The organism is Sphingomonas rustica (assembly GCF_039652585.1).
GTDB classification, from domain to species: Bacteria; Pseudomonadota; Alphaproteobacteria; order Sphingomonadales; family Sphingomonadaceae; genus Sphingomonas; species Sphingomonas rustica.
On the sequence record NZ_JBDIZK010000004.1, the window covers coordinates 223,932 to 339,274 of the forward strand.

The 115,343-nt window shown below is 67.2% G+C and carries 100 protein-coding genes, 1 tRNA gene and 1 other RNA gene (1 of these 102 only partly in view); 49 read left to right on the top strand and 53 right to left on the bottom strand.

The annotated features are described in order from the left end of the window. Positions 1-2,893 carry the 5' portion of a M16 family metallopeptidase gene (locus TPR58_RS08800; RefSeq protein WP_346246264.1) on the bottom strand. Its footprint begins 20 nt before the window's first position, so 2,893 of the gene's 2,913 nt are visible here — the first part of the coding sequence; its start codon is at positions 2,891-2,893; the stop codon falls past the left edge of the window. A 156-nt stretch (positions 2,894-3,049) separates the two neighbouring features. Here TPR58_RS08800 and TPR58_RS08805 point away from each other — a divergent pair, with 156 nt between their 5' ends. Further along, complete coding sequence (locus TPR58_RS08805; RefSeq protein WP_346246265.1) at positions 3,050-4,687, top strand: M20/M25/M40 family metallo-hydrolase; 1,638 nt, start codon at positions 3,050-3,052, stop codon at positions 4,685-4,687. A gap of 17 nt (positions 4,688-4,704) precedes the next feature. Here TPR58_RS08805 and TPR58_RS08810 read toward each other — a convergent pair whose 3' ends face one another. Together TPR58_RS08810 and TPR58_RS08815 are read right to left on the bottom strand one after the other, a co-directional pair. Then, positions 4,705-6,834, bottom strand: a complete 2,130-nt coding sequence (locus TPR58_RS08810) for a penicillin acylase family protein (protein ID WP_346246266.1) — start codon at positions 6,832-6,834, stop codon at positions 4,705-4,707. A gap of 104 nt (positions 6,835-6,938) precedes the next feature. Next, positions 6,939-7,424 (bottom strand): winged helix-turn-helix transcriptional regulator, encoded by a 486-nt coding sequence (locus TPR58_RS08815; RefSeq protein WP_346246267.1) that lies wholly within the window; start codon positions 7,422-7,424, stop codon positions 6,939-6,941. A 145-nt stretch (positions 7,425-7,569) separates the two neighbouring features. Here TPR58_RS08815 and TPR58_RS08820 point away from each other — a divergent pair, with 145 nt between their 5' ends. The 6 genes from TPR58_RS08820 to TPR58_RS08845 all read left to right on the top strand — a co-directional run bounded on the left by TPR58_RS08820 (position 7,570) and on the right by TPR58_RS08845 (position 15,378). Then, positions 7,570-7,887, top strand: coding sequence for a CC_3452 family protein (locus TPR58_RS08820; protein ID WP_346246268.1), 318 nt, complete (start codon positions 7,570-7,572; stop codon positions 7,885-7,887). A 140-nt stretch (positions 7,888-8,027) separates the two neighbouring features. Further along, complete coding sequence (locus tag TPR58_RS08825; protein WP_346246269.1) at positions 8,028-10,118, top strand: RelA/SpoT family protein; 2,091 nt, start codon at positions 8,028-8,030, stop codon at positions 10,116-10,118. Between the two features lie 119 nt (positions 10,119-10,237). After that, the gene (locus TPR58_RS08830; RefSeq protein ID WP_346246270.1) at positions 10,238-10,834 is read left to right on the top strand and encodes a YqiJ family protein; all 597 of its coding nucleotides are present in this window, start codon (positions 10,238-10,240) and stop codon (positions 10,832-10,834) included. A gap of 29 nt (positions 10,835-10,863) precedes the next feature. Next, positions 10,864-12,573, top strand: a complete 1,710-nt coding sequence (locus TPR58_RS08835) for a flotillin family protein (protein ID WP_346246271.1) — start codon at positions 10,864-10,866, stop codon at positions 12,571-12,573. A gap of 60 nt (positions 12,574-12,633) precedes the next feature. Beyond that, positions 12,634-15,081 (top strand): ATP-dependent helicase HrpB, encoded by a 2,448-nt coding sequence (hrpB, locus tag TPR58_RS08840; protein ID WP_346246272.1) that lies wholly within the window; start codon positions 12,634-12,636, stop codon positions 15,079-15,081. Between the two features lie 15 nt (positions 15,082-15,096). Next, positions 15,097-15,378 (top strand): ETC complex I subunit, encoded by a 282-nt coding sequence (locus tag TPR58_RS08845; RefSeq protein ID WP_346246384.1) that lies wholly within the window; start codon positions 15,097-15,099, stop codon positions 15,376-15,378. Positions 15,379-15,399: 21 nt separating this feature from the next. Here TPR58_RS08845 and TPR58_RS08850 read toward each other — a convergent pair whose 3' ends face one another. The 6 genes from TPR58_RS08850 to TPR58_RS08875 form a co-directional block, all read right to left on the bottom strand. After that, positions 15,400-15,927 carry an NUDIX hydrolase gene (locus tag TPR58_RS08850; protein ID WP_428835707.1) on the bottom strand — a complete coding sequence of 176 codons (528 nt, stop codon included), beginning with the start codon at positions 15,925-15,927 and terminating at the stop codon, positions 15,400-15,402. Continuing rightward, complete coding sequence (locus tag TPR58_RS08855) at positions 15,921-16,586, bottom strand: TPM domain-containing protein (RefSeq protein WP_346246274.1); 666 nt, start codon at positions 16,584-16,586, stop codon at positions 15,921-15,923. The genes TPR58_RS08850 and TPR58_RS08855 overlap by 7 nt, the downstream gene beginning before the upstream one ends. Continuing rightward, positions 16,586-17,467 carry a TPM domain-containing protein gene (locus tag TPR58_RS08860; RefSeq protein ID WP_346246275.1) on the bottom strand — a complete coding sequence of 294 codons (882 nt, stop codon included), beginning with the start codon at positions 17,465-17,467 and terminating at the stop codon, positions 16,586-16,588. The genes TPR58_RS08855 and TPR58_RS08860 overlap by 1 nt, the downstream gene beginning before the upstream one ends. Then, the gene (locus TPR58_RS08865; RefSeq protein WP_346246276.1) at positions 17,464-17,997 is read right to left on the bottom strand and encodes a TPM domain-containing protein; all 534 of its coding nucleotides are present in this window, start codon (positions 17,995-17,997) and stop codon (positions 17,464-17,466) included. The genes TPR58_RS08860 and TPR58_RS08865 overlap by 4 nt, the downstream gene beginning before the upstream one ends. Before the next feature lie 2 nt (positions 17,998-17,999). Then, positions 18,000-18,590 (bottom strand): LemA family protein, encoded by a 591-nt coding sequence (locus TPR58_RS08870; protein ID WP_346246277.1) that lies wholly within the window; start codon positions 18,588-18,590, stop codon positions 18,000-18,002. 80 nt (positions 18,591-18,670) lie between these two features. Beyond that, positions 18,671-19,102, bottom strand: a complete 432-nt coding sequence (locus tag TPR58_RS08875; protein WP_346246278.1) for an RrF2 family transcriptional regulator — start codon at positions 19,100-19,102, stop codon at positions 18,671-18,673. 76 nt (positions 19,103-19,178) lie between these two features. On the opposite strand from TPR58_RS08875, the gene ssrA reads away from it, so the two are divergent. After that, positions 19,179-19,519: a transfer-messenger RNA gene (gene ssrA / locus TPR58_RS08880) on the top strand. A 66-nt stretch (positions 19,520-19,585) separates the two neighbouring features. Here the strand turns inward: ssrA and TPR58_RS08885 are convergent. The 7 genes from TPR58_RS08885 to TPR58_RS08915 all read right to left on the bottom strand — a co-directional run bounded on the left by TPR58_RS08885 (position 19,586) and on the right by TPR58_RS08915 (position 26,328). Next, on the bottom strand, positions 19,586-20,584 hold the full coding sequence (locus TPR58_RS08885) for a sensor histidine kinase (protein WP_346246279.1): 999 nt from the start codon (positions 20,582-20,584) through the stop codon (positions 19,586-19,588). Between the two features lie 143 nt (positions 20,585-20,727). Beyond that, complete coding sequence (pnp, locus tag TPR58_RS08890) at positions 20,728-23,070, bottom strand: polyribonucleotide nucleotidyltransferase (protein WP_346246280.1); 2,343 nt, start codon at positions 23,068-23,070, stop codon at positions 20,728-20,730. Between the two features lie 225 nt (positions 23,071-23,295). Beyond that, positions 23,296-23,565 (bottom strand): 30S ribosomal protein S15, encoded by a 270-nt coding sequence (gene rpsO / locus TPR58_RS08895; RefSeq protein ID WP_346246281.1) that lies wholly within the window; start codon positions 23,563-23,565, stop codon positions 23,296-23,298. A gap of 16 nt (positions 23,566-23,581) precedes the next feature. Further along, entirely contained in the window at positions 23,582-24,478 is an 897-nt protein-coding gene (truB, locus tag TPR58_RS08900; protein WP_346246282.1) for a tRNA pseudouridine(55) synthase TruB, read from the bottom strand. 46 nt (positions 24,479-24,524) lie between these two features. Then, complete coding sequence (locus TPR58_RS08905) at positions 24,525-25,214, bottom strand: site-2 protease family protein (RefSeq protein ID WP_346246283.1); 690 nt, start codon at positions 25,212-25,214, stop codon at positions 24,525-24,527. Positions 25,215-25,309: 95 nt separating this feature from the next. Continuing rightward, positions 25,310-25,702, bottom strand: a complete 393-nt coding sequence (locus TPR58_RS08910; RefSeq protein WP_346246284.1) for a DUF6491 family protein — start codon at positions 25,700-25,702, stop codon at positions 25,310-25,312. Between the two features lie 41 nt (positions 25,703-25,743). Beyond that, positions 25,744-26,328: a thymidine kinase gene (locus TPR58_RS08915; RefSeq protein ID WP_346246285.1), complete on the bottom strand. Its 585-nt coding sequence runs from the start codon at positions 26,326-26,328 to the stop codon at positions 25,744-25,746. A gap of 164 nt (positions 26,329-26,492) precedes the next feature. Between TPR58_RS08915 and TPR58_RS08920 the strand changes: the two genes are divergently transcribed. From TPR58_RS08920 to TPR58_RS08950, 7 genes are all read left to right on the top strand, one after another. Next, positions 26,493-28,373: an alpha/beta hydrolase family protein gene (locus tag TPR58_RS08920; RefSeq protein ID WP_346246286.1), complete on the top strand. Its 1,881-nt coding sequence runs from the start codon at positions 26,493-26,495 to the stop codon at positions 28,371-28,373. A gap of 151 nt (positions 28,374-28,524) precedes the next feature. Beyond that, entirely contained in the window at positions 28,525-29,079 is a 555-nt protein-coding gene (gene rimP / locus TPR58_RS08925) for a ribosome maturation protein RimP (RefSeq protein ID WP_346246287.1), read from the top strand. A gap of 4 nt (positions 29,080-29,083) precedes the next feature. Further along, a complete protein-coding gene (gene nusA / locus TPR58_RS08930; protein WP_346246288.1) occupies positions 29,084-30,706 on the top strand; it encodes a transcription termination factor NusA in 1,623 nt (540 codons plus the stop codon). After that, entirely contained in the window at positions 30,687-31,436 is a 750-nt protein-coding gene (locus tag TPR58_RS08935; protein WP_346246289.1) for a DUF448 domain-containing protein, read from the top strand. Before nusA ends, TPR58_RS08935 begins: the two co-directional genes overlap by 20 nt. Positions 31,437-31,444: 8 nt before the next feature. Further along, positions 31,445-34,225 carry a translation initiation factor IF-2 gene (gene infB, locus TPR58_RS08940; protein WP_346246290.1) on the top strand — a complete coding sequence of 927 codons (2,781 nt, stop codon included), beginning with the start codon at positions 31,445-31,447 and terminating at the stop codon, positions 34,223-34,225. A gap of 136 nt (positions 34,226-34,361) precedes the next feature. Beyond that, positions 34,362-34,775: a 30S ribosome-binding factor RbfA gene (gene rbfA, locus TPR58_RS08945; protein ID WP_346246291.1), complete on the top strand. Its 414-nt coding sequence runs from the start codon at positions 34,362-34,364 to the stop codon at positions 34,773-34,775. A 98-nt stretch (positions 34,776-34,873) separates the two neighbouring features. Beyond that, positions 34,874-36,013, top strand: a complete 1,140-nt coding sequence (locus TPR58_RS08950; protein WP_346246292.1) for a PQQ-dependent sugar dehydrogenase — start codon at positions 34,874-34,876, stop codon at positions 36,011-36,013. 35 nt (positions 36,014-36,048) lie between these two features. On the opposite strand, the gene TPR58_RS08955 is transcribed toward TPR58_RS08950, so the two are convergent. Beyond that, on the bottom strand, positions 36,049-36,429 hold the full coding sequence (locus TPR58_RS08955; protein WP_346246293.1) for a PaaI family thioesterase: 381 nt from the start codon (positions 36,427-36,429) through the stop codon (positions 36,049-36,051). Further along, positions 36,426-36,854 (bottom strand): PaaI family thioesterase, encoded by a 429-nt coding sequence (locus tag TPR58_RS08960; protein WP_346246294.1) that lies wholly within the window; start codon positions 36,852-36,854, stop codon positions 36,426-36,428. The genes TPR58_RS08955 and TPR58_RS08960 overlap by 4 nt, the downstream gene beginning before the upstream one ends. Before the next feature lie 124 nt (positions 36,855-36,978). On the opposite strand from TPR58_RS08960, the gene TPR58_RS08965 reads away from it, so the two are divergent. Then, on the top strand, positions 36,979-37,758 hold the full coding sequence (locus tag TPR58_RS08965) for a crotonase/enoyl-CoA hydratase family protein (protein WP_346246295.1): 780 nt from the start codon (positions 36,979-36,981) through the stop codon (positions 37,756-37,758). A gap of 7 nt (positions 37,759-37,765) precedes the next feature. On the opposite strand, the gene TPR58_RS08970 is transcribed toward TPR58_RS08965, so the two are convergent. The 9 genes from TPR58_RS08970 to TPR58_RS09010 form a co-directional block, all read right to left on the bottom strand. Next, positions 37,766-38,290: an SRPBCC family protein gene (locus tag TPR58_RS08970; protein ID WP_346246296.1), complete on the bottom strand. Its 525-nt coding sequence runs from the start codon at positions 38,288-38,290 to the stop codon at positions 37,766-37,768. Continuing rightward, positions 38,290-38,754: an SRPBCC family protein gene (locus TPR58_RS08975; RefSeq protein WP_346246297.1), complete on the bottom strand. Its 465-nt coding sequence runs from the start codon at positions 38,752-38,754 to the stop codon at positions 38,290-38,292. Before TPR58_RS08975 ends, TPR58_RS08970 begins: the two co-directional genes overlap by 1 nt. Next, a complete protein-coding gene (locus TPR58_RS08980) occupies positions 38,751-39,077 on the bottom strand; it encodes an ArsR/SmtB family transcription factor (protein ID WP_346246298.1) in 327 nt (108 codons plus the stop codon). The genes TPR58_RS08975 and TPR58_RS08980 overlap by 4 nt, the downstream gene beginning before the upstream one ends. A gap of 44 nt (positions 39,078-39,121) precedes the next feature. Then, entirely contained in the window at positions 39,122-39,433 is a 312-nt protein-coding gene (locus tag TPR58_RS08985; RefSeq protein ID WP_346246299.1) for a YciI-like protein, read from the bottom strand. 8 nt (positions 39,434-39,441) lie between these two features. Further along, positions 39,442-40,392 carry an EamA family transporter RarD gene (rarD, locus tag TPR58_RS08990; protein ID WP_346246300.1) on the bottom strand — a complete coding sequence of 317 codons (951 nt, stop codon included), beginning with the start codon at positions 40,390-40,392 and terminating at the stop codon, positions 39,442-39,444. A 24-nt stretch (positions 40,393-40,416) separates the two neighbouring features. Beyond that, positions 40,417-41,238, bottom strand: coding sequence for a protein phosphatase 2C domain-containing protein (locus tag TPR58_RS08995; protein WP_346246301.1), 822 nt, complete (start codon positions 41,236-41,238; stop codon positions 40,417-40,419). Between the two features lie 69 nt (positions 41,239-41,307). Beyond that, the gene (locus TPR58_RS09000) at positions 41,308-42,609 is read right to left on the bottom strand and encodes a dihydrolipoamide acetyltransferase family protein (RefSeq protein ID WP_346246302.1); all 1,302 of its coding nucleotides are present in this window, start codon (positions 42,607-42,609) and stop codon (positions 41,308-41,310) included. Continuing rightward, positions 42,609-43,613, bottom strand: a complete 1,005-nt coding sequence (locus tag TPR58_RS09005) for an alpha-ketoacid dehydrogenase subunit beta (protein ID WP_346246385.1) — start codon at positions 43,611-43,613, stop codon at positions 42,609-42,611. Before TPR58_RS09005 ends, TPR58_RS09000 begins: the two co-directional genes overlap by 1 nt. A 41-nt stretch (positions 43,614-43,654) precedes the next feature. Continuing rightward, positions 43,655-44,926 (bottom strand): 3-methyl-2-oxobutanoate dehydrogenase (2-methylpropanoyl-transferring) subunit alpha, encoded by a 1,272-nt coding sequence (locus tag TPR58_RS09010; protein WP_346246303.1) that lies wholly within the window; start codon positions 44,924-44,926, stop codon positions 43,655-43,657. 201 nt (positions 44,927-45,127) lie between these two features. Here TPR58_RS09010 and TPR58_RS09015 point away from each other — a divergent pair, with 201 nt between their 5' ends. After that, positions 45,128-46,648 (top strand): M20/M25/M40 family metallo-hydrolase, encoded by a 1,521-nt coding sequence (locus TPR58_RS09015; RefSeq protein ID WP_346246304.1) that lies wholly within the window; start codon positions 45,128-45,130, stop codon positions 46,646-46,648. 43 nt (positions 46,649-46,691) lie between these two features. Here TPR58_RS09015 and TPR58_RS09020 read toward each other — a convergent pair whose 3' ends face one another. Further along, positions 46,692-48,836, bottom strand: coding sequence for a M3 family metallopeptidase (locus tag TPR58_RS09020; RefSeq protein WP_346246305.1), 2,145 nt, complete (start codon positions 48,834-48,836; stop codon positions 46,692-46,694). A gap of 147 nt (positions 48,837-48,983) precedes the next feature. Here TPR58_RS09020 and TPR58_RS09025 point away from each other — a divergent pair, with 147 nt between their 5' ends. The 4 genes from TPR58_RS09025 to TPR58_RS09040 are packed head-to-tail and all read left to right on the top strand — an operon-like array spanning position 48,984 to position 55,437. Continuing rightward, on the top strand, positions 48,984-49,736 hold the full coding sequence (locus TPR58_RS09025) for an ImuA family protein (RefSeq protein WP_346246306.1): 753 nt from the start codon (positions 48,984-48,986) through the stop codon (positions 49,734-49,736). After that, positions 49,654-51,522 (top strand): Y-family DNA polymerase, encoded by a 1,869-nt coding sequence (locus tag TPR58_RS09030; RefSeq protein ID WP_346246307.1) that lies wholly within the window; start codon positions 49,654-49,656, stop codon positions 51,520-51,522. Before TPR58_RS09025 ends, TPR58_RS09030 begins: the two co-directional genes overlap by 83 nt. Continuing rightward, complete coding sequence (locus tag TPR58_RS09035; protein WP_346246308.1) at positions 51,519-54,908, top strand: error-prone DNA polymerase; 3,390 nt, start codon at positions 51,519-51,521, stop codon at positions 54,906-54,908. The genes TPR58_RS09030 and TPR58_RS09035 overlap by 4 nt, the downstream gene beginning before the upstream one ends. Before the next feature lie 10 nt (positions 54,909-54,918). After that, positions 54,919-55,437, top strand: coding sequence for a 2'-5' RNA ligase family protein (locus TPR58_RS09040; RefSeq protein ID WP_346246309.1), 519 nt, complete (start codon positions 54,919-54,921; stop codon positions 55,435-55,437). A gap of 4 nt (positions 55,438-55,441) precedes the next feature. Here TPR58_RS09040 and TPR58_RS09045 read toward each other — a convergent pair whose 3' ends face one another. Next, on the bottom strand, positions 55,442-56,449 hold the full coding sequence (locus TPR58_RS09045; RefSeq protein WP_346246310.1) for a fumarylacetoacetate hydrolase family protein: 1,008 nt from the start codon (positions 56,447-56,449) through the stop codon (positions 55,442-55,444). A gap of 89 nt (positions 56,450-56,538) precedes the next feature. On the opposite strand from TPR58_RS09045, the gene TPR58_RS09050 reads away from it, so the two are divergent. Next, the gene (locus TPR58_RS09050) at positions 56,539-59,901 is read left to right on the top strand and encodes a PAS domain-containing protein (protein WP_346246311.1); all 3,363 of its coding nucleotides are present in this window, start codon (positions 56,539-56,541) and stop codon (positions 59,899-59,901) included. A gap of 38 nt (positions 59,902-59,939) precedes the next feature. After that, on the top strand, positions 59,940-61,229 hold the full coding sequence (locus tag TPR58_RS09055) for an adenylosuccinate synthase (protein WP_346246312.1): 1,290 nt from the start codon (positions 59,940-59,942) through the stop codon (positions 61,227-61,229). Between the two features lie 494 nt (positions 61,230-61,723). Here TPR58_RS09055 and aroC read toward each other — a convergent pair whose 3' ends face one another. The 14 genes from aroC to argH form a co-directional block, all read right to left on the bottom strand. Continuing rightward, positions 61,724-62,794, bottom strand: a complete 1,071-nt coding sequence (gene aroC, locus TPR58_RS09060; protein ID WP_346246313.1) for a chorismate synthase — start codon at positions 62,792-62,794, stop codon at positions 61,724-61,726. Beyond that, a complete protein-coding gene (locus tag TPR58_RS09065) occupies positions 62,791-63,318 on the bottom strand; it encodes a GNAT family N-acetyltransferase (RefSeq protein WP_346246314.1) in 528 nt (175 codons plus the stop codon). The genes aroC and TPR58_RS09065 overlap by 4 nt, the downstream gene beginning before the upstream one ends. After that, positions 63,315-64,118 carry an enoyl-ACP reductase FabI gene (gene fabI / locus TPR58_RS09070; RefSeq protein WP_346246315.1) on the bottom strand — a complete coding sequence of 268 codons (804 nt, stop codon included), beginning with the start codon at positions 64,116-64,118 and terminating at the stop codon, positions 63,315-63,317. Before fabI ends, TPR58_RS09065 begins: the two co-directional genes overlap by 4 nt. After that, positions 64,115-65,077, bottom strand: coding sequence for a YihY/virulence factor BrkB family protein (locus TPR58_RS09075; protein ID WP_428835706.1), 963 nt, complete (start codon positions 65,075-65,077; stop codon positions 64,115-64,117). The genes fabI and TPR58_RS09075 overlap by 4 nt, the downstream gene beginning before the upstream one ends. Positions 65,078-65,083: 6 nt before the next feature. Further along, positions 65,084-66,028: a DnaJ C-terminal domain-containing protein gene (locus TPR58_RS09080; protein ID WP_346246317.1), complete on the bottom strand. Its 945-nt coding sequence runs from the start codon at positions 66,026-66,028 to the stop codon at positions 65,084-65,086. Between the two features lie 54 nt (positions 66,029-66,082). After that, positions 66,083-66,973 carry a transglutaminase family protein gene (locus tag TPR58_RS09085; RefSeq protein ID WP_346246318.1) on the bottom strand — a complete coding sequence of 297 codons (891 nt, stop codon included), beginning with the start codon at positions 66,971-66,973 and terminating at the stop codon, positions 66,083-66,085. Next, positions 66,973-69,456: a circularly permuted type 2 ATP-grasp protein gene (locus TPR58_RS09090; RefSeq protein WP_346246319.1), complete on the bottom strand. Its 2,484-nt coding sequence runs from the start codon at positions 69,454-69,456 to the stop codon at positions 66,973-66,975. Before TPR58_RS09090 ends, TPR58_RS09085 begins: the two co-directional genes overlap by 1 nt. Positions 69,457-69,545: 89 nt before the next feature. Then, positions 69,546-70,163 (bottom strand): YbhB/YbcL family Raf kinase inhibitor-like protein, encoded by a 618-nt coding sequence (locus tag TPR58_RS09095; RefSeq protein WP_346246320.1) that lies wholly within the window; start codon positions 70,161-70,163, stop codon positions 69,546-69,548. 4 nt (positions 70,164-70,167) lie between these two features. Continuing rightward, on the bottom strand, positions 70,168-70,839 hold the full coding sequence (locus TPR58_RS09100; RefSeq protein WP_346246321.1) for a glutathione S-transferase family protein: 672 nt from the start codon (positions 70,837-70,839) through the stop codon (positions 70,168-70,170). A gap of 40 nt (positions 70,840-70,879) precedes the next feature. Next, positions 70,880-71,833 (bottom strand): zinc transporter ZntB, encoded by a 954-nt coding sequence (locus TPR58_RS09105; RefSeq protein WP_346246322.1) that lies wholly within the window; start codon positions 71,831-71,833, stop codon positions 70,880-70,882. Next, positions 71,830-72,597 (bottom strand): precorrin-2 dehydrogenase/sirohydrochlorin ferrochelatase family protein, encoded by a 768-nt coding sequence (locus tag TPR58_RS09110; protein WP_346246323.1) that lies wholly within the window; start codon positions 72,595-72,597, stop codon positions 71,830-71,832. Before TPR58_RS09110 ends, TPR58_RS09105 begins: the two co-directional genes overlap by 4 nt. After that, the gene (lysA, locus tag TPR58_RS09115) at positions 72,597-73,853 is read right to left on the bottom strand and encodes a diaminopimelate decarboxylase (RefSeq protein ID WP_346246324.1); all 1,257 of its coding nucleotides are present in this window, start codon (positions 73,851-73,853) and stop codon (positions 72,597-72,599) included. Before lysA ends, TPR58_RS09110 begins: the two co-directional genes overlap by 1 nt. 10 nt (positions 73,854-73,863) lie before the next feature. Continuing rightward, entirely contained in the window at positions 73,864-74,100 is a 237-nt protein-coding gene (locus TPR58_RS09120; RefSeq protein WP_346246325.1) for a hypothetical protein, read from the bottom strand. Then, entirely contained in the window at positions 74,097-75,476 is a 1,380-nt protein-coding gene (gene argH / locus TPR58_RS09125; protein ID WP_346246326.1) for an argininosuccinate lyase, read from the bottom strand. Before argH ends, TPR58_RS09120 begins: the two co-directional genes overlap by 4 nt. Before the next feature lie 109 nt (positions 75,477-75,585). Between argH and TPR58_RS09130 the strand changes: the two genes are divergently transcribed. From TPR58_RS09130 to TPR58_RS09170, 9 genes are all read left to right on the top strand, one after another. Further along, entirely contained in the window at positions 75,586-76,104 is a 519-nt protein-coding gene (locus tag TPR58_RS09130) for a TlpA family protein disulfide reductase (RefSeq protein ID WP_346246327.1), read from the top strand. A 165-nt stretch (positions 76,105-76,269) separates the two neighbouring features. Then, positions 76,270-78,462, top strand: a complete 2,193-nt coding sequence (locus tag TPR58_RS09135; protein ID WP_346246328.1) for a TonB-dependent receptor — start codon at positions 76,270-76,272, stop codon at positions 78,460-78,462. A 45-nt stretch (positions 78,463-78,507) separates the two neighbouring features. After that, positions 78,508-79,473: an SGNH/GDSL hydrolase family protein gene (locus TPR58_RS09140; protein WP_346246329.1), complete on the top strand. Its 966-nt coding sequence runs from the start codon at positions 78,508-78,510 to the stop codon at positions 79,471-79,473. Continuing rightward, a complete protein-coding gene (locus tag TPR58_RS09145) occupies positions 79,470-79,802 on the top strand; it encodes a GDSL-type esterase/lipase family protein (RefSeq protein ID WP_346246386.1) in 333 nt (110 codons plus the stop codon). Before TPR58_RS09140 ends, TPR58_RS09145 begins: the two co-directional genes overlap by 4 nt. An 84-nt stretch (positions 79,803-79,886) precedes the next feature. Beyond that, positions 79,887-80,891, top strand: a complete 1,005-nt coding sequence (locus TPR58_RS09150; RefSeq protein WP_346246330.1) for a LacI family DNA-binding transcriptional regulator — start codon at positions 79,887-79,889, stop codon at positions 80,889-80,891. Positions 80,892-81,001: 110 nt separating this feature from the next. Further along, a complete protein-coding gene (locus TPR58_RS09155; protein WP_346246331.1) occupies positions 81,002-81,325 on the top strand; it encodes a DUF485 domain-containing protein in 324 nt (107 codons plus the stop codon). Continuing rightward, on the top strand, positions 81,322-83,022 hold the full coding sequence (locus tag TPR58_RS09160) for a cation acetate symporter (RefSeq protein ID WP_346246332.1): 1,701 nt from the start codon (positions 81,322-81,324) through the stop codon (positions 83,020-83,022). Before TPR58_RS09155 ends, TPR58_RS09160 begins: the two co-directional genes overlap by 4 nt. Before the next feature lie 23 nt (positions 83,023-83,045). Then, complete coding sequence (locus TPR58_RS09165; RefSeq protein ID WP_346246333.1) at positions 83,046-84,128, top strand: alpha/beta hydrolase; 1,083 nt, start codon at positions 83,046-83,048, stop codon at positions 84,126-84,128. Positions 84,129-84,330: 202 nt separating this feature from the next. Continuing rightward, the gene (locus TPR58_RS09170; protein ID WP_346246334.1) at positions 84,331-86,442 is read left to right on the top strand and encodes a TonB-dependent receptor; all 2,112 of its coding nucleotides are present in this window, start codon (positions 84,331-84,333) and stop codon (positions 86,440-86,442) included. A gap of 78 nt (positions 86,443-86,520) precedes the next feature. Here the strand turns inward: TPR58_RS09170 and TPR58_RS09175 are convergent, their stop codons facing one another. Further along, positions 86,521-88,116 carry a DUF6351 family protein gene (locus TPR58_RS09175; protein ID WP_346246335.1) on the bottom strand — a complete coding sequence of 532 codons (1,596 nt, stop codon included), beginning with the start codon at positions 88,114-88,116 and terminating at the stop codon, positions 86,521-86,523. Between the two features lie 131 nt (positions 88,117-88,247). Here TPR58_RS09175 and TPR58_RS09180 point away from each other — a divergent pair, with 131 nt between their 5' ends. Beyond that, positions 88,248-89,519: an MFS transporter gene (locus TPR58_RS09180; protein ID WP_346246336.1), complete on the top strand. Its 1,272-nt coding sequence runs from the start codon at positions 88,248-88,250 to the stop codon at positions 89,517-89,519. A 9-nt stretch (positions 89,520-89,528) separates the two neighbouring features. Here the strand turns inward: TPR58_RS09180 and TPR58_RS09185 are convergent, their stop codons facing one another. After that, positions 89,529-90,521 (bottom strand): alpha/beta hydrolase, encoded by a 993-nt coding sequence (locus TPR58_RS09185; RefSeq protein WP_346246337.1) that lies wholly within the window; start codon positions 90,519-90,521, stop codon positions 89,529-89,531. Positions 90,522-90,780: 259 nt separating this feature from the next. On the opposite strand from TPR58_RS09185, the gene TPR58_RS09190 reads away from it, so the two are divergent. Together TPR58_RS09190 and TPR58_RS09195 are read left to right on the top strand one after the other, a co-directional pair. Continuing rightward, the gene (locus TPR58_RS09190) at positions 90,781-92,010 is read left to right on the top strand and encodes a glycoside hydrolase family 68 protein (RefSeq protein WP_346246338.1); all 1,230 of its coding nucleotides are present in this window, start codon (positions 90,781-90,783) and stop codon (positions 92,008-92,010) included. A gap of 2 nt (positions 92,011-92,012) precedes the next feature. Next, positions 92,013-92,918 (top strand): ROK family protein, encoded by a 906-nt coding sequence (locus TPR58_RS09195; protein ID WP_346246339.1) that lies wholly within the window; start codon positions 92,013-92,015, stop codon positions 92,916-92,918. A 54-nt stretch (positions 92,919-92,972) separates the two neighbouring features. On the opposite strand, the gene TPR58_RS09200 is transcribed toward TPR58_RS09195, so the two are convergent. From TPR58_RS09200 to TPR58_RS09210, 3 genes are all read right to left on the bottom strand, one after another. Continuing rightward, positions 92,973-94,319 carry a neutral/alkaline non-lysosomal ceramidase N-terminal domain-containing protein gene (locus TPR58_RS09200; protein ID WP_346246340.1) on the bottom strand — a complete coding sequence of 449 codons (1,347 nt, stop codon included), beginning with the start codon at positions 94,317-94,319 and terminating at the stop codon, positions 92,973-92,975. Positions 94,320-94,566: 247 nt separating this feature from the next. Further along, positions 94,567-95,754 carry an acyltransferase family protein gene (locus TPR58_RS09205; RefSeq protein WP_346246387.1) on the bottom strand — a complete coding sequence of 396 codons (1,188 nt, stop codon included), beginning with the start codon at positions 95,752-95,754 and terminating at the stop codon, positions 94,567-94,569. Between the two features lie 177 nt (positions 95,755-95,931). Beyond that, positions 95,932-96,005, bottom strand: a tRNA-Gln gene (locus TPR58_RS09210). Positions 96,006-96,213: 208 nt separating this feature from the next. Between TPR58_RS09210 and TPR58_RS09215 the strand changes: the two genes are divergently transcribed. Together TPR58_RS09215 and TPR58_RS09220 are read left to right on the top strand one after the other, a co-directional pair. Then, positions 96,214-97,215 carry a Ppx/GppA phosphatase family protein gene (locus TPR58_RS09215; RefSeq protein ID WP_346246341.1) on the top strand — a complete coding sequence of 334 codons (1,002 nt, stop codon included), beginning with the start codon at positions 96,214-96,216 and terminating at the stop codon, positions 97,213-97,215. After that, positions 97,212-97,922, top strand: a complete 711-nt coding sequence (locus TPR58_RS09220) for an RlmE family RNA methyltransferase (protein ID WP_346246342.1) — start codon at positions 97,212-97,214, stop codon at positions 97,920-97,922. The genes TPR58_RS09215 and TPR58_RS09220 overlap by 4 nt, the downstream gene beginning before the upstream one ends. A gap of 66 nt (positions 97,923-97,988) precedes the next feature. Here TPR58_RS09220 and rpoZ read toward each other — a convergent pair whose 3' ends face one another. Beyond that, positions 97,989-98,333 carry a DNA-directed RNA polymerase subunit omega gene (gene rpoZ / locus TPR58_RS09225; protein ID WP_346246343.1) on the bottom strand — a complete coding sequence of 115 codons (345 nt, stop codon included), beginning with the start codon at positions 98,331-98,333 and terminating at the stop codon, positions 97,989-97,991. A 143-nt stretch (positions 98,334-98,476) separates the two neighbouring features. On the opposite strand from rpoZ, the gene TPR58_RS09230 reads away from it, so the two are divergent. The 7 genes from TPR58_RS09230 to TPR58_RS09260 all read left to right on the top strand — a co-directional run bounded on the left by TPR58_RS09230 (position 98,477) and on the right by TPR58_RS09260 (position 105,436). After that, positions 98,477-99,646 carry a phospholipase D-like domain-containing protein gene (locus TPR58_RS09230; protein ID WP_346246344.1) on the top strand — a complete coding sequence of 390 codons (1,170 nt, stop codon included), beginning with the start codon at positions 98,477-98,479 and terminating at the stop codon, positions 99,644-99,646. Beyond that, positions 99,643-100,119, top strand: a complete 477-nt coding sequence (locus tag TPR58_RS09235; protein WP_346246345.1) for a lasso peptide biosynthesis B2 protein — start codon at positions 99,643-99,645, stop codon at positions 100,117-100,119. Before TPR58_RS09230 ends, TPR58_RS09235 begins: the two co-directional genes overlap by 4 nt. A 47-nt stretch (positions 100,120-100,166) precedes the next feature. Beyond that, the gene (locus TPR58_RS09240) at positions 100,167-101,069 is read left to right on the top strand and encodes a DMT family transporter (RefSeq protein WP_346246346.1); all 903 of its coding nucleotides are present in this window, start codon (positions 100,167-100,169) and stop codon (positions 101,067-101,069) included. 28 nt (positions 101,070-101,097) lie between these two features. Continuing rightward, positions 101,098-101,808, top strand: a complete 711-nt coding sequence (locus TPR58_RS09245; protein ID WP_346246347.1) for a response regulator transcription factor — start codon at positions 101,098-101,100, stop codon at positions 101,806-101,808. After that, positions 101,805-103,118 (top strand): ATP-binding protein, encoded by a 1,314-nt coding sequence (locus tag TPR58_RS09250; protein ID WP_346246348.1) that lies wholly within the window; start codon positions 101,805-101,807, stop codon positions 103,116-103,118. Before TPR58_RS09245 ends, TPR58_RS09250 begins: the two co-directional genes overlap by 4 nt. A 114-nt stretch (positions 103,119-103,232) precedes the next feature. Beyond that, positions 103,233-103,928, top strand: a complete 696-nt coding sequence (locus TPR58_RS09255; protein WP_346246349.1) for a carbonic anhydrase — start codon at positions 103,233-103,235, stop codon at positions 103,926-103,928. Then, positions 103,925-105,436 carry a SulP family inorganic anion transporter gene (locus tag TPR58_RS09260; protein WP_346246350.1) on the top strand — a complete coding sequence of 504 codons (1,512 nt, stop codon included), beginning with the start codon at positions 103,925-103,927 and terminating at the stop codon, positions 105,434-105,436. Before TPR58_RS09255 ends, TPR58_RS09260 begins: the two co-directional genes overlap by 4 nt. Before the next feature lie 194 nt (positions 105,437-105,630). Here the strand turns inward: TPR58_RS09260 and TPR58_RS09265 are convergent, their stop codons facing one another. The 4 genes from TPR58_RS09265 to TPR58_RS09280 all read right to left on the bottom strand — a co-directional run bounded on the left by TPR58_RS09265 (position 105,631) and on the right by TPR58_RS09280 (position 111,986). After that, positions 105,631-106,389, bottom strand: coding sequence for a winged helix-turn-helix domain-containing protein (locus TPR58_RS09265; RefSeq protein WP_346246351.1), 759 nt, complete (start codon positions 106,387-106,389; stop codon positions 105,631-105,633). 91 nt (positions 106,390-106,480) lie between these two features. Further along, positions 106,481-108,097 carry a GMC family oxidoreductase gene (locus tag TPR58_RS09270; RefSeq protein WP_346246352.1) on the bottom strand — a complete coding sequence of 539 codons (1,617 nt, stop codon included), beginning with the start codon at positions 108,095-108,097 and terminating at the stop codon, positions 106,481-106,483. Between the two features lie 197 nt (positions 108,098-108,294). Then, the gene (locus TPR58_RS09275; RefSeq protein WP_346246353.1) at positions 108,295-108,921 is read right to left on the bottom strand and encodes a response regulator; all 627 of its coding nucleotides are present in this window, start codon (positions 108,919-108,921) and stop codon (positions 108,295-108,297) included. Further along, complete coding sequence (locus TPR58_RS09280; protein ID WP_346246354.1) at positions 108,918-111,986, bottom strand: sensor histidine kinase; 3,069 nt, start codon at positions 111,984-111,986, stop codon at positions 108,918-108,920. Before TPR58_RS09280 ends, TPR58_RS09275 begins: the two co-directional genes overlap by 4 nt. 137 nt (positions 111,987-112,123) lie before the next feature. On the opposite strand from TPR58_RS09280, the gene TPR58_RS09285 reads away from it, so the two are divergent. The 5 genes from TPR58_RS09285 to TPR58_RS09305 all read left to right on the top strand — a co-directional run bounded on the left by TPR58_RS09285 (position 112,124) and on the right by TPR58_RS09305 (position 115,300). Next, positions 112,124-112,477, top strand: coding sequence for a hypothetical protein (locus TPR58_RS09285; protein WP_346246355.1), 354 nt, complete (start codon positions 112,124-112,126; stop codon positions 112,475-112,477). Positions 112,478-112,599: 122 nt separating this feature from the next. Further along, entirely contained in the window at positions 112,600-113,376 is a 777-nt protein-coding gene (locus tag TPR58_RS09290; protein WP_346246356.1) for a response regulator transcription factor, read from the top strand. Positions 113,377-113,525: 149 nt separating this feature from the next. Beyond that, a complete protein-coding gene (locus tag TPR58_RS09295) occupies positions 113,526-114,092 on the top strand; it encodes a VOC family protein (RefSeq protein ID WP_346246357.1) in 567 nt (188 codons plus the stop codon). A gap of 385 nt (positions 114,093-114,477) precedes the next feature. Further along, complete coding sequence (locus TPR58_RS09300; protein ID WP_346246358.1) at positions 114,478-114,894, top strand: DoxX family protein; 417 nt, start codon at positions 114,478-114,480, stop codon at positions 114,892-114,894. Between the two features lie 151 nt (positions 114,895-115,045). Continuing rightward, complete coding sequence (locus tag TPR58_RS09305; protein WP_346246359.1) at positions 115,046-115,300, top strand: hypothetical protein; 255 nt, start codon at positions 115,046-115,048, stop codon at positions 115,298-115,300. Positions 115,301-115,343 lie beyond the last annotated feature (43 nt).

The window sequence follows — 115,343 nt, forward strand, 5'->3', positions numbered from 1 at the left end:
CGGCGGCTGCGGGGGCCGGCGTTGCGGCCGGCACGACTTCGATCGGAAGGCCGAGCGATTCGAGCTGTGGCTTGACCACCGCCGCATCGCCGACCACTACCCAAACGAACTTGTCGGGATCGAGTGCCCCGCGCGCGGCGCTATCGAGATCGGCGATCTTCATCGCGCGGTAGCGCGCGGCGATCGTGTCGTAATAATCGTCCGGCCGCTTGTACAAGTCGTTGCTCTGCATCGCGCCGAGCACTGCAGTCGAGGTCTCGAACGTGCCGGGAAGCTCGCGCGTCTCGCCGTTGATGGTGCGGTCGAACTCGACCTGGGTGATCCCCTTGCTGGTCAGGAACTCGCGCACGTCCTTGCGCAGCTCCTGGATCGAGGCGCCGGTCTTGTCCGCCTGGACGGGGGCCGAGATCACATAGGGCACGGCATGTTCGAGGCGGTTGAAGCCGCCGCGCACGCCATAGGACCAGTGCTTGTCCTCGCGCAGGTTCATGTTGATCCGCGACAGGAAGCCCGAGCCCAGCACCTCGTTCGCGGTCAGCGCATTGAGCAGGTCGCCGGTCGGCGGCAACGAGGTGATCTGGCCGCCGACGATGATCGACTGGGGCGACTGCGGCCGGTCGAGCAGGACGATCTTCGGCGCAGACTGGACGGGCGCCGCATCGAACGCCTTCACGCCCGGGGTGCCGGTGCCTGCCCATTTGCCGAACCGCGCCTCCAATGCCGAGCGAACCTCGGCCAGCGGGCGGTCCGACACGATGAAGACCTTCGCCTTGTCGGGGCGGATCCATGCCTGGTGGAATCCGGCCAGATCGGCGCGGGTCAGCGTCTTGACCGCCGCCGGATCGCCGCTGCCCGCCGCCAGCTTGGCATAGGGCGAATTGCCGTAGAGCACCGCCGGAACCTTGCGCTGCGCCATGCCCTGCGGGCTGGCCAGTTCCTGCTGGATGCCGGCCAGCAACTGGCCGCGCACCCGCTCGATCTCCGCCGGCGCGAACGCCGGGCGCTGGACGACATCGGCCAGCAGGTCGAGCGAGCCGCCCAGATTCGGGCTGGGCGCGAACAGCGAGACATAGGTGCGGTCGGCCGAATTGCCGGTGCTGATCCGCGCGCCCAGCCGCTCCTTCGCCTCGGCGATCTGGATCGAGTCGAGGCTGGTGGTCCCTTCGTCCATCACCGACAAAGCGAGCGACTGAAGCCCAAGCTTGTCGGCGGGATCGGCGACCTGGCCGGCGTCGAAGCTCATGACGACCTGGGTGATCGGCACGGCGGTGCGCTGGGCATAGACCAGCTCGATGCCGTTGGAGAGCCTGGCCCGCTCGATCTTCGGGAAGTCGAGATCGCCGATCGTGCCGACCTCGGGCATCTTCTCGGCGCGGGTGTTCATCGGCTCTTCGCTGCGTGCGACAGGTGTGGTCTGCGCTGCGCCAGCCGCGGCAGGGGTCGCGGCGGCGGCCGTGGCGACCGGCGCCTTGGCTTCCTCATAGCCTTCGCGTGCGCCCGGCTCGATCGTCAGCGAATAGGCGGGCTTGGCCAGCCAGCGGGTGCCGGCGTCGCGGACCTGCGCCGGGGTGACGGTGGCAAGCCGCTGAAGCTGCTTCTTGTAGAAGGCCGGATCGTCCGAATAGAGCGCGCCCGAGGCGAGCGTCACCGCCTTGCCGCCGAACCCGCCGACGGATTCGAGGCCCGAGAGGCGGCCCGAAATGCTGTTGGTCGCGACGCGCGTGACTTCGTCCGCGGTCGGACCGTTCTTGAGCAGGTCCGCCATGATCTCGTCCGCCCGCCTGCCGGCGACTGCCGGATCCACGCCGGGCGCGACATCGACCACCATCAGGAAGACGCCGCCCTGGGAAAAGGCCATCGAACTGGCGCTCACGCTGACCGCCAGCTTCTCCTTGCGGACCAGCGCATTGTCGAGCCGCGACGAGGACAGCCCGCCCAGGACGCCGCCGAAGACGTCGAGCGGCACCGAATCGGGATCGTTCAGGCCGGGCATCGGCCAGGCGCGATAGATGCGCGTCGTGGCCACCCGGTCCTTCATCACCTCCGCCTTCGCCGCGGCGAGCGGCTGGACGGTGATCCTGGGCAGGTGGCCTTCGGGACCTGCGGCGATCCGGCCGAAATATTTCTCGACCAGCGGACGGGCGGTCTTCGCGTCGATGTCCCCTGCCAGCACCAGCACCGAATTGTTCGGGCCGTAATGCGAGCGGAACCAGTTCTTGACGTCCTCGAGGCTGGCGGCATCGAGATCGGCCATCGAGCCGATCGGCGAATGGCTATAGGGCTGATCGGCCGGGAATACGCCCTTCAGCAGGCTGTAGAAGGCCAGGCCATAGGGCTGGTTGTCGCCCTGGCGCTTCTCGTTCTGGACGACGCCACGCTGCTCGTCGAGCACGCCCTGGTCGATCGCACCGAGCAGATAGCCCATGCGGTCGCTTTCCAGATACAGCGCACGCTCGAGCGCGGGCGCCGGGACCGTCTCGAAATAATTGGTGCGGTCGAAATGGGTGGTGCCGTTGAAATCGGTCGCACCGACGTCGCGCAGCGGCTTGAAGAAGTCGCCCGGGGCGTTTTCCGATCCGTTGAACATCAGATGCTCGAACAGATGGGCGAACCCGGTCTTGCCCTTGGGCTCATGCTTGGAGCCGACATCATACCAGACCGAGACGGCGACCACGGGGGCCTTGCGATCGGTATGGACGATCACCCGCAGGCCGTTCTGGAGCTTGAATTCCTCATAGGGAATGTCGATCGCCTTGGCGATTTCGGAGACCGGAGCCGGCTTGGCAGCGGGAGCGGCGGCACGCGCCGCAGATGCCTGCTGCGCGAGCGCCGGCGAAGCACCGACCGCGAGCGCGCAGGAGGCAGCGCCGCAGTAGGTCAGGAACGATTTCATAATGGAACCTCGTGTCACCGGATGGTGGATGAGCCGAGCATAACGCGGGACCGGTCGGCTGCAACTGAAACAGTAACCGGATGCGAGCGGCTCTTTATGTGGTGCAGCCGATCCATTAGCGTCCGCTCGCCACGCCTGACCGGGAATCCTCATCCGATGCGCATCCGCCTGCTTCTTGCCGCCGCCTCGTTCGCACTCGCGTCGCCCGCCATGGCACAGGTCGCGCCGCAGACCGGCGAACCGACCTTCTCGGCCGAAGCGGTCAAGGCGCATGTCACCTTCCTCGCCGACGACCTGCTGGAGGGGCGCGATGCCGGCACGCGCGGCTATGACATTGCGGCGCGCTATGTCGCGACCCGCTTCGAAGCGCTGGGACTGAAGCCCGCAGGACCGAATGGCGACTGGTATCAGCCGGTGCCGCTGTCGGAATATTCGCTCGACCCCGCCGCGCCGGCATCGCTGACTGTCGGCACGAAACGCTTCGCCAATGGCGAGGATGCGATCATGGGCGCGTCGCCGCGCTACGGTACCACGGCGCAGCGGCTGGAGGGGGGCGTGGTCTTCGCGGGCTACGGGCTTGAAGCCGACTATGCCGGGCTGGACGTGAAGGGCAAGTTCGTCGCAGTGCTGCTCGGCCGTCCCTCTGGCCTGAAGGGCGCGGAGGCGGAGGCAGCGGAAGGCGAGGACAAGGACAGGAATGCCGGCGCGCGCGGCGCGCTGGGCGTCCTCTATCTGCTGTCGCCGTCCGACATGAACCGGATCTCGTGGAGCGAGGTAGCGGAGCATATGATGGCGTCGCAAATCCGCTGGCTGGGCCCCAATGGCGCGCCCGGCGGCGTCGATACGGGAATCGCGATCAACAGCTATGTGAAGCCTGCCGTGGCGACCGAATTGTTCGCCGGCGCGCCGCAAAGCGCCGAGCAGGTCTTCGCATCCGCCGCCGCCGGCCAGCGGCCCAAGGGGTTCGCGCTGCAGGCAAAAGTGGTGACCGAGCGCACCAGCAAGGTACGGATGATCCGCAGCCCGAACGTCATGGCGATCCTGCCGGGGTCGGATCCGGCCCTGGCCGCCGAATATGTCGTGCTGTCGGCGCATCTCGACCATGAGGGCGTCGATCCGTCGCTGCCCGGCCCCGACAAGATCTACAATGGCGCGATGGACAATGCCGCGGGCGTGGCGACCATGCTGGAGGTTGCGCGCGCCTTTTCCGAGAGCGGCCAGCGGCCGAAGCGGTCGCTGCTGTTCGTTGCGCTGACCGCGGAGGAGAAGGGGCTGCTGGGATCCGAATATCTCGCCCGCTATCCGGTCGTCGGGTCGGGCAAGGTCGTGGCCGACGTCAATCTGGACATGCCGGTGCTGCTGTACGACTTCACCGATGTGGTCGCGTTCGGCGCCGAGCATTCGACACTGGGGCCGATCGTCGAGCGCGCCGGCGCGAAGATGGGGGTCAAGCTGTCGCCCGATCCGATGCCCGAGGAGAATCTGTTCGTCCGGTCGGACCATTACAGCTTCGTCCAGGCGGGCGTGCCCTCGGTGTTCCTGGTCACCGGCTGGGCCAATGGCGGGCAGGAAGCGTTCAAGTCGTTCCTGTCGACCCATTATCACAAGGTCAGCGACCAGGTGACGCTGTCGTTCAACTGGCAGGCGGGCGCCAAGTTCGCGAAGATCAACTATCTGATCGCCCGCGAGATCGCCGACGGCAAGGATGCGCCGCGCTGGTACGAGGGCAATGAATATGGCGAGCGCTTCGCGCCTGGCCAGCCCCGCGCGAAGAAGCCGGCGGGCACCAAATAGCGCCCGCCTGCGCGGAATCAGGGGCGGTAGCGCCGTTCGGTGTGCCCGCGCAGCTGCGGCGGATCGAACCGGACCGGCTTCAGCCGATGTTCGACGAACATCCGCGCCTGATCGGTATAATGTTTCGAATCCGGCCGGGTGGTCGCCGAACCGAAGGGCTGGATCGATCGTGAGCTGACCCGCCCGTTCCGGTCCCAGGTGACGAACATGATGAAGCTGTCGCCATGGCGGATCGCCAGCCGGCCGTCGGGCAGCTCGTCATAGCTGGTGGCGGCGCGAAGCGCGTCGGGCCCGCCGTCCAGCGGCAGATCGACAGTGCCTTGGCGCAGGCGGATGAACTCGCCCAGCGGCAGGTCAAGCCGGCCGAAATGACGCTGGAGATAGCCTGCGGCTTCGGCCAGCACGGTACGGGGGTCGGGCCTTGGCTGTCGTTCGTAGTGCCAGCGATTGGGCACCCGCAGGATCGAATAGGCCAGGCTGTCGGCCGGTCCCTTGCCGTCATAATTCCAGTCCCAGCGCGCCAGCAGGTCGTGCGCGCGGCGCAACAGCGGATCGCCCCCGGGATCGACCGCCATCAGATCGCGGTACCAGCGGCCGAGATAGCTGTCGCGCGCGACGCCGCTGTCATATTTGATGCGCTCCAGTTCCGCCTCGCCGATCGACGGGGTGGCGGCGAGCAGTTCGAGCGCGCGGGTGCCGCGATTGGTGGTGTCGGTCTCGACGCCGAGCAGGGGCGGCTGCGCCGGGATCTCGAACCCCTGCCCCGCCGCCTGATAGGGCGAGTTGTTGGCGTTCTGGAGGAAGCCCGAGCCGGGATTGATGTTGCGCGGCACCATCGCCCAGGGGACGGTCCCCGGCGCATAGGCGCGCGAGGTGTCGCCCGGCAGCACCCCGGCATAGTCGAAGCCGGGTTTCCGGTTGGGAAAGGCGGCATTGTAGAAATAGGCGATGGTGCCGGCACGGTCGGCATAGAGGAAATTGGTGCCGGGCACGCCCTGGATCGCCATTGCCCGCTGCCATTCGGCGAAGTCGCGCGCCTTGGTCAGCCGATAATATTGCTCGACCATGCGCAGCTGGTCGGCGCCGCCATAGCGGATCGCATAGGCGCCCGAGGCATTGCGCATCACCGGCCCCTGCACCGCCCGTTCGACGCTGCGCCGGATCGGAAGGGTGAACGGCCCCCACAGCTTGACCGGCAGCCACACGGTGCGCGTCTCGATCGGTCGCCACTGGCCGTCATAGCGATAAGCGTCGCCGGAATCGTTCAGCACCAGCCGGTAGACGTCGATCAGGTCGGGGCGGTTGACGGTGTTGGTCCAGCCGAGCGTGCGGTTGTGGCCCAGTAGCGGATAGGGCGCGCCAGGAAAGGTGGCGCCCGCGAAATCCCATCCGGTCTTCGAATGGACGACCAGTTCGTACCACGCCGCGCCGCCGCGCCAGGGCTGGTGCGAGTTGGAGACCATCCGGGTCGCGCCGTCGGGCGAGCGCCGGGGCGCGACGAGGAACGCGTTCGATCCCGCCTGCCCCGGCTCGGCGCCCAGCGGGGTGACGTTGGGCGCATCGAGCGGCCCGGCGCGCTCGACCGGCAGCGGCTTGTCGCCCGAGATCGAGCCCAGCACGGCGTCGAGCCCGAAGAAGAAGGGCGAGCGCACGACGAATCCCGTGGCGATGTCCTGGCCGTTGACCGGGAACAGCCTGGCAAGGCGAACTTCGTCCGGATGCGTGTCGGCGTAACGGTTGAGCCCGGAGGCATAGCCATCGAGCAGCGCACGGACATCGGCCGGCTGGGCGGCATAGTCGCGAGCCACGGTGGCGCGCGCGTTCAGCAGGTGGACGACATAATCGGTCTTCGCACCCTCCGCGCCGCTGATCGCGCCCAGCCGCCCGCGGGTCATCGCCAGCACCTCCTGCAGGGTCGCGAAATCGTCCTCGGCATGGGCATAGGCAATGCCGTAGGCGACGTCGGGATCGGTCGCGCCGAAGATGTGCGGAACGCCGAAATCGTCGCGGACGATCTCGACATCATAGCGGTGCGCCGGCGGCGGCGTCATGCGCTCGGCCAGCAGCGGTTCCCAGGTCGCGAGCGCGATACCGATGAGGAGCAGGAGAAGGGCAAGGACGACAAAGACCCGGCGGACCCAGGTCATCGCGCGGGACCGCCGGGGACGAGCGTCATGCCGCGATGGCGCAGCCGTGCCAGATGACGTCATCGCTCCCCCCCGTTGCGCGCTTCGTGAAGCGAAGCGTCGCCTTATTCCGCGGCCCTGGCCTCCGCGTCCCACACCACATCTTCGGCCAGCGCCCAGCACAGATCGGTCTTTTCCAGTTCCCGCCCGTCATGGGCGAGCACCTTGACCGCGCGAATCGGCTTCATGTCGCGCTGATCGACCAGGATCGGGCTGGCGGGGACGCCGGTTTCCCAGCGCTCGCCCCATTGGCGCAGCGCGACCATCGTCGGCAGCAGCGCATAGCCCTTGTCGGTCAGGCGATATTCGATCTTGCGCCGGTCGTCGGGACAGGGAACGCGTTGCAGGATGCCGTGCCCGACCAGCCGCGCCAGCCGGTTGGCCAGGATGTTGCGGGCGATGCCCAGCGTCGACTGATATTCCTCGAAATGGCGCAACCCGTTGAACGACGCGCGCAGGATCAGGAACGACCAGCGTTCCCCCATCGCCTCGAGCGCGGCGGGAAGGCTGCATTCCGCAGCCAGGTCTTCTCGCAGTCCGATCAACGCCATGACGGACCCTAACCCATTTCCATCAGCGACGGAAATGGCATAACTCGTTGCATTGCAGCAAAAGTTTCTGCTTGCAACTTACATTGAGGTCAGTTAGCAATCGGGCCGCAACGCGGTTGCACCGGAAATTCCCCAGGAGGCACTCATGACCCGTTTCCTCGCCGTTGCGGCAGCAGCCGCGGCTACGCTGGCGCTCACCCCCGCAGCCGGCATCGCCCAGACGCCGGGCGGCGCCTATTACACCGCCACCGCCGAGGCGGCACCCGCCAAATCGAGCGTCGTGACGCGCAGCACGATCTGGCGCTGCACCGAAACGACCTGCATCGCGCCCAAGGCGACGGCGCGTGACGCGATCATGTGCGAACTGGTCGCCCGCGAAGTCGGCAAGCTGGCGTCCTTCGCCGTCAAGGGCGAGGCGTTCGACGCCGCGTCGCTGGACAAGTGCAACGCCCGCGCCAAGTAAGCGCGGCCGCGTCTCGCTGTCCGAAACGGGCCCGCCCTCCTCACCGGAGCGCGGGCCCGTGTTGCGTAAAGCGCACAGCATCGTCGTAAATTTACACGAATTTATTGCAAAGCAGCGCACATGCACGCCATCTAGCGGTCGTGCTGCGTCAATATGAACTTGTCGATCGGGTCCTGAGCTACGATCCCGAGGCCGATGAGGCCCTGCTCAACCGCGCCTATGTGTTCTCGGTCAACGCCCATGGTACGCAGAAGCGCGCCTCGGGCGATCCCTATTTCAGCCACCCGATCGAGGTGGCCGGCATCCTGACCGACCTGCATCTCGACGACGAGACGATCGCCACCGCGATCCTGCACGATACGATCGAGGATACGGTCGCCACGCCCGAGGAGATCAAGCGGCTGTTCGGCGAGAATGTCGCGCGGATGGTCGACGGCGTGACCAAGCTGTCGAAGATCGAGGCGCAGAGTGAGAGCGAGCGCGCCGCCGAGAATCTGCGCAAGTTCCTGCTGGCGATGTCGGACGATATCCGCGTCCTGCTGGTGAAGCTGGCGGACCGGCTGCACAACATGCGGACGCTCCACTTCATCAAGAACGAGGAGAAGCGCCGCCGCATCGCGCGCGAGACGATGGACATCTATGCCCCGCTCGCCGAGCGGATCGGCATGTACGAGTTCATGAAGGAGATGCAGACGCTCGCCTTTCGCGAACTCGAGCCCGAAGCCTATGAATCGATCACCAAGCGGCTCGCGAGCTTCAAGGTGGAAGGCGAGGACCGGATCGCGAAGATCTCGTCGGGGCTGAAGCTGCTGCTGTCGCGCGGCGGCGTCGAGTCCGAAGTGACGGGGCGGGAGAAGCATCCCTATTCGATCTGGAAGAAGATGTCCGAGCGCCATGTCAGCCTCGAACAGCTGAGCGACATCATGGCATTCCGCGCGATCGTCGGGTCCGAGGAGGAATGCTATCGCACGCTGGGCATCATCCATCGCCGCTGGCCGATGGTGCCGGGCCGGTTCAAGGATTACATCTCGACGCCGAAGCGCAACGGCTATCGATCGCTGCACACGACGATCATGCATGCCGGCGATACCCGCGTCGAGATCCAGATCCGCACCCAGCCGATGCACGCCCAGGCCGAGTTCGGCCTGGCGGCGCACTGGGCCTACAAGCAGGACAATGTCCGCCCCGACACGCAGGTCAGCTGGATCCGCGACCTGGTCGAGATCCTGGAACATGCCGAAAGCGCCGAGGAGCTGCTCGAGCATACGCGCATGGCAATGTACCAGGACCGGATCTTCGCCTTCACGCCCCAGGGCGAGCTGATCCAGCTGCCCAAGGGATCGACGCCGATCGACTTCGCCTATGCGGTGCATTCGAATATCGGCGACCAGGCGGTCGGCGCGAAGGTGAACGGCCGCGTCGTGCCGCTGCGCACCGAGATCGAGCAGGGCGACCAGGTCCAGATCCTGCGGTCCAAGGCGCAGCAGCCCCAGGCCAATTGGCTGAACTTCGCGATCACCGGCAAGGCGCGCGCGGCGATCCGCCGCCATATCCGCCACAAGGAGCGCGAGGAGACGATCGCGCTGGGCCACAAGCTGTATGACGAGATCGTCGGCCGCCTGCCGGCGCGCGCCGGCGAAGCGGCGATGCGCGACGCGCTGAAGCGGCTGAAGCTGAGCGACGAGGCGGCGCTGATGGAAGCGATCGCGCGGCGCAAGCTGACCGACGCGCAGGTGATGGAAGCGATCATGCCGGGATCGACCAACGGGCTCGACACCGACGAACCGCCGCCCCAGGCGCATGCGATCGACATCAAGGGGCTGACCCCCGGCGTCGCCTTTACCCTGTCGGAGGATTGCGCGCCGGTGCCGGGCGACCGGATCGTCGGCGTGCGGCGCGCGAACGAGCCGATCGAGGTGCACCGGATCGACTGCCCCGGGCTGGCGCATACCGACGATCAGGACTGGGTCGACCTGACCTGGGGCGACAAGGCCGAGGGCGGCGTCGCCGAGATCGCTGTCACGCTGAAGAACGAACCGGGCGCGCTGGGTTCGGTCGCGACGCTGATCGGCCAGCAGAAGGCGAACATCCTGGGCCTGAAGATGGACGGTCGCGACACGACTTTCCACACCAACACGATCGATGTCGAGGTGCGCAACGCAGCCCATCTGATGAAGCTGCTCGCCGCCCTGCGCGCGGCCGACTGCGTCAGTTCCGCCGAACGCCTGTAGCGGGAGTCGCACCGGCTTTCACGAGCGGCCAAATGCGCCTCTGACCCGTGCGACGACCGTTTTTCGCTAGGGAACCGGCAAATCACTCCCTAGACTAAATCCGAATCGGGGAGGAACCTTTGGCTTTCGCATTGGCATCGGAGAACATCGCCTTCGTCTCGGCGATTCTTCTCATGGTGCTGATCGGACTGGTCCAGTTGCTGGGCCTGGGCGGCGATGCCGATTTCGATCTGGATGCGGATACCGACCTGCTCGGCTGGCTCGGCTTCGGCAGAATTCCTTTCCTGATGCTGGTCGCGCTGTTCCTGGCATCGTTCGGGATCATCGGCCTGCTCGGCCAGCAACTGTCGACCGACATGCTGGGACATCTGATCGACCCCTGGATCGCCGTACCCGCTGCGCTGGGCGCGGCGCTGCCCGTCACCGGGGTGGCCGCGAACCTGCTGGCGCGGGTCATGCCGCGCGACCACAGCACCGCCATCTCGACCGAGGAACTGGTGGGCAATGGCGCGACGATCGTCACCGGCCGCGCCAGCGCGGGGTCGCCGGCGCGTGCACGCGTGGTCGATCACCACGGCCAGGCGCATTTCGTGATGGTCGAGCCGAACGAGGCGGACCAGGTCCTCGAGGAAGGCGAGGCCATCCTGCTGGTCCGCCACGAAGGACCGGTGTTCCGCGCGGTGTCGCGCGGCGACCATTACCTGCCCCGACTTTAAGACCGAACACACAAGCAAGGAGACATGATTTGAGCGTACCCGCCGTCCAGGAAGCCCCGTCCCTGATCCCCTATCTGGTGATTGGTGGAACGTCGCTGATCCTGCTGATCGTGCTGGGGCTGATCGTCGCGCGGCTGTACAAGCGCGCATCGAAGGAGATCGGCTTCGTCCGCACCGGCCTGGGCGGCGAGAAGGTGGTGATGAATGGCGGCGCGCTGGTGCTGCCGATCTTCCACGAGACGATGCCGGTCAACATGAACACGGTCCGCCTGGCGGTGGAGCGCAAGAATGCCGACGCGCTGATCACGCTCGACCGGCTGCGCATCGACGTGAAGGCGGAATTCTATGTCCGGGTGAAGCCCGACGGCCCCTCGATCGCGATCGCGGCGCAGACGCTGGGCCTGCGCACGATGAACCCCGAAGCGCTGAAGGAACTGGTCGAGGGCAAGTTCGTCGACGCGCTGCGGTCGGTCGCGGCGGGCATGACGATGGCGCAGCTGCACGAGCAGCGCAGCGAATTCGTCCAGAAGGTGCAGCAGGTCTCGTCGGTCGATCTGGCGATGAACGGCCTCGAGCTCGAATCGGTATCGCTGACCGGCCTCGACCAGACGTCGATCGAGCATTTCAACGCCAACAACGCGTTCGACGCCGAGGGCCTGACCAAGCTGACCGAGCAGATCGAGCTGCGCAAGAAGGCGCGCAACGACATCGAGCAGGACACCCGCGTCCAGATCGAGACCAAGAATCTGGAGGCGCAGCGCCAGTCCTTCCTGATCGGCCGCGACACCGAGTTCGCGCGGCTGGAGCAGGAGCGCGAGGTCGAGATGCGCCGCGCCGGCCAGGCGGCCGAGGTCGCGCGCGAACAGGCGCTGCGCCAGCAGGAGTCCGACCAGGCGCGGATCGAGGCGAAGAAGCTGGTCGATTCACAGCAGATCGAGGCCGATCGTGCGGTGCAGGAAGCGGGGATCGCGCAGGACCAGGCGCTGGCGCTCGCCCGGCAGGAGCAGCAGATCGCCGTCCAGAACAAGAGCCGCGAGGAAAGCCAGGCGCGCGCCGAGGCCGACAAGGCTCGCGCCGAAGCCGTGGTCGCCGAGGAACAGGTCGCCACCGCGCGGGAGGCGGAGATCGCCGAGCGCGCCAAGCGAATCGAGCTGATCGATGCCGCCCGCGAGGCGGAGCGCGCCGCGATCGGCATCCGCGTCCAGGCCGAGGCCGAGAAGCAGGCAGCGGCCGATCGCGCCGAGGCGGCGCGCGTCCAGGCCGAGGGCGAGGCGGAAGCCGCCAAGCTGCGTTCGGACGCGGACCGCGTCCGCTTCGAGGTCGAGGCGGCGGGCCAGCGTGCGGTGAACGAGGCCGCCAACCTGCTGTCGTCCGACCAGGTCTCGCTGCAGACCAAGCTCGCATTGCTCAAGGTCCTGCCCGACCTGGTGCGCGAATCGGCGAAGCCGCTGGAGGCGATCGATTCGATCAAGATCGTCCAGGTCGACGGCATCACGGGCCGTGGCGGCGACGGCGGCGCGGGAGCAGGCGCTGGCGGCGGCTCTGGCGGGGACGAGAATCTTGCCAGCGCGGCGGTCGCGGCGGCACTGCGCTATCGTGCCCAGGCCCCGGTGATCGACGGACTCATGCGCGAACTGGGCTTCGACGGATCGACGATCGAGTCGCTGGTGCAGGGGGCGGCGCCCCAGGCCAAGGCGGCGTCCCGACCGGCGGGCAAGGCGGCACCCGAAGCCGGCTGACCGAAGCCGCGTCGCGGCAGGTGACGCGCGGGCGGGCGATGCGTAGAAGGCGCGTCGCCCATGACCCTGCCGATCCACGCCGTCCTGCCCGACCTGCTCGCCGCCCTTCGCGTGCGCGCCAGTGCCGTGCTGGTCGCGCCGCCCGGTGCGGGCAAGACGACGGCGGTTGCCCCTGCCCTGCTGGCCGAGCCGTGGGTCGAGGGGCGCGAGATCCTGTTGCTGTCCCCGCGTCGGCTTGCCGCACGGGCGGCTGCCGAGCGGATGGCGAGCCTGGCCGGCGAAGCCGTCGGCCGGACGTTCGGCTATGCCACGCGGATGGACAGCAAGCGGTCGTCCGAGACGCGGGTGACGGTGGTCACCGAAGGCATTTTCGTGAACCGCATCCAGGCCGATCCCGAGCTGTCGGGGGTTGCGGCGGTGCTGTTCGACGAGGTGCATGAGCGCAGCCTCGACAGCGATTTCGGACTGGCACTGGCACTCGACGCGCAGGAGGCGCTGCGCCCCGACCTGAGGCTGGTGCCGATGTCGGCGACGCTGGACGGTGCGCGCTTTTCCGCACTGATGGGCGATGCGCCGGTGATCGAGAGCGAAGGGCGCGGCCATCCGCTGGAATTGCGGCATATCGGCCGCGCGGCGGAGGCTCGGATCGAGGACTCGATGGCGGGCGCGATCCGCCAGGCATTGCGCGAGGCGGAAGGCGGGCTGCTCGCCTTCCTGCCCGGCGTCGCCGAGATCGAGCGGACCGCCGACCGGCTGGGCGACCTTGGCCCCGACATCGTGCTGCACCGGCTTCACGGATCGCTGGACCCCGCCGCGCAGCGTGCGGCGATCGCGCCCGAGCGCGGCGGTGCGCGCAAGCTGGTGCTCGCCACCTCGATCGCGGAGACCAGCCTGACGCTGGACGGGATCCGCATCGTGGTCGATTCGGGGCTGGCGCGGCGACCGCGCTATGACCGGGCCGCGGGGATGACCCGGCTGGTGACCGAGCGCGCCAGCCAGGCGGCGGTCACGCAGCGCGCCGGTCGCGCCGGGCGCCAGGCACCGGGTGTCGCCTATCGGCTATGGGAAGCGGCGGCGACCGCCGGCCTGCCGCGGTTCGATCCGCCCGAAATCCTGGAGGCAGACCTGTCGGCGCTGACGCTCGACTGCGCGCTGTGGGGCGTCAGCGACCCGCGGACGCTGCGCTGGCTCGATACGCCGCCCGACGCGGCGATCAGCGAGGCGCGGCAGCGCCTGGCCTCGCTCGATGCGATCGATGGCGACGGACGGCCGACCGCACATGGCAAGGCGATCGCGCGGCTGCCGCTGCCGCCGCGGCTCGGCCATATGCTGGTGCGCGCGGGCGAGATCGGACTGGCTCGGACCGCTGCGGATGTGGCGGTGTTGCTGGGCGAGCGCGGCCTTGGCGGGACCGATGCCGATCTGGAATTGCGGCTGCGGCGCTGGCGCAGCGAGCGCGGCCCGCGCGCCGAGAATGGACGGCGGCTGGCGCAGCGCTGGACGAAACTGGTGCGGAATGCGGGCGATGCGGGTTCGGCACCGGGCGACGTCGCGACCTGTATCGCGCTTGCCTTTCCCGACCGGATCGCGAAGCGGCGCGACGGCGGCGGCGAGACCTGGGCATCGGCGGGCGGGCGTGGATTCCGGCTGGATCCGACCTCCCCCCTGGCGCGGGCGGAATGGCTGGCGGTCGCCGAGACGCAGGGCATGGCGTCGGGGGCACGGATCCTGTCGGCAGCGGCGATCGAGCAGGATGCGGTGGAATCGCTGTTCGCCGACCGGATCGAGACGCGGCGATCGGTCCGGTTCGATCCGGCGACGAATCGGGTCGAAGCGCTGCGCGAGCGGCGGCTGGGCGCGATCCGCCTGTCCTCGGGCCCCGACAGCGCGGCCGATCCGCGCGAGATCGAATCGGCGCTTCTGGAGGCGGTGCGACGCCATGGGCTGGCTCTGCTGCCCTGGTCCGGCACGGCCGCCGCACTTCGCGCCCGCGCGGGCTATGCCGGCATGGCCGAGCTGGCGGACGAGGCACTGATCGCCGAGCTGGACGAGTGGCTGCCGCCGGCGCTGGCGGGCAAGCGGCGGTTCGACGCGGTCGAATCAGGCGCGCTCACCCAGGCGCTGCAGAACCGGTTGGGCTGGGACGGGCAGAAGACGCTGGACCGGATCGCCCCGGCGCGGTTCGAGAGCCCGGCGGGATCGAGCCACGAGATCGATTATGCCGCCGAGGGTGGCCCGCGCGTAGAGTTGCGCGTCCAGGCGCTGTTCGGGCTGGCCGAGCATCCGGTGGTGGGAACGACGCCGCTGGTGCTCAGCCTCACCTCGCCGGCCGGCCGGCCGATCCAGACGACGCGCGACCTGCCCGGCTTCTGGGCGGGCAGCTGGAGCGCGGTCGCCAAGGAAATGCGCGGCCGCTATCCGCGACATCCCTGGCCCGACGATCCGGCCGCGGCGTCGGCGACGCTGCGCACCAAAAATGCGGATGCAAGAGCGTCCCGACAGCGCTAAGGGATTCGCGCCATGATCAAGACCGCACGCATCTATCAGAAGCCCAAGAACGCCATGCAGTCCGGCCGCGCGCGAACCGACAGCTGGATCCTCGAGTTCGAGCCGCGCGAACAGCAGCAGGCCGATCCGCTGACCGGCTGGGCCGGATCGGGCGACACCGCGTCGCAGCTGCGCATGAGCTTCCCGACGCTGGAGGCGGCGCAGGGCTATGCCGAGCGCGAGGGCATCGCGTTCCACGTGATCCCGGCACCCGAGCGCAAACTCAAGCTCCAGGCCTATTCCGACAATTTCCGCTGAGGCCTGACCGCCCCGCGGGCGTCAGCCCAGCAGGGTGCCGGCAAGCAGCAGCAGCAGCTTGACGTCGATCGCGACGCCGTCGGCGCGCTTGGCGGCGACGAAGGCGGGGATGTCGGCCAGCTTCACGCGGTGGACGACGATGTCCTCGCCATCGATGCCGCCGCCCTCGCCGATCTTCGTCAGGCCGCGCAGACGGACCAGGGTGAAACCTTCGGTCACCAGGCCGGGCGAGGATTGATACTCGCCGAGGTTCTGCAGGTCGGACGCGGTGTAGCCGGTCTCCTCCTCCAGCTCGCGCACCGCCGCCAGTTCGGGCGTGTCGTCGGCATGGTCGTCGCCGACCAGCCCGGCAGGCAGTTCGAGGCAGCGCCGGCCGAGCGGCACGCGGTACTGGTCGACGAGCAGGACATGGTCGTCGTCGTCGATCGCGACGATGACCACCGCGCGCGACCCGCGGGTGCGCGAGACATATTCCCAGCGTCCCTGCTTGCGGACGCAGATCCACTTGCCCTGCCAGGCGGTCTCGACGGGTTCGATGTCGCTCACAATTCGATCAGCCTGTCCGGGAGTTCGTTGACGTCATGCGCCTGGCGCGGGAACTGCTCTGCCAGAATTTCGCCGATGCGCGCAATCGCGTCGGCCATGCCGCCGGCCGGATCATCGCGACGGAGCCCCGCAACCAGCATCGCCATCGCCTCGCCCCAGCAATCGTCGCTGACCTTGCCGTGGATCGCCGCGTCGGCGACGATTTCGGCGCGGTGTTCGGCCAGGCTGACATAGAGGAGCACGCCGACCCGGCCGCGGGTGCGATGCTCGGCGCTGGCGCGGAAGAACTGGACGGCGCGGCGGCGCACCCGGCGCAGCTTGGTCGGATGCGGCGTCAGCGCCATTCGCGCCGGCATCCAGGCGAGCGAATAGCGTACCGCCAGGAACAGCACGGCCTGGGCGATCACCAGCCAGAAGGCGGTCCGGCCGATCTCCGGCTCGCTGGTCCAGCCCAGCCAGTGTTCGAGCGGCGCCGGCCAGATCGCGACGAACGCCGCGACCGCCAGCATCGCGCCCACGGCATAGTGAAGCCCGACATCGTGATAGGAATCGGAGCGGTCGGTGACGATCGTCACGATCTCGCCCGAAGTGCCCCGCTCCGCGGCGGCCACGGCTTCGGTCACCCGCAGATGATCCGCCTCGCTGAACCTGATCCGGGCCATCACCAGCTCCCCGACGCGCCGCCGCCCCCGAAGGAGCCGCCGCCGCCGGAGAAGCCTCCGCCGCCACCGCCGCCGCCCCAGGACGATCCGCCACTACCACCGCCACCCCAGCCTGAGCCGCCGCTCCAGCCCGAACCCGAACTGCGGCCGCCGCTGCGCATCGCCGCATCGAGCGCCGCCCACAGCAGCACCTCGCCGACGCCGCTCCCGCCCCGGCCGCGATAGCGGCGACCGCGACGCTTCCCGCCGCTCAGTCCGCGGAGGAAGAGGAACAGGACGAACATGACCACTATCGCGCCGACGATCGCACCGCCGACCTCGTTGGCGTCGCTGCTGCCGCGCCGCTGCTGCGCCGCACGCGCCGCGTCGAGCTTCTGCTTGGCGCGCTGCTCGGCCGCCTCAAGCGGCAGCTTCATCTGCTCGCCGATCTCGGACGCGCCCGCGATGATGCCGCCCGCCATGTCGCCTGCCTTGAAGTGCGGAACGATCTGCTTGTCGATGATAAGGCCGACGAACCCGTCGGTCATGATCGGCTCAAGCCCCTTGCCGACTTCAATCCTGACCTCCCGCTCATTTGGGGCGACCAGCAGGATGATGCCGTTGTCCGCATCCTTCTGGCCCAGCTTCCAGTGCTGCCCCAGCCGATAACCATAATCGTCGATCGCGTAGCCCTGGAGATCGGGGATGGTGGCGACGACGAACTGGCGCCCGCTCGCCTGCTCGATTCCCTCGGACAATTGCGTGAGTTGCTGTTCCTGAGCAGAATCTAGCAGGTTGGCCGCGTCCACGACCCTGCCGGTCAGTTCCGGAAAGGTCTGCGCCGATGCCACCACCGGCACGAGCATCAGGACAAGCGGGAGGAAGAACCGGTCGATCCTCATCCGATCGTCTCTGACAAAAGCGCCGCGACATGGTCGATTCCCTTCACGATGCCCGCCTCGAACCGGTTGGCTTTCAGGTCGGGGCGCATGACCTGTTCGACGATCTGCCGCGCGCGCGCGTCGGACAGGAGGGTGCCGGAAGGCCCCGCCGCGGACAGGCGAAGCTCTCGTTCCTTCGGTGCGAACAGGAGCAGGGCGCCGTTGGTGATGCCGGTCCGCAGCCCAATCGTTTCTGACAGTTCGCCCGTCGAGCGGCCTTGGAGCGACGCGACCGTCACGACCATGATCCGCCGCTGCGTGCGCCTTTCGACGTCGGAAAGGCGTGCCTCCATTGCAGTGCGCGCCGACGTAGACAGCACCTCCGCGTCGTCTATCACATGCCGGACCGCGATTACCCGCGAAGGCGACGGTGATGGCGCGGGCGACGCGGCGGCCGCGCGATCGGCCGTCCGGCCAGCTTCATTGGTCGCCTGCTCCTGCCCCCCGCAAGCGGAAAGCAGTGCCAGAAGCGGCAGGACGGCGACGCGCATGATCAGTTGTCGAGTTCCGTACGGACGTCTGGAGGTGTATCGGCCCCCGGCTTCGCCTGAAATTGCACCAGAGGCTTTGCGCCGTAGAAGACGCGTGCGCCGATAGCGTCAGGAAAGGTCCGGATTCGCGTGTTATACTCCTGCACCGAGCGGTTATAGGCCTCGATCCGAACGTTGATGCGATTCTCCGCGCCCGCCAGTTCGCGAATCAGCATTTTGGACGAGTCCTGGCTCTTAAGCTCGGGATATGCCTCCACGGTCGCAAGCAGGCGACTGAGCGACCCGCCCAGTGTCTGTTGCGCTGTCTGATAGGCCTGAACCTTGGCGGGGTCGGTAAGGTCGCCGGGGGCAAGCTGGACCGACGTCGCGCGCGAGCGCGCCTGGGTCACCTCGGTCAGGATCTTGCTCTCGGATCCGGCGGCGGCCCTCACCGTCGCGACCAGATTGGGTATCAGGTCGGCGCGGCGCTGATACGAAGCCTGGACGTCCGCCCATTTCGCCTTGGCATCCTCCTCTGCCCTCGGAACGCTGTTGATGCCACAGGCCGACAGCAGCATCGCCGTGGCCATGGCGATCGCGACACGAAACTTCATTGGGCTGCCCTCCGGGATGTCACCGGTGTTGTATATGGCGCAACCACCGGGACATGAAAGAGGTTGCCTGCGCGCGCGGATCAGGCGGCGGCGAGATCCACCGCGACCGCGTCCGCCAGGCTGGTGCCGTCGAGGATGCGCGCAGTCTCGTCGCGCACCCGCGCCATCGCGGCGCGGATCGCGCACGTAGCCTCGTCCTTGCAGTCGAGGCAGGGGCGATAGGCGGTGCGGCTGACGCAGGGAACCAGCGCCAGCGGCCCTTCGATCACCCGGATGATCTCGCCCAGGGAGATGAGATGGCCGGGACGCGCGAGCACATAGCCGCCCATCTTGCCGCGATGGCTGTGCAGGAACCCGGCCTCCCGCAGGTCGGCGAGGATCAGTTCGAGGAACTTGCGCGGTACGTTCGCCTCGGCCGCGATGCGATTCATCGGCGTGGGTTTCCCGCCGGGCGGCTGGGTGGCCAGGAATAGCATCGCGCGGAGGGCGTATCGGGAACGCTGCGTCAACATCGTGGCAAAGCCCATGCCAAGTCTTTGCGGCGCTGTGAAGGCCTGTGCAGCCTTTTCCCGAAGCCCTTGGCTCAAGCCTCTTTTCTTCGCCGCCCGAATGCCTATATCTGACTGTGCCGGCTTCGGCCGGCTATGGCGATAAACGACGGCGTAGACTAGATGCAGCGGACCCGGGGGCAGTACCCGGCGGCTCCACCACCAACCGCCAGCAATGGCGGGTGATGACGGGGCCGAACCAGGATCGACGTGTATTGAAAGGCGCCGACTTTCGCTCGGATTGGGCCACCGCAACGGCTCATTTCACAAGTGCCAACGATAACGAGGCGCTCGCGATTGCGGCCTAACCCAAGTCTTCACGGACTAGGTTAGACAGACAAAAGCGCGGTTGGACCGCACCGGGCAACAGAAGCGGATTCCAGCGGTACGGGGAGCACCGGGCAACAGAAGCTCCCCACTTCCCATGTCATCAGCGGATACAGGCCCTCACGCCGGGACGGTCAGCCGCGCCGTCGCGCCCTGGCCGGGCAGCAGGTCGAACCGGCCATTGAGCTGCTCGGCGAGCATCGCCGCGATGCTCAGGCCCAGGCTGCCCGATGCCGCCACATCGAAACCCTCCGGCAGGCCGCGGCCGTCGTCGCGAACGTCGATTCGGATCGACGATCCTTCCCGACGCAGATCGATGTCGATGCGGCCCTGTTCACGACCGGCAAAGCCATGCTCGATCGAGTTGGCGACGGCCTCCGCGACGATCAGCGCGACCGGTACCGCCGCATCCGACGTCACCGCCAGGTCATGATCCCCCGTGACGGTGATCGTCACCGGCTTTCCGCTGGCATCGACGACATCGTCGCACAGCGGCTCGAGCAGCGCCCTCAGGCCGCGGGTGGTTCCCTCGACATGATAGAGCTGACGACTGATCCGGCCGATCACGCCCAGGCGCCGCGCCCCCTCGTCCAGCGCGGTACGCGCCTCGCCGTCGGTCACCCGTCGCTTCTGCAGCATCAGCAGCGCCGCCGCGACCTGGAGATTGTTCGACACCCGATGCTGAAGCTCGCGGAACAGCAGCTCGCGCGTGTCCGCCAGGGCGCGATTGCGCTCGCGCTCGGCAGCGAGGCGATGGTTCGCCCGCTGCATCCAGTGAACCAGCAGGATATCGGTTGCCACGACGAAGACGTAGAAAGTCAGCGCGAAGGCGGAGGCGATCGTCAGGTCGAAACTGCGGAACGGCGGGATGAAGAAGTACCAGGCCAGAGCCCCGCAGATCACCGCGCTGGCCGAACCGATCTGCACGCCGAACAGGAACGACGTGATGATGACCGCCGGGAAGAAGGTCACATAGGGAAAGCCCGGCGGCAGCATCGGGTCGGCGAACCAGCGCACCGCAAACGCAGTACCGGCAAGCGCAAGCATCACCGCCACGCCCAGGACCGGCCGGCCCTGCGCCAGCGGCAACCTTGCCAGCCAGTCGCTGCTCTTCGTCACGATGGTCTCCCCTACGCCGGGCACCACCATGGCGCGTGCGGTGGCGATAGCAAGTAAAGCGGATCAAGGTCCGACGATCCCGAACGGAAAAGGGGCCCGGAATTGCTTCCGGGCCCCCATCCTCTCCGAACTTTCGCCGGATCTCAGTCGTCGTTGCCGGTCAGGAAAGCGGGCAGGCCGATATTGTCGCCGCCTTCGTCCTTCGAGCCACCTTCCGAATTTTCGCGACGCGGACCACGGTCGCGGCCACCACCGCCGCCTTCGCGACGCGGGCCACGATCGCCGCCACGGCCACCTTCGCGACGACGGTCGCCACGGTCGCCACGATCACCACGGTCGCCGCGCGGTTCGCGGGGCTCACGGGCGGGACGGGTGTCCTCCAGCTCCTCGCCGGTTTCCTGGTCGACGACGCGCATCGACAGGCGAACCTTGCCGCGCGGATCGATCTCGAGGACCTTGACCTTGACTTCCTGGCCTTCGCTCAGGGCGTCCGAGACCTTCTCGACGCGCTCGTTGCGGATTTCCGACACGTGGACGAGACCGTCCTTGCCGCCCATGAAGTTCACGAAGGCACCGAAATCGACCAGGTTCACGACCTTGCCGGTATAGACCTTGCCGACTTCCGCTTCCTCGACGATGCCCTTGATCCAGTTCATCGCAGCTTCGATCTGCGAATGGTCGGACGAGCTGATCTTGATCACGCCCTCGTCGTCGATGTCGACCTTGGCACCGGTGGTCGCGACGATCTCGCGGATCACCTTGCCGCCCGTGCCGATGACGTCACGGATCTTGGTCTTGTCGATCGTCATGGTCTCGATGCGCGGCGCATGCGCCGACAGCTCGGTGCGGGCATCGCCCAGCGCCTTGGCCATCTCGCCCAGGATGTGCGCACGGCCTTCCTTGGCCTGCGCCAGGGCGACCTTCATGATCTCCTCGGTGATGCCGGCGATCTTGATGTCCATCTGCAGCGAGGTGATGCCCTCGCTGGTACCGGCCACCTTGAAGTCCATGTCGCCGAGATGATCCTCGTCACCCAGGATGTCCGACAGGACCGCGAAGTCCTTGCCTTCCAGGATCAGGCCCATCGCGATGCCCGAGACCGGACGCTTGAGCGGAACGCCCGCGTCCATCAGGCTGAGCGAGCCGCCGCACACCGTCGCCATCGAGGACGAGCCGTTCGACTCGGTGATGTCGCTGGTCAGACGGATGGTGTAGGGGAATTCTTCCTTGGTCGGCAGCACCGGGTGCAGCGCGCGCCATGCCAGCTTGCCATGGCCGATCTCGCGACGGCCCGGCGCGCCGAAACGGCCGACTTCACCGACCGAATAGGGCGGGAAGTTATAGTGCAGCATGAAGTGCTGGTAGCTGAGGCCACCCAGACCGTCGATCATCTGCTCCGCGTCGCGGGTCCCCAGGGTACAGGTCGCGATCGTCTGCGTTTCGCCGCGGGTGAACAGGGCCGAGCCGTGCGCGCGCGGCAGGAAGTGGACTTCCGCCTCGATCGGACGAACCGTCTTGGTGTCGCGGCCGTCGATGCGGCGGCCTTCCTTGAGGATCGCACCGCGGACGATGTCGGCCTCGAGCTTCTTCACCAGCTTCAGCGTACCCAGATACTGGGCCGGATCGGTTTCCTTCAGGTCGGCGAATGCGACCCGCGCCTTGGCGCGGGCCTCGTTGATCGCGTTCTGGCGCTCGGACTTGTTGGTCAGCTTGTAGGCGGCGGCGAGGTCGTCGCCGATCGCCCCGCGCAGCTTCGCCATGGTCGCCGACTTGTCCTCGACGGGTGCCAGCTCCCAGGGATCCTTGGCAGCCTGCTCGGCCAGCTTGATGATCGCGCCGATCACCTTCTGCGACTCGCGATGCGCGAACATGACGGCGTTCAGCATGATCTCTTCCGAAAGCTCCTTGGCTTCGGATTCGACCATCATCACCGCGTCCTGCGTCGCGGCGACGACCAGGTCGAGATCGCCCTCGGCGACCTGCGCGTCGGTCGGGTTCAGCTGATATTCGCCGTCCTTGTAGCCGACGCGGGCAGCGCCGATCGGGCCCATGAAGGGAACGCCCGAGATGGTCAGCGCCGCGGAGGCAGCGACCATCGCGAGAATGTCGGGCTCGTTCTCGCCGTCATAGGAGAGGACCTGACAGATCGCGTTGATCTCGTTGTAGAAGCCTTCCGGGAACAGCGGGCGGATCGGACGGTCGATCAGGCGGGAAACCAGCGTTTCCTTTTCGGTCGCGCCGCGCTCACGCTTGAAGAAGCCGCCCGGGATACGGCCGGCGGACGAGAACTTCTCCTGGTAATGGACGGTGAGCGGGAAGAAATCCTGCCCTTCCTTGACCGTCTTGGCGGCGGTGACCGCGCACAGCACGACGGTTTCGCCGAGCGTCGCGATGACCGCGCCGTCAGCCTGGCGGGCAACCTTGCCCGTTTCGAGCGTCAGCGTCTTGCCGCCCCACTCGATCGATACGGTTTTCTTGTCGAACATTTGATTTCCTTCACTCCCCGCGCCCTATGCGCGGGGGGCCAATCGAGGACGCCGGCACGGCGTCCGATTTGTGTGAGCCGAGAGTGGCTCGTTTGGGGTCGGCCGAATTGCCTTCCCCGCATCGCATTCCCGCACGAGGCGGCAACACGGTTGCCAGCGTGTCACGCTGGGGCCCGGCGGTTACGCCGGAATGACAAAAAGGCGACCCGAAGGCCGCCTTTCCGGTTACTTGCGAAGACCGAGCTTCGCGATCAGTGCGGTGTAGCGCTCCGCGTCCGACTTCTTGAGATAGTCGAGCAGCGAGCGGCGCTTGTTGACCAGCATCAGCAGGCCGCGGCGCGAGTGATTGTCCTTGGCGTGCGTCTTGAAGTGCTCGGTCAGGTTGACGATCCGTTCGGTGAGGATCGCGACCTGGACTTCGGGGCTGCCGGTGTCGCCCTGTGCGCGGGCATGTTCGGTGATCAGCGCTTCCTTGCGCTCGGGAGTGATCGACATCGTCGTCCTTTCTTCATTACAGGTTGAACCCGCGAACGACCCGGACGAATCCGGCCTGAGCCTCCACCAGCGCGATCGGGGTTTCCCCCAGCAGCGCGAAATATTGGCCATCGTCAGCGTGCGTCCCGGCCAGAACCTGCCCCCTGCGGAGCAGCCCTGCCTGGTCGGGATCGAGGGGTAGAGCCGGGATGTCGTCCAGCCCCGCCCTCAGCGGCAGGAGGTAATGTTCAAGCGTGCGGCCCTTACCCGCATCGGCCAGAATGTCCAGCGAAATCGCGGCATCCAGGTCGAACGGCCCCGCCTTGACCCGGCGAAGCATGGTGACGTGGCCGACGCTGCCGATGGCCAGCGCGATATCGCGCGCGAGGCTGCGGATATAGGTGCCCTTCGACACATGCGCACGCAGCGTGACCGATCGAAGCGCATCGGCATCGCCCTCGACGCTCAGGACCGACAGCTGGTGGATCGTGACCGCCCGGCTGGCGAGGACCACCGCCTCGCCGGCGCGCGCCAGGTCATAGGCGCGCTCGCCATCGACCTTGAGCGCCGAATAGGCCGGCGGCACCTGGTCGATCGGACCGGTGAAGCGCGGCAGCACCGCCTCGACCGCGCCCGGCGCCGGTCGGACATCGCTGGTCGCGGCCGGCACGCCTTCTGCGTCCAGCGTATCGGTCTGGACGCCGAAGTCGACGGTGAAGTCGTAGATCTTGTCGCTGTCGAGCATCCGCCCGGCCAGCTTGGTCGCCTCGCCCAGCGCGATCGGCAGCACGCCGGTCGCCAGCGGATCGAGCGTGCCGCCATGCCCCACCTTGAACTTGCCGTAACCGCCGTCGCGCAGCGCGCGCTTCACCGCGCTCACCCCCTGGGTCGAACCTAGCCCCAGCGGTTTGTCGAGAATGATCCAGCCATGCATCGTGGCGCCTTTAGGTAGGCGACCGGCCCGCGGCAATGCCCGGGGATCAGGCTCCGACCGTAACGCCGGCGCTGGCGAGAAACGCGCGGACGACGCCGAACACGAGCGGCGAGATCACCTGCTGGAAGATGTTGAGCTGCGGAGAGAGCAAAGGCAGCACGAAGAAGAGCAGGACGACGATCAGCAGGCCATAGCGCTGAATATCCTCGAACCGGGCGGCCATCGATGGGGGCAACAGCCCCTGAACGATTTGCGCGCCCGGGAAGGGCGGAATGGGAACGAGACTGAAGATCATCAGGAAGACGTTGATGGAAACCAGATTCAGCAGGTTGTGGCTTATGAAGACCCCGAACGGACCGGAGCCGCCTTGAGCCATGCCGGACGGGAGCCAACCGAGCAAAGTCGCGCCAAGCGCGGCGAGCAGCAGGTTGGTCACCGGTCTGGCAAAGCCGACGAGCACGCTGTCGAGACGCGGGTTCTTGAGGCGATTGATGTCGAGCGGAAACGGCCTGGTCCAGCCGATCACCGGCGCCCCGGCGGCAATCAGCGCGAGCGGGATAAGCACCGTCCCCAGCGGATCGACATGGACCAGCGGGTTAAGCGACAGGCGCCCACGCTCCTTGGCGGTGCCATCGCCCAGCAGGTTGGCGACCAGCGCCGGCACCAGGTCGCTCAGAACGAGCGACAGCATCAGCGGCAGCAGCCAGGTGGCAATTCGGTACAACAGGTCGACCAAGCGTCGTCACTCCGCGGGTGCGATTTCGCGCGGACCTAGGCGCGGGAGCGCGTGGTGACAATGGCGGCTCTGTCCAGCCGCCATCGCGCTTATCCCTACGTCGCCTGCTTTGCGGCCTTGTGACCGCGCGCCGGCGGCGCGTCGCTGCGGACCAGGCTGGTGATCATGCAGCGGTCGTGGCCGACGACGATGCTGTCACCGCGGGACAGGCTGCTGGACCCGCCAAAGGTCTGGAAGCCGACGCGGATCGCGAAGGGCAGATCGAAACATGGCCCCGCCAGCTCGGCATGGTACCAGGTGCGGCGCTGATCCTGCAGATAGATGCCGTGGCCGTCATCGTCGGGCGTGAAGGTGCGGATCCCCATCGTCGTGGCGAACGGAATCTCGGCCTCCTGCGCCTTCATCGGCGGTGCCGAATGAGCGGCGGCGGTGGCGACGGGCAATGCGGCAAGCAATGCCGGGACGAGCAGGATGGACTTCAGTTTCATCGGGCATTTCCTGTGACCAAGAACAGCCCCCTTCCACCCACTCAGATAGGCACGCCGGTGCGCTGCATGAAGTGCTTGCGACACATTGCGACATATCTCTCATTGCCGCCGATTTCCTTCTGCGCACCCTCGCGCACCGCATGCCCCTCATCGTCGACGCGCAGGTTCATCGTCGCCTTGCGACCGCACTCGCACACCGACTTGATCTCGACCAGCGCGTCGGCCAGCGCCAGCAGTTCGGCGCTGCCGGGGAACAGCTGCCCCTGGAAATCGGTGCGCAGGCCGTAGCACAGCACCGGGATGCCGACCTCGTCGGCGAGATGGGCGAGCTGCCGCACCTGGGCCGCCGACAGGAACTGCGATTCGTCGACCAGGATGCAGGCGAGCGGTGCGCGGAAATGCTCCGCCTCGGCCAGGACGCGCAGGTCGGTGCCGGCATCGAACGGAATCGCATCCGCCCTCAGGCCCAGGCGGGAATCGATCACGCCATGCCCCCCGCGGTCATGTGCCGCGGCGGTGAACAACAGGGTGCGCATGCCCCGCTCGCGATAGTTGAAATCGGCCTGGAGCAGCGTGGTCGATTTTCCCGCGTTCATCGAGGCATAGTAGAAATAGAGTTTGGCCATCGCACTGTCCTAGGCGCTGGCCGGATGCCCCACAATGGCCCGGACAAGCGCAACCCGTCCTGATCCCGGCCGGATCGGAACGGCCCCGATACGCGTCTGTCCGTGCTTGCCGCCGGCGTTGCCGCCGGTCATGTTGCGTTCATCATGTGACGGGGGTCCATGCCATGAAGCAGTTGCTGATCGTCGCCGCGCTTGCGTTGGGTATCTTGCACCCCGCAATGGCGCGCGCGTCCGATCCGGCAGCGCCCCCGGCCGCAACGCCGACGCTTCCCAGCGCCGCCGACCTGGTTGCGCCGCCGGTCCTCGGCGAGCCGCAACTGTCCCCCGACGGCACCCGCGTCGCCGCGCTCGGGCAGGTTCGCGGCGTGCCGACGCTGATACTGGTCGATGTCCGCTACGCCGACCATCGCAGCGTGCCGGTCCCCCTGCCCGCGGGCCAGAGCCTCGACAGTTTCAATTGGGCCGGCGACCGACTGCTGGTGCTCGGCCTGCGCAGCGCGGACCGCACCCGGTATCTCGTCCGTGACATCGCCGCCGGCACCGACGTCGCGATCCGGCGCGACGGCCGGATCATCCATATCGATCGCGCCGGGCGGTTCATGCTGTTGAGCGGGGGCGATCCCGAATCGCCCGGCGTCTTCCGCGTTGACCTGTCGACCGGCGCCTCCGACCGGATCGTCGCGCCGCAAAAGGGGGTGCGCACCTGGTATGCCGATGGCGACGGGGTCGTGCGCGCCGGGCTGGCCTGGGCCGGCGGCCGGCCGGCCATGCTGTACCGCGCCGGCGAGGACCAGAGGTTCACGCGAACGCCTCAGTCGACCAGCGATACGCCCGAGATCGAACAGATGGTTCCGGTCCGCGGCACCGCCCAGGGCTATGCCATCGCCGGATCGGCGAAGGGACGAATTGGCCTCTATCAGTATGATTTCGGCGCCAACCGACTGGGTGCGCTGATCTACGAGCATGCGCGCGTCGACCTGGACGGGTTCGAGACCGATCGCAGCGGCAGGCTGGTCGGTGCGATCTTCACCGAAGACCGCGAGCAGGTGCGATGGCTCGACCCGGCGATGCGCGCGCTCCAGCGCCGCGTCGATGCGGCGCTGCCCGGTCGGGCGAACCGCATCCTGGCCAGCAGCGATCCGCGCCTGCTGGTGTGGAGCATCGCCGATGGCGAGGCCGGCGGCTGGTTCCTGTTCGATCGGGCGTCCGGCCAGGCGACCCTTCTGTCGAACCCGCGCGCTGCGCTGGACGGCAAGCGGCTCGCCACGGTGCGCCCGGTCCGCTTCGTCGCGCGCGACGGCCTGCACCTGGGCGGCTACCTCACCCTGCCGCCCGGCCGGGGCGACAAGGGGCTGCCGCTGGTGGTCATGCCGCATGGCGGCCCGTTCGCCCGCGACACGGCGGATTATGACAGCTGGGTCCAGTTCCTGGCGACGCGCGGATACGCGGTGCTCCAGCCCAATTTCCGCGGCTCGACCGGATTCGGACGCGACTTCGAGACGCTGGGCGACGGGCAATGGGGCCGGGCGATGCAGGACGATATCGACGACGGCGTCGCCTGGCTGGCGCGCGCCGGCACGATCGACCCGAAGCGGGTGTGCATCATGGGGGCATCGTTCGGCGGCTATGCCGCGATGTGGGCGGCGATCCGAAACCCCGACCAGTATCGCTGCGCGATCAGCTATGCCGGCGTTTCCGACATTGCCGCGCAGCTCGCCTTCGACAAGCCGACCTTCGACAGCGGACGGTCGTTCCGCGGGTGGCAACGCCGCATCCAGGGCGACGGCGCCTTCCCGCTCGATTCGATCTCGCCGTTGAAACAGGCGGCGCGAATCCGCATCCCGCTGCTGATCTCCCATGGCACCGCCGACGAGACGGTGCCGTTCGACCAGTCGCTGAGGCTGCACCGCGCGCTGGAGAAGCTGGGCCAGCCGCACGAGTTCGTTCCCTATCGCGGCGAATATCACTCGATCCGCGTACCGGCGAACGAGGCCGACTTCCTGACCCGGGTCGGCGCGTTCCTTGCCAGGCACAATCCCGCCTGATCCTCCGGGCGGCCTGAACCGCATTGGGGACTTGCCGGAACGGCCCAGGCGACGTATATCCCCGCTTGCTTTCTCGACATCGTCAAACATGCCGAGCCGGAACCGGAAGGTTCCCGGCAGCGAAGGCGCATACTCGTTTGCAAGGAATCGCATGGCGGACATCGCCGCACTGACCGCACTGACCGCATTGATCGAACCGGAGACGCAGGCGCTCGGGCTCGCCTTGGTGCGCGTCAAGATGTTCGGCGGACAGTCCGATCCGACGCTGCAGGTGATGGCCGAGCGGCCCGACACCCGCCAGCTGTCGATCGAGGATTGCGCCGCGCTGTCGCGCCGCATCTCCGACCGGTTCGACGCGCTCGAGGCGGCCGGCCGCGATCCGATCGACCATGCCTATCGGCTCGAGGTCAGTTCGCCCGGCATCGACCGCCCGCTCACCCGCCTCCAGGACTTCGAGGACTGGAAGGGGCATGAGGCCCGCGTCAACCTGACCGAGCGCACCGAGGACGGCCGCAAGCAGCTGACCGGCATCCTGATGGGCATCGAGGGCGATTCGATTACCGTCGACGTCCGCAAGCATCGCGAAGTCACGGTGCCGTTCGCGCAGGTGCTCGACGCCAAGCTGAACATGACCGACGCACTGATTGCCGCAACCGCGCCCATCTCGACCGAAGGCGCGGACCAGATCATCGAAGTAGAAGGGTAAGAGGATGGCCACTGCCATTTCCGCGAACAAGGCCGAACTGATCGCGATCGCCGATTCGGTCGCCAAGGAAAAGCTGATCGATCGCGCCATCGTGATCGAGGCGATGGAAGACGCGATCCAGCGCGCCGCCAAGAACCGCTACGGCATCGAGAACGACATCCGCGCGAAGCTCGACCCGCAGTCGGGCGACCTGCGCCTGTGGCGCGTCGTCGAGGTGGTCGAGGCGGTCGACGACTATTTCAAGCAGGTCGACCTGAAGGGCGCGCAGAAGCTCCAGAAGGACGCGAAGATCGGCGACTTCATCGTCGATCCGCTGCCCCCGATCGAGTTCGGCCGCATCCAGGCCCAGGCATCGAAGCAGATCATTTTCCAGAAGGTCCGCGACGCCGAGCGCGAGCGCCAGTTCGAAGAGTTCAAGGACCGGGTCAACGAGATCATCACCGGCGTGGTGAAGCGCGTCGAGTTCGGTCACATCGTGGTCGACCTGGGCCGCGCCGAGGGCGTGATCCGTCGCGACCAGCAGATCCCGCGCGAAGTGGTTCGCGTCGGCGACCGCGTCCGTTCGATCATCCTGAACGTGCGCCGCGAGAATCGCGGACCGCAGATCTTCCTGAGCCGGGCGCATCCCGAGTTCATGAAGAAGCTGTTCGCCCAGGAAGTGCCCGAGATCTACGACGGCATCATCGAGATCAAGGCCGCCGCGCGCGATCCCGGCAGCCGCGCCAAGATCGGCGTGATCAGCCATGATTCGGGCATCGACCCCGTCGGCGCCTGCGTCGGCATGAAGGGCAGCCGCGTGCAGGCCGTCGTGCAGGAGATGCAGGGCGAGAAGATCGACATCATCCCCTGGTCGCCCGACACCGCGACCTTCGTCGTCAACGCGCTGCAGCCGGCGAACGTCAGCCGCGTCGTGATCGACGAGGAAGACGACCGCATCGAGGTGGTGGTGCCCGACGACCAGCTGAGCCTGGCGATCGGCCGCCGCGGCCAGAATGTCCGCCTGGCCAGCCAGCTGACCGGCAAGGCGATCGACATCCTGACCGAGGCCGACGCGAGCGAGAAGCGCCAGCGCGAGTTCGTCCAGAATTCCGAGATGTTCCAGAACGAGCTGGACGTCGACGAGACACTGGCGCAGCTGCTGGTGGCCGAAGGCTTTGGCAGCCTCGAGGAAGTCGCCTATGTCGAGCTCGACGAGCTGGCGACGATCGAGGGCTTCGACGACGAGCTGGGCCAGGAGCTGCAGAGCCGCGCGCAGGAAGCGCTGGACCGCCGCGAGGAGGCGAACCGCGAAGAGCGTCGCGGCCTGGGCGTCGAGGACGATCTGGCAGCGATCCCGTATCTGACTGAGGCGATGCTGGTCACGCTGGGCAAGGCGGGCATCAAGACGCTCGACGACCTGGCCGACCTGGCGACCGACGAGCTGGTCGAGAAGAAGCGGGTCGAGCCGCGCCGCCGCAACGAGGATGCGCCCAAGCGCCCCGAGCACAAGGGCGGCATCCTGGCGGAATATGGCCTGAGCGACGAGCAGGGTAACGAGATCATCATGGCAGCCCGCGCGCACTGGTTCGCGGACGAAGAGCCGGCAACCGCCGGTGGGGAGGACGCTGTTGCGGACCCCGAACGATGAGAACCCGTCGCTAGACAGCGCCGATGGTCCGATCCGGAAATGCATCATTTCCGGAGACCGTGACGCGCGCGAGCACCTGGTCCGCCTGGTGCTCGCGCCGGACGGAGACGTGTGGCCCGACGTCCGCGCCAAGGCGCCCGGACGCGGCGCCTGGATCGGCACGACCCGCAGCGAACTCGAGGAAGCCCAGGCCAAGGGCAGGCTGAAGGGCGCGCTGGCGCGTGCCTTCAAGACCGGCGACTTCCGTATCCCCGCCGACCTGGCCGAACGGATCGAGACGCAGCTTCAGCGCGCCGCCTTCGATCGCCTGGGACTCGAGGCCAAGGCCGGCTTCGTCGTCACCGGCGGCGAGAAACTCGACAAGGCGGCGCGGATGGGCAAGCTGCGGATGCTGTTGCACGCCGCCGATGCCGGCGCCGACGGTGCGTCGAAGCTCGCCCAGGCCTGGCGCGTGGGCAGCGACAGCGAAGGCAGCGGCCTCAAGGGGTTAACATTGCCGGTCCCGCGCACCATATTGTCAATGGCACTTGGCCGCGAAAATGTGGTACATGCCGGCCTTATAGACGCCAAAGCGGCCAAACGGGTGAGCCACGCGCTCGACCGGTGGCTGCATTTTATCGGACCCGATCCTGCTCGACGCTCTTGCGAATCCGTTTCGCAGGGCACATCGGCGCTTCCGCCGGATGGATCGCGGACAGACGAAAACGACGCATTGACTGAAGGACTTTGAGCAGGCGCATGAGCGACAACGAAAACGAAAAGCCGAAACTGGGCATGCGCCAGCCGCTGGGCCTCAAGCGCACGGTCGAAACGGGCAAGGTGAAGCAGAGCTTCAGCCATGGCCGTTCGAACACCGTGGTGGTCGAGGTCAAGCGTCGCCGCGTGCTCGGTCCGCAGGGCCAGCCGGTGCAGGACGAAGCGGCACCCGCCGCCGCCGCACCCGCGCCCGAACCGACCCCCGCACCCGCCGCACCCGCGCCGGCCCCTGCGCCGCGTCCGGCAGCCGACAATCTTTCGCCGCAGGAGCGTCAGGCCAAGCTTCTGCGCGAGGCTGACGAGCAGCGCATGCAGGCGCTGGAAGAAGCGCGTCGCCGCGAAGAGCGCCAGCGACAGGAAGCCGCTCAGGCCGAGGCGCGCCGCATCGAGGAAAAGGCACGCGCCGAGGCCGAGGCCGCGAAGGCGCCCGAGCCTGCGCCTGCGCCTGCCCCCAAGGCGGAAGAGCCCGCCCCTGCGCCGGCTCCCACGCCTGCACCTGCGCCGACGCCCGTTGCCGCTGCGCCGACCCCGGCTCCGGCACCTGCACCGACCGCTGCCCCGGCGCCCGCACCGACTCCCGCTCCGAAGCCGGCCCCCACGCCGGCTCCGGCGCCCGAGCCGTTCATGCTGCAGCTGGATCCGAACCGTCCTGCGCCGCGCCGCTTCACCCCGGTGCAACGCCCGGAAATCCCGAAGCCCGAGCCCAAGCCCGAGCCGCGTCAGGAAAGTGCCGCGCCCGCCGCACGCACCCCTGGTTCGCCGGCACCGGTCCAGGCGCGCCCTCAGCCGGCGGGTGCCGGTGCGGCCGCGCCGCGCCGTCCCGAGCCGGCCCGCCCGGCCCGCACGGCCGGCCGTCCCGGCGACGATCGTCGCCAGTCGGGCAAGCTGACCGTAACGCGTGCCCTGGGCGGCGACGATGGTGCGCGTGCGCGCAGCCTCGCCGCGCTGAAGCGCGCCCGCGAAAAGGAAAAGCGTTCCTATGGCGGCCCGCGCGAGCCGCAGGCGAAGCAGGTCCGCGACGTCGTCGTCCCCGAGGCGATCACCGTCCAGGAGCTGGCGAACCGCATGGCCGAGAAGGGCGCGGATCTGGTCAAGGCGCTGTTCAAGATGGGCATGCCCGTCACGATCAACGCGACGATCGACCAGGACACCGCCGAACTGCTGGTCACCGAATTCGGCCATAATATCCAGCGCGTCAGCGATGCCGATATCGACCTGGTCGAGACCGAGGCCGATGCCGACGAGACGCTGCAGCCGCGTGCCCCGGTCGTCACGATCATGGGTCACGTCGATCACGGCAAGACGTCGCTGCTCGACGCCCTGCGCGGCACCGACGTGGTCCGCGGCGAGGCCGGCGGGATCACCCAGCATATCGGCGCCTATCAGGTCACGCTGAAGGACAAGTCGAAGATCACCTTCCTCGACACGCCGGGCCACGAGGCCTTTACCGAGATGCGTGCGCGCGGCGCCGACGTCACCGACATCGTCGTGCTGGTCGTGGCCGCCGATGACGGGCTGATGCCGCAGACGATCGAGGCGATCAACCACACCAAGGCGGCCGGCGTGCCGATGATCGTGGCGATCAACAAGGTCGACAAGCACGAGGCGAATCCGCAGCGGATCCGCGAGCGTCTGCTCGAGCACAATGTGCAGGTCGAGGAGATGGGCGGCGAGACGCAGGACGTCGAAGTGTCGGCGCTGAAGAAGATCGGCCTCGATACGCTGGTCGAGAAGATCCAGCTCCAGGCCGAACTGCTCGAACTGCGCGCCAATCCGGATCGCGAGGCCGAAGGCACCGTGATCGAGGCGAAGCTCGACAAGGGCCGCGGCCCGGTCGCGACGATCCTCGTCAACCGCGGCACGCTGCGGGTCGGCGACGTGTTCGTCGTCGGCGCCGAGAGCGGCAAGGTCCGCGCACTGGTCAACGACAAGGGCATGCAGCTCAAGGAAGCCGGTCCCTCGGTTCCGGTCGAGGTGCTGGGCCTGTCGGGCGTGCCGATGGCGGGCGATCCGCTGCAGGTCGTCGAAAGCGAAGCACGCGCCCGCGAGGTCGCGGCCTATCGTGCCGGCGTCATCCAGCAGAAGCGCACGACCAACACGCCCGCAAGCCTGGAGAGCATGTTCTCCGCGCTGAAGGAGAAGCAGGCGATGGAGTATCCGCTCGTCGTCAAGGCGGATACCCAGGGCACGGTCGAGGCGATCATCGGCTCGCTGAACAAGATCTCGACCGACGACATCAAGGTCCGGATCCTGCACTCGGGCGTCGGCGGCATCACCGAGAGCGACGTGAACGTGGCTGCGGCCTCGGGCGCGCCGATCATCGGCTTCAACGTCCGTCCGAACGCCAAGGCGCGCGAGATCGCCGAGCGGAACAAGGTGGCGCTGAAATATTACGACGTCATCTACGACCTGACGGACGAGATCCGCGCCGGCATGGCCGGCCAGCTTGGCCCCGAGGCGTTCGAGACCGTCGTCGGCCGCGCCGAGATCCGCGAAGTCTTCTCTGCGGGCAAGCATGGCAAGGCAGCCGGTCTGCTGGTCACCGAGGGCGTCATCCGCAAGGCGCTCAAGGCGCGCATCACCCGCGACGACGTCATCGTCTATGTGGGCGAGATCGCGTCGCTGCGTCGCTTCAAGGACGATGTTGCCGAAGTCCGCGCCGGCCTCGAATGCGGCGTGACCTTCAGCAACAACTTCATCGACATCAAGGCCGGGGACTATCTCGAGACCTTCGAGGTCGAGCTGCGCGAACGCACGCTGTGACAAGGCCCTTCTCCCCTGGCGGGAGAAGGACAGGGCCCGGGCCGGCGGCTCGGGAGGAAATGAGGGTGACGGCCGGGCCGTCGCCCTCTTTCCACATCACCGGCCCGTCGCCGGCCGATGTGGGCAAGAGGTTCGAATGAAGCACGCCGAAACCCCGGAAAACCGTTCGGTTCGCCTGTTGAAGGTGGGCGAGCAGGTCCGTCACGTCCTGTCGGACATCCTTGCGCGCGGGGATGTGCATGACGACGTGCTGGCCAAGCATCTGGTGTCCGTCACCGAGGTACGGATGTCGCCCGACCTGAAGCACGCGACCGTGTTCGTGAAGCCGCTGTTGGGCAAGGACGAGGCGGTCGTGCTGAAGGCGCTGCGCACCAACACCGCGTTCCTGCAGAGCGAGGTCGCGCAGCGGGTGAACACCAAATATGCCGCGCGGCTGAAATTCCTGCTGGACGAGAGTTTCGACGAGGGCACCCGGATCGACCAGCTGCTGCGCGATCCCAAGGTCGCGCGCGACCTGGACGAGGATGGCGCGGAGGCAGCCGAGGCCTGAGCGCCCGGCGGGAAGCCGAGCCTTCACGATCATTTGACGCGGACCCCTGGCCCGGCACACACGTTGCGCATCCGACCCCCCGGATAGAGGAGACGATGATGCGCAAGGCCAGGGCCTTATTGTTGCCGACGATCGCGGTGCTTGCCGCCTGCAACCAGGGAAGCGACGCGGTCGCCCAGTCGAGCCCGTCGACCAGCGGCGCAGCGCCCTTCACCATCACCGAGATCGCCGATTTCGACTCGCCCTGGGCGATGACCTTCCTGCCCGACCGGCGCATGCTGGTGACCGAGAAGCGCGGCCAGCTGATCCTGGTATCGGCCGACGGAAAGACCCGCTCGGTCGTCAGCGGGACACCGACAGTGTCCAGCGCGGGCCAGGGTGGCCTTATGGACGTGGTGCTCCATCCCGGTTTCTCCCGGAACCGCCTGGTCTATTTCAGCTTCTCCGAGGCCAACGCCAAAGGCCTGAAGGGCGTCGCGCTGGCCCGCGGGACGCTGAAGGACGGGGCGTCTCCGTCGCTGGAGAATGTCCAGGTCATCTTCCGCGCCACCCCCTATGTCGAGGGCGACGGCCATTTCTCGGGCCGGATCGCGTTCGCACCCGACGGCCATCTGTTCTTCACCAATGGCGAGCGGCAGAAGTTCGACCCTGCCCAGGACCCCAAGGCGACGCTGGGCAAGGTCCTGCGCCTGAACGACGACGGCACGCCCGCGGCGAACAACCCGCTGGCAGCCAAGGGCTTCCATCCTGCGGTCTGGTCCTATGGCCATCGCAACCTGCTGGGCATTGCGTTCGACGCGCAGGGCAATCTGTGGGAGCAGGAGATGGGCCCCAAGGGCGGCGACGAGGTCAACCTGATCCTCCCCGGCCGGAATTACGGCTATCCCAAGGTGTCGAACGGCAGCCATTATGACGGCCGCGACATTCCCGATCACAAGCCCGGCGACGGGTTCGAGGCGCCCAAGGTGTGGTGGAACCCGGTCATCTCGCCGGGCGGCCTGATGGTCTATTCGGGCAAGCTGTGGCCGCAATGGAAGGGCGACCTGTTCATCGGCGGCCTGTCGAGCAAGTCGCTGGTGCGGGTCGACGTGAACGGCACCGACGCGGCCAAGGGCGACCAGTGGGACATGGGCGCGCGCATCCGCGAGGTCGAGGAGGCGCCCGACGGATCGATCTACGTCCTCGAGGACGGCGGGGATTCGCAGGGCCGGATGCTGAAGCTGACGCCGAAGGGCTGAGTGGGCGAAGCGGGGCGGCGGTGCCGCCCCGCGGCTCAGCGCACGATCAGATAGTTCATGCGCGCCGCGGCGATCGGCCTGGCGGGATCGTCCTGCCAGGCGGTCGCCTCGACATTGGCGACGCGGTTGCCGAGCCGGGTGACGGTGCCGCGCGCATGGGTCGCTTTCTCTCGCCCGCCGCGCATATAGTCGATGGTGACGTTGACCGGCTTGATCCTGCCCCCGCCCTCGGCCTCCAGCGCCTGGTGCAATGCGGCGATCGCCGCAACCTCCAGCAGCCCGCCGATCGCGCCGCCGTGCAGGAAGCCGGGCCGGCCGATAACCGTGTCGGCGAATGGCAGGGTCAGCACCGGCATGCCGTCCACCGACGCCATGGTGATGCCGAGCGCGTCGGCATAGGGCGGCAGCGCCCTCACTTGTACGATCCCGTGGTCATGAAGGTCCCCGCCACATGCGCCAGCGGATCGTCCGGGTCGCCGTCATGCGCCTGCCCGCGAACAAAGGCGATCGAGCGGGTGACGCGGTAGCATTCGCCGCGGCCGATGACGGTCCTGCCCGGCGTGGCGGGACGGAGATAGTCGATCCGCAGGTCCAGCGTGGCATGGGGATGGAACATGCCGAGCTTCAGCCAGACGCCGATCGATGTGGCCATGTCCATCATCGCCAGGATCGGTCCCGAGGCGAGCACGCCCGACTCCGGATCCCCGACCAGATCCTCGCGCCAGGGCAACTGCAGCTCGGCCCAGTCCGCGCCATAGGTGCCCAGCGTGATGCCGAGCAGGCCGCCATGGCCGCCAATCCGGCTGGAGAAGAACCGTTCGGGATCGAAGACGAAGCTCATGGACGCGCGCTTAGCAACGGCGAGGCGATGCGCCAAATCAATCGACCATGTCGCCGGGGACGCCCCGGTGGGCAAGGCGCGCGATTTGACCTAGTCATGGCGCAACGCATCACGGGAGAGGCAGATGAGCGAGCAGCGGGTGACGATCGCGATCAAGGGCGGCGTGGCGGATGTGCGGCTGACCCGCGCGGACAAGATGAATGCGCTGGACCCCGCGATGTTCGAAGCGATCGTTGCCGGCATTGCCGAGCTCGACGCCACGCCCGGCCTGCGCGCGGTGGTGCTGTCGGGCGAGGGTCGCGCATTCTGCGCCGGGCTGGACATGGCGAGCATGGCGTCGGGCGGATCCGGGATCGACATCATGACCCGCACCGCCGGCCCCGCGAACATCGTCCAGCAGGTCGCCTGGGGCTGGCGCGCGCTGAAGGTGCCGGTGATCGCCGCCGTCCATGGCGTCGCGTTCGGCGGCGGGCTTCAGATCGCCAGCGGCGCCGATATCCGCATCGCTGCCCCGGACACGCGCCTGTCCGCGATGGAGATGAAATGGGGGATCGTCCCCGATATGGCGGGCTTTGCGCTGTGGCGCGGGCTGGTGCGCGACGACGCGCTGCGCGAGCTCGTCTATACCGCGCGCGAATTCGACGCGGCGGAGGGGGAACGGCTGGGATTCGTGACGCGAATCGCCGCCGACCCGCATGCCGAGGCGCTGGCGCTGGCGCAGACGATCGCCGGACGCAATCCCGACGCGATCCGTGCCGCCAAGCGGCTCGCCAATCACGAAGGCGATGCGGCCTCGATGCTGATGGCGGAAAGCGTCGAGCAGAAGGCGCTGATGCGCAGTCCCAACCAGGTGGAGGCAGTGATGGCGAACCTGCAGAAGCGCGCGCCGGCCTTTACCGACTGACCCCCGATCAGGTCAGCGCCGCGGCGACGGCAGCCTCCGACTGCGCATGCAGCGCCCAGAAGTCGCGCACCGGCCGGCCGGCCAGCCGCGACTGGAGCACTGCAAGATGCGAATGCCAGCCGCCGCCGAAATTGGCCATCGGTGCCGGACCGCTGATCCCGCTATGCACCAGCGTGAGGCGCGTCCGCCCTTCGCCGGCATCGGCCAGCTCGAAACTGGCCACACCCTCGCGACCGCCATCCCAGGTAAATGCCAGGCGCCGGGGCGCCGCGACCTCGGTGATGCGCTCCCGGCCCGTGGCGCCCTGGTGCGCCGCATATTTCTCCGGATAGGGGACGTCATCGGCCGACAGGGCATCATGGTCGAAGACGAGGGTTGCCGCTCCGCCTTCGCACAGTTCCATCTCGCCGCCGGCGAACCACAGGGCGCGCAGATCGGACTCGGTCAGGTAGCGCCACACGGTCTCGACCGGCGCATCGAGGATGCGGACCATGCGGATAGTGTCGGGCCCGAGACGTTCCACGTCGATCATCATGAGTCTCCTGTCAGTGTCGCAAGGGTGTCGAGCATCATCGTCCAGCCCGCACGGGTCCGGTCTGCCCAGTCCGACCAGGCAGGATCCAGTTCATGGTGGAGGGTCAGGGTGCAGCCGCCGCCGTCGCGCGAGACGATATCGATCGCGACCCGCGACCAGTCGGCGTCGGCTTCCCCGTCGATTCCCGCCGCGAACAGGAAGACCAGCCGCCGCGGCCGGTCGATCACCTCGAACCGCATGCGGTGACGCGCGTCGCCCTGTGCGCGACGCTCGACGATCAGGGCGTCACCGCCGACACGAGCGTCGATCTGCACCTGCAGCATCTCGCCATCGGACGTGGCGAACAGGAAGCGTCGCGCCATGTCGGGATCGAGCCAGGCATCGAATACGCGCTCGGCGGAAGCTGCATAATCGCGCGTGACGGTCAGCGACAAGGGCGGCCGGCCGCTGTCCCTGCTCATTGTCCCGCCTCCTCGCCGAGCAGCGCGTCGAGCCGGTCGAGCCGCGTGGTCCAGAACGTCTCCCATTGCCGCAGCCATTGCTGGGCCTCGGCCAGCGGGTCGGGCCGCAACCGGCACAGCTGGGTCCGTCCCACCTTCCGCCGGGCGACCAGCCCTGCACCTTCGAGGACCTTCACATGCTTGGACGCACCGGCGAAGCTCATCGCGAAGGGCTGGGCCAGTTCGCCGATGCTCTTCTCGCCGGAAGCAAGCGATGCGAGCATGAACCGCCGGGTCGGATCGGCCAGCGCCTGGAAGGTGGCATCGAGTCGTTGTTCAACCATGTGGTTGAATATGGCACACCACCCCAGATAGTCAACCGACCGGTTTAACGATCATTCGGGTGAACCGGCGTGCTGGCGTCGGCACCGACCACGGTGGTCCAGCGATGCACGCGCCAGCGCGTGACGAGGCCCGCCGCGACATAGGGATCGTCCTGGGCAAATGTCTCGGCAGCCTCCGGCCCCTCACCCTGGAACAGCAGCATCGCCTGCGCCGCGGGATCGGCGAGCGCGCCGCCCAGCAACAGGTCGCCGCGTTCGACCGATCGCCACGCAAGCGCCAGATGCGCCTCCCGAAACGCGGCACGTCGTTCCAGATAATCGGGCGCGAGATCATAGATCAGGAGATAATGGGCCATGTCGGTTCCTATTCCGGCAGCATCGGGCGCACCGGCCGGCTGGCGCGCCAGCTGTCCCAGGCATATAGGGCGCAGCCGCTCCAGATCAGGGCGAAGGTCACGATATTCTCGGCGTGCAGCGCTTCGCCGAACACGAACACGGCCAGCATGAACTGAAGCGATGGCGAGGTATACTGGATCAGGCCGAGCGTGGACAGCGGCAGCCTGCGGGCGGCACCGGCGAACATCAGCAGCGGGACGGCGGTGATCGGTCCGGCCAGCGCCAGCAGAAGGTCGAGCCCGCCCGACTGGCCCCATGCACTGGTCCCGTCCCGCATCGACAGGAACAGCAATCCGGCAGCGAAGGGAGCGATGAGCAGCGTTTCGACGGTGAGGCCGCCCAGCGCATCCATCGCCATCACCTTTCGCAGCAGGCCATAGAGGGCGAAGGTGGCGGCGAGCGCGAGCGAAACCCAGATCGCACCGCCGCCGCTGAACGCCATCACCGCGACCCCGGCCGCCGCGATCGCGATCGCCATGCCCTGCACGCGGCGAACCCGCTCGCCGAGCACGGCCACGCCGAGGGCGACATTCACCAGCGGGTTCATGAAATAGCCCAGGCTCGCCTCCAGGACATGATCGCTGACCACTGCCCAGATGTAGATGAGCCAGTTGGTCGCGATGATGGTCGCGCTGGCGAACAGCAGCACCAGCGTACGCCCCCGCGCCGCGGCGATCAGCGCCCGGACCCGCTTCAGCACCAGGATGAGCCCGATCAGCAGGATGAGCGACCACAGCACGCGATGGGCGAGAATCTGCCCCGCGGGCACGCCCTTCAGCTGATGGAAATACAGCGGCAGGATGCCCCACAGGCCATAGGCGCCGAACGCCAGCAACAGGCCCGTCGACGCACGGGAGGAAGAAGCACCGGACATGCCCCTGCCATCGCGCGACATGTCGATCAGGGCAAGCCGGCACATTCCGGCACGGCCTGGCCCTGTCGGTCAGGCGATCCGCAGCCAGAGCGCGGTGGCGTCGTCGGACCGTTTGAACCGGGGATAGCGGGTGCAGTCGGCATCCTCCGCCTCGATCCGTCGAAGGCGCATGGCGAGGCCGGCAAGCCCCTCGACCGGCAGCAGCGCCGCCAGCCCCTCCTCGTCCAGCGCGCTATAGCTGTCGACCGGCGCGGCGAAGCCGTCGGTCATCAGCAACAGGTCGTCGCCGGGCGCGCAGGGAATCCGGGCCGTCTCCAGATGATCGATCATCTCCGGTTCGACCGAGAGGACGCGGATGCCCGGCCGGCCGCGGCGGGCGCGAAGCGTCTCGAGGATCGGCGCGCTCTTCTTCGGCGCGCCCAGCCCGTGATGCGCCAGGCTGGAGGCGGTCGCCGTCTCGGCATCGCGCGTCTCGCGCACCGGGCCGAGGCGGATGACCCGGTCGCCGCGGATCAGCAAGGCGACGCAATCTCCCAGCCACGCCGCTTCCAGCGCATCACCATCCAGCCGTGCCGCGAGGAACGACGCGATCGGCAATTCCCAGCGCCCTTCGGGATCGCGGGTCCGCGCCGCCGCATAGGCCGTAGCGATCCGGTCGGCCACGCCGCGGCACAGGGTCGCGATCGGCGCGTCCGGAGCAGCGGTGAACGCTGCCTGGGCCTGATCGGCCAGCCATGCGGCCCCGCCCCGCGGGCCGACCAGTCCTGGACCGCCCAGGTCGGTCGCCCCGTCGATCACCCAGGCATGGGCATGGGCGCTGCCGACACGATCGTCATTGGGAATCGCGGCGTCGCCGGCGAGGCTGAGCGACTGGATCGGGTCGAAATACATGGGCCCCGCCTAGCGCGCGCATGTGACACGCTCCAGACAGGGCCCGGCATTGGCTTATCTGGCCGGGCGTCAGTCGGCGAAGAGCAGCACCGGCGTCTCGAGCAGCTTCTTCAGCGCCTGGACATAGCTTGCCGCGTCCCAGCCATCGACGACGCGGTGGTCGCAACTGATCGACAGGTTCATCAGCTTGGCGCGGACGATCTCGTCGCCGTAGAACATCGGACGCTCGACGATCTTGTTCGGGCCGATGATCGCCACCTCGGGACGGTTGATCACCGGAGTCGTCGCGATGCCGCCGAGCGGACCGAGCGAGGTGACGGTGAGCGTCGAACCCGACAGCTCTTCCGACTTCGCCTTGCCGGTGCGCGCAGCCTCGGCGAGGCGGGTGATCTCGGTCGCAAGCTGCCAGACATTGCGGTCCTGCGCGTCGCGGATCACCGGGACCATCAGCCCCGCATCGGTCTGCGTCGCCATGCCCAGATGAACCCGGCCGTGGCGCGTCACCACGCCGGCCTCGTCGTCATAGCGCGCGTTGAGCATCGGGAACTGCGGAATCGTGCGGCAGATCGCGACGATCAGGAACGGCAGCATGGTCAGCTTGGGACGCGTGCCGCGATTGGCGTTCAGATCGCCGCGCATCGCTTCCAGCGCGGTGACGTCGATCTCGTCGACATAGGTGAAGTGCGGGATCGTCCGCTTCGACGCGGCCATGTTCTCGGCGATGCGGCGACGCATGCCGATCACCTTGACCGGCTGGTCGTCGCGCGCGCGGCTGGCATGCGGGGCGTGATAGCCCTCGCCCGACCCATAGCGAAGATAGGCGTCGAGATCGGCATGGCGGACGCGGTCGCCCTCGGTCTTCACCGAAGCGAGGTCGATGCCGAGATCCCTGGCGCGCTGGCGCACCGCGGGCGAGGCGAGCGCATGGCGATCGGCAGTGGCAGGTACGACCGGCTCGACACGCGCCGGACTTGCCGGTGCCGGGCTTGGCGCGACCCCGTCGTTCGGCGCCGGAGCCGCCGCGACGGGCTCTGGCGCCGCGGTCTCGGCAACCGAAGCCTCGTCGACGCCGGGCGTTTCCGCCGCGATCTGGTCCTCGACCGCCTCGGGCACCGGTGCTTCGGCCTCGCCCTCGGTCTCGATCACCACCAGCGTCGACCCGATCGCGATCTGGTCGCCGACCTCGCCGGCAAGCGAGAGCACGACGCCGGCGACCGGAGATTCCATCTCCACCGTCGCCTTGTCGGTCATCATGTCGGCCAGCCGGCCATCCTCCTCGACACGGTCACCGACCTTGACGTGCCATTCGACGATCTCGGCCTCGGCAATGCCTTCGCCAATGTCGGGCAGACGGAATTCGAAGCGCGCCATCAGTTCCTCATGACCTTCTTGAGTGCTTCCCCGATCCGGACCGGTCCGGGGAAATAGGCCCATTCCAGCGAGTGCGGATAGGGCGTGTCGAACCCGGTGACGCGCTCGATCGGCGCCTCCAGATGATAGAAGCAGCGCTCCTGGACGAGCGCGGCAAGCTCGGCGCCATAGCCGCCGGTGCGGGTCGCCTCGTGGATGATCACGCAGCGCCCGGTCTTCTTCACCGACGCCTCGATCGTTTCGATGTCCAGCGGCACCAGCGTGCGCAGGTCGATGATCTCGGCGTCGATCCCGGTCTCCTCGACCGTGGTCGTCGCGACATGGACCATCGTGCCATAGGCAATGATCGTCACGTCGTTGCCAGGACGGGTGATCGCCGCCTTGCCCAGTTCGATCCGGTAATAGCCCTCGGGCACCTCGCCGCCGGGATGGTTGGCCCAGGTCGTCGCCGGCTTGTCGTAATGGCCGTGGAACGGGCCGTTATAGATGCGCTTCGGCTCGAAGAAGATCGTCGGATCATTGTCCTCGATCGATGCGATCAGCAGGCCCTTGGCGTCATAGGGCGTCGACGGGATCACCGTCTTCAGGCCCGAGACATGGGTGAAGATGCCTTCCGGGCTCTGCGAATGCGTCTGCCCGCCGAAGATGCCGCCGCCGAAGGGCGAGCGCACCGTGATCGGTGCGGTGAAATCGCCTGCCGAGCGATAGCGAAGCCGCGCCGCCTCCGACACGAGCTGGTCGAGCGCGGGATAGATATAGTCCGCGAACTGGATCTCGGGGACCGGGCGCAGGCCATAGGCACCCATGCCGACCGCCACGCCGATGATGCCGCATTCGGTGATCGGCGTGTCGAACACGCGGGTCTTGCCATATTTGGCCTGCAGGCCCGCAGTGGCGCGGAACACGCCGCCGAAATAGCCGACATCCTCCCCCATCACGACGACGCCGGAATCGCGCGCCATCATCACGTCCATCGCGGAGTTGATCGCCTGGATCATGTTCATGCGGGTGGTGGTGCCCGCTTCGGTTTCGATCACGTCGTCGCTCACAGCCCGGCCGCCTTCTGCTCGTCCAGCATCTGCTTTGCCTGTTCCTTCAAATGCCAGGGGGTTTCCTCGAACACCCCTTCGAACATCGTCTCGAACGGCTGGTGCATGCCATGGCCGAGGATGCCGTTCTTCTCAGCTTCCTTCTGCGCCGCCTTGACCATCTCGGCGAGTTCGAGGTCCTGCGCCGCGTGGCGCTCCTCGTCCCATTCGCCCAGCGCGATCAGGTGCTGCTTGAGCCGGACGACGGGATCGCCGAGCGGCCAGGCGCTGGGCTCACCGGCCGAGCGATAGGCGGTGGGATCGTCCGAGGTCGAATGGCCTTCCACGCGATAGGTGAAATGCTCGATCAGCGTCGGTCCCTGGTTGGTCCGCGCCCGTTCGGCCGCCCATTGCGTGGCGGCATAGACCGCGAGGATGTCGTTGCCGTCGACGCGCAGCCCGGCAATGCCATAGCCGATCGCGCGCGCCGCAAAGGTGGTCGCCTCCGCCCCGGCGAAGCCCGAGAAGGACGAGATCGCCCACTGGTTGTTGACGACGTTGAAGATCACCGGCGCGCGGTAGACGGTCGCGAAGGTCAGCGCCGAGTGGAAGTCGCCCTCGGCGGTCGAGCCTTCGCCGCACCAGGTCGCGGCGATCCGGCTGTCGCCCTTGGCCGCGCTGGCCATCGCCCAGCCGACCGCCTGCGGATATTGCGTGGTGAGATTGCCCGAGATCGAGAAGAAGCCGGCTTCCTTGACCGAATACATGATCGGCAGCTGGCGGCCCTGCAGCCGGTCGCCCTTGTTCGAATAGATCTGGTTCATCATGTCGACGAGGCTCCAGCCCCGCGTCAGCAGAATTCCCTGCTGGCGATAGGACGGGAAGCACATGTCCTCGTAATCGAGCGCGGTCGCCGCACCGACCGAGACCGCCTCCTCGCCGCTCGACTTCATGTAGAAGCTGGTCTTGCCCTGGCGCTGTGCGCGGAACATGCGCTCGTCGAACGCACGGACCAGCGCCATGCTGCGCAGCATCTTGCGCAGCGTATCGGGATCGAGCTTGGGATCCCAGGGGCCCACCGCATTGCCCTGATCGTCGAGCACGCGGACCAGCGTGTAGGCGAGATCGTGGAACTGGTCCGCCTTCTCCGCGGTGTCGGGGCGCCGCTGGGCACCGGCAGGCGGCACTTCGATCTCGGTGAAATCGACCGCGTCGCCCGGGCGGAACTTGGGTTCCGGCACGTGCAGCGACAGCGGGGGCAGGTTGGAACGATCACGTTCGACCGACATGGGCTCTCCGAAAACAATTCCGTCCCCCGTGCCGTAGAACGCCCGGGAGCTCGTTTCGGAGCCTTGTTATAAAATTTCAAACGACGACGCAAGAAGGTCAGTGCTGCTGACCTTAAATGTCGTTTTGGTTGCAGGCCCAGCCGATGGACAGCGCGTCGGGGACAGCGGATAGTCGGGGCTCAACCAGGGGGAGCATGACCAATGCCGACGCATCATGTCGATCGACGTACCCTTCTCGCCGGCGCCGCAATCGGTGCCGGCGCGCTGATTACTCCGGGACCCGCACTGGCCCGGTCGGGCGATCTCGCCGCACTGGAGCGCGCGGTCATGGCCGGGCGAGACGACTCGATCAGGCGCATCCAGGAATGGATCCGGACTCCGGCGATCGCCGCCGAGAATCGCGACATGCAGAAGGGCGCCGACTATATGGCGGCGCTTGCGCGCGACGCCGGGTTCACCGACGTCGAGATCGTGCCGACCGACGGGCATCCTGGCGTGTTCGGCGTGCTCGATTCGGGCGCAAAGCGGACGCTGGGCATCTATTTCATGTATGACGTGAAGCAATATGACGCGACCGAATGGTCGTCGCCGCCGATCGAGGCGCGGCTCGTCGACAAGCCCGGCTTCGGCAAGGCGATCGTCGGTCGCGGCGCGGTGAACCAGAAGGGACCGCAGGCCACCTTCCTGGCCGCCCTGCATGCGTTCAGGAAGGCCGGACGCAAGCTGCCGGTCAATCTGGTGCTCGTTGCCGAGGGCGAGGAGGAGATCGGCTCACCCAATTTCCGTCAGATCGTGACCAAGCCGCACATCCTGGCGGCGCTCAAGCGGTGCGAGGGCATCTTCCTGCCGGCCAGCTGGCAGAACAGCCAGGGCGCGGTCGACGTCAATCTGGGGGCGAAGGGGATCATCGAGCTCGAGCTGATCGCCAGCGGCGAGAAATGGGGCCGCGGCCCAAAGAAGGACGTGCATTCCAGCCTGAAGGCGATGGTCGATTCGCCCAGCTGGCGGCTGGTGCAGGCGCTGCAGACCCTGGTCACGCCCGACGGCAACACCCCGGCGATCGACGGCTGGTTCGACACGGTCCGCCCCCTGAGTGCGCGCGAGAAGGCGCTGATCGCCGAGAATGCCGCGCACGACAGCGAAGCCGACATGAAGCAGGGCCTGGGCGTGCCCGCCTGGATCGACGACCTGCCCTTCGCCCGGGCGCTGGAACGGCTGGCATCGCAGCCGACGGTGAATATCGAGGGGCTGGTCGCCGGCTATACCGGGCCGGGCGGCAAGACCGTGCTGCCGGCGCGCGCGGTCGCCAAGATCGACATGCGGCTGGTGCCGAACCAGACCCGCGCCGATTGCGAGGCGAAGCTTCGCGCGCATCTCGACAAGCGCGGCTTCACAGATATCGAGGCGAAGGTGAGCGGCGGCTACGACCCGACCGAGACCGCCGAGGACAGCCGCCTCATCCGCGCCGAGCTGGCGACCTATGCGCGCCAGGGGGTGAAGGCGACGCTCAATCCGCGGCTTGCCGGATCCTGGCCCGGCGCGGTGTTCACCAGTGCGCCGGTCTCGCTGCCCGCCGGCCATTTCGGCATCGGCCACGGCGCCGGCGCGCATGCGCCGGACGAGTATCTTGTGATCGATTCGACCAACCCGAAGGTCGCGGGTCTGGAGAAAGCGACCATGGCCTATATCGATTTCCTCTACGAACTCGCCGCGATCAAGTGACGCGGCCCGCCCGGCCCGGACGCAACGGGCCGGGCGGGTCCGATCAGGTAACCGGAAATCCGCGCCGCTTGAACAAGGCGGTCACGTCCGGGTCGCGGCCGCGGAACGCGCGATAGGCGACCTTGCGGTCGGTCTCGTTGCCCGTCGACAACAGGGTCAGGCGGAACCGGTCGGCAGTCTTCTTGTCCCATACATTGCCGGTCTCGACGAACGCCGCCCAGGTGTCGGCGTCCATCGTCTCGGACCAAAGATAGGAATAATAGCCGGCCGAATAGCCGTCGGACGAGAACAGGTGATTGAACTGCGGCATGCGATGCCGCATCGCGATTTCCCTGGGCATGCCGATCGCCGCCAGCGCTTCCTTCTCGAACGCGGCGATATCGCTGACCGGCGTCTCGCGATCATGCAGTTGCATGTCGAGGATCGCGCATGCGAGATACTCGACCGTCTCGAACCCCTGGTTGAAGGTCGAGGATTTCTCGATCTTGTCGACCAGCGCCTGCGGCATCGGCTCGCGCGTCTTGTAGTGCCGGGCATAATTGTCGAGCACGTCGCGAGTCAGGAGCCAGTTCTCGTTCACCTGGCTGGGATATTCGACGAAGTCGCGCGGCGTCCCCGCCAGCCCCGGATAGGTGACGTTCTGGAGCAGGCTGTGGATCGCATGGCCGAATTCGTGGAACAGCGTGGTCGCATCGTCCAGGCTGATCAGCGTCGGCTCGCCATTGCCACCCTTGGTGAAATTATTGTTGTTCGACGCCAGCACGTTGCGGTGCCCACCCAGTTCCTGCTGGCCGCGATAGCGCGTCGCCCAGGCGCCCGAACGCTTGCCCGAGCGCGCATAATTGTCGACGTAGAAGATCCCGACATTCTTGCCGGTGACCTTGTTCGTGACCTCGAAGGTGCGGACCTCGGGATCGAACACCGGCACGTCCTTCACTTCCTTGAAGTCCAGGTCGTACAGCCTGCCGCAGGCGTAGAAGGCGCCCATCAGGATGTTGTTCAGCTCGAGATAGGGTTTGATCTCGCTCTCATCGAGGTCGTACTTCGCCTTGCGGACCTTCTCGGCATAGAAGCGATAGTCCCAGGGCTCGATCGTGATCTTCGCGCCTTCCTTGTCGGCAAGCGCCTGCATGTCGGCGACTTCCTCGGCCACGCGGGCGCGTGCCGCCGGCCAGACCGACATCATCAGCTTCATCGCATTGGCCGGCGTTTCCGCCATCGTGTCGTCCATGCGGAAATTCGCATGGTTCTTGAATCCCAGCAGTACCGCGCGCTGCTGACGCAGCTTCAGGATTTCGGCGATGATCGCCTTGGTATCGTTGGCGTCGCCATTGTCGCCGCGCATCACGAAGGCGCGCCAGGTCTTTTCGCGCAGCGCGCGGTTGGTCGAGTTCATCAGCAGCGGCTGGACCGATGAGCGGGTGTTCACCACCGCCCATTTTCCCGGCAGTTTGCGCGCTTCCGCCGCCGCCTTGAGCGACGCCTTGAAGCTGTCGGGCAGTCCGGCCAGCTCGGCCTCGCTGTCGACGACGATCCAGGTCTCCTCGTCCGCCAGCACCTTGCGGCTGAACTCGGCAAAGGCCGAGGCGAGCGCCTGGTTGATCGTCGAGACCTCGGCCCGCTGGGCATCGGACAACAGCGCGCCGCGGCGCACGAAGCCGCGATAGCTGCGCTCGAGCAGGCGGGTCTGCTGGGCGTTCAGCCCCTGCGAGGCGCGCGTGTCATAGGCGGCCTTCACCCGGGCGAACAGCTTGGGGTCGAGATAGAGCTCGTCATAAAAGGCGGCCATTTTCGGGCTCCACACCCGGGCAATGTCCTGAACCTCCTTGGTCGCCAGGTTGCTGGTATAGACGCCCCAGGCAGCCTGGACCCGATCCATCGTCTCGCCGGCCAGTTCCATCGGCTCGATGGCCGTCTTGAAGCCGGGCTTCGTTTTCGCGTCGCGGATCGCGAGCATCTCGCGACGCAGATCGGCCATCGCCGCCTCGAACGCGGGCGGGAACATCGCCGGGGTGAACCGGTCCCAGGGCGGGGTGCCGCCATAATTGCCCGGCCAGGGCTTGAGCAGCGGGGACGGGTCGACCGTTGCGGCGGTCTGGGCAAGTGCGGAAATCGCGCCGCCGACCTGCGAGGCGATCAGTGTGGTAGCGGAGGCGAGCAACGCCTGGCGCCGGGTCATTCGGGACATGAAAACTCCGATGATAGGAATAACAGCAACTTAGCCGGTGCCGTGTGAATGGCAACTGCACAGCCTCGAGCGGACTTGACTCCGGCACCATCTGGAACAGAATAGGAACATTGAAAGTACCGAGTCGCAACCGAGTCGTTAGAGAGCATGGCCGACCCTGCCGTCCTGAAGCAATTGCGCGAGACGCTGCAAGGTCTGGAAACCAAGGGTTTTCGGCGTCGACCGGTGCTGCCCATGGGAATCCATGCCATCGATACGCGCCTGGCCAATGGCGGGTTCCGGCTCGACGCGCTCCACGAAATCGCTGCAGGCACGGCCGATCTGGCGGATGATTGCGCCGCCACCCTCTTCATGGCCGGGATCGCCGCACGTGCCTGGGGACCGGTGCTGTGGGTGGTGCGCCGCCACGACCTGTTCGCGCCGGGCGTGTCGCAGTCGGGCCTGTCCGCCGGCCGCCTGATCTATGCCGAAGCCGCCGACGATGCCGAAATGCTGGCGATCATGGAGGAAGGGCTGCGCCATCGCGGCCTGGGCGCGGTGATCGGCGAGGCAAAGCGGGCCGACATGACCGCGACCCGCCGCCTCCAGCTTGCCGCCGAGGGCGGCCGCACCATCGCGCTGCTGATGATGCGGCATATCCGCGAGACGTCCGATCCGCTGCGCCTTCCCTCGGCCGCGATCACGCGCTGGCGGGTGACCTCGGCACCCTCGACGCCCCTGCCGGGAACGGTGCCCGGGGTCGGGCGGGCGCGGTGGATGCTCGATCTCGTCCGCCAGAAGGGCGGCGAGCCCTTTTCCCAGCTTGTGGAGGCCTGCGATGAAACGGGTCGCTGCGCTCTACCTGCCGCACTGGTCGATCGATCGGTTGCGCCGGGCCGAGCGAACCTCCGCGCCGCCTGAGGCACAGCGCATCCCCGCATCGCTCGATGCGATGCGCGACGCCGTCGCCGCCGAACAGGACCATGCCTGTTCGGTGCCGCGCGGTGGCGGCTGGCGTCCCGGCGCGCGCTGGGCCCGCGAGGATGACGGGGTCCATGCCCGCGTCGCCGCGCTTCCCGACACGCGCCGCCCGGCCAAGCACGAGATCGGGCGGCGCGACGAGGCCGCGGGCCATCCGTTTCGCGCCATGCCCCCCGACGAGGGCGGTTCCGGCAACGTGCTCCCGCATGTCCGCGCCACCGGCGCGGGCGCTGCACCGCTGGTCACCGCGCTCCGGGCCGAGAATCGCAACCTGATCGGTGCCGCCTGTCCGCTGGCGCTGTCGATCGGCCTGGCGCCCGGCATGGCGATCACCCAGGCACGGGTGCTGGTGCCCGGCCTCGACATCCGCCCGGCCGATCCCGAGGGCGACCGGGCCGAACTGCACCGCCTGGCCATCGCCCTGGCGCGGCATTTCTCGCCGATCGTCGCCATCGCCGACGACGAGACGCTGGCGATCGAGGTCAGCGGGACCGATCATCTGTTCGGCGGAGAGGCGATGATGGCGAAGCGGATCATCCGCCTGCTTGCCCGGCTGGGTTACGTCGCGCGGATCGCGGTGGCCGATACGCTGGGCGCGGCACATGCCCTGTCACGCCAGGCCCGACCGGTGACGATCTGTCCGGTCGGTCGCCATGCCGAGGCGATCGCCGCCCTGCCCGTCCGTGCGCTGCGGATCGACGCGCGCGACAACGAACTGCTCAAGCGACTGGGCATCGACCGGATCGGGGAGCTTGCCGAAATTCCGCGGGCGCCACTGGTCAAACGATTCGGCAAGCAGATCGCGATCCGCATCCACCAAGCACTGGGCGCCTTGCCCGAACCGCTGAATCCGGTGGTGCCGCCGCAACCGATCGCCGCCACGCGCCGCTTTGCCGAACCGATCGCGACCCCCGAGGCGATCGAACACTGGCTCGGGCTGCTGGTGCCGCGCATCGTCGCCGCGCTGGCCGAACGCGGGCTCGGCGCGCTGCGGATCGAGCTGGTCGCCGATCGCGTCGATGGCGTGCCCCAGAATATCCGGATCGGCCTTGCCCGGCCGAGCCGCGACCCGGCGCACCTGTTGCGGCTGCTGCTGCGGCGGATGGAAAGCATCGAGCCCGGGTTCGGCATCGACGCGATGGCCCTGCATGTCCGGCGCGCCGACCTGCTCGGCCCGGAACCGGTGGTCGAACGGCTGGACGAAGACGTGGCGCCCGACCTGGCCCCTCTTGTCGATACGCTCGCCACGCGGATCGGGCTTCAGCGGATGTGGCGGATGCGCCCGATCGAAAGCGACGTGCCCGAACGCAGCATCGCCCGCGCGCCCGTGCTCGATCCGCCCGCCCGCTCGGCTGCGCCGATGAAGGCAGACGATGTCCGCCGGCTGGATCGCAGCCCCGCGCTCGAACCCTGGCACCCGCATTGGCCCAAGCCCGCGCGGCTGCTGCGCCGGCCCGAACGCATCGACCATGTCATGGCCGAGCTTCCCGACCATGCGCCACGCCGATTCACCTGGCGCGGCACCGCCCACAAGATCGTGCGCGCCGACGGCCCCGAACGCGTCCATGGCGAATGGTGGAAACGCGCCAGCGAGACGCACAGCGTGCGCGACTATTTCCGGGTCGAGGACGATCAGGGCCGCCGCTACTGGCTGTTCCGCAAGGGCGACGGCGAGCGCAGCGTGACCGGCGATCTCAGCTGGTATCTCCACGGGGTGTTCGGATGAGCTGGGTCGAGCTCCAGACGACGACGAACTACTCGTTCCTGCGCGGCGCCTCGCCGCCCGACCAGCTGTTCGCCACAGCGGCGCTGATGGGGATGGAGGCGCTGGGCGTCACCGATCGCAACTCGGTCGGTGGGCTGGTGCGCGCGCTCGTCGCGTCCGAGGCGACCGGCACCCGGCTGGTCGCGGGATGCCGGCTCGACCTGGTCGACGGCACCGGCATCCTTGTCTGGCCCGAGGATCTGGCCGCGTGGAGCCGGCTCACCCGGCTGCTCACGCTCGGCAAGTCGCGCGCCGACGCCCAGCACGGCGAGAAGGGCCGCTGCTTCCTGCATTGGGAGGATGTCGCCGAACATTGCGACGGGCTGGTCGCGGCGCTCGTCCCCGGCCTGGCGGACAGTGGCGACGACCTCGCGCTCGGCTGGATGGCCGACCTGTTCGGGCGCGGCCATGGCCATCTGTGCCTGACGCATCATCGCCGTCCGGGCGACGAGCTGCGCCTCCACCAGCTGAATCTGGCGGCACAGCAGCATGGCCTAACTCCGCTCGCCACCGGGGATACGCTCTATCACCATCCCGATCGGCGGATGCTGCAGGACGTGGTGACCGCGATTCGTGAGAAATGCACGATCGACGAACTGGGCTTCCGCCGCGAGCGCAATGCCGATCGCCATTTGAAGACACCGGCCGAGATGGCACGGCGGATGCGGGACTATCCGCGGGCGCTGCATGCAGCCGAGGCGATCGCCGAACGCTGTAGCGGCTTCAGCCTGCGCCTCATGAAATACCAATATCCCGACGAGATCGTGATGAACGATCGCACGCCGCAACAGGCGCTGGACCGGCTTGCCTGGCAGGCGCTGGAGTCTCAGCCCGACATGGCGGCCGATCCGGCCTATCGCGACCTGCTGGCCAAGGAACTCGGCCTCGTCGCGAAGATGCGATACGCGCCCTATTTCCTCACCGTGCTGGCGATCGTCGAATTCGCGCGCAGCCAGGACATTCTGTGCCAGGGGCGCGGTTCGGCGGCCAACTCGCTCATCTGCTTCCTGCTGGGCGTCACCTCGATTGATCCGGTCAAGCATCAACTGCTGTTCGAGCGCTTCGTGTCGGAGGATCGCAACGAGCCGCCCGATATCGACATCGATTTCGAACATGAGCGCCGCGAGGAAGTGATCCAGTGGATCTACCAGACCTATGGCCATGACCATGCCGCGCTGACCGCGGTGGTCAGTCGCTTCCGATCGCGCGGTGCATTGCGTGAGGTCGGCAAGGTGATGGGCCTGCCCGAGGATGTGACCGCCGCGCTGTCGAGCCAGGTCTGGGGCTGGTCGAACGAGATCGACGACAGACATGCCGATGCGCTGAACCTGGACAAGACCGATCCGCGCCTGGCGCTGACGCTGCAGCTGGCGGGCGAGCTGATCGGGACGCCGCGCCATTTGTCGCAACATCCCGGCGGGTTCGTCCTCACCCGCGACCGGCTCGACAGTCTGGTGCCGATCGAGCCTGCGGCGATGGTCGATCGGCGGGTGGTCGAATGGGAAAAGGACGATATCGAGGCGCTGAGCATGATGAAGGTCGATATTCTCGGCCTAGGCATGCTGGGGTGCATGCGGCGCTGCTTTGACCTGCTGGCCGAGCACAAGCAGCTGCGCATGACCCTCGCCTCTCCGGTGCTGCAGGAGGATGACACCCACACCTTCGACATGATCTGCCGCGCCGACACGCTGGGCGTGTTCCAGATCGAGAGCCGGGCGCAGATGTCGATGCTGCCGCGGATGCGGCCGGTCAATTTCTACGACATCGCCATCCAGGTCGCGATCGTCCGTCCCGGCCCGATCCAGGGGGACATGGTCCATCCCTATCTCAAGCGCCGCGAGCTGCTGCGGCAAAACCCGAAGCGAAAATTTGAGTACCCCTCACCTGCACTGGAAAAAGTGCTCGAAAAGACACTCGGCGTGCCGCTGTTCCAGGAACAGGCGATGCAGGTGGCGATCATCGGCGCCGGCTTCCCGGCCAGCGAGGCGGATCGGCTGCGCAAGGCGATGGCGACGTTCAAGTCGACCGGCGGCGTCGGCGAGTTCGGCCCGCGTCTGATCAGCGGCATGCTGGAGCGCGGCATCAGCCAGGATTTCGCCGAGCGGCTGGTCAAGCAGATCGAGGGGTTCGGCAGCTATGGCTTTCCCGAGAGCCACGCCGCCAGCTTCGCCAAGATCGCCTATGCCTCGTCCTGGATGAAGTGCCGGCATCCCGACATCTTCTGCGCCGCCCTGCTCAATTCGCAGCCGATGGGATTCTATGCGCCGGCGCAGATCGTGCGCGACGCGCGCGAACACGGCGTCGAGGTCCGTCCGGTCTGCATCAATGCCAGCCTGTGGGATACGCTCGTCGATGCGCCCGACCAGGTACCCCGTCCGCGCCCTCCCGCAGCCTTCACGGGTGACGCCGCGGACTGGGTGGCACTTCGCCCGCTGCGGCTGGGCATGAAGATCGTGCAGGGGCTGAGCGAGGCGGACGCGATACGCATCCTGGAGGACCGCGAGGCGCGCGGCCCGTTCACCTCGATCGAGCAGCTGTGGCGGCGCACCAGGGTGAAACCGGCAGCGCTGGAGCGGCTGGCGCGCGCCGATGCGTTTCAGGGGTCGGGGCTGAACCGGCGCCAGGCCTTGTGGGCGATCAAGGCGCTGCGCGACGATCCGCTGCCGCTGCTCAGCGCCGCCGACGATCGTGCCGGGCTGATCCTGCCCGAGGCGAACGAGCCCAGCGTCGAGCTGACGCCGCTGACCGCAGGACGCGAAGTGGTCGAGGATTATCGTGCGACCCAGCTGACGCTGCGCGAGCATCCGCTGCATTTCCTGCGCGATCGGCTGGCGGCACGGCGCATCGTCCCGTGCGGCGCGCTGTCGAACATGAGGGACGGCGCGCGGGTAGAGGTGGCCGGGCTGATCCTGGTGCGCCAGCGGCCGGGCAGCGCCAAGGGCGTCGTGTTCGTCACGCTGGAGGACGAAAGCGGCATCGCCAATGCGGTGCTGTGGGCCGACCGGTTCGAGGCGCATCGCCGCACCGTCATGACGTCAACGATGCTGGCGATCCGCGGCCGGGTCCAGCGCGAGGGGATCGTGATCCATCTGGTCGCGGAGACGATCACCGACCTGACCCCGTGGCTGCGCGAACTGGGCGAACTCGACCTGCCGCGGATGACCATGCCCGGCGACGGGGCGACGCATGGCGGCACGATCGACCCGCGCGACCGCAAGGTCGGCTGGAAGACCACCGACCGCCGCATGCCCGGCTGGCCCCGCCAGCGCACCGCCGAATCCTGGCCGCCCCGCAAGGACGCGCGGGACGAGGATCTCATCCCGATCAAGTCGCATGATTTTCACTGAGAGAGGCACGATGACCGGACTCGAACCGCTCTACATCATGGTCAAGCCGCCCGAAGACGAGGCGGTTCAGATCGAGGGCCGGCGCCGGGATCTGGGCATCTCCAGCAGCTACGACCGATACCGCTTTCACTCGACCGTCCTGCCTCTTGGCGACGTCACAGCCTATCCTGACTCGCACCTGGATGCGCTGGACCGGATGGTCAGATCACTCGAGGTCAGCCCCTTTCCCGTCCGGTTCGACCATCTGCACAGCAACGCCCTGATCGGTAAGGGGATGACCGCCTATCGACGGTGGCAAAGAGCGCTCAGTTCGCGGCTCAAGTCCAAGGGGCTGCCGACCCTTCCCTATCGGTTCCGGCCGCATGTCTCGCTGGACTATGGCGCGCCCGTGGACCGCACGATTCCGATCGATCCGGTCGGATGGCTGGTCGAGGAATTGCTGTTGATCCGGAGCATCCACGGCAAGGGCCAGCACGTCGTGATGACACGCTGGCCCCTGGTGTCGCGCCAGTTCTCGTTCGGCTTCTGACGCCTCAGCCCGCGGTCACCGTCTGCTCGATCACCCCAAAGATCGCGTGATGCTTGTCGTCCTCGGCCCAGATGCGGACGGTGTCGCCCGCCTTCAGGAACGGGGTTTCGGCCTTGCCGCGCTGGATCGTCTCGACGGTGCGGACTTCCGCAAGACAGGAATAGCCGACGCCGCCCTCACTGATCGGCTTGCCCGGGCCGCCGTCGCTGTCGCGGTTCGACACGGTGCCCGATCCGATGATCGTGCCCGCACCCAGCGGGCGCGTCTTCGCCGCATGCGCGATCAGCGTTCCGAAATCGAAGGTCATGTCCTCGCCCGCCTCGGCCCTGCCGAACGGCGCGCCGTTCAGGTCGACCATCAGCTTGCGGTGCAGCTTGCCGTCGCGCCACCAGTCGCCCAGCGAATCGGGCGTCACGAATACCGGTGAGAAGCTGCTCGCCGGCTTGGACTGGAAGAAGCCGAACCCCTTGGCGAGTTCGCCGGGGATCAGGTTGCGCAGGCTGACGTCGTTGGTCAAGCCGACCAGCCGGACCGCCGCCAGCGCCTCGTCGCGGCTCGCGCCCAGCGGCACGTCGCCGGTCACCACCACGACTTCGGCCTCGAGGTCGCAGCCCCAGGCCTCGTCCTTCAGCGGGATCGGGTCGCGCGGGGCGAGAAACCCGTCGGATCCGCCCTGATACATCAGCGGATCCTGCCAGAAGGTCTCGGGCATCTCGGCGCCGCGTGCCTGACGGACCAGCGCGACATGGTTCACATAGGCCGAGCCGTCCGCCCATTGATAGGCCCTAGGCAGCGGCGATGCAGCCTGGCGCTCGTGAAAGCGCATCATCGGGATCGCTTCATGCTCGAGGTCGGTATGGAGATTGCGCAGGTCGCTTTCGACCGCGTCCCAATTGTCCAGCGCGGCCTGCAATGTCGGCGCGATGAGGCTGGCATCGGCATACCAGGCGAGATCGTTCGACACGACGACGAGCTTGCCGTCGCGACCCTGCTTCAGGCTGGCTAGTTTCATTTGATACCTTCTCCTCGGCCTCTCCATAACCAGCATCGCCGATATGTCGAGCAGTTGACAGCCCCGTCTGAGGTGGCAACGCTCAACGGATGCATTCAGCGCCCGCCTTTCTCGATCACCATGGCGAGATGGCGCAGCGCATCCGCGAAAACGACTGGTCGGCGCATCCGCTCGGCACCCCCGAAACCTGGCCGGCGCCGCTGCGCTTCGCGCTCGATCTGGCGCTGGGATCGGCTTTTCCCACGGCGATCTACTGGGGGCCGGACTTTCGCCTTCTGTACAATGATGCCTGGGCACCGATTCCGGCCGAACGCCACCCGCTTGCGCTGGGCCGCCCCGGTGCCGAGGTGTGGCCGGAAATCTGGGACGTGGTGGGGCCGCAGATGCAGGAGGCGGTGGCACGCAATCGCGGCTTCACCGCCTATGACCAGCCGCTCGCCATGGAACGCGGCGGCGAGAGGCGCGAAACCTGGTGGAACTACAGCTTCACGCCGATCCGCGATGAAACCGGCCAAGTGCTGGGGCTGCTGAACCAGGGCAACGAAACCACCCGCTTCGTGCTCGCCGAGCAGCGTCGCAGTGCGCAGATCGACCGGCTGCGCGAGATGTTCGAACAGGCGCCGGGAGCCGTCGCGCTGCTGTCGGGTCCGGATCATGTGTTCGAACTGGCCAATCCCGCCTATCTTGCGCTGATCGGCGATCGCGACATCATCGGCAGGCCGCTTCGCGATGCGCTTCCCGAAATCGCAGCACAGGGCTTTATCAGCCTGCTCGACCAGGTTCGCGATGGCGGCGAGGCGTTTCGCGCCAGCGACACGCCGGTCATGCTGCAGCGGGTGGCGGATGCCGACGCGGAAACCCGCATCCTCGATTTCGTCTATCAGCCGATCAAGGACGCCAGTGGCGTCACCCGGTCGATCTTCGTGCAGGCGACCGACGTCACCGACCGCGCGCTTGCCGAACACGCGCTGCGCCACAGCCAGGAGCGATTGCAGCTTGCGCTCGATGCCCCGCTCGGCATCGGTACCTGGGACATCGACATTCCCAACGACAGGGTCAGCGGCGACGAGCGGTTTGCGCGGCTGTTCGGCGTGCCCGCCGAGCGACTTGCCACCGGGCAAGGGTCGATGGAGAATTTCTACGCCTTTCTCGATGCCGAGGATCGCCCGCGGGTGCGCGAGGCGATCCGCCGGTCGATCGAGGAGGGCGCGCCCTATTCGATCGAATATCGCATTCGCCGCGGCGACGGATCGCATCGATGGATCAATGCCCAGGGCCGCTGCCGCTATGACGAGCATGGCCAGCCGACGCGCTTTTCGGGACTGAGCTTCGACGTCACCGAGCGGCGCAATGCGGAAGATGCGGCGCGCGCTGCGGTCGAGGATCTGCGCCGCGCCACCGAAAGCCAGGCATTCGTCCACGATCTCGCAGGGCGGCAGCGGCTGCTGGAAACGCCCGAAGCGGTGATGCGCCTGACGGCCGAAGCGCTGGGGGAACGGATCGGTGCCAATCGAGTCGGCTTCTACTGGATCGCCGGCGAGAACATGCTGCAGTTCGGGCCAAGCTGGAGCAGCGGATCGCTGCCGATCCTCGACGGATCGGTTCCGGCCGGAACTTTCGCGGCAGCGCAGTCGCCCTATCATCGCGGCGAGACGCTGGTGATGCGCGATTCGGCCAGCGAATTCCCGGACAGCCCGATCTCGCGCACCTCTCCATCCGGGGTCGGCGTGCCCTTGCTTCGCGGTGGCAATTGGGTCGCCACCCTCTACGCGAATGCCGCCCAGGCCCGCGACTGGAGCGAGGAGGATGTCCGCCTGATCGAGGCGGTCGCGGAAATCTCATGGGACGCGGTCGAGCGGGTCAGCGCGAACCAGGCACTGAGGGAGAGCGAGGCCAAGTTCCGCGCGATCGCCAATTCGATCGATCAGATGATCTGGTCGACCCGGCCCGACGGCTATCACGATTACTATAACGACCGCTGGTATGATTATACCGGCGTGCCGCACGGCAGCACCGATGGCGAGGGCTGGAACGGCATGTTCCATCCCGAGGACCAGGATCGCGCCTGGACGGCTTGGAGCCACTGCCTCGAAACCGGCGATCCCTATCATATCGAATACCGCCTGCGGCATCACAGCGGCGTCTATCGCTGGGTCCTGGGCCGCGCCCAGCCGGTACGCGACGAGGATGGCATGATCACCCGCTGGTTCGGCACCTGTACCGATATCCAGGATATCGTCGATGCCCGCGAAGTGCTGTCCCGCTCTCGCGAGGAGCTAGAGCGCGCGGTCGAGGAGCGGACGCGCCAGTTGATGGCGGCCGAACAGCAGCTGCGCCAGGCGCAGAAGATGGAGGCGGTCGGCCAGCTGACGGGCGGCATCGCGCATGACTTCAACAACATGCTGGCGGTGGTGATCGGCGCGCTCGACCTGATGGAGCGCCGGATCGCGCAGGGCCAGACCGATGTCGAACGCTATGTAACCGCGGCCCGCGACGGCGCCAGCAGGGCCGCGGCGCTCACCCAGCGGCTCCTCGCTTTCTCGCGCCAGCAGCCGCTGATGCCCGTCGCCGTCGATCCCAACCAGACGATCCGCGGCATGACCGAGCTCCTGTCGCGCACCATCGGCGAGACGATCCGCATCGACACGCGCCTGCCCGCCAATCTTCACAGGGCAATGGCGGACCCGAGCCAGCTGGAGAACACGATCCTCAATCTGTCGGTGAACGCGCGCGACGCGATGCCCGGCGGCGGGCAGTTGATCATCGAGACCGCAAACTGCACGATCGACGGCCAGGAGGCGGTCGCATTCGACATTTCCCCGGGCGACTATGTGATGATCGCGGTCGCCGATACGGGAACCGGCATGGATCCGGAGGTGATGGCTCGCGCCTTCGACCCCTTCTTCACCACCAAGGGAGTCGGCAAGGGAACCGGCCTTGGCCTCAGCCAGGTGTTCGGCTTTGCGCGCCAGTCCGGCGGACATGTGCGGATCGATTCGGAAAGCGGGCGCGGCACGATCGTGCGCGTCTATCTGCCCGTCCATGACGGCGACCTGCCGGACATTCCCCCCGCCCGTGAGCCGAGCGCGCTGCCCCACGGCACGAGCGACGAGATCGTCCTGGTGGTCGAGGACGAAGCCCGGGTGCGGACCTATTCGGTCGAGGCGCTTCGCGAGCTTGGATATAGCGTGGTCGAGGCACCCGACGGCCCCTCCGCCCTGAAACTGATCGAGGCCGGTCAGCTGGTATCGCTGCTCTTCACCGACGTGGTCATGCCGGAGATGACCGGCGGCGAACTCGCCGCGCGCGCATCGAAATTGCTGCCCGGGCTGAAGCTGCTCTTCACCAGCGGCTATACCCGCGACACCGTGGGCAGCGACGAGGGGGTGCTCGCCAAGCCGTTCGCACTCGACGAACTGGCCGTTCGAATCCGCGCAGCGCTGGACGACTGAGCGATCCCTCTCTAGGGGGCCCGCGAAAGGAATTCTCTTTGGCCAATGTCGCGGTGATCGGCGCCCAGTGGGGCGATGAAGGCAAGGGCAAGATCGTCGACTGGCTCGCGGAGCGCGCCGATGTCGTCGTTCGGTTCCAGGGCGGGCACAATGCAGGCCATACGCTCGTCGTCGGGGACAAGACCTACAAGCTGTCGCTCCTCCCCTCCGGCATCGTGCGCGGCACGCCGTCGGTGATCGGCAATGGCGTCGTGCTCGATCCCTGGGCGCTGCGCGCCGAGATCGCCAAGCTGCGCGACCAGGGCGTCGACGTCACGCCCGACACGCTGAAGATCGCCGACACCTGCCCGCTGATCCTGCCGCTGCATGGCGAGCTGGACGGCATGCGCGAGGATGCCAGCGGATCGGGCAAGATCGGCACGACGCGCCGCGGCATCGGCCCGGCCTATGAGGACAAGGTCGGGCGCCGCGCGATCCGCGTATGCGACCTGGCGCATCTCGACGAACTCGACCCGCAGCTCGACCGGCTGCTGGCACATCACGACGCGCTGCGCGCCGGTTTCGGCGCCGATCCCGTCGACCGCGCCGCGCTGGTCGAACAGCTGCGCGAGATCGCCGGCTTCGTCCTGCCGTTCGCCGAGCCGGTATGGCGGATGCTTAACGAGGCGCGCGCGCGCGGCAAGCGCATCCTGTTCGAAGGCGCGCAGGGCGTGCTGCTCGACATCGACCATGGCACCTATCCCTTCGTCACTTCGTCCAACACGATCGCTGGCACCGCGGCGGGCGGCAGCGGCATCGGTCCGGGCGCGGTCGGCTTCGTGCTGGGGATTACCAAGGCCTACACCACCCGCGTGGGTTCTGGCCCCTTCCCGACCGAGCAGGACAATGAGATCGGCGAGACGCTGGGCACCAAGGGCCGCGAGTTCGGCGTGGTGACCGGGCGCAAGCGGCGCTGCGGCTGGTTCGATTCGGTGCTGGTGCGCCAGTCCGCCGCGGTCAGCGGCATCACCGGCATCGCGCTGACCAAGCTCGACATCCTCGACGGGTTCGAGGAGATCCGGATCTGCACGGGCTACCGTCTGCGCGGCGAGACGCTGGATTATTATCCATCCAATGCCGCCGACCAGGCAGCGGTGGAGCCGATCTACGAGAGCATGCCGGGGTGGAGCGAAAGCACCGCCGGTGCGCGGAGCTGGGCGCAGCTGCCGGCACAGGCAATCAAGTACATCCGCCGGATCGAGGAGCTGATCCAGTGCCCGGTGGCGCTGGTGTCGACCAGCCCCGAGCGCGAGGATACGATCCTGGTGCGCGATCCGTTCGCGGATTGATCCAGCCGTAACGGACAACGGCCCGATACCGTGGGTATCGGGCCGTATCTGACTGAACGAGGTTCAGCAGGCCGGTATTAGCGCCCCGGGGGCGTCGGTGCCGGCGCATCCGCCGAATCAGGGGTCGGCGTCGGGGTCGGCGTGGGTTCCGGAGCCGGGGCCGGTTCCGGAGCGGGCTCAGGTGCCGGGGCCGGCTCAGGCGCCGGTGCGGTCGTCGTCTGATCCTGCTGCTGCGGCGGCGTGGTGTCCTGAGCATAGACCGCCGTCGAACCCATGAGGGCAACTGCACCGATGATCATCTTGATACGCATGTGATGTTTACTCCATGACGTGGTGTCACAGAAACAAGTAATGGTCGCGACAAATAGATCCGCAGCCCACCTCCCGACTCCACCAATTCAACGCAGCGGATCGGTGAAGCGTTGCAGACTCACGGGCAATTGAGGCAATATTGCCGCATATCAGCTCGATAAACGCCGGCTTTTAGACGTTTCTCAGCCGCACTGAGCGCGATGCAGCAGCTTCTGATCGGCCAGGACCAATGCCATCATCGCTTCGACGACCGGCGCCCCGCGGATACCGACGCAAGGGTCGTGCCGGCCCTTGGTGAAGATTTCGGCGGCGTCGCCTGCGCGATCGATGGTTTCCACGGGTGTCAGGATGGAGCTGGTCGGCTTGAACGCGACGCGCACGAGCACCGGCTGTCCGGTAGAGATGCCGCCGGCGATGCCGCCTGCATGGTTCGCCAGGAATCGCGGCCGGCCATCCTCGCCCGGGCGCATCGCGTCGGCATTCTGCTCACCGCTGAGCGCGGCGGCCGCAAAGCCGTCGCCGATCTCTACGCCCTTGACCGCATTGATGCTCATGCAGGCGGCGGCCAGCTCGCTGTCGAGCTTCGCATAGAGGGGCGCGCCCCAGCCCGCGGGGACGCCGGTCGCCTCGCAGGCGATGACTGCGCCAAGCGACGATCCCGATTTACGCGCGCCGTCGACCAGCGCTTCCCAGCGCGAAGCCGCGGCTGCGTCGGGACAGAAGAAGGGATTGCGATCGATCTCGTCCGCATCGAAATTCGCCGGGTCGATCGCGTCGCCGCCGATCGCCTCGACCCAGGCACGGATCCGCACTTCGGGAATCACGAGCCGGGCGACGCCACCCGCCGCGACCCGCGCCGCCGTCTCGCGCGCCGAACTGCGGCCGCCACCGCGATAGTCGCGAAAGCCGTATTTGGCGTCATAGGCATAGTCGGCATGGCCGGGCCGATAGGCCTTGGCCACCTCCGAATAGTCTTTCGACCGCTGGTCGACATTGTCGATATGGAGGGCGATCGGCGTGCCGGTCGTGCGGCCTTCGAAGACGCCCGACAGGATGCGGACCTGATCCGGCTCCTGTCGCTGCGTCGTGAAGCGCGACTGGCCCGGGCGGCGCTTGTCGAGAAAGGGCTGGAGATCGGCTTCCGACAGGGTCAGCCCCGGCGGACAGCCATCGACGACCGCGCCCAGGGCCAGCCCGTGGCTCTCCCCCCAGGTCGTGAAGCGGAAGACGCGACCGAAGCTGTTGAAGCTCACAATTCCCTACTCAGTTGCGCGAATGCGGCGGCATGTGCCGCCTGACCGCGGGTTCCGCAGGGCATTGCCCCGTCCTGCAAGGGCAGCGCCATGAAATAGTCGCCCGCATAGGGCGAGGCAAATCCGCTTGCCCAGTCAGCAGAAAAACCAAATCGCTCATAATAGCCGGGCTCGCCGAGCACGAAGGCAAGCATCGCGCCGGCGTCGCCCAGATGCTTCAGTCCGCTCGCGATCAGCGCTTCGCCCACGCCCTGGCTGCGATGCGAGTCCGCGACGGCGACGGGAGCAAGCGCGACGGCGGCGATCGCCTTGCCATCGATCTCGACCTCCATCCGGCTGAACGCGACCATGCCGGCCAATTTGCCGGTCTCGTCGTCATCGGCAACCAGCGTCAGCACCATGTCGCCGTCGATGCACAATTGCTGGACCAGCTGCGCCTCCCGGGGCTGCGCGAAACTGGACCGCAGCAATGCATCGATCGCCGCGACGTCCCCGCCGGTCGCGCCGCGAATCGCGATGGTCACGCCAGCGACATGTCCGGCGCGTCCTCGGCCTTCATGCCGATCGCGTTATAGCCGGCATCGACATAGTGGATCTCGCCGGTGACGCCCGCGGCCAGGCCGGACAGCAGGTAGAGACCCGCGCCGCCGACATCCTCGATCGTCACGTTGCGCTTCAGCGGCGAATTCAGCTCGTTCCACTTCAGGATATAGCGGAAGTCGCCGATCCCCGAGGCCGCCAGCGTCTTGATCGGGCCGGCGGAGATGCAATTGACCCGGATATTGTCGCGGCCGAGATCGACGGCAAGATATTTGACCGAGGTCTCGAGCGCCGACTTGGCGATGCCCATGACGTTGTAATGCGGGATCACCTTCTCGGCGCCATAATAGCTGAGCGTGAGCAGGCTGCCACCGTTCGGCATCATCGCCTGCGCCCGCTTGGCGACCGCGGTGAAGCTGTAGACCGAGATGTTCATGGTCATCAGGAAATTGTCGAGCGACGTGTCGTAATAGCGGCCGCGCAGTTCGTTCTTGTCGGCAAAGCCGATCGCATGGACGACGAAATCGATCGTCGGCCAGCGTGCCGCCAGCGTCTCGAACGCCGAATCGAGCGCCGCCATGTCGGAAACGTCGCAGTCGATCAGGAAATCGCTGCCCAGTTGCTCGGCAAGCGGTCGAACACGCTTTTCCAGCGCCTCGCCCTGATAGCTGAACGCGAGCTCCGCACCCTGATCGGCGAGCTGCTTCGCAATGCCCCAGGCCAATGAACGATCATTGGCGAGCCCCATGATGAGGCCGCGCTTGCCCTGCATCAATCCGGTCACGACGGTGTATTCTCCTGCTTCTTCGGCGCCCCCTCTAAACCTTCCTCGGGCGTCTCCGCCAGTGCCGCGTTCAATTCCGCACCAACAACGACCCCGAGGCCGATGATGAAGAAGAAGATCAGCGCGATCATCACCCCGGCGAGGCTGCCATAGGTCAGGTCGTAGCCGCCGAGGGTGGACAGAACCAAGGGAAGCAATGCCGTGGTCGACATCCACCACACGGTCACGAATGCCGGCCCCGGCCATTTCGGACAGCCCGACTTGCGGTATTTTCGCGGGGTCAGCGAATAGAACAGCATGTAGAGCGCGCCGAACAGCGCCAGCGCCGGGACGAAGCGGGTATAATTGACCAGGCGCTGCGCATCGACCGCGAACGGCAGGATTCGGTAGATGAACTGTTCGACGCCGGTCAGGATCACCTGGAAGCTGAACGCGGCCATTGCGAGGATGACCGATCCGACCACCACCCCGATCGCGCCGAGGCGGTAGCGCCAGAAGGGCGTCGATGAGTTGGTGCCATAAGCCTGGCGCAGGATGCCCCGGACCGTCTCGATGAAGCCGCCGGTGGTCCACAGGCCGACCAGCGCGCCAAACCAGAGCAGATTCCCGGTCCGCGCCTGGAGCACATCCTGCATCGGCTGGCGAAGCACCCTCGCGACTTCGGGCGGCACAGTGTGGAGAAAGGCATCGAGCGCGTGCAGCCCCTCGCCGGTCTGGCCAATCAGCCGGGCGATCGCCGCTGCCACGATGAAGAAGGGGAAAAGCGTGACCAGCGAGAGATAGGCAAGGTTGCCGGCATAGGTGAAGCCGTCATTATAGGTTCCGATCGCAACGCGCTTCAGGACGACGAAGAAGCGTTCGCCGACCCCCAGCGACCTCAGGCCGCCCCGCACCGCGCTTCCGAACCCGTGGCGACGGGCTTCGGGCGATTCGGGCGAAATTCCGGGCGGTTGCTCCACCTGTGTCTAGACGCCCAGCTTCGCGCGCGGGTTCCCCTGGTCGCGGCCCTGCCAGCTTTCGACGAAGGCACGCAGTTCGGCATCGTCCGCCGGCAGGTCGATCATCAGCGTGACCAGCAGGTCGCCGCGGCCGCCGCCCTTGCGGTGGAAGCCCTTGCCCTTGAGCCGCAGCGTCTTGCCCGACGTCGCCCCCTTAGGCATCTTCAGCATCACCGCACCTTCGGTGGTCGGCACTCGCACCTGCTCGCCCAACACCGCCTCGGAGAGCGTGACGGGAAGGTCGAGCCGGACATCGTCGCCCGAACGGGTGAAGAAGCGGTGCGGCTGGACCTCGATGGTGACGATCGCATCGCCATTCCCGCCCGGGCCTTCCTCGCCCTTGCCGGTCAGGCGCATCTGGGTGCCGCTCTCGACGCCGGCGGGGAGTTTCAGGTCGATGGTCTTGCCGTCGCGCAAGGTCACGCGCTGCGTGGCGAGGTTCACCGCATCCTCGAAGCTGACCGACAGGCGATAGGGGACGTTGGCACCCTTTGCTGCCGGGCGGCGACCAAAGCCGCCGAACCCGCCGCCAAAGCCGCCCGCCGCGCCGCCGCCACCGCCGCCACGCCGGTTGCCGAACAACCCTTCGAAGATGTCGCCGAAATCGCCGCCGTCCCCGCCGAAATCGGTCGAGCGGAACCCGCCCTGCTGCCCGCCGGGACCGCCGCCGAAACCAAAGGGCGCGGCGGGGTTGCCGTACCCGTCGATCTCGCCGCGATCGAAGCGCGCCCGCTTGTCCTTGTCGCTCAGCAGGTCATAGGCCTGGGTGACCTGGCTGAACCGCTCCGACGCCTTGGGATTCTCCTTGTTGCGGTCGGGGTGCAGTTCCTTCGCCAGATTGCGATATGCCTTCTTGATCTCGGCTTCGCTGGCATTGCGGGCAACGCCCAGGGTTGCGTATGGATCGGCCATTCTTGTCCCTCTGTCCGCGGCGTACATCGGCGCGGCGACGCCAAATCGCAAGCCTCAGGCCGCAGGTTCCGTCAACGGCTCGACATCGACCGACACGTGCATGTTCTGCGCCCCGGTTCCCAGGACGATGCCGTCGATCGGGGCGATATCGGCATAATCGCGGCCGATCGCGATGACGACATGGTCCTCGGCCATCCAGATCCCGTTGGTCGGATCGACCCCGACCCAGCCCAGATCGGGACCGCACCACAGCAGGACCCAGGCATGGGTCGCATCGGCACCGACCAGCCGAGGCTGGCCGGGCGGCGGCAAGGTCCGCAGATAGCCGGAAGCATAGGCGGCGGGCAGCCCCATGGCGCGAAGGCCGGTGATCATGATCTGCGCGAAGTCCTGGCAGACCCCGCGGCGTTGCTCGAACGCCTCGCGCGGCGGGGTGTCGACCAGCGTGGCGGTGGCGTCGAACGCGAAATCGCGCTGGATGCGGGTGGCGAGCGCGATTGCCGCGTCGAGCACGCCGCGTTTCGGATCCAGCTCCTCGGCGCACCATCTGGCGATATGCGGGTCGAGCGGGATCAGCGGGGACGGAAACAGATAGCTGGCGGGCGATGCGGGGGAGATGTCGCGACTGACACGAGCAAGCGCCGCGATCGTCGCCAGATCGGGATCGGAGGGCGACGGGATCGGCAACAGCCGCTCGACGCGCATCCGGGCGATGCTCTCGATCGTCAGGCTGGTCGCGGGGGATTCCACCACCAGCCGCACGACATTCGCCAGCCCCGCCTCGGCACGCGCGGGGTAGGTGCGCCCGCCCGGCTCGACCTTCAGGCTATAGTCCTCGATCGTCTGGCCCGACCACAGGATCGGCTTCAGCCGCAGGTTGCAGCGCGCGAACCCGACCGGCTGGGCATAGTCGAAGCGGGTGACGTGACGGATCGCGTACAGCATCAGGCCAGCGTCATGCCCGCAGCGCGCAGCGGTTCGGCACCCTGCAGGAAATAGCGGCGGGCGATCGACCTGGACAGGCGGGCGAGCTTCAGGTCGAGGTCCTGCAGCAGGGGTTCGCCGATGGTCGTCGCGCGCGCGGTGACGATCATCGCGGCCAGTTCGCGGGCGCCCTCCTGCTGCGGTTCGGCCAGCCCGTCGTCGGACAGCAGCGGAAGCTTGTTCAGATGCGCCGCCGCCTTGCCGATCTGGAAGGCGATCGCGCGCGGATTGAAGCTGTCGAGCGTGACCAGGTCGAGCACGGGCACGCGCGCCAGTCCGGTCAGATAGCGCTGCCGATAGCTGATCTGGCTGTTCGCAAGGTCGAGCAGCGTAGACAGGTCGTCGGCAGTGGCATCGGCGCCGCCAAAGGCCCTGACCCATCGGATCGTCGCCACCGCGCGTTCGATCCGCCTGCCGAGATCGTGGAAGCGCCATGCATCGGTGCGCGCCATATGTTCGGCGGACAGGCCGGCCAGCGCCGAATAGCGCCGCTGGAGCGTGCCGGCCTTGTCGAGCAGCGATCCCTTGGTCGGGAAGGGCGCGTCGAGCAGCTGGATCATGTCGGCCGACAGCCGATCGCGCGAGATCGCGCCGATGCCGCGCGCCTGTGCGTTGATCGCCCGGATCGAGGACCAACCGCTTTCGTCCTCCAGCGCGGTGCGCGCAAGCTGCTGGAGTTCGGCGCGGCGGAAGGTGGCGGGTGCAGGCGCGGCGCCGGCAGCCGCAACCAGCCCGACCAGCCGTTCGACGGTGCCGGCCTCGAGCGCGGCGCCGGTATCGGCACTGATCGAATGGCCGAGCAGGACGCGCAGCACCGCAAGCTGGGCCTCGCCGCGCTCGAGATAGCGCCCCAGCCAGAAGAGATTGTCGGCAACCCGGCTGGGCAAGGTCCCCGGATTGCGCCGGAGCTGGGTCGAATCGCCCGACGGCAGCAGCGATACCGGTGCGACCGGGTCGGAACCGTGAATGCACACGTCCGCCGACCACATTCCCTGGCCCATCACCGCCGCGCGCGGGTCGGGATGCTCGCCGATCCGGGCAAAACCTCCCGGCAGCACGGCCCAGCCGCCATCCGCGGCGCGCGCCGCAAAGACCCGCAACGTGAACGGCCGCGGCTCGAGGCGATCGCCCGCGACCACGGGCATGGTCGACAGGCTGGCGACCTCCTGCCCGACATAATCCTGCGGCCGGCGTGCGAGATCGGCGAGAAGCGCCGCCCGCGACTCTTCCGTCAGCGCCTGCCCCAGGACGGCCCCGTCGGGCAGGCCCAGCGGATGCGGACCGAAAGCCGGGGCGATCAACAGATCGCCAAGCCGCGCCTCTACCTCCGCCCGGCCCGCATCGTTCCCGCACCACCAGGTCGCGACACTGGGCAGCGACAGGGTCTCGCCCAGCAGCTGTTCGGCCAGCGCAGGCAGATAGGCGGCGAACGCCGGCGCCTCCATCAGTCCCACCCCGGGGGCGTTGGCCAGCACCACATTTCCGGCCGACATCGCGTCGATCAGACCGGGCACGCCGATGGCGGAATGCGAATCGAGCGCCAGCGGATCGATCATCCGCGGATCGAGTCGTTGCCACAGCCCGTCGATCCGTTTCAGCCCGGCGATCGTGCGCACGTAAAGCTGGTCGTCGAGCACCGCGAGATCGGGCCCCTCGACCAGCAGGAAGCCGAGATAGCGCGCGAGATGTGCCTGTTCGGCATAGCTTGGGTTGAGGCGGCCCGGCGTCAGCAGCGCGATGCGCGGATCGGCGCGGCGGCATCGCTCGGCAAGCCCCTCGCGAAACGCAGCGAAGAAGGGCGCATGGCGTTCGACGTTCAGCCGGCCCTGCAACCCGCCCAGCGTGCGCGCCATCGCCAGCCGGTTCTCCAGCGCATAGCCGGCGCCGGCAGGGGCGCGCAGATGATCGGCAAGCACGCGCCATTCGCCGCCGGGCGAGCGGCACAGGTCCATCGCGACGAATTGCAGGTGCGATCCGCCGGGAGGAACGAGATGCGACAGCGGCCGCAGGAAGAACGGGCTGCCGGTGACGAGCGCGGCGGGCAGATGGCCGGCCTCCACAAGCGTCGCATCGCCGTAGAGGTCGGCAAGCACCGCTTCCATGAGCGTGGCGCGCTGCGCGACACCCTTCTCGATGCCGCGCCATTCGTCCGAGCCGATAAGCAGCGGTACCGGAGACAGCGGCCAGGGCCGTTCTTCCCCCTCGCCCACAATGCGAAACCCGGTGCCGATCTCCGCCGCCTGGCGCTGGGCGCGCTCACGGGCGTGGTCGAGCATGTCGCCGCCCAGCGTGGCCAGTTCCTCGAACACCGCACGCCAGGCGGGATCGGACGGGCCGGCAGCGCACAGGACATCGTCGCCGCGCCCCCCGCTGCAATAGTCCACGACCCAGCGATCGGCGATGATACCGGCGTCGAACAATGTCGTTGCAGCGCGACTGGCCACCAGTGGTCCTCAAATCGGTGTGGGCGGCATGGGGCAAACCATGCTGCCGTGCAACAAGGGATATGGTCGCTCAGGTTACCGCCTGGACGTCACCGCGCCGGCACCGCCGCACCGACCAGGCCCGTCGGCGCCGGTTCGCCGCGCGAATAGGTTCCGGTCAGCAGGCCCGCCGCCAGCACCCGCCCCGCCATCGCCTTCAGGATCGTGCCGCGGCCGGGCGTTTCGCGCACGTCGGGGCCGGGGCCCAGCGCGAAGAGCTGAAAGGCATAATGATGCACCCCGTGGCCGGTCGGCGGGTCGGGTGCCAGCCAGCCTTCGCCGAAGAAACTGTGACGCCCGACATCGCTGCCGTCCGCCGAGCCCTCGCCATCGGCGCGGATCGCGCCCTCCTTCAGTTCGCCGTCCGGCGCCAGACCCCAGACGATCGCATGGACGGTCGGGGCCGGGGTGATCGCGTCGGGATCCTCGACGATCAGCACCAGCCGCTCGGCCCCTTCCGGAACCCCGGTCCAGAACAGCGGCGGGGACACGCCCACGCCGTCGGCGGTGAACCGTTCGGGCAGGCGATCGCCATTGGCAAAGGCCATGCTGGACAGGTTCAGCGAGTCGAACGTCCCAAGGCCGGCATGGGCGATCGCCAGCTTGTCCTGTCCGGCGCGCAGCCGCTTCAGCGCCGCCCCCAGCCAGTGCGGGACGTGCTCGAGCATCCGGTTACAGGTCCAGCTTCTCGTAATCGGCGGGCGGCGCGATCCCGTCCATCCGTTCGGTCAGCAGGTTGCGGAAGCTCGGCCGGCTCTTCATGCCGATATACCAGCGCTTGGCCTGTTCGTGGCTCTTCCAGTCGATGCCGCCGAGATAGTCGGCCACCGAAATCTGCGCCGCGGCAGCGAGATCGGCGAGGCTCATCATCGGTCCGGCCAGCCAGGTGCGGTGATCGAGCAGATAGTCGATATAGTCGAGATATTCGACCGCCGCCTTCATCGCGCCGCGCAGCGCCTGGCCGTCGGGCGCCTGGCGATAGACGAGCCGCTTGAGCATCCGCTCGTTCAGCAGCGGCGCGGTGATGTCGCGGTAGAAATAGGTGTCGAACCAGATCACCAGCCGGCGGATCTCGGCCCGGTCGGGCGCGGTCCCGTTGAGCATCGGCGACTTGGTCACCGTCTCCTCGAAGAATTCGCAGATCACGCTGGAATCGATCAACGTCACCCCGCGCTCGCTGTCGACCATCACCGGCACCTGGCCGGTCGGGTTCAGGTCGAGAAACTCGTCGCGCCGCTGCCACGGCGACTCGCGGACGGGCTCATAGCCGACACCCTTCTCGCCGAGCAGAAGCCGGACCTTGCGCGAGAAGGGGCAGAGGGGGAACTGGTAAAGCTGCCACATCCCCCTGCTTTAGGGTCCGCATCGAAACGCCGCAACGCGGCTATTTCGGAAACCAGTGGCGGCGCATGAAATACAGCGTGATCACTGCCGCGATCGCGATGCAGAAGCCGACCACGCCCCAGAACGCCCAGGTTTTGTGGGCGAAGGGGATCCCGGCGACGTTCATGCCCAGCAATCCGGTGACGAAGGTCAACGGCAGGAACACCATCGCCACGACCGCGATGATCAGCGAGCGCTGGTCGATCAGTTCGGCGCGCAGGTCGGTCAACGTCTCGTGCGTCAGCGCGGCACGCTCGCGGATGCTCTCGAGTTCCTCGGCCATGCGTGCGGCGCGATCGGCGGCGGCATTCAGGTGCAGCCGATCATCCTCGCGCAGCCATTCGCCCGGCAGCGCGGCCAGTCGCTCCAGCGCCAGCCGCTGGGGATAGAGGAAGCGCCGATAGCCGATCGCCTTGCTTCGCGTCTCGCTGACCATCCGGCGCAGTTCCCACGCGGCATGGGCGGCGATCTGCGCCTCGCAATCGTCGAGATTGTCGCCCAGGTCGGCGACCACCGGGTCGAGCTCGGAGGTGATCTGCTGCGCGATTTCGGAGATCAGGTCGCCCGGATCGAGGATGCGCCCGGCCGCTACCTGTTTCTGCACGGGATCGAGCGCGCTCAACGGCTTGCGCGTGACCGAAAAGACATGATCCTGATGCGCGTACAGCCGGATCGAAGCGAGCGGATCGGATGCCGTCATCGCCTCGGACGACAGGCCGCGCAGGTTGATCACCGCGCCGTCGCCGACCGCGTCGCAACGCGGGCGCGTCTCGGCCGCCGTCAGCGCCTCGATCACGAAGGGCGGCAATTGCGCCTCACCGCCCAGCCATTCCTTCGCATGGTCATCCGTGGTGGTGAGGTGGACCCACACCAGTTCACCGGGCTGGCCCAGCGCCTGCTTGATGCCCACCGACTGAACCTTGCCGTCATTCACGACCCAGGCGAAACCGCTCATGCGACAGGCTCCACATCGACCGACAGTCCGGCTCCCGGATCGGCCGGCGGCGCATCGCAGGCGATTCGCGCGGCATCGGCGCGCGCGCGGTCGAGGATGGCGGTCGGCACGGCGCCACGATGATAGATGCGGTCGGCGCGGGCAAGCGCCCGTGCATCGCGCAGCGTCAGATCGTCGGGGTCATCGCTGCGCAGGCGGATGCGGACGAGTTCCGACCCGCGCACGACCTCGGGCGCGGCGAGCCACAATTCGACCGAATCGCCGTCATGTTCGGCCAGCGGATCGAGCAGCCCGCCCTCGCTCAGCGCGGCACCGATCGCACGGCGCCGGTCGGCGGCGTCGGGCCAGCGGGCGCGGATGCGGCCGCGCGCGGTCGACAGCGCCCAGGCGAGCTTGCCCAGCTTCACCGGCAGCAGCGTCTCCAGCCGCTGGCGCAGCGCCGCGGCCAACCCGGCCGAGACGCCACCGGTACCGATCGCGAGGATCACCGGATCCCGATCGACGATCGCCGGCAGGGTGAAGTCGCACAATTCGGCGCGGTCGACCGCGTTGACCAGGATGCCGCGCGCGCGAAGCCGCTCGACCGCCGCCTCGGGCTCGTCGAGCGCGACGATCGCCAGCGCCGCGTCCGCATTCTCGCCGACGACCCGCGCGCCGGCGCGTTCGAGCAGGCGGCGCTTGGCATCGGCCGCCTCACCCTCGCCCAGCAGGATCACCGGCCGCCCCGCCAGCTTCACGAACAGCGGCAGCGCGGCGAGTGCCATCAGAGCCAGTCCGGAACCTGTTCCTCGTCCATGATCGTCTCGGCGGCGATGCGGCCGGCGACGATCGCGTGGCGATCGCCCGAGACGAGCACTTCGGGGACCAGCGGACGGCTGTTGTAGGTGCTGGCCATCGTCGCGCCATAGGCGCCGGCAGAATGGAGCACGATCAGGTCGCCGCCCTTCACCGCGTCGATCTCGCGGTCCTTGGCGAAGACGTCGCTCGATTCGCACACCGGTCCGCAGACATTGGCGACGATGCGCTCGCCGCTCGGCTTCACCGAAGAGATATCGTGGTGCGCGTCGTACAGCGCGACGCGGGCGAGGTCGTTCATCGCCGCATCGACGACCACCCAGGGATTGGTCACCCCCGGCTTGACCCACAGGACCTCGGTAACGAGCAGCCCGGCATTGGCGGAGATGACGCGGCCCGGCTCGAACATCAGCTCGACGTCCCAGCCCTGCGTCACCCGCGCAACCATCGCGCCGAATTCCTGCGCCGTCGGCGGCACGTCGCCGTCCTGGTAGCGCACGCCCAGGCCGCCGCCCAGGTCGACATGGGTGATGGTGTGGCCGCGGCCGCGCAGTTCGGCGACCAGCTCGCCGACGCGGACGAACGCCTTTTCCAGCGGATCCAGGCTCTTGAGCTGGCTGCCGATATGGACCGCGACGCCGCGCAGGTTCAGCCCCCCCAGCGGGGCCAGCCGGTCGAAGATGTCGGGCGCCTGGTCGATCGGCAGGCCGAACTTGTTCTCCGCCTTGCCGGTCGAGATCTTCGCATGGGTGCCGGCGTCGACGTCGGGGTTCACGCGCAGCGTCGCGGGCGCGACCAGCCCCTTCGAGCGCGCAATCTCGGCCAGGACGACGCCCTCTTCCTCCAGCTCGAGGTTGAATTGGCCGATGCCCTTGTCGAGCCCGGTCGCCAGTTCGGCACGGGTCTTCCCCACGCCCGAGAAGACGATGTCCTTCGCCGCCATGCCCGCGGCCAGCGCGCGGGCCATCTCGCCGCCCGAGACGACGTCGGCGCCATAGCCTTCATTGGCGAGCAGGCGCAGCACCGCGAGATTTGGATTGGCCTTGATCGCGAAGGCGAGATGGACGCGGCCCGCCTGCGCCACGCCGTCGCGGAAGTCGCGGGCGCGGCGGCGGAACGCCTCGGCGGAATAGACATAGACCGGCGTGCCGACCTGTTCGGCGATGCGGGCGAGCGGAACCTGTTCGGCGTAAAGCTCGCCGTTGGAATATTCGAAATCGGTCATGGAAACTCGGCTATTGGGGCGGGAGGTCGAACTCGTCGCTGCGACGTTCCTGCGAACTCTGGATCAGGTCGTCGCTGCGCGCGGGGCGCGTCTGCGACGGCGGTTTGAGCAGGTCGTCCGAGGTCGGCTGGCTGCGCGCCACCGCCGGTTTGACCGGAAGCGACGCCCCTTTGGGCGGGGCCAGCGATTCGCGCGCACCGCATCCGGCAAGTGCCAGTGCCAGTCCCGCAATCAGCAGTCGCTTCATCGATCTTCCTCCTCGCGGACCGCACGCGCGGCCGCAATCGCCTCGCGCACCCGCACCGGCGCCGTCCCGCCGAAGCTGGTCCGGCTCGCCACCGACGCATCGACGCTCAGCACATCGTACACGCGATCGTCGATCCTGTCGTCGATCGCCTTGAGCGCACCGATATCGAGTTGGTCGAGGCGTATGCCCTGGCGTTCTGCCTCGGCGACCGCGCGCCCGGTGATGTGATGCGCTTCGCGGAACGGGATGCCGCCCTCGCGCACCAGCCAATCGGCCAGGTCGGTCGCGGTCGAGAAGCCGGCCTCCGCCGCCGCACGCATCCGTTCGAGCCGGAAGGTGGCGCTCTCGACCATGCCGGTCATCGCCGCGATGCTGAGGCCCAGCAGGTCGTGCGCCTCGAACACCGGCGGCTTGTCGTCCTGCATGTCCTTCGAATAGGCCAGCGGCAGGCCCTTCATCGTCATCATCAGGCTGACGAGACTGCCGGCAATCCGGCCCGAATGGCCGCGAACCAGTTCGGCCGCGTCGGGGTTGCGCTTTTGCGGCATGATCGAACTGCCGGTCGACCATTGATCGCTCAGCGCGACGAAGCCGAAGGGCTGGCTCGCCCAGATCACGAACTCCTCGGCCAGGCGGCTGAGGTGCAGGCTGCACTGGGTCGCGCTCGTCAGATATTCGATCGCGAAGTCGCGGTCGGACACCGAATCGAGCGAATTGCGCGTCGGCCCGTCGAAGCCAAGCGCGGCCGCGGTCGCCCCACGGTCGATCGGGAAGCCGGTACCGGCCAGCGCGGCGGAACCGAGCGGGCACAGGTTCAGCCGGGCCCGTGCGTCGCGCAACCGGCTTCGGTCGCGCGTGAACATCTCGACATAGGCCATCAGGTGATGGCCGAGCGTCACCGGCTGGGCGACCTGGAGATGGGTGAAGCCGGGCATCACGCTGTCGGCATGCTCGTCGGCGCGACCGAGCAGCGCGTCGACCAGAGCCGCCAGCGCCGCGTCGGCCTGATCGATCGCATCGCGTACCCACAGGCGGAAGTCGGTCGCGACCTGGTCGTTGCGCGACCGTGCGGTGTGCAGCCGTCCCGCACTCGGGCCGATGCCGTCCGCCAGCCGGCTTTCGGCCAGCATGTGAATGTCCTCGAGCGCGAGATCGACGGGCACGCCGTCGGCCTCGAATCCCTCTGCGACACGGTGAAGCCCGGCCGAGATCGCCTGCGCGTCCTCGAGCGGGATGATGCCCTGTTTGCCCAGCATCGCGACATGCGCCTGGCTGCCCGCCAGGTCCTGTCGCCACATTCGCTTGTCGAAGGGGATCGACGCGTTTATCTCGCGCATCACCGCGGACGGGCCTTCGGCGAAGCGCCCTCCCCACATGCTATTGGAGCTGTCCTTGCGCCCGCTAATCGCGCTTCTCCTGCTGACCAGTGTCGGAATCGGCGGTTGCGATAGGCAATCGAACGGCGCGCAGCAAGCAAACGAAAACTTGTCCGCGCCTGCGCCTGCGGGCAATGGCCCTTCAAATGCGGCGGCGGGAGCCGAAGGCGCCCCCGGCGAGAGCGCCCGGACGCTCGACCGCAGCCACAAGGGAGAGGCGGCGCCCGACTTCGCGTTTCAGGATCCGAAAGGCACCAAGACCAGCCTGGCCGCATTTCGCGGCAAGCCGCTGCTGCTCAATCTCTGGGCAACCTGGTGCGCGCCTTGCGTGAAGGAAATGCCGACGCTCGACGCGCTCGCAGTCCAGCTGGGCGATACCAAGCAGGTCGTTGTGCTGAGCCAGGACATCGAGGACGGCAAGAAGCGCGTCGGAGACTATTTCGCCAAGTCCGGCTTCAAGAAGCTGCAACCCTATCTGGACGCGGACGCCGCATTCAGCCTGAACATGGGCGTGAACCTGCCCGCGACGATCCTGTACGACTCGCAGGGCAAGGAAGTCTGGCGGATGACCGGCAGCATGGACTGGACCGGCGAGGAAGCACGCGCGCTGATCGCCGAGGCGAAGTAACCACACGACACCTCGACCGCGCGTCGCCCGCATCTGGGGCGCGCCGGACCCACACGACCCTCCAATCGATTGCATGATCGCACTTGCAATTCGCTGCAGCTTGGCATAGCGAGATTGCAATCGATTGCGATCAACGACAATCGATGTTGTCTGGAGGGGTTGAACATGACTTCGTGCCCGTCGTCCGAATCCGCGCTCGCATCGTCCAGCGCCGGGTCGCCTCGTTTCCGTCCGACCGCGCGGTCCAGCATCCTGGCGCTGACCTTCGCGCTGCTTGCCGCAACCCCTGCGCTGGCGCAGTCGTCCGATCCCGCGCCGGTGGCGACGCCAGACGCCGCCGATGACAATGAGATCGTCGTCACCGCGCTCAAGACCGGCGAGCAGCAGCTCGATCGCGTCCCGCTCGCGATCCAGGCATTTTCCGAGGAGTCGCTGAAAGGGCGCGGCGTGCGCGATGCGGCCGACCTGATCCAGCTGATCCCGGGCGCGTCGCAGGCGCAGGAAATCGGTGCGGGCTACCGGATCTTCTCGTTCCGCGGGTCGGGTGCTGGCGGGCCGATCGGCGACGGCATGATCGGCTATTATCTCGACGACACGCCGTTCGGCATTCCCAACAACCAGACCGCCCCGCCGCTGCAATATTTCGATATCGAGCGGGTCGAGGTGCTGCGCGGCCCGCAAGGCACGCTCTACGGCCAGGGGTCGATGGGCGGCGCGATCATCTATCGCACCAAGAATCCCGATCTCGAAAAGGTCACCGTCGCGGGCGACTTCGAGCTGTCGACCACGCGCGACGCCGGCAATCTCAACTACCGCGCGGCCGGTGCGGTCTCGGTCCCGCTCATCGCCGACGTCCTCGCGATCCGGTTGAGCGCCGGCTATGACTATCGCGCCGGCTATAACGACATCTATCAGGGCGCGCCGACCGGCACGCCGTACAAGACCGACGCCAATGACGTCGTCGCCAAGGATTTCCAGGCGGTGGTACTGTTCAAGCCGACCGACCGCGCGACGCTCAGGCTGCGCGCATGGAAGTTCAGCACCGACCAGGACTATCTCAACGTCATGAATTCGGTCGATCCGCCCTATGCCGCCTATCAGGGCAATGTTCAGGGCTATGACAAGCGCAGCGCCGAATATTATTCGGGCACCTTCACCTACGAGTTCGACGGCCTGACGCTGACCAACGCGACCGCCTATCAGAAGTCGCTTCCCGGCGGCTTCGGGGTGGCGCTCAATCTCGGGCCGCCGCTGGGGATCGGAACGCTGGTCAATGGCGGCGACGCGAGCAGCTTCGTCAACGAATTCCGCCTGTCGACCTCGGGCACCGGTCCGTTCCACTGGGTGGGCGGCGCCTTCTATCAGAAGGCGAAGGGCCTCTACGACTTCAGCATCAACTTTCCGACGCTGGCGATCACCGGCAGCACGATCACCCGGACCGAGAATGCCTCGGTCTTCTCCGAGATCAGCTACGAGCTGTTCGGCGGCAAGCTCGTGCCCTTGGTCGGTCTGCGCTATTTCAAGGACAACCGGTCGTCGGATTCGGTGTCGAGCGGCGTTCCGGCATCCAGCGAGGCCAAGCCCGATGCGCTCACGTGGCGGGCGAACCTGGCCTATTATCCCAGCACGGACTGGATGGTCTTCTTCAACGCCGGCACCGGCTTTCGCAGCGGCATCCTGCAATCAAAGGCCCAAGCCGATGCGGTGATCGCCGACGGCGTGCCCAGCGCCCTGTCGCTGACGCCCGACAAGCTGCGCAACCTGGAAGTCGGGGTGAAGGGGTCGGCCGGCAAGTTCCACATCGCGGCCAGCGTCTACGACATCAAATACACGAACCTGCAAAGCGCGTTCAACACCTCGATCGGCCTGGCGGCCTTCGCCAATCTGGGCGACGCGAAGACGCGCGGCCTCGATCTCGAACTGGGTTGGGACACGCCGGTCAAGGGACTGACGTTGAGCGCGATCGCCAACTTCAACTCGTCCGAGTTTACCGATGTCGTCCCGGCATTTGCCGGCGCCAATCCACGCGTCGCCAATGGCCAGCGCCTGCTGAACACGCCGCCCTATAATGTCCGGTTCGACGCGAGCTTCGATCGCGAGTTCGGCGACATCGGCGTCTTCGCCAATGCGTCGGCGACCGCGGTGGGCCGGACCCGCAACGGCGATGCGACGGTCAACGAGCTGAAACCCTATCAGCTCTATCGCGCCAGCGCCGGGGTGCGCTTCGACCATTACGAGCTGCGCATCTTCGCGGAGAATCTGTCCGACGAACGCGGGCCGACCGCCGCCAATGGCCCGACCCTGCTCGCCGGGCCCCGGCCGCGGACCATCGGCCTGGGGCTGCGCGTCAATTACTGAAACGGGATGCGGTGCGCCGTCGGGCGCGCCGCCGGAAGGAAGACCATGTCCTGCACGAAGATGATCGCCCGCCTGGCTGCGGCATTGCTTGCCCTGACCAGCACCACCGCTGTCGCGCAGGATCATTGGGTGAGCAGCTGGGCCACTGCCCAGCAGCTCGCGCCGATGCCGGCTCCGCCGCCCATGCCGCCGCGCACGGCGGGCAGCACCCGGCCGGCACCGCCGCCGCCCTCCGGCCCGTGGCCGATCGTCCCGACGCCCGACACGCTGGAGGATCAGACGGTGCGGATGATCGTCCGCCCGTCGATCGGCGGCAGCCAGCTGCGGCTGCAATTCTCCAACGCCTCGGGCGGAGCGCCGGTCACGATCGGACGGGCGCACCTGGCCAGGAGCGCCGGCAAGGACGGAATCGTCGCGGCGACCGATCGCGCGGTCAGCTTCAGCGGTGAGGCCTCGGTCACGATCCAGCCGGGCGCCATCGCGATCAGCGACCCCGTCTCGCTCGACGTGGCGCCGCTCGATCTGCTTGCCGTCTCCATCCACCTTCCCGGCAAGACGGCGGTGAACACGCTCCATCCGCTGGGCCTGCGTACCACCTATGTCGCCAAGGGAGATCGGACCGCAGCTGCCGCGCTGCCCGGTGCAGCCACCAACCGATCCTATTTCTGGCTGGCCGGTGTCGAGGTGCTGAGCCCGCCCACCGCCGGCGCGATCGTCGCGTTCGGCGATTCGATCACCGACGGCTATGCGACCAGCCCGGACGCCGGGCGCGCCTGGCCGGACCTGCTCGCCGCGACGCTGAAGCGCAATCCAGCGACCGAGGGACTGTCGGTTCTCAACATGGGCATTTCCGGCAACCGCGTCCGCCGCGATGGCGCCGGCCTTTCGGCACTCGCACGCTTCGACCGCGACGTGCTGGCCCGTCCCGGCGTGCGCTGGATGATCCTGTGGAAGGGATCAACGACATCAACATCGCCGAAATTCCCGGCATCCCGGCGAGCGAAGCGGTGACCGCGGAGCAGTTGATCGCCGCCTATCGCCAGCTGATCGACCGGGCCCACCTGCACGGCATCAAGGTGGCAGGCGCCACGATCACCCCGACCGAGGGGCTGTGGCTCTACAGCGAGCGCACCGAGGCCATACGGCAGGCAGTGAATCGCTGGATCCGCACGAGCGGCGCCTTCGACGCGGTGATCGACTTCGACGCGGCCGTGCGCGATCCCGCGCGACCGTCGCGGATGCGGCCGGACTTCGATCCCGGCGATCATATTCATCCCAACGATGCGGGCAATGCCGCGATGGCAGAGGCGATCGACGTGAAAATCTTCGCGCCGAAATAGTCCCGACTGCACTGCAACTTGCACGCGCAGTTGCAATCGAATTGCAGCAAACCTATCCCCTCGACATCTTGTTGGAGACTGGGTTTGGCCGGAAAGATCCGCACCATTTACGATCTGGCCGAACTTGCCGGCGTTTCGGCCGCAACGGTGTCGCGCGCGCTCGCCGGCAAGAACATGGTCAATTCCAAGACGTCCGAGCGCATCCGGAAACTTGCCGAGAAACATGATTTCCGGCCCAGTGCGCTGGCGCGCAACCTGCGGACCAAGCAACGCGGGGCGATCGGCGTGGTGGTTCCGCTGGGTCACGACCGTGGACAGCATCTGTCCGACCCCTTCTTCATGACGCTGATCGGCTCGCTGGCCGACGAACTGGCGGAACGCGGGTTCGAGCTGATGCTCTCCCGCGTCATTCCCAACCAGGACAATTGGCTGTCGAAGTTGATCGATGCCGACCGGGTCGACGGGTTCATCGTCGTGGGCCAGTCCGACCAGTCGCCGGTGCTCGACCGGATCGCGAGCGACTATCTGCCGCTCGTAGCTTGGGGCGGCTTCGTCCAGGGCCAGATTCACTGCTCGGTCGGGACCGACAATTTCCTGGGCGGGCGGCTGGCGACCCAGCATCTGATCGATCGCGGATGCCGCCGCATCGCGTTCCTCGGCAACCCGCAGGCACTCGAGCCTTCGCTCAGGCTCGAAGGGGCGAAGGCCGCGATCCGCGCCCGCGACGATATCGAGCTGGTCGATGCGCCGACTCACTTCGCATCCGAAGTCAGCGGATCGGACATCAACCAGTTTCTCAGCGACAGCGACGTTCCGCCCGACGGCATCTTCGCGGCATCGGACCTGATCGCGCTCACCGCGATCCAGGTGCTCGCGACGCGCGGGCTCTCGGTCCCCGGCGACGTGAAGGTGGTCGGCTATGACGACCTCTACATGGCCCAGACCAGCGCGCCGCCATTGTCCACCGTGCGTCAGAACATCGCGGCGGGCGCAACGCATCTGGTGGACAGCCTGATGAAGCGGATCGCCGGCGAGATCACCGGGTCGGTGATCCTCAATCCGGAACTGATCGTCCGAAAAACCTCGTGATCCTCCGCCGGACGGGGCGGAGCCATTGACTTGCAATCGATTGCTAATACGGTGTCAACCAGCCGGCGGCGGCATTGCCCGTCGACCGGCGATCCTAGGGGAAGATGCGCATGAACGAGCGCAACGGCGACGATGAACGGCTGCACCGGATTGCCGAAGATCCGCGCTATCAGGCGCTGGTCCGGCTGAGGGGGCGGATTTCGTGGATCCTCAGCATCGTCGTGATGACGATCTTCTTCGGCTACATGCTGCTGGTGGCCTTTGCGGGCCCGTTCCTGGGCGCGCCTATCGGGCGGATGACGACGACGATCGGCATTCCGATCGGTCTGTTCGTCATCCTGTCGGGTATCGCGCTGACCGGCATCTACGTCGCCATCGCCAATCACCGCTTCGATATCGCGACCGCCGCCCTGCTGCAGGACCATCAGTCGTGATCCGGGCCTGGACCCGAGCCGCGATTACCGTGGCGGCGCTCGCCCTGCCCGCGACTGCGGAGGCAGCCACAGGCGCGCGATCGGCAGTCAACCTGCCCGCGGTCGTGACCTTCGCCCTCTTCATCGCCATCACCCTCGGCATCACCTGGTGGGCGGCGCGCCGGACCCGCACCACGGCCGATTTCTATTCCGCCGGCGGCGGGATCACGGGGCGGCAGAACGGCCTGGCGATCGCCGGCGACTATATGTCGGCGGCATCGTTCCTCGGCATTTCCGCGCTGATCTTCGCCGATGGCTATGACGGGCTGATCTATTCGACCGGCTTCCTCGTCGGATGGCCGATCATCCTGTTCCTGCTGGCCGAGCGCCTGCGCAACCTGGGCCGCTATACCTTTGCCGATGCGGCCGCATTCCGCTTCGGCCAGGCGCCGGTGCGGCTGTCGTCCACCTTCAGTTCGCTGACGGTGATCCTGTTCTACCTGATCGCGCAGATGGTCGGGGCGGGACAGCTGATCCAGCTGCTGTTCGGCATCCCCTATATGTATGCCGTGGGATCGGTCGGCCTGGCGATGACGATCTACGTGCTGTTCGGCGGGATGATCGCAACCACCTGGGTCCAGATCATCAAGGCGGTGCTGCTGCTCGGCTGCGCGACCTTCATGACGCTTGCCGTGCTCTATCATGTCGGCTTCTCGTTCGACGCGCTCTTCGCCCAGGCGGTCGCGGTCAAGGCGTCGCTCGCCGGGCAGGCAGGCGCAGACGAGGCGACAGCGGCGCAGTCCGCACTGTCGATCCTCGCGCCCGGCGGATTCATCAAGGATCCCGCCTCCGCCGTCTCGCTCGGCATGGCGCTGATGTTCGGTACCGCCGGCCTGCCGCACATCCTGATGCGCTTCTTCACCGTTCCCGACGCGAAGACGGCGCGGACGTCGGTGCTGTGGGCGACCGGCTGGATCGGCTATTTCTACCTGTTGACCTTCGTCATCGGTTTCGGCGCGATCATCCTGGTCGGCGCCAACCCGGCCTTTTTCGACCCCGCCACCGGCAAGATGCTGGGCGGCAACAACATGGCGGCGATCCATCTGGCCGAGGCGGTGGGCGGCGACATCTTCATGGGCTTCGTGTCGGCCGTGGCGTTCGCCACCATCCTTGCGGTGGTGTCGGGCCTTACCCTCGCGGGCGCATCGACGATCAGCCACGATCTCTATGCATCGGTGCTGCGCAAGGGCAATCCGGATCCCGTGGCCGAGCTCAGGCTGTCGCGGCTCACCGTGCTCGCGCTCGCCATTCTGGCGGTGGTGCTCGGCATCGTGTTCGAGAAGCAGAACGTCGCCTTCATGGTCAGCCTGGCCTTCGCCGTAGCGGCGTCGAGCAACTTCCCGGCACTGTTGCTGTCGATGCTGTGGAAGGACTGCACGACGCGCGGGGTGGCGTGGGGCTCGGCCATCGGCGCGCTGTCCGCGGTCGTCCTGACGATATTGTCGCCGACGATCTGGGTGGCGCAGCTGGGCGCGGCCGAACCGATCTTCCCGCTGGCGTCGCCGACGCTGATCTCGATGCCGCTAGGCTTCCTGGCGATCTGGATCATCTCGGCGCTCGACCGCAGCGCCCGCGCCGAACGCGACCGCGCCGGTTATGTCGCGCAGCGCGTGCGGTCCGAAACCGGAATTGGTGCCTCCAAGGCATCGGAACATTGATCGACATGAGGAGAGCAAGCGAGATGACGGCAAAGATCACGGCCCTTTGCGGGGCAGCCCTGCTGGCCCTCTCGCTCGCCCCCCTCGCCCACGCCCAGCCGGCGTCCCCGGCAACGGCACCGCTCAGCCCGGCGGACGAGGCCAGGCTGCGCCCGATCGCGCCTGAACTTCGCGAAGCCGCGCTGAAGGCGATGGGCTTTTCCAGGATGATGGGCACGATCAACGAGGAAATGGTGCTCGCCTCGCGCAAGCGGGGCGGCGGGCCGCCCGCCCCCGAGCGGCTGAGCGACGTGCCGGTCGCCGAGCAGATGATCCCCGGTCCCGATGGCGGGCCGCAGGTGAAGCTGTACGTGGTCAATGCCAGGGCGGGGACCAGCCGCCCCGGCATCCTCCATACCCATGGCGGCGGCTTCATTCTCGGCACCGCCGCGACCGATATCCGGCGCCTGCAGGAACTGGCGCGCGAGCTCGATTGCGTGATCGTGTCGGTCGAATATCGCCTGGCGCCCGAGACCGATTATAAAGGTTCGATCGAGGATAACTACGCCGGACTGCGCTGGATGTACGGCAACGCCGCCCAGCTGGGGCTCGACCGTACCCGGATCGCGGTCAGCGGGGAGAGCGCCGGCGGCGGCCATGCCGCGCTGCTGGCGATCACCGCGCGCGACCGCGGCGAAATACCGATCCTGTTCCAGGCACTGGTCTATCCGATGCTGGACGACCGCACCGGAGGAGCGGTGCAGGTGCCACCGCATATCGCCACTGTTGGATGGAGCGCGTCCGAGAACCAATATGGCTGGCGCGCCTTTCTGCGCCAGCAGCCGGGAACCGCGGCGGTGCCCGCCCGCGCGGTGCCCGCCCGCACCGCCAACCTCGCCGGACTTCCCCCCGCCTTCATCGAGGTCGGCGGGGTCGATCTCTTCGTGGGCGAGGACATCGACTATGCCCGGCGCCTCAACGATGCCGGCGTCGCCACCGAATTGCTGGTGATCCCCGGCGCCTTTCACGGCTTCGACCAGCTAGCGCCCGACAGCCCGCAGGCGAGGCAGTTCACCCGCGCCCGGGTCGAGGCACTTCGCCGCGCCTTCAACGGCCCGCGTCGCTAGCCGATTCCCCCCGACGTTCCGGTGGCGCGTCGCGCTCCCTAACAGCAACACTAGAACAACTGGCCATCGGTCGATGCAAACGATTGCATCGACCGATTACCCCTGCATTCCCCCCGATAAGATGCGATTTGAGCCATCTTTCTTGACGCCTCTACCAGCCGACTTTATGCAATCGATTGAAAAGATAATCGGAGGAGGGGTTATGAAGAAATTCCACAGCGGCGTTGCCGCAATCGCGGTTGCCGTCAGCATGATGTCGTCCGCTGCCTGGGCGCAGAGCGAGACGCCCGCCGAGCAGGCCCAGGCAAGTCCGGAGGACGCCAGCCAGGAGATCGTCGTAACCGCCCAGAAGTCGGGCGCGCAGACGCTGCAGAGCGTTCCGCTCGCTATCCAGGCGTTCGACGGCGAAGACCTGAAGGAACGCAACATCACCTCCATCGGCGACCTGGTCTCGAGCGTTCCGGGCGCCTTCGAGGGTTTCCGTCAATCGAACGGCTCGCGCTTCTACAACCTGCGCGGCAGCGTGACGCAGAACGGCGATTCGCCGATTGGCTACTATCTCGACGACGCACCGTTCATCGTGACCAATTTCGGCATCGCGCCGCCGGTCCGCTTCCTCGATATCGATCGCGTCGAGGTGCTGCGCGGTCCGCAGGGGACGCTCTATGGTCAGGGCTCGTCCGGCGGCGTTTTCATCTTCCGCACCCGCGATCCGAACCTCAAGGAGATCGATTACGCATTCGAGGCGGAAGCATCGCAGACGCGCGGTGCTGAAGGCCTGAACTATGGCATGGCGGGGGCGCTGTCGGTCCCGATCATCAAGGATGTGCTCGCGGTCCGCGTCAGCGGCGGCTTCTCACGCGACGCCGGCTGGGCAGACGCCTATTTCGGGCCCTATGACGGCACCCCCGACCAGAAGGGCGTCAACTCGGCAAAGAACGACGACATCCGCGTGGTCGCGTTGTTCAAGCCGGCGGACAATGTCAGCATCCGCGCGCAATATTGGAACTTCAATCCGACGCAGGACTTCACCGGTTTCACCGCGTCGGTGAAGCCGCCCTATTTCGAGAACACCGCCGGCCAGAAGGGCTTCTCCAACGGCGCCTTCACGCTGTACAGCCTGACCGCAAACGTCGACTTCAACGCCTTCAGTGTCACCAGCGCCACCAGCAACCTGGAGGGCGTCTTCGGGATCAATATCCCCCTTTCCCCTGCGGGATCCTTCTCGAGCCAGTTCCTGCCCAAGATGTTCGCGCAGGAACTGCGCGTAAACTCGACCGGCACCGGTCCGCTCCACTGGGTGATCGGCGGGTCCTATCAGAACGGGTCGGGACCACAGGTCAACGCGCTGACGCTGCCGGGGCTCGTCATCAACGCCGACAATGACACGCTGACCGAGAATTACGCGGCTTTCGGCGAGATCAGCTACGACCTGTTCGGCGGCAAGCTGGTGCCGCTGGTCGGCCTGCGCACCTATCATGACGACCGCGCCTTCGCCGACAGCACGGGCAAGGTCCCGACGACGGAGAACGTCACGACCTGGCGGCTCAACCTGTCCTATCTGCCCACCGACGACCTGACGATGTTCGTCTCCGCCGCGACCGGTTTCCGTCCGGGAATCGTGCAGTCGCGCGTACAGGTCGAATCGCTCGCGCTGGTCGGCGTGCCGGCCCAGGTGGCGCTGAGCCCGGAATCGTCGAAGAACTATGAATTCGGCCTCAAGTGGCGCAGCCCGGGCCGAGCGCTGACCGTCGGCCTCAACCTCTACCAGCTCGAATATACCAACCTGCAGACTTCGGTCACCGGCGGTATCGACAGCGTCAACGGCTTCGCGAATTTCGGCGACGCCACGACCAAGGGCGTCGATATCGAGCTCCACTGGAACACACCGGTCAAGGGGCTGAACCTGGGCTTCGTCGGCAACTTCAACGACAGCAAATATGACAGCATCAACCCGGTGATCGCCGCGGCACAGCCGCTGCTGAAGCCGGGCTCGCGGCTGACCAACACGCTGGCCAACAATTACCGCTTCGACGTCAATTACAACCGCGACATCGGTTCGGACTTGAACCTTTTCGGCAATCTCTCGCTCAGCCACAGCGGCGATCGCTTGCAGGCGAGTGGCATCACCGCACAGCCCTATGACGTCGTGGCGCTGACGGCGGGCATCCGTCGGGGCGATTATGAAATCGCCCTCATCGCCAACAACCTGACCGACGAGCGCGGACCGACCTTCGTCGGGACCAACGGCCCCTTGTCCGGTCAGGGCCCGACCCCGCGCACGATCGGCCTGCGATTCCGCATCACCCCGTAAGGGTCGCGTCAGGGCGTAACCTTGAAACAGGCGGAAGTGCCCACGCACTTCCGCCTGTTTTCGTTCAGCCGGCAGCGCTCACCGCTGCGGCATGCGGCACTGGAAGCTCTCCGCCTGTGCCGGGTCGCCGCCGACATAATGGGCATAGCCAGGGTGCGGGCACATCGGCCGCGACGCCTTTGCCGGCGTCTGGCGCGACGCCGTCACGCCCTGCGGGGCGGTCCCCTTCTCGACCCAGTCGACCACCGGGCCCAGCAGGTCGAAATTGTCGAACGCGTTACCGCCGGCGCAATGCGCCATTCCCGGCACCATGTAGAAGCGGCTGGCCGCGTCCCAGGCCGGCCCGTTCGCCGTACGGGCACGTTCCCAATAGTCCCAGGTCGCGAATGCCGAGAACCACGGATCGCTGACGCCGTGGTAGAACAGGATCTTTCCGCCGCGCCCGAGAAAGCTGCTCAGGTTGGTCCAGACATGGGTATCGGTCAGCCGCTGGACGCCATCGGCGCGGATTGCCTGGACTCGCGCATCCAGGTCCATCGACAGTTCGCGCGGCGCCGGGCCGAACACGCCCGGTGCTCCGGTCGGGAGATAGCCGGGCAACGGCGCGCCATCATAGACGATGCCGGTATCATAGGGCACCGGCGCATAGACCGGATAGCCAGCCGCATCCTTCGGCCCGGCAAAGGCGCGGTCCATCGCCGAAACCTGCGCCTTGCTGAGGCAGCTGTCCGTCTTGGCACCCGTGCACTGCAGCCTGGCCGGCTGAAACCGGCACTGCGCCACATTCTGGATGATCCCGTCGGCCAGGCCGTCCAGCATGTCGCACTGGTCGAGCATGCCCTTCAGGATCAGAGCGCGGTCCGACGCCGGGAAGATTCCGGAGACGTTCGCAAGCCCGTCGGCGTCGCGCAGCGCGGCCTGGTTGAACTGGATCGCCGACCAGGCGATGGCGAGGTTGGAATCGCCGGTCCGCATCGCGGGTGCACCGACGACGATCCCGTCGAACAGTTCGGGATAGCGCTGCGATGCCAGCATCGATTCGCGGCCGCCGGTCGAGCATCCGGTCATGTAGCTGTGGGCGATGGGCTTGCCGTAGAAGCCGGTGGTGATCGTCTTGCCGATCAGCGTGACGGTGCGGACCGATGCCTCGGCAAAGTCGAGCGCCGCGCGTTGATCCGCCATGAAGCTGGCGTCGAATACCGCCCCCTTGTGCCCGCTGTCATGGCTGATCACCGCAAAGCCGCGCGCGAGCGCGGGCGTATCGCCCGCCGCCACCGCGCCGAGCGGCGGCGCGACGCTGCCGTTCAGGCCGCCACCACCCTGAAGCAGGAACCGGCCATTCCATGTGTCGGGCAATGCGAGCGCGAAGCCGATGCCATAGGGCTTCCCGCCCGCTCCGGTTCGCGGATCAATCGTGCCCTCGACCAGGCAGTGGGCGGGGATGCCGGAGGGGATCGGCGGGCCGAACCCGCTGGGTACGGTCCCCGGGGCCGCAGCGCCGACATGTTTCGTCGACGTGATCCGCACGCCTTGGTCCAGCTGTTTGCCGGCCAGCGCCGCGCAGCGCTCGGCCGTCGACATGCGGGGCGCGGGCGCGGGAAGCGCTTTCCCGCCGCCGGGCAGCGCCACCGATGTCAGCAGGAGCGCGCCTGCGCTCCACTTCGAAATTCGCATCCTGTCTTCCCCTCCTGTCGTCCGACCCTCGATCGATCGGCACACCCATTGATACGCAATCGATTGCGTTTTGATATGCGCCGCGCAATAGTCTTCGTGCCGGTTCGGCCAAGCATATAGCGGAGGGGACGATGGAGAACCAAGCCCGGGCAGACTCTGCCGGCGGAACGACGCTGCTGAAGGCGCTGGTCTTCCTGATGTTCGCGATGTTCGCGATGACCACCGACTCGGTCGGCACCGTCATCCCCGAGGTGATCCGCGAGTTCGACCTGGGCCTGACCGCGGGCGGATCCTTCCAGTACGCGACCATGTCGGGGATCGGCATCTCGGCAATCGCGCTCGGGTTCCTGGCCGACCGAATCGGGCGCAAGTCGACGATCCTGATCGGGCTCTGTCTGTTCGGCCTCAGCTCGGCGCTGTTCGCCGCGGGTCATTCCTTCCTGTTCTTCGTGACCCTCCTCTTCCTGTCGGGGCTGGGGATCGGCATCTTCAAGGCCGGCGCCCTGGCGCTGATCGGCGACCTGTCGCGCTCGACGCGCGAACATGCGCGCACGATGAACCTGATCGAGGGGTTCTTCGGGATCGGCGCGATCATCGGGCCGGCGATCGTCGCCTATATGCTGCACACCGGGGCGAGCTGGAAATGGGTCTATCTGATCGCCGCCATGCTGTGCGGGCTGCTGGTGCTCGGGTCGGCCGTCGCCCGGTTTCCGCGGCCGATCGTCAGCCGCGCCGATCCGGTGCACCCTGGCGCGGCGATCCGCATGGCCGCCGATCCCGCCGCCCGCTTCTTCGGCGGCGCGCTGATGCTGTATGTCGGTGCCGAGGCAGCGATCTATGTCTGGGCGCCGACCTATCTGGCCGGCTATTCGGGATCCTGGACCTGGCTGGCCGCCTATGTCGTCTCGATCTTCTTCATCCTGCGCGCGGTCGGGCGCTTCCTGGGCGTCTGGCTGTTGTCGCGCTTCGAATGGGGGGCGGTGCTGCTCGCCTGCAGTGCGGCGATGGCGCTGCTGATGTGGATCGCCGTCATCGGCGGGCGCGAGGTCGCGATCTTCGCGCTGCCGGCAACCGGACTGTTCATGTCGGTCCTGTACCCGACGATCAATTCGACCGGGATCAGCTGCTACGACAAGGGGCGCCACGGCTCGATCGCCGGGCTGCTGCTGTTCTTCACCTGCGTCAGCGCGGTGTTCGCTCCGCTGGCCATGGGCGCGCTGGGCGACTGGCTGGGCGACAGTGCCTATAGCGTCGTCCTGGGTGCGATCTTCGCCAGCCTGCTGGCGCTGCTGTGCGGCTGGAACCTCGCCCGCGCGCCGTTCGCGGCGATGCTCGCCGCGCGCGACATCGACGATTACCGGACCGACGACGCGGTCGCGCTGGTTCCGGCAGCCCAGCCCTGAACCGCTGGCTCAGCGCCCCTTGCCGAGATGGCGATCCAGCCAGGCCGCGAACAGGGTCGACCATTGACCGCAAGGCTTGTCAGCCGGGCCCAGGCCGAAGCCGTGCCCGCCCTCCTCGAACAGATGAACCTCGAGCGGCCGGTTGGCCGCCTGGAGCGCACGCATCATGATCAGGCTGTTCTCGACCGGGACCGCGCGGTCGTCGATCGCGTGCGCCAGAAAGACCGGCGGGGTCCGTTCGGTGACATGCTGAGCCGGCGAGCGCCGCGCGACCAGATCGGCGACAGGGTGGTCGCCGAGCAGCCGCATCGCCGATTCGGCGTGGGTGACGGGTGCGGTGACGCTGATCACCGGATAGACCAGCCCCATCGCCGCAGGCCTCGCATCGAGCGCATCGGTCGCGTCGCGCGGTCGATGGAGCGTTTCGTCGAAGCCCGTCGCCAGGCTGGCCCCCAGATGCCCCCCGGCGGAAAAGCCGACGGCGGCGACGGCATCGGCCTGGAACCCGTATCGCTTCGCATTGGCGCGGATCACGCGCATCGCGCGCTGCGCGTCCTGAAGCGGAACGTCGGCCCGGTCCGCCCACCCTTCGTCCGGCAGGCGATAGGTGAGCACAAAGACCGTATAGCCGCGCGCGGTCATGGCGCGGGCGATATCGACGCCCTCGTTCAGGATCGACACGAAGGTATAGGCGCCACCCGGGATCGACAACAGCGCGCGGCCGTTCGACCGCTCGGGCCGGAAAACGTGGAGCGCAGGGCGCTCGATGTTGCGAACCATGATATCGGGCCAGTTGGGGGGAACCGGCCGCGCGGCGAAGCCGCGGGTCGGCGGTCCTTCGGGCCACAGCGGGATCTGCTCTGCGTCGGTCCATGCCTTGGGCATGGGCGGCAGCTTGGGGAAATCCTGCGCCTTGGCAACCGCGCTCAGACCCAGCCCTGCCGCCGTTGCGAGGAAAGAGCGCCGACCTACCTGACCCGACTTCAGACCTTCGTCCGCCATATGCACCCTCTCGCCACTTTGCATGTCCAGCGCCTGCTTCGCCGCTGCTGCGATCAGACCCGTTTCGACCGTGGAGATCAAGAGGAACGGCAATCGATTGTATCATCTGACGCGCAAGGCGATAAACGGTGTTATCCAGCGATAGCGATCGATCACCATTGCCGCAAAAAGCATTGTGCAATCGATTGTGGTTCGCTTCGCTTGCGGTTAGGGTGCTGGCAAACAAGCGGAGGATGGATTTGATCCGGCACTTTGGCGCGTGCGCCACCTGGACATCGAGCGCCGGCATCGCGGCCATTTGCGCATCCGGACCAGGGCGGGCCGCGCGTTGACCGGATCGTCGTCCCCCGGGGTCTCGGAACCATCGATCGCGCTCGCGCCGGATGCGTGGACCGCTGCCCAGCTCAGGTCCGCACCCGGCGACCCAGGCTCGCCGCCCCTGATCCGCGACGAGGATGTCGTGCGCGTCTCGCCCGACCTCGATATCTGGGACGCCTGGCCGATCCAGGACAGCGACGGGATGCCGTCGGTGATGGCGACAGGCGAGACGCTGTGGATGGCCTTGGGCTCGCCGCGCTTCGCCGATCCCGAGGAGCGGCACGGCCATGCGCGGATCCACCTCCTGTCGCGCGGCGCATCCGGCTGGCGCCACCTCGGCCCGGCGCTGCCCGACGGGTTCTCGCCGGGAAGCCGGGAATGGTCGGGTTCCGCGGTCCTTGCATCCGACCGCACGTCGCTGGCGCTCTACTTCACCGCGACCGGGCGGCGCGGCGAACCGGTACCGACCTTCGAGCAGCGGCTGTTCCGTGCCGAGGCGACATTGCGGCACGTCAACGGTGTCTTCGAGCTGGTCGACTGGCGCAGTCTCGCCGAATTCGTCGTCCGCGACCCGGCGCATTACATGGCGAGCGACGCCGGAACCGGCGCGGTCGGCACGATCAAGGCGTTTCGCGATCCGGCCTATTTCCTCGACCCGCGCGACGAGCGGCACCATGTCTTCTTCGCCGCCTCGCTGGCCGGGTCGCGCTCGGCCTTCAACGGCGTGGTCGGATCGGCGGTGGCACTCGACGATCCGCTCGGAGCCTGGGAAATCCGTCCGCCCCTTCTGAGCGCGGACAGGCTCAACAACGAACTCGAGCGGCCGCATGTCGTCTACCATGACGGCCTGTACTATCTCTTCTGGTCCACCCAGCGCCACGTCTTCAATCCCGACGGCGCGACCGGGCCGACCGGCCTGTACGGCATGGTATCCGATCGCCTGGACGGGGGATGGACCCCGCTGAACGGAACCGGGCTCGTGTTCGCCAATCCCGCGGAGGCCCCGCGCCAGGCCTATAGCTGGCTGGTGATGCCGGATCTTCAGGTGACCAGCTTCATCGACGCCTGGGGCCTGGAGGCTGGGGACAGCGGGACGAAGCGGTTCGGTGCGACCTTCGCGCCGATGCTTCAGCTGCGCCTGGACGGCGCGCGCGCAGGACTGGTCGCGTAGCGATGCCGGGCATCGGTCGATTTGCCGGCATCGAGCTGGGCGGGACCAAGGCGATCACGATCCTAGCCGAGGGCGACCGGATCATCGAACGTCATGTCGAGCCGACACGCGATCCCGGAACCACGCTGACGTCGCTGCGCAACCGCATCGATGCATGGCAGGCGCGTACGCCGCTCGATGGCTTGGGCATCGCCTCGTTCGGTCCGCTCCAGCTCGATCCGGGCAAGCGCGGGTTCGGGGAGATGCTCGCGACCCCCAAGCCGCGCTGGAGTGGGGCGAAGGTTGCCGGGATCCTGACCGGTGGCCTGGACTGTCCCTGGCGGATCGACACCGACGTCAATGGCGCGGCCCTGGCCGAATATCGCTGGGGTGCCGGACAGGGATGCACCAGCCTCTGCTATGTCACGATCGGGACCGGCCTGGGCGGCGGACTGCTGATCGAGGGCCGACCGGTCCACGGCGCGATGCATCCGGAGATCGGTCATTTGCGGCTCCGTCGCGCCGAAGGCGACGCGTTCCAGGGTGCCTGCCCGTTCCATGGCGACTGCATCGAAGGCCTCGTATGCGGCCCGGCGCTGGCGAAGCGGCTCGGGATGGACCCGGCGCAGGCGCCGGATGACCATCCCGGCTGGCGCCACGCCGCTTCCGACATCGCGGAGCTGTGCGGCGCGATCCTGCTGACCAGTTCCGCCCAGCGGATCCTGTTCGGCGGCAGTGTCGCCACCTCTCGCCCGTTCCTGCTGCCCTGGGTCCGGGCGCAGATCGTCGAGCAGCTTGGCAGCTATCTGCCGTTTCTGTCACCCGACAGCGTCGAACACATCGTCCAGCCGGCGGGCCTCGGCACGGATGCCGGGCCCATGGGCGCCATCGCACTGGCGCAAGCGGCCGCGACGACACCGTCCATCTGAGCGGTGGACTGCATGTGCCGCGCCGGAACAGGGGCGCGGCACAGCCTGTCCAATCTATCGTCCGTCGGACTTGTCGATCAGGTCCAGCAGGCCGTCGACGATCGCGGTTTCCGCGCAGCCCGGCTTGAGCCGCGACGATACCACCTCGAAGGTGTTGTAGCCGAACGCAGCATCGTTGGGGATATAGCCCGATCCGGCCATGCCGTTGGTCAAGGTGGTCATCATCGTATGCTTGTACGGCGACTCGCGCTTGAACCGCTGGGCGATGGTGGTGAACACCTCGCCATCGACACCGCCGATCACCGTGTCCCCGATCCGCACCAGGCTGAGGCGCAGCGAGACCGGATCGGCATCCTCGTACACGCCCGGATAGCCCGCACGCCCCTTGTCGAGGCGCTTGCGTCCCGGACAGGTCACGATCGTCTGAGCGCCCTGGATGCGGGCATCCGTCGTCGGACGTTCCAGACTCGCGCGGGTGACGTGAAGCACCTCCTCGCCCAGCATCTGCCCCATCGACAGGGTCATCTGTTTCTGCTGCTTCATCAGCATCGCAACCCGCGGATTGTTGCGGTCCATGCCGGTGCCGCCGGGCGGCATCGCATTGCTGATGTCTTCGCCCCGCTTCGCATAATCGGCCACCCGGATCGCGCGCAGGTCATAGGTCTGCTGGAAGAAGATCGGGTTCTGGTCGCCGGCCGCGCCATTCGAATAGACCGCGACCACATCGTCGCCGAGCGATTCCTCGATATAGTTGGACGTCGCACCGGGCAGGTCGGCACTGACCATGTCGAGATTGCCGGTCAGCACCGCGTGCACGCCGTAGTTGTAATAGATGGCGATCGGCGCGCCCGCCGGCGTCTCGAACCGGACCACGGCGACCGTCTTGTCCGACGGGCCTTCGTAGTTCGGCCCCTCCCACCAGCGATGCGTTTCGGGGTCGATGATGTTGCGGTTGACGTTGATGTACGAAACGCCCGTGCCATAGGCCATGCGCGCCGGCCTGGCCTCGGCCGCCGCCTTGCGCACCGCCTCGACGATCTGGCTCTCATAGGCCGGGCCGCGCATGAACGGCGCGCTGTGCGTATGGGTACCCGTCAGCAGCACCTGCGCCGCCGGAATCTTGAGTTCGCGCTCGAGCCGGGCGGTGACATTCTTCCACGTGTCGCTCGAGATGGCACCTGCATCGACCGTCACCAGCGCGGCACGCGTCTTGCCGTCATCGATGACGATCGCGCGGACGTTGAGCGGGTCGAGGACGCCGAGCATCGTCTTGGGCAGGTCCGCAGCCGTCGGGGTGACGTCGACCTTCGCGGCACCCACCTTGAGACCGGTCTGCGCCGATGCCGGAAGCGCTGCGCAAACGAGTCCTGCCGCGAGCGTCAGCAGGTGGTGAAGTTTCATGGCCGTTTCCCCAATCCGAAAGTGAACGTGATCGGCGCAACTGGGCGCGCTCTCAGCGGAATGGGGCGCCGCCGCCGGATCGTTCGGAAACCGGCCTGATCTGTCGGTGTCATCTGCACCCCCTCCTCACCGTTGCAGCAAAGTCTGCAATCGATTGCTACGCTTCCTAAGGAGCGTTAGCGTCAGGTGCAACACGCTTTCGGCAATCGTCCCTGAATAACCATCTTCGCCTGGCTCGCCGACTCGATCAGAGCCTGAGATGAATGCCCTTCCGGTGCAGCGGCCAGACGAGCAGCATGATGAACGCGACCACGCCGAATGCGCATGCAAGCGATGCTTCATAGGGTTCGGGGATCAACCGCGAGACGATAGCGAAGCCGCGCTCCTGAAGAGTCGCAGTGACGCCTCCGAAGGTTAGCGGGATTGCCGAAAGCGCCGACAATGCGATCGATATCGAGAAGGCCAGAATGGCGTTTCCGCCAAGAACCTTCAGCGGCCACAGCGGTGTCAGCCGCGCCCGCAGCAGGGCGGCAGCGACGAGCAGCGCGAGGAAGGACAGTCCGCTTGTCAGCAGTACGAACGAGCTGGTCCAGATCTTCTTGTTGATCGGGAAGATCGGGTCGAGGAGCAGGCCCGTCGCGACGAGCCCCAGGCCGATGATCGCGAGTGCCGCAATTCGCGCCCGCTCCGGGCGCCGCCAAATACAGATCGCAAGGATACCGAACAATATGTTCCCGCTCGCAGGCAACGTCGCGAGCAATCCCTCGGGATCGTAGAGGATCGGGCCGCGCCAGCTCGCCGCGCCGAGGGGCCACATATGCTCCGTACCGAACACCGTTCGATCGACATAGGCGGGCAGATTGCCTGCCATGCCGAGATCGCCCGCGCCGAAGCCTGGCACCGGCACGAAGGTCAGCAATCCCCAATAGCCGATCAGCAAGACCGCAAGGACGGCGAGGATCGCAGGCGGATTCGGCTGCATTGGTACCCCGGCGGCGCGCCGGCTGGTTGCCAGCAGGACCAGGACCGCGATCAGATAGGCACCCGCGATGCGCTGGAGGACGCCCGGGATACGCCAGGTCGTATGATCGTCGGGGCCGGTGGGCGGCGCCCCGAGATGGCCAGCCACCACGGCCAGATAGTTGAGCGCCAGTCCGAGAAGGATGAGGCCTAGGACCCGCCGGCACAGCTTGAGCCAGAAGGCTCGCGGGTCCCTCGGGTCAAGCGATCGCCCAAAGGTAAGACCGAGCGCCATGCCGACGCCAAAGAGGAAGTCGGGGAAGACGAAGTCGGCGAAGGTCCATCCATGCCAGGCGGCGTGCTGCAGCTGCGGGAGTGAATGCGCCCACGAACCCGGGCTGACGACAAGGATCATGACCGCGACGGCGAAGCCGCGCAGCACATCGAGTTCGACCATGCGCGGCCCGTTCGTCATCGATTGCTCACCCCCCAATGAGCTGTCCTGATTAGCGGGGTCGGGACGCGGCGCAACACGCAGCGGAGAAAATGCGGGGTCAGTTGCACACGCTACCCAAGGCCTCATTGCCAAGCCGGCATGCAACGCGGGAACAGGTCCGTACGCCGCCGCAAAAACCAAAGGTTCTAAGTAGCCTGGATGCCCCGTGAGGATTCGAACCTCAATTGACGGAGTCAGAGTCCGTAGTCTTACCTTTAGACGACGGGGCACCGTGGAGCGGCGCGTCTAGGCAAGCCGGCGAGTCGTGTCAACCATGCTGAGCGCCTTCGCTTGCCCCCGCGGCCCGGGCGCGCTAGCCTCGCCCCCAAGCACCGGACGGCGGACCTTCCGCCGAGACGGAGAGAACATAAGAAAGTCGAGACGATGGGGGATGGCTCAGCCAGAATACCCCAGGGACGGGATCAATCCCCCGTCATCATGGGAAGCGCGCCCGGTCCGGGCCGTACGGTGCGTGGACGCTGGGGCGAACCGCGCCACTTCGCGGCGCTGGACCTCGGCACGAACAATTGCCGGTTGCTGATCGCCCGGCCGCAGGGAAGCGGCTTTGCCGTGGTCGATGCCTTTTCGCGGATCGTCCGGCTGGGCGAGGGACTTGCGACGACCGGTCGCCTGTCCGATGCCGCGATCGACCGCACGATCGCTGCGCTCAGGATCTGCGCCGACAAGTTGAAGCGGCGCCGGGTCACGCTGGCCCGATCGGTCGCCACCGAGGCATGTCGCCGCGCATCCAACGGCACGGAATTCATCGAGCGCGCCTATCGCGAGACGGGCATCGCGCTCGACATCATCACCGCGGAGGAAGAAGCGCGGCTGGCGGTGCTGGGATGCCACGCGTTGCTCGAGCCCGGAGACGGGCCGGCGCTGGTGTTCGACATCGGCGGCGGATCGACCGAGCTCGCCCTGGTCGATTCGAGCGACCCGGTTCCGCGAATCCTCGACTGGCACAGCGCACCCTGGGGCGTGGTGTCGCTGACCGAGGCGGTCGGGCACGGCGAAGGCGCCGAAGGTCGGGCCGCCGCCTATGCCGAGATGCGCTCACGCGTCGAGCAGGCGTTCAAGCCGTTTGTCGACCGGCTCCAACCGCCGGCCGGGCTGCGCCGCCTGCTGGGAACCAGTGGGACGGTCACCACCCTCGCCAGCGTTCATCTCGGGCTGGAAAGCTATGATCGGTCGATCGTCGATGGCCTGATCGTGCCGGCACCGTCGATGCGCGCCGTCAGCCAGCAACTGTCGCGAATGAGCCTGGCGGAGCGCTCGAAGGTGCCCTGTATCGGTGCGGAGCGCGCCGATCTGGTCGTCGCCGGATGCGCGATTCTCGAGACCATCCTTGACTTGTGGCCTGCCGAGCGGCTGGGCATTGCCGATCGCGGGATTCGCGAAGGCATATTGCGCCGATTGATGAACGGAAAAACGATATGAGCCGTGGCGGTGCCAGGGGACATACGCGGGTCAAGACCGCGCGCGGACGCACGACCCAGTCGACGCGCTGGCTGGAGCGCCAGCTGAACGACCCCTATGTGAAGCGCGCGAAGGCGGAGGGCTATCGCAGCCGGGCCGCCTACAAGCTGATCGAACTCGACGAGCGCTTCGGCTTCCTGAAGGGCAAGAAGCGGGTCATCGACCTGGGCATTGCGCCGGGCGGCTGGAGCCAGGTGCTGCGGCGTCAGGTGCCCAAGGCAGCGGTGGCGGGAATCGACCTCCTGCCGGTCGATCCGATCGACGGCGTCCAGATCCTGATGATGGACTTCATGGCCGATGCGGCGCCCGGCGCGCTGATCGAGGCGCTGGGCGGTGCCCCCGATCTGGTCCTGTCCGACATGGCGGCCAACACGGTCGGCCATCCGCAGACGGACGCACTGCGCACCATGGGCCTGGTCGAGACCGCACTGGATTTCGCGGTTCAGGTGCTCGCGCCCGGCGGCGACTTCGTGTCGAAGGTCTTTGCCGGCGGCGCAGACTCGGCGCTGGTCGCCGAGATGAAGCGTAATTTTACGACCGTAAAACACGCCAAGCCGCCATCCAGCCGCAAGGGATCGGTCGAGTGGTTCGTGGTGGCTCAGGGCTTCAAGGGCCGCAAGGACGCGCCGGAGGATACTGGGTCCGGCGAGGACCGCGAGCCGGCGTGATCGCGGACACGGAAAAGGGCCCCGGAATCGCTTCCGGGGCCCTTTTCGAACCGGCTTGAGAACGGATCAGCCGTCGTAGTCGCCGCCCAGATTCTGGTTGCGCGGCGGCGCGGCGGCGGTGAGGCGAAGCGCCTCGGCCGAGGCCGACAGGCTGCCGATCGCGTCCGGCGCTTCCTCGTCGTCGATCTGAACGCGCTGCAGGCTGCTGACCACCGATTCCTCGAGATGATCGGGGCGGACGGTCTGCTCGGCAATCTCGCGCAGCGCGACGACCGGGTTCTTGTCGCGGTCGCGATCAAGCGTCAGTTCGGCACCGCCAGAGATCTGGCGGGCACGCTGTGCCGCGAACAGCACGAGGTCGAACCGGTTGGGAACCTTGTCGACACAATCCTCGACGGTGACGCGCGCCATCTGGCTTCCTTAGAATAATGGTGTCCGGGAAAGGCGTGGCACTTAGTCACGCGACCGCGCAAAGTCAAGAAAATGCAGGCCTTGCCGCCGGCGCGCGTGCCCGGCCTTGCCCTTTGCCGCGCGTCCCCGCATGTGGAGCCGCAATGGACGCGCGCGTCACCCAGCCCAGCTTCACCGTCGACGGCAATCGGCTGCGGATGCTCACCGAAGGACCCGAGCGGCTGGCGGCATTGCTCGAGCTGATCGGCTCGGCGCGCCATTCGCTGCGGGTGCTCTATTATATCTACGTCAATGACGAGGCGGGCGCAGCGGTGCGCAGCGCGCTGATCGCCGCGGCCGGCCGCGGGGTGCGCGTCTCGCTGATCGTCGATGGCCTGGGCAGCGAACATGCGGCGAGCCGGCATTTCTTCGATCCCCTGCACGATGCGGGAGTCGATGTCTGCCGCTTCGTGCCGCGCTGGGGCAGGCGCTACCTGTTGCGCAATCACCAGAAGCTGGCGCTGGCGGACGAAGCGCGCGTCATCATCGGCGGGTTCAACATCCAGGCGAGCTATTTCGGCACCGCGGAGGATCAGGCGTGGCGCGACCTCGGCCTGCTGGTCGAGGGACCCGCCGCCGCCCGCTTGGTCGGCTATTTCGACGCGCTTTCCCGCTGGGCGAAACAGTCGCGCCCGTCGATGCGCAAGCTGGGAAAGACGCTGGACAGCTGGAGCGAGCCCGAAGGGGCGACGCGCTGGCTGCTCGGCGGGCCGATGCGCCGGCTGTCGCCCTGGGCGCGAGTGGTGAAGCGCGAGATGCGCGTTGCCCACCGGATCGACCTGATCAGCTCCTATTTCGCGCCCAATCCGGCGATGCTGCGCCGCCTGGACAAGGCGTCGCGTCGCGGCGGGCGGGTGCGGGTCGTCCTGCCGTCCAAGGTCGATCATACCGCGTCGCTGTGGGCAGCGCGCTTCACCTATGCCGGCCTGCTGCGCAAGAAGGTCGAAATCTACGAGTACCAGCCCACCAAGCTGCATACGAAGCTCTATGTCGTGGATGATGTCGTCCATATCGGATCGGCCAATTTCGACATCAGGTCGATGTACCTGAACCTGGAGCTGATGCTGCGGATCGAGGATCATGCCTTTGCCGCGCATGTCTGCGACTATATCGACAACGAGATCGCCAATTCGGTGCGGATCACGCGCGAGATCCACCGCGCACGCACCGGGGTGCTGACCCGGGTGAAGCAGTTCGTCGCCTATTTCGTGATGGCGGTGGTGGACTATAACGTGTCGCGGCGGCTGAACTTCCGCCCGAGGGGCCGGAAGTGAGCCGCAAGCGCAGCTGGAAATCGAAGTTCGAACGCCTGCGCATGGTCGACTGGCGCGAGCGCGCGCTATTGATCGAGGCGTCGGCGCAGTTGCTGGCCGCCCGGATGCGAATCCGTCTCCTGCCGTTCCGTGCGATCGCCAAGGACCTGGGCACCTTCGTTCCCCCGGGCGATCCGCGAATTGCCGCATGCCGGGCGGAAGCGCCCGAGGCGCAGCACCGGACCGCTCGCCAGGTCGGCTGGGCGGTGACCCGAGCAGCGACCCATGTTCCCTTCGAGGCGGTGTGCCTGCCGCAGGCGATGGCGGCCCACGCCATGCTGAAGCGCCGCGGAATCGACAGCGCGGTCCATTTCGGCGCGCGTCGTTCGACCGACAAGCCGATCGACGCCCATGCTTGGCTCGACGCCGCCGGGGTCGAGGTCACCGGCTATCCGGTGGCCGAGGGCATGGCCGAGCTCGGAGCATTTGTCTGACCCCTCCGCCAGCCGCGTCCCGCTCCGGAACCGGTCGCGCCTATGCGATGCTGGTGGTCGTGATGCTGCTCTGGGCGGGCAATTCGATCGTCGGACGCGCGATCCACGGGCAGGTGCCGCCGCTGACGCTCGCCTGGTTCCGCTGGACCGGCGCCTTGCTGGTGATGCTGCCCTTCGTGTGGCGCGACCTTGTCGCCAACCTTCCGGCCGTGCGGTCGGCATGGACGCGGATCCTGGTGCTGGGCCTGCTCGGCGTCGCCTCGTTCAACGCGTTCCTCTACACCGCGCTCGAACATATGCCGGCGACCAACAGCCTGTTGCTCCAGGCAGCGGTCCCGGCGCTGGTCCTGCTGTTCGATCGCCTGTTCATCGGCCTGCGCGCGACGCGGCGTGCGATCCTGGCGGTACTGGTCTCGACGCTGGGCGTGCTGCTGGTCGTCCTGCACGGGGACCTGCTCGCGCTGTTCGACCTGCGGCTGGGCTATGGCGAAATCCTGATGCTGATCGCGGTGACCGCCTGGGCGCTCTACACCAGCCTGTTGCGCGACCGGCCAGCGGTGTCGCAGCTGTCGTTCCTGGCGGTCACCTTCGCGATCGGGGTGGCGGCAATGACCCCGCTCGCGATCGGCGAGGCGCTGGCCGGGCGACAGATACTGTGGACGCCGGGCACCATCGCGGCGATCCTCTATGTCGCGCTGTTCCCGTCGCTGATCGCCTATCTGCTGTTCAACATGGCGGTCGCCACCCTGGGCGCGGCTCGCACCGGCCAAGCATCGACCTTGCTGCCTCTATTCGGCGCGCTGCTGGCGGCGGGCTTTCTGGGCGAGACGCTTCATGGCTATCACGCGGCCGGCATGGCGCTGATCCTGGGGGGGATCGTCCTGTCGGCGCTGGGCCGCGCGGAGACGCCGGCGGCGAGTTTGCTTGACCCTGAAGGAAGGGGTTCCTAACTCGTTCCGGATGCATCAACCGCCGCCCATGACCTCCCAGACGATCATCCTGGTGGAGGACGACCCGGCGCTCAGGACGTTGACGACCCGGGTCCTCCAGGAAAACGGCTTCACCGTTCGTCCGGCCGCGACCGGTGCCGAGATGTGGGTGGCGCTGGACAATGGCCCGGTCGACCTCGTCATCCTCGACATCATGCTGCCGGGCACCAGCGGGATCGACCTGTGCCGGATGCTCCGCACGCGCAGCACGGTGCCGGTGATCTTCATCTCGGCACGCGGCAGCGAAACCGACCGGGTCGTCGGGCTCGAACTCGGCGCGGACGATTACCTCACCAAGCCGTTCGGCCCGCGCGAACTGGTCGCCCGCATCCGCGCGGTGCTTCGCCGCGAGGGCGGACGCGAGGATACGGTGCACCGGTCCAAGGGCATCTTCCGCTTCGACGGCTGGACGATCAACCTGCCGCGGCGTGAATTGCTCTCGCCCGAAGGATCGGTGGTCGACCTCACCGGTGCCGAGTTCGACCTGCTGGTCGCGCTGTGCGAGCATGGCGGGCGGGTCATCGCGCGCGAGCGACTGATCGAATTGTCGCGCACGCGACTGGGCGACAGTTCGGACCGCAGCGTCGACGTTCTGATCAGCCGGCTTCGCCGCAAGCTGTCCACCGCCGGCAGCGCCGCGCCGATCGCGACGGTGCGGGGCATCGGCTATATGCTCAAGGCGCCCGTGGAACGCGAGTGAAGGGCATTCCCCACCCGTCGATCGGTCTGATCGGCCGGATCTTCGCGATCCTCCTGCTGGCGGTCACGATCGAATTCGGTGCCAGCACCTTCTTTCACGAACGCGAAAGCCGGCTTTCGGTGCGCGACGACGAGGCGCGGCGCCTGGCCGAGCACCTCGTGATCGCGAGCAAGTTCCTGTCGGAACACCCGGCCGCGGAGCGGTCGGACCTGGCCGAGGACCTGACGACGTCGCGTTATGAGGTTCGCTGGTCGAAGACGCTGCCACCGGCACTGAAAATCCCGCCCACGCTGGACCGGATCCATACGCAGGTCGTGACCTGGGAACCGTCGCTCGCCAGGGCGAATGTCCGGTTGCGCCTGACTGGTCCCGCACGCGACGCGGTGATCGTCGGGGGGCTGACCCTGCCCGACGGCAGCTGGATGACCTTCGCCACGCGCGAACCGGTCCATGACCTCGGCTTCTCGTTCGAACGGCTGTTGTTCGGCCTGGCCCCGGCGGTGGCGATGGTGCTGATCGGCGGCCTGTTGGTGCGTCAGACGCTGATGCCGCTGCGCCGGCTGACCCGTGCCGCCGAACATGTCGGCGGCGACGGCGCCGAGGAAGTGCCGGAGAGCGGCACCCGGGAAGTTCGCCGGCTGATCGGATCGTTCAACCGCATGCAGGCGCGCATCCACCGGCTGATCGAGGACCGGACCCAGGCGCTGGCGGCGGTCGGGCACGACCTGCGCACGCCGCTGGCCCGCCTCCGCCTGCGCGCCGACGCGATCAAGGACGAAGACGTCTACCAGGCGATGGAATCCGACCTGACCGAGATGCAGGCGATGATCGACTCGCTGCTCGAATATTATGGCGGCGACGCCAATGGCGAGGCGGCGGTGCGGATCGACCTGGCGGTGATGTGCGCGACGATCGCCGACGATGCGCGCGATCGCGGCCTCGACGTCCGCTATGCCGGCCCGCGCCACCTGAACCTCACGGTCAGGCGCAGTGCGATCAAGCGCGCGCTGAGCAACCTGGTCGAGAATGGCCTGCATTATGGCAAGCGGGTATGGATCACGATCGAGGCGCACGAGGAAATTGCGCTCGTCAGGATCGAGGACGACGGGCCCGGCATCCCGGAAGACTCGCTGGAGAAGGTGCTGCAGCCCTTCGTGCGGCTCGATCACGCCCGCGCGCGCGACACGGTCGGGCTGGGACTCGGCCTGTCGATCGTCAAGCGGACGGTCGACGCGGAGCGCGGCACGCTGCGCCTGACGAATCGGGAAAAGGGCGGCCTGCGCGCCGAAATCTGCCTGCCGATGGTCTGAAACGGGCCGGCGAATCCGGAAACAATTCATTACACGGACGCTGCGTCGCAGCAAACTCGCCTCGCTACCTCTAGAGCGTGCCCGAATTCCGGGCGTGTAATGGAGCATTGCACCGTGAATGAACTTATTGGACGGGTATACGGCTTCTCGAAGGAAGTCTTTTCCAACCAGAGCGATCTCTATTCGAAGCTCGCAACCCATGGCCAGAGCCCCAAGGCACTGATGATCTCCTGCGCGGACTCCCGCGTGGTCCCCGAGCACATCATGCAGGCGGCGCCTGGCGACCTTTTCGTCTGCCGCAACGCCGGCAACATCGTCCCTCCCTTCGCCACCCAGAATGGCGGCGTGTCGTCGACCGTCGAATATGCGGTCGAGGCGCTGAAGGTGCGCGATATCATCGTGTGCGGTCACTCCGACTGCGGCGCGATGAAGGCGCTGATGAACCCGGAGATGCTGAACGGCATGCCGAACGTCGCTGCCTGGCTGCGTCACAGCCACGCGGCCCAGAGCGTCGTCGAGCGCGGTTATCCCGAGCTCGAGAATGGCGAGTCGGTTCGCGCCGCCAGCCTCGAGAATGTGGTGGTCCAGATCGCCCATCTGCGCACGCACCCGTCGGTCGCCACCGCGATCGCCCGCGGCGAGCTGGCGCTGCACGGCTGGTTCTTCGACATCGGCGCCGGCGCAGTGCTTGCGCTGGACGGCCAGTCGGGCCGGTTCCTGCCGATCAACGAAGAGGGCCCGCTTCCGGTCGCCCTGGCTGCCGGCCGCCGTCTGGCGAGCGGCAACCATTATGCGGAGGCCGCTGAATGAGTAGCGAAGCGACGAAGCCGGCGGGCTGGATGGCCCGCGACTTCACTGCCTCGATCGTCGTGTTCCTGGTCGCGATGCCCCTGTGTATGGGCATCGCGATCGCGTCGGGCGTCCCGCCCGAGAAGGGACTGATCACCGGTATCATCGGCGGCATCGTCGTCGGCGCGCTGGCGGGTTCGCCGCTGCAGGTCAGCGGCCCGGCCGCCGGCCTGGCGGTGATCGTCTTCGAACTGGTCCGCGACCAGGGTCTGTCCGCACTGGGACCGATCCTCATGATGGCGGGCATCATCCAGTTCCTCGCCGGCGTCTTCCGCGTCGGCGGCTGGTTCCGCGCGATCTCTCCCGCAGTGGTTCACGGCATGCTCGCCGGCATCGGCGTGCTGATCGTGATCGGCCAGTTCCACGTCCTCTTCGACGCGACCCCGTTGTCGAGCGGCCTCGCCAATCTTGCGGCCATTCCCGGTCGCCTGCTCGGCCTGTCGCCCGATATCCGCCAGACCGAGCTCGCGCTCGCGCTGGGCATCGTCACGATCGTGTCGATGATCGGTTGGGAAAAGATACGTCCGGCATCGATGAAGCTGGTGCCAGGCGCACTGGTCGGCGTGCTGATCGCAACCGCGATCGCCTTCTTCATGGCGCTGAACGTGACCCGCGTCGAAGTGCCCGAGAGCATCGTCGCCGCAGTCGCCCTCCCCCAGGACGGCTTCCTGACGCAGTTCCTGAACCCGGCAGTCATCACCGCGGCGATCGCGATCGCGTTCATCGCCAGCGCCGAGACGCTGCTGTCGGCCGCCGCGGTCGATCGGATGCACGACGGCGTGCGCACCAACTATAACAAGGAACTTCGCGCCCAGGGCGTCGGCAACCTGTTGTGCGGTGCCGCGGGCGCCCTTCCGATGACCGGCGTGATCGTCCGCAGTTCCGCCAACGTCCAGGCCGGCGCGGTGACCCGGGCCTCGGCAATCCTCCATGGTGCGTGGATTCTCGCCTTCGTCGCGCTGCTCCCCTGGATGCTGCGCGAGATTCCGATGGCTGCGCTTGGCGCGGTGCTGGTCGTGACCGGCGTCAAGCTGGTCAACCTCGACCATGCGAAGCACCTGTTCAAGGACTATGGCATTCTGCCGGCGTTGATCTGGGCAGTGACGCTGATCCTGGTCGTCACGATGGACCTGCTGACCGGCGTTCTGGTCGGTATCGGACTGTCGCTGATCGAACTCCTGCCGAACCTGCGCCGCCTGCGCCTGAAGGTCGACGAAACCGAAACCGAACAGGGCCGTACGCTGACCCTGGACGGCGCGGCGACGATGGTCAGCCTGCCCAAGCTGTCGGAGCGGCTCGACGCGATGCCGAACGGTTCGAACGTGCGGATCGACATGAGCCGCTGTACCGCGATCGACCATACCTGCTCGGAACTTCTGCGCGACTGGTGTTCGCGTCGCAGGGCGGCCGGTGACACGGTGACGCTCGACGGTGCCAACGACCGCATGAACAAGCTGGCGGCTGCCTGACGGAAACATTTCGTCACAGGCGCGTGAGGGAGCCGCAAGACGCTCCCGCTACAAGACTCGCATCCGGAGGCTTCTCGCAAGGGAGCTTCCGGATGCAGGAGTACCCTCCCTACCCCGCAGTCGCCATGGGCCCCTCCTCCATGGCGACTGCATTTTTTTGGGACGGGCGGATCGCGTAGCGACCGGCGGAGGCCCTAGAAGAGGGTCTCGACCTCGGCATCGAGGATATAGCCCACGCCGCGATCGGTCCTGATCAACCCCACGCCGGAAGGATCGGCCTCGAGCTTGCGCCTGAGCCTCAGGATCTGAACGTCGATGCTGCGGTCGTAGATATCCTCATGCGTCCGTGTCGCACGCATCAGGTGGAGCCGGGACAGCGGCCGCCCCGGCATTTCCAGCAGCGCCACGAGCAGCGCATATTCCTTTTTCGTCAGCCCGACGGGCTCGCCCGAAGGCGATGTCAGCGCCCGAGTGACGTGGCGCAACGCCCAGCCCCGGAACCCGTAGCCGCCCCGAAGGGCCCCGATACCGAGGCGGCCGAGATCCTGTCGCCGAAGGATCGCGCGCGTTCGGGCAAGCAGTTCGTGGACGTTGAGCGGTGCGCACAGGAAATCGTCGGCGCCGAGTTCAAGCCCGATGATGCGTTCGACATCGGCCTGGTTCCGATCCCCGTACAGGATGACCGGCACGCTCGACCGTCCGCGGATCTGCCGCAGGACATCGAGGCCGCTATAGGTTCCCAGCCTGGAATCGACCAGGATCAGGCTGAGCGTCTGGTTCTGCACATGCCGCGCGACGTCGAGCGCGCCGCAACCCGCTGCGTCGCACTGATGATCGCGTAGGTGCGACAGGGTCGACCGGCGCGCATCGCCATCGTCCTGGACGACAAGGATCCGCCCGATCCGCGTGGGCGGGACCGGCAGGAGGCTTTGATGGCTACCGTCGACAGGCATGACACCATGGTACATTTCGACAGCTCCCGATCTGGTGCGGAACCCCGTCCGGCGTTCGACGCGAGGCGTCCGAACGACCGCTGGCCGCGGGTTAAAGGTGATGGGCGAGGCGGATCAGCTCGGCAGCGCGCTCACCGATGATGGCGCAGGGCGCCTGGGTGTTGCCGGTGGTGACCCGCGGCATGATCGACCCGTCGGCGACGCGCAGTCCCTCGATTCCGTAGACCTTGAGCGAGGCGTCGACCACGGACAGGGCGTCGCGCCCCATCTTCGCGGTGCCGGTCTGATGCCAATAGGTGACGGCCGCGTCGCGGATATAATCGCTCATGGCACCGCCCGACAGGTTGCCCGGCATGACCTCACGCTTCACGAACGGGCTGAACGCCCGTGAATTGCCCAGCTCGCGGCACAGTTCGACGCAGCGGGCGGCGGCACGGACATCTTCCGGATCGGAAAGCATGTTGGTGTCGATCCGCAGCGGAGACAGCGGATTTGCGTCGCGCAACCGCAACCGCCCCCGACTCTTCGGCTGTGCCAGGCCGGCGAACATCGTCCAGCCATGCTCCGGCACGCCGAGCGCGGCAGTGCGCTCGCTCGGCACGGGAAACTCGACCTGGCAAAACAGGAGATCGGGCGCATCGAGGTCCGGACGGCTCTTCCAGTAGAGGGTGGCCTCGCTTCCCCCGTTTCTCGGGGCGATCGGGTCCTTATATTCCCAGGTGCAGCCGAACGAGACATGGTCCTGGAAGTTCTGGCCGACACCGGGCAGATGGTGGACGACCGGGATGCCGGCACGTTCCAGCTCTTCCCGGTCGCCGATGCCCGAATGCATCAGCAGCTTGGGGGTCTGGATCGCGCCGAGCGAGACGATGACCTCTCCCGTCGCTTTGATCGTCTTGGGCTCACCACCGTGAATGATTTCGACGCCGGTCGCGCGGTTTCCATCCAGGACGACCCTTCGGACCAGCGTATCGGTCAGCACCGTCAGATTGGGCCGGTCGAGCACGGGCCGGACATAGGCGCGGAACAGGGAGTTGCGGCGACCGTCGCGGACCAGGACGTCGGTGATCGCGGCGCCACCGGGCCCCTCCATCATCCGGCCGTTCGGGCTGTCGAACGTCGGGATGCCAAGCTCGGCAGCTGCGTCCAGCATCGCATGCGCGACCGGGCTGGCATCCGCCGAGGGCTGGACCCAGACGGGGCCGGAGTCGCCGCGATACTGGGGGTCGGGGGCGCCCTGCCAATTCTCGATGCGGCGATACAGGTCGAGGACTGTGTCATAACCCCAGCCGCTGTCGCCCGCTTCCGAGGCGAAATAGTCCCAGTCGTTGCGATGGCCCCGCGCCCACAGCATCACGTTGACGCTCGATCCGCCGCCAAGGACCTTGCCCATCGACATCGACAGCGCGCGTCCGTTCAGATGGGGATTGGGCTCCGCCGCAAAGCCCCAGTCGCGCTCGCTGCCCAGATTGGCCGGCCATTGCGCCGGGTCGAGCACCGCCTCGACCGCGTCGCTGCCGCCGGCCTCGACCAGCAACACCTGGACGTCGGGATTTTCCGCCAGACGCGCCGCAACGACCGACCCGGACGCTCCCGCGCCGCAGACGATAAAGTCATAGGTGGGCTTCAGCGCTGCGGTCAGGCGGGACTGGTTTGCAGCCGCCCGCGCGTGAAACTCCGCGTCATCCTGATGCGTCGCGCTCGTCATTCTTCCACTCCTCCGGGACATCGGTCTTTCGGGAGCGGCGAATGTGACTGTCAGGGCCTGGCGGGCCAATTCGGCTGGACGTGTCGGTTGCGGCGCAAACGTTACGAGTCGCCGGGCGATTTTGCGCCACCGACGGCGTCCACCCTATCCCCGGGGACAGGGTTACCTATCCACAAGGCCAGCCTACAGGCTTACGATCAAAGGCTGATGATTCCCCGCCTCAGCGCAGTCGTCACGGCCTGCGTCCTGTCCTGGACGCCGAGTTTCTGGAAGATGGTGCGCAGGTGCGCCTTGACCGTCTGTTCCGACACGTCGAGTTCGCGTGCCACGACCTTGTTCGCCTTGCCCGTGGCCACCAGCGCCAGGATATCGATCTCGCGGGGGCTGAGCGGATCCTCCGCGGCATGGATGGCGATTTCCTGCGCGACGTCTGCGGGAATGTAGCGCTGGCCGGCATGGACGGTGCGGATCGCGGTGAGCAGTTCGTCGATCAGCGAGCTCTTGAGCAAGTACCCGCGCGCGCCCGCCTTCAAGGCGCGGACCGCCTGAACATCGCCGCGATAGGTGGTCAGGACGACGATCCTTGCATTGGACGCCTTGGCCGTGATCCGGGCGATGGCGTCGATGCCGGACAGGACCGGCATCTGGAGATCCATCAGCGTGACGTCAGGCCGAAGCTGCTCGAACTTCTCGACCGCCTCTTCGCCATTCCCGGCCTCGCCGACCAGCTCGATATCGGCCTCGGGCGCCAGGATGCCGGTGATCCCCTGCCGCAACAGAATGTGATCGTCGACGACGAGGACACGGATCGGACCCGACTTCATAGCGTGCCCTTCCCAATGACCCTGCGCAGCATCTCGAGACCTGGGAGCCGGGGCCGAGTCATCGCATCGCGATAGGCAGCGCCTCCCGGTACGATCAGCGCGATTTCGGTGCCGCCACCGTTGCGGCTGGATACCGTCAGCTGGCCGCCGATCCGCTCGGCGCGCTCGCGCATGCCGCGCAACCCGAAATGACCGGCTCGCTCCCCCTGCGTGAGGACGGTTGCGGGTATGCCGACACCGTCGTCGCGAAGCGACAGGCTCAACCGACGACCGCCCCAGATCACCAGCATCTCGATCGAACTCGCCTTTGCATGATGCACGATGTTGCGCAGCGCTTCCTCCACGATCCGTTGCAATTCCTCCAGCGCGACCGGGTGAAGGTCGCGGGAAGCGCCCTCCGCGATCAGCTGGACGCGAGGCCCCTTGTCGCCCACCACGACCGCGGCCGCGTCCAGCAACATCTCGGAAAGGTCGCGGGGCTGGTCGGGCATCCGCAGGTCGAGCACGCGATCGCGTCCCTCGACCAGCACCGCCTGCGCACGCATCAACGCCTCGTCCAGAGGCTGGCGCGTCGCGGGATCAGGCAGGCGGTTTATGCCCGCCTTGATCTGGAGCATCAGGCCCTGGAACCCCTGCAGCAGCGTGTCGTGAAGTTCCCGCGCGATCCGCTCGCGTTCGGCGATGCGGATATCGAACCGGCTTTGCAGGCGAGCCGTCACCTGCCGCACCCGCAGGAGATAGAGCGCGGCGAGGATCGCGGCCACCCCGAGCGCGACCAGCAGCTTGAACCAGATCGACTGGAGGAAGGTAGGCGGAATGGTGAAGTCGAGCGTCGCCCCGTCATGGTTCCAGACGCCGTCGTCATTCGCCGCCAGGACCCTGAAGCGATACCGGCCGGGCGCCAGATTGGTGTAATAGGCCTCGCGCCGCGCCCCGGCGTCGATCCAGTCCTCGTCCATGCCCTCCAGCCGATAGCGGAAGCGGACACGGCTGGGCTTGCCCAGGCTCAGCCCGGCATATTGAATCGCCAATCGCGACGTGCCCTTGGCGAGGGTCAGGGCGTGGGGATCGCGATACCGCAAGCGTCCAGCGGTGACGGCGCGGATCGCGACGGGTGGCGGCAGCGCATTCCGGGTCAGTCGCGCAGGATCGACCCAGACCACCCCTCCGGTCGTCACGAACCACAGGCGACCATCGCCTCCGCGCGCCGCGTTTAGCCGGCCGTCGCGGGCATACACATTGGGAAGCCCGTCCTCGAGGGTGAGAATTCGCGGCGTGAGCGGTGCCCGGGAATCGGCAAATGCACGGCTCAACTGCGCCGACGACAGGCCGACGATACCCTCACGCCCGATCAGCCAAGTCTGGCCGTCCGGGGTCTCGACCAGCCCCGACGGCTCGATCAGCCACGGATAGCGGGCACCATCGATCGTCTGGAGCCGCCCCTCGACCAACCTGGCCATTCCGGACACGCCAGCGAACAGAATGTGGCGAGCGCCGGGCAGAATCGTGCTGACTTCCTCGAGGCGCTGGCCAAGCACGTCGCCGGCCATGGCGCCTTCGGGGTCCAGCGTGACGAGGCGGCTCGAATGGAGAAGCGCGAGCGTGCGTCGCCTGCCGTCGGTCATCAGAAATTGGGGAAAGTCGTCGGGGCCGAAGGACAGGCGCTGCCACCTGCCGGAGCGGGAGAGGCGCAGCGGCTCGCGCCCGCCAATGAACAGCGTGTTCGCGACATTCACGACGCATGCCCGCCAGTCCTGCGATGGCGGCAGCGCGATCCGATCGATCCTGTCGCCGCGGATGCGGGTCACTGAGTCTGTCTGGATCGCCCAGATGCTTCCGTCCGGCGCCTCGCAAAAATAATGCGTCTCCGCGCCGGTTCCGACCAGGCGCCTCGGACGGCCGCCGGGCACGATCCGGTACACCCCGTCCGACGCTCCGACATAGATGTCGCCGTTGAGGGCGCCCAGCAACGCATATCCCCAGGTGCCCTCCGGGCCGATCCCGCTCGACACGACGACATTGGCGGGTCGGAACCGGTCGAGGCCAAGGCTGGTGCCGATCCAGATATTGCCCTCGCGATCCTCCAGCACCGACCGGCTGAGGTCGGAACTCAGCCCGTCTTCGGCGCCGAACCGCTCGACCCGCTTCGCGGACGGCCGCGATGGCCAGATGCCCGGCGCGCGCATTCGAAAAATGCCGGCGCCGTTCATTCCCCACAGATTGCCGTCGCGATCGAAGCTCGTATCGAAAGCGCGGAGCGCGACCGGCGTGCGGGTGACCCCGTAGATCGAGCCCGATGCGCCTGCCAGAATGCGCGTTCCGGTATCGTCGGATAGCCAGATATTACCGCTGCGATCCTCGCTGATCGCCGCGTGGCCGTTGGGCACGCCGACCTTTTCGAACCTGTGCGAGCCTTTCCGCAGCACCAGGATGGACCCCAATGTCGTGACCCACAGCGCCCCGTCACGGGAGTCGGTCAGGTCCATGAGCCATTCGGAGGGGAAGCCCCATTCGCTGCCGATTTCCTGCCAGCGGCCTCCCCGAAGCCGGAGCAGACCAAGTTCCTTTCGGCCCATCCCTGCCCAGATCGCACCGTCCGCGGTCTGGGCAAAGCGGATCGTGAACGCGCCCGTATCGGGTACCGCAGCATCCAGACGCAGCGCACCATCGCGGTAAATGGCCATGGCGCCATTGTCGTATCCAACCCGAATCGTCCCGTCGGCGGCAGCAAGCAATGCCGTGGCGCGCCAGTTCTCCGAACGCGGCACCCGCAGCGGAATGGGTTCGAAGCTTACCCCGTCGAACCGGTAGACCCCAGACGAACTTCCGATCCACAAATAGCCATCGGCGCCTTGCGCCAGCGCCCAGATACTTTGCGGGACGCCATCCGCGATCGTCCATCGACTATGCTTGTACTGTTGCAGGTCCCGCTCGGGGTCGAGCGCCCTTGCCGGTGCGGCGAGCAGGGCAAGCAGCACCAGAGCGAGTCCACCGGCGGGCGCCCGCCATGCACGCAGGATCGACACCCTGTCCGCCTCGCGCACGACCTGCCTTTCGACGCCCATGTCATCCCTCCGGCCGACCTCGACCTGCCGACGCCAGGCTATCCCGATGGCGTAGCGCAGCCATTCCCCAAAAGGTCAGTCTGACGGTACCCCATATCGGGATGTCAGGCATCGGATGGCGGGATTATTGTCCACACATGCCAGGCATTGTCGCCAATTTCCCCAATGGGCGCGTCGGCGCAGGGCTCCTCATGCTGCGTCTTTCAGGCGCCTTCTCGATCCTGATCACGCCGGAGCTGGCCGCGGCCGCGGCCCGTCCCTGGGTGACGACATTGCTCGCAATCGGCCTGATCCTAGGCTTCTGGACACGGGCTGTTGCCCTGCTCGGCATCGGGGTGGCGCTGGTGGCGTTGCTGAAGGGGGCGCTGCCCGTGACGGCCGGCGCACAGATACTGGAGATCGCCGCGATCCTGGCGCTCGGTCCGGGCGCCTACTCGTCGGACTGTCTGATGTTCGGAAGGCGGACGGTCGTCCTGCAGCGCCATGACTGATGCCGGGTACAGGATCGCGTCACCCGAATGGGTTGCCCGCCGATCGATGGGTTCGGGATTCAGTCGCACGAGACCCTGTGGGACACTGAGGATCGATCGAGCGTTCGCAAAGGAGTGACGAGATGACGCAGGCATTTGCCTGGTCCAGGCCGGAAATGCGCCAGGATATCCGGCCGCCCCAGCGCATTGGCACTCGTCCCGGACGGGGGCCGGCGCGCGGCCCCGGGCTCCTGCCCGATCCTTGCGACGAGGATGGCGACGATCAGCCCGAATCGCTGGTGATCGTCGTCGACGACGACCCGCTGCTCCGCGAATTGACCATCGCGCTCCTCGACACGGTGGGGATCGACGCGATCGGTTTCGCGTCGGGCCGGGACATGCTGCAGGCGGAATTGCCCGATCGGCCGGGATGTTTCATCCTCGACGTGCGCATGCCCGGCCTCAGCGGTCTCGACCTGCAGCGGATCCTGATCGCGAACGGCGTCGGCCGGCCGGTGGTGTTCCTGACCGGTCACGCCGATATCGCGATGAGCGTCCAGGCGATGAAGCTTGGCGCCGTCGACTTCCTGACCAAACCCTGCCGCGACCAGACGCTGCTCGACGCGGTTGCGCTGGCGATCGAACAGGACCGTCGGCGTCGCGCCGCGGACCGGGTCGCCAGACAGCATGAGGCGTTGATCGCCACCCTGACGCCGCGCGAGCGCCAGGTACTCCGCGCGGTCGCGACCGGTCGCCTCAACAAGCAGATCGCGCACGACCTTGGAATCAGCGAGATCACCGTCAAGCTTCACCGCGGCAATGTGATGCGCAAGCTGCATGCGTCCTCGGTCGGCGACCTTGTGCGGCTCTGGGAATGGCTGCCGCGCCACGTCCGCGAGGTCCTTCCCGTCGACAGCTGAGGTCACGCGGAGCGACGGTGTCGCCGGGCGGTGCCGCGATCCCTTTCCGCTACGTTGGTAAACAAGCGAGCGGACCCAAGTTATCGTGCGGTAGCGCACTCCCGATAGGTCGATCGGGCCGGCAACGACGCCGGTGCAAGGAGTTGCCCATGACGACCGACCTTCTCGAAAAGGCCGCATCCGCGGATGCGCTCGCCCCGTTCGCCACCCGTCTTCATCACACGGCCTATGTTTCCGCCGATCAGGAGCGGACGCGCCATTTCTACGAGGATGTCCTCGGCATTCCGCTGACGGGCTTCTGGATCGAAAGCGAGACGCTGGGCGGCGTGGTCCATGAGTTCAGTCTCGCCCTCTATGCCCTGAGCGACGGCTGCGCCCTGTCCTTCTTCAATTTCGCCGATTGCGAGATTCAAGAGCGCAATGCCGCCAAGCGCCAGGGCCTGTTCGTTCACCTCGCGCTTCAGGCCGACGAAAAGCAGCAGGCGGCCCTCCGCGACCGGCTGGAAAAGGCGGGTTACCAGGCGATGATGTTCGACCACGGCTATGCCCGCTCGCTCTATGTCGAGGATCCCGATGGCCAGATGCTCGAATTCTGCGACGAGCCCGAGGGCATGGACGGCGTGACCGCGATCCAGCGCGCCGGCGCGCATGATTCACTGCGGCGCTGGCAGGCGGGCGACCGCGCCGTCAACAATGTCCTGGCCCGGCAGGACTGACGATGCAGCGGGCGGCCTCTGCGCCGCCCGTTCCTCGCCGCGGCATTGGCGCCGGCCAGACGGTCGGCATGGTGACGCCCTCGATGGTATCTCGCGGCGTTTCAGGCGTAGCCATGCGGTCCGACCATGCAACCGCGTGGTCGCAGGTCGAAGTCATGGATTGCGGATGTCCGCTGAACCGGAACCCGGTCGGGCCGAACCCGGCCCGATCCGCACCCTCCTGATCGACGCGCTCGTGCTGTACGCCGTATCGCATTATCCAAGCGCGAGATCGATCGAACTCCTTTCCCGAACGCCGCGCTGCAAGGACCGGCGCGGCGCCCGGCCGCACGCGTCAGCGGCGGGCAGCCGACCCGCCCTTTCGCCCATCATTCGGAGCCTGCCCATGAGCGCCATCATCCAGCATTTCCTGCAACGCCCGATCGTCGCGCTGGCTGCCCGGATCACGCTCACCTTCCCTTTCTGGGGAAGCGGGCTCGCCAAGCTGTCGGACTTTGACGCGGCGATGAAGGAGATGAGCCATTTCGGGCTGGAGCCCGCTGCCTGGTTTGCGGTTGCCACGATCATCGTCCAGCTGACGGGATCGCTGCTGATCGTCATCAACCGGCTCGCATGGCTGGGTGCAGGCGCACTTGGCGTCTTCACCGGCCTCACCATCCTGCTCGTGCATCACTTCTGGTCGATCCCCGAAGAGCCGTTCCGCACGATCGCCTTCCACACCGCGACCGAACATGTCGGGATGATCGGGGGGCTGGTCCTGGCCTCGATCCTTTCAGGCCGCCCCCGTCCAGAAACCGAGTAATCCCGAACGCCTTCGACCCGGCATTGCCCCTGAAACGCGATCGCGCCGAACTGAAGTCCGCTCGCATCCAGACCCGAATAGGCCGGCACCGACGATTTCAGAAAGGTGCCACATGACTGGAAAAGGAATTGCTGCAGGGGCCGCAGCATCGTTGGCGGGGACGCTGCTGCTCGTTCACCTGGTTGTCGAACTGCCGGGCCATGTGGCTGCGGCCAGCGCTGGCAGCCAGGTGTCCGGGTCCGACGGGCAGGAGGGACTGCCGTTGCTGCGCTCGGCCCCGAACAGGGCCGTCAATGGCCTGGTCCGGTCCTACTGCTCGGACGATCTCGATCTGTTGCGCGCCAACGACCTTCGGGATCGCCGGACCGCGCTGCGCGATGAAAGCTGGAGCGATTGCGCCCGATGAGGGAACGACGGTCTTCCCAGGATGCGGACTTGATCCGGAGGAC

What these genes read in the sequence shown, in the direction of transcription:
- TPR58_RS08805 (WP_346246265.1), top strand. Translation starts at nt 3,050, where the DNA reads ATGCGCATCCGCCTGCTTCTTGCCGCCGCCTCGTTCGCACTCGCGTCG.
- TPR58_RS08810 (WP_346246266.1), bottom strand. Translation starts at nt 6,834, where the DNA reads ATGACCTGGGTCCGCCGGGTCTTTGTCGTCCTTGCCCTTCTCCTGCTC.
- TPR58_RS08815 (WP_346246267.1), bottom strand. Translation starts at nt 7,424, where the DNA reads ATGGCGTTGATCGGACTGCGAGAAGACCTGGCTGCGGAATGCAGCCTT.
- TPR58_RS08820 (WP_346246268.1), top strand. Translation starts at nt 7,570, where the DNA reads ATGACCCGTTTCCTCGCCGTTGCGGCAGCAGCCGCGGCTACGCTGGCG.
- hrpB (WP_346246272.1), top strand. Translation starts at nt 12,634, where the DNA reads ATGACCCTGCCGATCCACGCCGTCCTGCCCGACCTGCTCGCCGCCCTT.
- TPR58_RS08855 (WP_346246274.1), bottom strand. Translation starts at nt 16,586, where the DNA reads ATGGCCCGGATCAGGTTCAGCGAGGCGGATCATCTGCGGGTGACCGAA.
- TPR58_RS08860 (WP_346246275.1), bottom strand. Translation starts at nt 17,467, where the DNA reads ATGAGGATCGACCGGTTCTTCCTCCCGCTTGTCCTGATGCTCGTGCCG.
- TPR58_RS08865 (WP_346246276.1), bottom strand. Translation starts at nt 17,997, where the DNA reads ATGCGCGTCGCCGTCCTGCCGCTTCTGGCACTGCTTTCCGCTTGCGGG.
- TPR58_RS08870 (WP_346246277.1), bottom strand. Translation starts at nt 18,590, where the DNA reads ATGAAGTTTCGTGTCGCGATCGCCATGGCCACGGCGATGCTGCTGTCG.
- TPR58_RS08875 (WP_346246278.1), bottom strand. Translation starts at nt 19,102, where the DNA reads ATGTTGACGCAGCGTTCCCGATACGCCCTCCGCGCGATGCTATTCCTG.
- pnp (WP_346246280.1), bottom strand. Translation starts at nt 23,070, where the DNA reads ATGTTCGACAAGAAAACCGTATCGATCGAGTGGGGCGGCAAGACGCTG.
- rpsO (WP_346246281.1), bottom strand. Translation starts at nt 23,565, where the DNA reads ATGTCGATCACTCCCGAGCGCAAGGAAGCGCTGATCACCGAACATGCC.
- truB (WP_346246282.1), bottom strand. Translation starts at nt 24,478, where the DNA reads ATGCATGGCTGGATCATTCTCGACAAACCGCTGGGGCTAGGTTCGACC.
- TPR58_RS08910 (WP_346246284.1), bottom strand. Translation starts at nt 25,702, where the DNA reads ATGAAACTGAAGTCCATCCTGCTCGTCCCGGCATTGCTTGCCGCATTG.
- TPR58_RS08915 (WP_346246285.1), bottom strand. Translation starts at nt 26,328, where the DNA reads ATGGCCAAACTCTATTTCTACTATGCCTCGATGAACGCGGGAAAATCG.
- TPR58_RS08920 (WP_346246286.1), top strand. Translation starts at nt 26,493, where the DNA reads ATGAAGCAGTTGCTGATCGTCGCCGCGCTTGCGTTGGGTATCTTGCAC.
- rimP (WP_346246287.1), top strand. Translation starts at nt 28,525, where the DNA reads ATGGCGGACATCGCCGCACTGACCGCACTGACCGCATTGATCGAACCG.
- nusA (WP_346246288.1), top strand. Translation starts at nt 29,084, where the DNA reads ATGGCCACTGCCATTTCCGCGAACAAGGCCGAACTGATCGCGATCGCC.
- infB (WP_346246290.1), top strand. Translation starts at nt 31,445, where the DNA reads ATGAGCGACAACGAAAACGAAAAGCCGAAACTGGGCATGCGCCAGCCG.
- rbfA (WP_346246291.1), top strand. Translation starts at nt 34,362, where the DNA reads ATGAAGCACGCCGAAACCCCGGAAAACCGTTCGGTTCGCCTGTTGAAG.
- TPR58_RS08950 (WP_346246292.1), top strand. Translation starts at nt 34,874, where the DNA reads ATGCGCAAGGCCAGGGCCTTATTGTTGCCGACGATCGCGGTGCTTGCC.
- TPR58_RS08960 (WP_346246294.1), bottom strand. Translation starts at nt 36,854, where the DNA reads ATGAGCTTCGTCTTCGATCCCGAACGGTTCTTCTCCAGCCGGATTGGC.
- TPR58_RS08965 (WP_346246295.1), top strand. Translation starts at nt 36,979, where the DNA reads ATGAGCGAGCAGCGGGTGACGATCGCGATCAAGGGCGGCGTGGCGGAT.
- TPR58_RS08970 (WP_346246296.1), bottom strand. Translation starts at nt 38,290, where the DNA reads ATGATCGACGTGGAACGTCTCGGGCCCGACACTATCCGCATGGTCCGC.
- TPR58_RS08975 (WP_346246297.1), bottom strand. Translation starts at nt 38,754, where the DNA reads ATGAGCAGGGACAGCGGCCGGCCGCCCTTGTCGCTGACCGTCACGCGC.
- TPR58_RS08980 (WP_346246298.1), bottom strand. Translation starts at nt 39,077, where the DNA reads ATGGTTGAACAACGACTCGATGCCACCTTCCAGGCGCTGGCCGATCCG.
- TPR58_RS08985 (WP_346246299.1), bottom strand. Translation starts at nt 39,433, where the DNA reads ATGGCCCATTATCTCCTGATCTATGATCTCGCGCCCGATTATCTGGAA.
- rarD (WP_346246300.1), bottom strand. Translation starts at nt 40,392, where the DNA reads ATGTGCCGGCTTGCCCTGATCGACATGTCGCGCGATGGCAGGGGCATG.
- TPR58_RS08995 (WP_346246301.1), bottom strand. Translation starts at nt 41,238, where the DNA reads ATGTATTTCGACCCGATCCAGTCGCTCAGCCTCGCCGGCGACGCCGCG.
- TPR58_RS09000 (WP_346246302.1), bottom strand. Translation starts at nt 42,609, where the DNA reads ATGGCGCGCTTCGAATTCCGTCTGCCCGACATTGGCGAAGGCATTGCC.
- TPR58_RS09005 (WP_346246385.1), bottom strand. Translation starts at nt 43,613, where the DNA reads ATGAACATGATCCAGGCGATCAACTCCGCGATGGACGTGATGATGGCG.
- TPR58_RS09010 (WP_346246303.1), bottom strand. Translation starts at nt 44,926, where the DNA reads ATGTCGGTCGAACGTGATCGTTCCAACCTGCCCCCGCTGTCGCTGCAC.
- TPR58_RS09015 (WP_346246304.1), top strand. Translation starts at nt 45,128, where the DNA reads ATGCCGACGCATCATGTCGATCGACGTACCCTTCTCGCCGGCGCCGCA.
- TPR58_RS09020 (WP_346246305.1), bottom strand. Translation starts at nt 48,836, where the DNA reads ATGTCCCGAATGACCCGGCGCCAGGCGTTGCTCGCCTCCGCTACCACA.
- TPR58_RS09025 (WP_346246306.1), top strand. Translation starts at nt 48,984, where the DNA reads ATGGCCGACCCTGCCGTCCTGAAGCAATTGCGCGAGACGCTGCAAGGT.
- TPR58_RS09030 (WP_346246307.1), top strand. Translation starts at nt 49,654, where the DNA reads ATGAAACGGGTCGCTGCGCTCTACCTGCCGCACTGGTCGATCGATCGG.
- TPR58_RS09035 (WP_346246308.1), top strand. Translation starts at nt 51,519, where the DNA reads ATGAGCTGGGTCGAGCTCCAGACGACGACGAACTACTCGTTCCTGCGC.
- TPR58_RS09040 (WP_346246309.1), top strand. Translation starts at nt 54,919, where the DNA reads ATGACCGGACTCGAACCGCTCTACATCATGGTCAAGCCGCCCGAAGAC.
- TPR58_RS09045 (WP_346246310.1), bottom strand. Translation starts at nt 56,449, where the DNA reads ATGAAACTAGCCAGCCTGAAGCAGGGTCGCGACGGCAAGCTCGTCGTC.
- TPR58_RS09050 (WP_346246311.1), top strand. Translation starts at nt 56,539, where the DNA reads ATGCATTCAGCGCCCGCCTTTCTCGATCACCATGGCGAGATGGCGCAG.
- TPR58_RS09080 (WP_346246317.1), bottom strand. Translation starts at nt 66,028, where the DNA reads ATGGCCGATCCATACGCAACCCTGGGCGTTGCCCGCAATGCCAGCGAA.
- TPR58_RS09085 (WP_346246318.1), bottom strand. Translation starts at nt 66,973, where the DNA reads ATGCTGTACGCGATCCGTCACGTCACCCGCTTCGACTATGCCCAGCCG.
- TPR58_RS09095 (WP_346246320.1), bottom strand. Translation starts at nt 70,163, where the DNA reads ATGCTCGAGCACGTCCCGCACTGGCTGGGGGCGGCGCTGAAGCGGCTG.
- TPR58_RS09100 (WP_346246321.1), bottom strand. Translation starts at nt 70,839, where the DNA reads ATGTGGCAGCTTTACCAGTTCCCCCTCTGCCCCTTCTCGCGCAAGGTC.
- TPR58_RS09105 (WP_346246322.1), bottom strand. Translation starts at nt 71,833, where the DNA reads ATGAGCGGTTTCGCCTGGGTCGTGAATGACGGCAAGGTTCAGTCGGTG.
- TPR58_RS09110 (WP_346246323.1), bottom strand. Translation starts at nt 72,597, where the DNA reads ATGGCACTCGCCGCGCTGCCGCTGTTCGTGAAGCTGGCGGGGCGGCCG.
- lysA (WP_346246324.1), bottom strand. Translation starts at nt 73,853, where the DNA reads ATGACCGATTTCGAATATTCCAACGGCGAGCTTTACGCCGAACAGGTT.
- TPR58_RS09120 (WP_346246325.1), bottom strand. Translation starts at nt 74,100, where the DNA reads ATGAAGCGACTGCTGATTGCGGGACTGGCACTGGCACTTGCCGGATGC.
- argH (WP_346246326.1), bottom strand. Translation starts at nt 75,476, where the DNA reads ATGTGGGGAGGGCGCTTCGCCGAAGGCCCGTCCGCGGTGATGCGCGAG.
- TPR58_RS09135 (WP_346246328.1), top strand. Translation starts at nt 76,270, where the DNA reads ATGACTTCGTGCCCGTCGTCCGAATCCGCGCTCGCATCGTCCAGCGCC.
- TPR58_RS09140 (WP_346246329.1), top strand. Translation starts at nt 78,508, where the DNA reads ATGTCCTGCACGAAGATGATCGCCCGCCTGGCTGCGGCATTGCTTGCC.
- TPR58_RS09155 (WP_346246331.1), top strand. Translation starts at nt 81,002, where the DNA reads ATGAACGAGCGCAACGGCGACGATGAACGGCTGCACCGGATTGCCGAA.
- TPR58_RS09165 (WP_346246333.1), top strand. Translation starts at nt 83,046, where the DNA reads ATGACGGCAAAGATCACGGCCCTTTGCGGGGCAGCCCTGCTGGCCCTC.
- TPR58_RS09170 (WP_346246334.1), top strand. Translation starts at nt 84,331, where the DNA reads ATGAAGAAATTCCACAGCGGCGTTGCCGCAATCGCGGTTGCCGTCAGC.
- TPR58_RS09175 (WP_346246335.1), bottom strand. Translation starts at nt 88,116, where the DNA reads ATGCGAATTTCGAAGTGGAGCGCAGGCGCGCTCCTGCTGACATCGGTG.
- TPR58_RS09180 (WP_346246336.1), top strand. Translation starts at nt 88,248, where the DNA reads ATGGAGAACCAAGCCCGGGCAGACTCTGCCGGCGGAACGACGCTGCTG.
- TPR58_RS09185 (WP_346246337.1), bottom strand. Translation starts at nt 90,521, where the DNA reads ATGGCGGACGAAGGTCTGAAGTCGGGTCAGGTAGGTCGGCGCTCTTTC.
- TPR58_RS09195 (WP_346246339.1), top strand. Translation starts at nt 92,013, where the DNA reads ATGCCGGGCATCGGTCGATTTGCCGGCATCGAGCTGGGCGGGACCAAG.
- TPR58_RS09200 (WP_346246340.1), bottom strand. Translation starts at nt 94,319, where the DNA reads ATGAAACTTCACCACCTGCTGACGCTCGCGGCAGGACTCGTTTGCGCA.
- TPR58_RS09205 (WP_346246387.1), bottom strand. Translation starts at nt 95,754, where the DNA reads ATGACGAACGGGCCGCGCATGGTCGAACTCGATGTGCTGCGCGGCTTC.
- TPR58_RS09215 (WP_346246341.1), top strand. Translation starts at nt 96,214, where the DNA reads ATGGGAAGCGCGCCCGGTCCGGGCCGTACGGTGCGTGGACGCTGGGGC.
- TPR58_RS09220 (WP_346246342.1), top strand. Translation starts at nt 97,212, where the DNA reads ATGAGCCGTGGCGGTGCCAGGGGACATACGCGGGTCAAGACCGCGCGC.
- rpoZ (WP_346246343.1), bottom strand. Translation starts at nt 98,333, where the DNA reads ATGGCGCGCGTCACCGTCGAGGATTGTGTCGACAAGGTTCCCAACCGG.
- TPR58_RS09230 (WP_346246344.1), top strand. Translation starts at nt 98,477, where the DNA reads ATGGACGCGCGCGTCACCCAGCCCAGCTTCACCGTCGACGGCAATCGG.
- TPR58_RS09240 (WP_346246346.1), top strand. Translation starts at nt 100,167, where the DNA reads ATGCTGGTGGTCGTGATGCTGCTCTGGGCGGGCAATTCGATCGTCGGA.
- TPR58_RS09245 (WP_346246347.1), top strand. Translation starts at nt 101,098, where the DNA reads ATGACCTCCCAGACGATCATCCTGGTGGAGGACGACCCGGCGCTCAGG.
- TPR58_RS09260 (WP_346246350.1), top strand. Translation starts at nt 103,925, where the DNA reads ATGAGTAGCGAAGCGACGAAGCCGGCGGGCTGGATGGCCCGCGACTTC.
- TPR58_RS09265 (WP_346246351.1), bottom strand. Translation starts at nt 106,389, where the DNA reads ATGCCTGTCGACGGTAGCCATCAAAGCCTCCTGCCGGTCCCGCCCACG.
- TPR58_RS09270 (WP_346246352.1), bottom strand. Translation starts at nt 108,097, where the DNA reads ATGACGAGCGCGACGCATCAGGATGACGCGGAGTTTCACGCGCGGGCG.
- TPR58_RS09275 (WP_346246353.1), bottom strand. Translation starts at nt 108,921, where the DNA reads ATGAAGTCGGGTCCGATCCGTGTCCTCGTCGTCGACGATCACATTCTG.
- TPR58_RS09280 (WP_346246354.1), bottom strand. Translation starts at nt 111,986, where the DNA reads ATGGGCGTCGAAAGGCAGGTCGTGCGCGAGGCGGACAGGGTGTCGATC.
- TPR58_RS09285 (WP_346246355.1), top strand. Translation starts at nt 112,124, where the DNA reads ATGCCAGGCATTGTCGCCAATTTCCCCAATGGGCGCGTCGGCGCAGGG.
- TPR58_RS09290 (WP_346246356.1), top strand. Translation starts at nt 112,600, where the DNA reads ATGACGCAGGCATTTGCCTGGTCCAGGCCGGAAATGCGCCAGGATATC.
- TPR58_RS09295 (WP_346246357.1), top strand. Translation starts at nt 113,526, where the DNA reads ATGACGACCGACCTTCTCGAAAAGGCCGCATCCGCGGATGCGCTCGCC.
- TPR58_RS09300 (WP_346246358.1), top strand. Translation starts at nt 114,478, where the DNA reads ATGAGCGCCATCATCCAGCATTTCCTGCAACGCCCGATCGTCGCGCTG.